The following is a 112,643-nucleotide window of genomic DNA, read 5'->3' as shown; positions in this document are numbered from 1 at the left end:
GACGCGGGGACGCGATGGTGCTCGACCGGAACGCGTCGGCGCACCGGGCGTGGGACGCGGCCGGCTACCGGCCCGAGGAGCAGTGGACCCGCTGGGTCAAGCCACTCGGCGCGCCGACCCGATGACGCAGTAGGACGTGGGGAGGGCCGGACCGCGCTCGGGCAGCCGGAAGGCGCGCTGCGAGACGATCCGGAACCCGGCGGCCTCCACCGCGGCGAGCGGGTCGCGGGAGGTGTGGCAGCCGCCGAAGAGGAACGGCCAGACGGTGCGGTCCAGGGCGCGCTGGACGGCGGCCATGCCGGGGCCGGGTGCCAGGCCGTGCTCGAAGAAGCGCAGCTCGGCGTCGGGGCGGAGCACGCGGTGCAGTTCGGCGAGGGCGCGGGGCAGGTCCCGTACGGAGCACAGCACCAGCGAGGCGACGGCGGCGTCGAAGGCCTCGCTCTTGACGGGGAGGGCCTCGGCGGCGGCGGGTACGACGTCCACGGGGACCTCGACGCACAGGGTCGCCTGGGTGGCGAGGCGGCGCAGGGTGCGGTCCGGTTCCACGGCGACGACCTCGGAGACGGCGCGGGGGTAGTGCGGGAAGTTCAGGCCGTTCCCGGCGCCGATCTCGATCACGCGGCCGGACACTCCGTGGAGCAGCTCGCGGCGGAGGGCGGCGATGCCGCCGCGGGTCTCGGCGGATCTGCTGGCGCGGGCGTAGAAGCGGGCGAAGACGGGGTGGTGGACCGGGTCGTGGCGCGGGGTGCGGCGCGGCGGCATGGCGGACCTCCCGGGCGGTCGGGGGTGTGCGTGCCCGTGCCTTCAGCGTGCCCTGTTCGGCGGAGCCTCATCCCTGGCGGTGTGGTGGCCGTGGCTCGGCGCCGCCGCCGGGGCTCCGCCCCGGACCCCGCGCCTCAAACGCCGGCGGGGCAGGCTAGCGCCCCGGCGGGCTGGAGGGTGCGCCGGTGGGCCGGAGGGAGCGCCGGTGGGGGCTGGAGGGTGCCCCGGCGGGGGAGGTTGGCCTGCCGGGGCTCGGGTCAGGCCGGTGGGGACCAGGTGTGGAGGAAGGACTGTTCGGACCAGGTGCCCGTGAGGGGTGGGGCCAGCCAGGTGGGGGACTGGGTGCGGAACGCGGCCGGGGGAAGGGTGCCCGCGCCGTGTGGGATCGCGCCCAGGAGGGGGGCGCCCGCGGACTTCGGGAGGTCGGCCAGGTTGCAGCGGGAGGCCAGGTCCGGGGACGAGGGCCAACTGCCGACGACCACGCCCAGCGCCGTCAGGTCACGCGCCCGCAGGACCTCCGCCGTCAGGGCCGTGGAGTTGAGGGTGCCGAGGCCCGCCGGGGCCACCACCAGGACCGGGGCGCCGAGCAGGGCGGCCGCGTCGGCCAGGGTGTGGCCCGCCTCGTCGAAGCGGACCAGCAGCCCGCCCGCGCCCTCCACCAGGACCAGGTCGTGGTGGAGGGACAGCCGGCGGGCCGCCTCGGCGATGTCCGACGGGGAGAGCGTCGGCAGCCCGGCCCGGCGGGCCGCCGTGTCCGGGGCCAGCGGCTCCGGGTAGCGGGCCAGTTCGACCGCCGTGACGGCGGGTCCGGCCAGCCGGACCGCCTCCGCCGCGTCCCCCGGCTCGTCCGGGCCGACACCCGTCTGCGCGGGCTTGAGCACCGCCACCGAGCGGCCCGCGGCCACCGCCGCGGCCGCGATCGCCGAGGTGACCACGGTCTTGCCGATCTCCGTGCCCGTACCGGACACGACCAGAATGGACATCTCAGCCTTCCCGTGCCGCCGCGCACACCGCTCGGCAGATCCGGGCGACATCGGTGTCGCCCGTGACGAACGGCGGCATGGTGTAGATCAGGTCCCGGAACGGGCGCAGCCAGACGCCTTCCCGGACCGCCGCCGCGGTGGCGGCCGCCATGTCGACCTCGTGGTCGAGCTGGACCACGCCGATCGCGCCGAGGACCCGTACGTCGCGTACGCCCGGCAGCCCGGCCGCGGCCGCCAGGCCCTCGCGCAGCCCGGCCTCGATCCGCTTGACCTCGGTCGCCCAGTCCTGGCCGAGCAGCAGCTCGATCGAGGCGAGCGCCACGGCCGTGGCGAGGGGGTTGCCCATGAAGGTCGGCCCGTGCGCGAGCACCGGGACCTCGCCCCGGGAGATCCCGTCGGCCACCCGTTCCGTGCACAGGGTCGCCGCCAGCGTGAGGTAACCGCCCGTCAGCGATTTGCCCAGGCACATCACGTCCGGGGTGATCCCCGCGTGGTCCGCGGCGAACAGCGCACCGGTGCGGCCGAAGCCCGTCGCGATCTCGTCCAGGATGAGCAGCACGCCGTACTCGTCGCACAACTCGCGCAGCACCCGCAGGTGGTCGGGGTGGTGGAAGCGCATGCCGCCCGCGCCCTGCACCACCGGTTCCACGATCACCGCGGCCAGCTCGTCCGCGTGGGCGGCGACCAGGGAGCGCAGGTGGTCCGTGTACGCGGGGTCCGGCGGGGTGTCGAAGCCGCCGCGCGGTGCGTCCGCGAACACCTGCCGCGGCAGGTGGCCCTGCCACAGCTCGTGCATGCCGCCGTCGGGGTCGCAGACGGCCATCGGCTGCCAGGTGTCCCCGTGGTAGCCGCCGCGCCAGGTCAGCAGCCGGGTCTTGCCCGTCCGGCCCAGCGAACGCCAGTACTGCAGGCACATCTTGACCGCGACCTCGACCGACACCGAGCCGGAGTCGGAGAGGAAGACGTGCTCCAGTCCCGGCGGGGTGATCTCGACGAGCTTCGCGGCGAGCCGGACGGCGGGCTCATGGGTGAGCCCGCCGAACATCACGTGCGACATACGGCCCAGCTGGTCGGTCGCGGCCTCGTTCAGCACCGGGTGGTTGTAGCCGTGGATCGCCGACCACCAGGAGGACATGCCGTCGACCAGCTCCTCGTGGCCCTGGCCCTGGGACGGATCGGCGAGCCGCAGCCGCACCCCCGAGGCGGAGGCGATGACCAGCGGCTCCTGCCGCCCGGGCATCGGACCGTACGGGTGCCAGACGTGCTGCCGGTCCAGGGCGAGCAGTTCCGCACCGGACGACGGCGGATCGACCTGGTCAGGCATTGGGTGCGAGGTCCGTTCCCGCGCCGCGGCGGCGGACCGCCACGAGGTCCGGGCGGACCCCGCCCGCTTCCGCCTGAGCCGGTACGGGAGCCGCTTCCGCGTGCCCGGAGCAGCCGCCGCAGGCGGAACCGCAGCCGCCCGGGGCCTGCGGGTCCCCGGCGGTGTCGCCGGCGCCCGCCGGACCGCAGAGGGAGGCGCCGCCGCCGTGCGAGCCGCAGCCGCCGCCGACGGCCGCTTCCGCCACGTCGGCGCGGTGGGCCGGGAGGGTGCTCGTACCGGCGCCCTCCACCTCGAATCCCGCGTCCGCGATCATGTCGAGGTCCGCCTGGCCGGCCTGGCCCTCGCTGGTCAGGTAGTCGCCCAGGAAGATCGAGTTGACCAGGTGCAGGGCCAGCGGCTGCATGGACCGCAGGTGCACCTCGCGGCCGCCCGCGAGCCGGACCTCGACGTCGGGGCAGACGAAGCGGACCATCGCGAGGATCCGCAGGGCGCGCTGCGGGGTGAGGTTCCACTCCTTGGCGAGCGGGGTGCCCTCGAAGGGGATCAGGAAGTTGACCGGGACCGAGTCCGGGTCCAGTTCGCGCAGCGAGTAGACGACGTCGACGAGGTCCTCGTCGCTCTCGCCCATGCCCGCGATCAGACCGGAGCAGGCGGACAGGCCGGCGGCGTGCGCCTTCTGCACCGTGTCGACCCGGTCCGCGTAGGTGTGGGTCTTGGTGATCTGACCGTATGTCGCCTCGGAGGTGTTGAGGTTGTGGTTGTACGCGTCGGCGCCCGCGTCGCGCAGCCGCTCCGCCTGGCCGTCGGAGAGCAGGCCCAGGCAGGCGCAGACCTCGACGCCCTCGTTCTGCTCCTTGATCGCGGCGATCGTCTTGCCGACGCGCTCCACGTCCCGGTCCGTCGGGCCGCGTCCGCTCGCGACCAGGCAGACGCGCTTGGCGCCGCCCGCGACACCGGCCGCCGCGGCCTGCGAGGCCTCCTCCGGCTTCAGCCAGGTGTACTTGAGGATCTCGGCCTTCGAGCCGAGGCGCTGCGAGCAGTAGGAGCAGTCCTCCGGGCACAGGCCCGACTTCAGGTTGACCAGGTAGTTGAGCTTGACCCGGCGGCCGAACCACTGGCGGCGCACCTTGCCGGCCGCGGCCACCACGTCGAGCAGTTCGTCGTCGGAAGTCGCCAGTACGGCGAGCGCCTCTTCGCGGGTCGGCAGCTCGCGCCGCAGCCCCTTGTCCACCAGGGTGTTCAGCAGGTCCATGAGGCCGATCCTGGACCACACCACCGCTCCCGGCCAAGGAGAGATCGCACAACATGGCCGGATGGGAGTGTGTGTATCACCACACCTGACACTCAGGTCACGGCGGCTAGGGTCGGGCAGGTCTGTGGACTGCCGACAAAACACGAGGATCTGCCGATGCCCCAGCACACCCCCGGTCCGGTGGACGTCTTCGCCTGGATCGACGCCGCCGAACGCGCCCGGGAAGCGGCGGGGCTCGTGCGGACACTGCGGCCGCGGCCTGCGGCCTCCCCCCTGCTGGACCTCGCGAGCAACGACTACCTCGGGCTGTCCCGGCATCCGGAGACGGTCCGCGGCGCACGCGAGGCCGCCGAGCTGTGGGGCGGCGGAGCCACCGGTTCGCGTCTCGTGACGGGCACGACCGAGCTTCACGCGGAACTCGAGCGGGAGCTCGCGGCCTTCTGCGGGTTCGAGGCCGCGCTGGTCCTCTCCTCCGGGTACGCGGCCAACCTCGCCGCCGTCACCGCGCTCACCGACCGGGGCACGCTGGTCGTCTCCGACGCGGGCAACCACGCCTCGATCGTCGACGGCTGCCGCCTCTCGCGCGCCGAGACCGCCGTGATCCCGCACGCCGACCCGGACACCGCGCGCAAGACGCTCGCCGCGCACGGGGGCCGGGCGCTGCTGGTCACCGACTCGGTGTTCTCCGTGGACGGGGACGCCGCCCCGCTCGCCGGCTACGCGGCGGCCTGCCGTGACGGGGGTGCGGCCCTGCTGGTGGACGACGCGCACGGACTGGGCGTGCTGGGGGAGGGCGGCCGCGGCGCACTGCACGCCGCCGGACTCGCGGGCGCGCCGGGGGTGGTGGCCACGCTCACCCTGTCGAAGTCGCTGGGCAGCCAGGGCGGCGCCGTGCTGGGTCCGGCCAAGGTCATCCGGCACCTGGTCAACACCGCGCGCACCTTCATCTTCGACACCGGGCTGGCCCCCGCCGCCGCGGGCGCGGCGCTGGCGAGCCTGCGCCTGCTCCGGCGGGAACCGGAGCGCGCCGCCCGCGCCCGCGAGGTGGCCGACCGGCTGTACGGGCGGCTCACCGCGTCCGGCCTGACCGCGGCCCGGCCGGACGCGGCCGTGGTGTCGGTACGGGCCCCGTCGGCTTCGGCGGCGTTGCGCTGGGCCGCCGACTGCCGGGAGGCAGGACTGTCCGTGGGGTGCTTCCGGCCGCCGTCGGTGCCGGACGGTATCTCCCGGCTGCGGCTGACCGCCAGGGCCGATCTCACGGGGGAGGAGATCGATCAGGCCGTCGGAACGATTCTGCTGACCGCGCCGGCCGGAGCCACGGACCGCTAGGACGTCAGACGGGCACGTCCGTTCGTACGCTCGCGAGGAAGCCGGTCCAGGCCTGCCCGGTGAAGAGCACGGCCGGGCCGTCCGTCCGCTTGGAGTCGCGGACGGCCAGCAGGCCGCCGCCGAGGGCGGCCGCTTCCACGCAGTTGTTCATTCCGGTGCTGCGGCTGCTCCGCCGCCACCGCGCGGTGATCAGAAGTCCGCTGGTGGATAAGGGGGTTGCGGACACGGGGGTGCCTCCTTACGCGTCGTCAGCGAGTGAGCTGATGAGATCCGACGAGTCCTGGGGCGGGAGGGCGTGCTCCTGAATGGTGCGGAACGCGGCGCTGTACGCCTCAAGGTCTTCCTTCCGCTCCAGATAGAGGCTACTCGTCAAATGGTCGAGTACCACCACGTCCAGATCGGCGATGTTCGGAAATGAGAAAATCACGAACGGACCGGTGAGGCCGAGATGGCCTCCCACACTGAACGGCAATACCTGAAGTCGAACCTGGGGCAGCCGTCCCACCTCCACCAGGTGCCTCAACTGCCCCGCCATCACCCCCGGCCCCCCGATCTGCCGGCGCAGCACCGCCTCGTCCAGTACGGCGCTCAGCTCCAGCGGCGGATCGGCCCGCAGCACCTTCTGGCGCGCCAGCCGGACCTCGACCAGCGCGTCCACCTTCGGCTCCGGCAGTCCGCCCAGCGCGGCCCGGGTCACCGCACGCGCGTACCCGGCGGTCTGGAGCAGCCCGGGCACCACGGACAGCTCCACCGTGCGCGCCGACCGGGCGCCCGCCTCCAGGCTGATGAAGTCCCGGTACTCCTGGGGCAGCAGACCCCGGTAGTCGTGCCACCACTGGCGGCCCCGCCCGGTGTCGCCCCCCGGCCCCGGGCCGGCCGCGGAGGCCGACAGGGCTTCCAGCAGGGCCCGCTGTTCGGGGCTCACGATCTCCCCGTAGACGTCGAGGAGCAGCCGGATGTCCTCCGGTTTGACCCCGCTGCGCCCCGTCTCGATGCGGCTGATCTTCGACTGGTGCCATCCTGCGATCCGGGCCGCCTCACCACTCGTGAGACCGGACCGGTCGCGCAGGGCACGCAGTTCCTCGCCGAGCTTGCGCCGACGCACCGCGGGACCGTGCTGCATACCCGCCTCCTTCCACCGGCACAGCTCGCACCAGTCTGCCGTCCAAATACGCTCTTCCGTAGCAGAGTTCACCGCATTGAGCGACAGATATATGCATATCTTGGGGGAACGGGAGAAACGACGGGACGATGGGTGGCACTCTGGCGTTTAGCACAGATCCGGGGCGGCTCGGCCCCGGTGGGAAAGGGACCGTCGCCATGGCAGATCACCAGGAAGCATCCGTCACTCTGCCGAGCGATCCCGCTTCGGTCGCCACCGCCCGCCGCTACGTCGGGGAGGTGCTGGGCGAATGGGGTCTGCCCGACGACGCCACCACGGCCGACAGCGTCCGGCTGATCGTCTCGGAGCTCGCCACCAACGCCGTGCAGCACACCTTCGGCCAGTCGCCCACCTTCACCGTCGACATCCGGCTGGAGCGCGAGGAGTGGCTGCGCATCGGGGTGACCGACAGCCACCCGCGCTGGCCCAAGCGGCTTCCGGCCGCCGTGCAGCAGGACAACGGCCGGGGCATGGTCATCATCCGCTGGCTCACCGCGGAAGCGGGCGGCCGCCTGTCGGTCAGCCCCACCGAAGACGGCGGCAAGACGGTCTGGATCGCGCTGCCGTGGACCGTCGGCGCGCCGGCGCGGACCGCCACCGCCACCGGCTGCTGACGAGAACGGCTGGCTCCGGGCATGCTCCGGCGGCCGTCGCCGGGCCGGTTCGGAGCATGCCACCGGCCGTATACGGAACCGGGGTTCGGGGGCCCGTGAGGTGAACCGGGTGCCTTCCCGAAACGTGGGTTAACGCGGTGGAAAAGCGCGGAGCCTAGCGTGGCTCCACGTTCCTCCGCCAAAGATCACCCATGATCCGGTAAAGCGGCGGTGGTCGGGACGGAATGTCCTTCTCTGCGTTGGGCAAGACTTGCTTGGCTCGGATATCTCCAGGTCAACGGCGCGTTGACGGCCGGTAGGGTCGCCGCGGCGCGACGTTGACCCTGTCCCGGAAACTTGGTGATAACCAGTGCAACTGACTCCGCACGAGCAGGAGCGACTGCTCATCCACGTGGCCGCCGATGTGGCCGCGAGGCGCCGGGCCCGCGGGGTGCTCCTCAACCATCCCGAGGCGATCGCGCTGATCACTTCCCACCTCCTCGAAGGGGCCCGCGACGGGCGGACGGTGGCCGAGCTGATGGCCTCCGGCCGTACCGTGCTCGGCCGCGCGGAGGTCATGGAGGGGATCCCCGAGATGATCCACGACGTTCAGGTCGAGGCCACCTTCCCGGACGGAACCAAGCTCGTCACCGTCCACGCCCCGATCGTCTGAGGGAGAACCCGTCATGATCCCCGGCGAAATCGCCTACGGGGACGGTCCGGTGCGCCTCAACGAGGGCCGTCCCGTCACCCGCCTCACCGTGCTCAACGCCGCCGACCGGCCCGTCCAGGTCGGCTCCCACTACCACTTCGCCGAGGCCAACCCGGGCCTCGACTTCGACCGCTCCGCCGCCCGCGGGCTCCGGCTCAACGTCGCCGCCGGCACCGCCGTGCGCTTCGAACCGGGCATCCCGGTCGCGGTGGAACTCGTACCGCTGGGCGGACTGCGCACCGTACCGGGACTGCGCGGGGAGACCGGAGGGCCGCTCGATGGCTGAGATCTCCCGCGAGCGGTACGCCGACCTTTTCGGGCCAACGGCCGGTGACCGGATCCGGCTGGCCGACACCGACCTCTTCGTCGAGATCGAGGAAGACCGCAGCGGCGGCCCCGGCCGGGCCGGCGACGAGGCCGTCTTCGGCGGCGGCAAGGTGATCCGCGAGTCCATGGGACAGGCCCGCACCACCCGGGCCGAGGGCGCTCCCGACACCGTGATCACCGGAGTCGTGATCCTCGACCACTGGGGCATCGTCAAGGCCGACCTCGGCATCCGCGACGGCCGCATCTGCGGCATCGGCAAGGCCGGCAACCCCGACACCATGGACGGGGTCGACCCCGCGCTCGTCATCGGGCCCGAGACCGAGATCGTCTCCGGCAACGGCAGGATCGTCACCGCCGGTGCCATCGACGCCCACGTGCACTTCATCTCCCCGACCGTGATCGAGACGGCCCTCGCCTCCGGCATCACCACCCTCGTCGGCGGCGGCACCGGCCCGGCCGAGGGCACCAAGGCCACCACCGTCACCCCCGGGCCCTGGCACCTGGCCCGGATGTTCGCGGCCCTGGAGGCCTACCCCGTCAACATCGGCCTGCTGGGCAAGGGCAACACCATGTCCACCGAGGCCATGCACTCCCAGCTGCGCGGCGGTGCGCTCGGCTTCAAGATCCACGAGGACTGGGGGGCCACCCCCGCCGTGATCGACGCCTGCCTGAGCGTCTGCGACGAGACCGGGGCCCAGGTCGCCATCCACACGGACACCCTCAACGAGGCCGGGTTCGTCGCCGACACCCTCGCGGCCATCGGCGGGCGGACCATCCACTCGTACCACACCGAAGGCGCGGGCGGCGGGCACGCCCCCGACATCATCACCGTGGTCTCCGAGCCCAACATCCTGCCCAGCTCCACCAATCCGACCCGGCCGCACACCGTCAACACCGTCGAGGAGCACCTCGACATGCTGATGGTCTGCCACCACCTCAACCCGGCCGTCCCCGAGGACCTCGCCTTCGCCGAATCCCGGATCCGGCCCTCGACCATCGCCGCCGAGGACGTCCTGCACGACCTCGGGGCCATCTCCATCATCTCCTCCGACTCCCAGGCCATGGGCCGCGTCGGCGAGGTCGTCCTGCGCACCTGGCAGACCGCCCACGTGATGAAGAAGCGCCGCGGCTTCCTCCCCGGCGACGGACCCGCCGACAACCACCGCGCCCGCCGCTACGTCGCCAAGTACACGATCAACCCCGCCGTCGCCCAGGGACTGGCGCGCGAGATCGGCTCGGTCGAGACCGGCAAACTCGCCGACCTCGTCCTGTGGAACCCCGCCTTCTTCGGGGTCAAGCCCGAACTGGTCATCAAGGGCGGCCAGATCGCCTACGCGCAGATGGGCGACGCCAACGCCTCCATCCCCACCCCGCAGCCCGTGCTGCCCCGGCCGATGTTCGCCGGCCGGGGGCGGGCCCCCGGCCTGAACTCCGTCAACTTCACCGCACAGGCCGCCCTCGACGACGGACTGCCCGACCGGCTCGGCCTCGGCAAGCCGTTCGTGGCCATCGAGAGTACCCGCAAGATCGGCAAGGCGGACATGCACAACAACGACGCCCTGCCCAGGGTAGAGGTCGACGCCGACACCTTCACCGTCACCATCGACGGCGAGGCCGTGGAACCGGCGCCCGCCGCGGAGCTGCCCATGGCGCAGAGATACTTCCTCTTCTGATGGGCACGGCCAGATGAGCCTCGCCGCCCTGCTCGTCCTCGCCGACGGCCGCTTCCCCGCCGGAGGCCACGCGCACTCCGGCGGGGCCGAGGCCGCCTGCAAGGCCGGCCGGATCCACGACGCCGCCACCCTGGAGGACTTCTGCCGGGGCCGGCTGCACACCGCCGGACTCACCGCCGCCGCCCTCGCGGCGGCGGCCGCGCTCGGCCTCGACCCGGCGGAGCTCGACGCAGCCGCCGACGCCCGTACCCCCTCGCCCGCCCTGCGCACCGCCGCGCGGCGCCTCGGCCGCCAGCTGCTGCGGGCCGCCCGGGCCACCTGGCCCGCCGCCGAACTGGACGCACTGGCCGCCGCGTTCCCGCGCGGGGCCCACCAGCCCGTCGTGCTCGGCCTCACCGCCCGGGCGGCGGGCCTCGGGCCGCTCGACGCGGCGCACGTGGCGGCGTACGAGAGCATCGGCGGACCCGCGACCGCGACCGTGCGGCTGCTGGGCCTGGACCCCTTCGAGGCGAGCGCGGTGCTGGCCCGGCTGGCCCCCGAGCTCGACGCCGTCGCGGCCCGGGCGGCCGAGGCCGCGCACCGGGCCCGCACGGAGGGCGCGGGCGCCCTTCCCGCGGCCTCCTCGCCCCTGCTGGAGATCGCGGCGGAGGTCCATGCCGACTGGCCGGTCCGACTCTTCGCTTCCTGACCACCCCTTCAAGGAGACTCCCCCCCATGCACCTCGACCACGCGGTGACCTATCCCCCTCGCCATACGCACAGCGCCGCGCCGCTGCGCGCCGACGGCTCCCGTCGCGCCCTGCGCATCGGGCTGGGCGGACCCGTCGGCTCCGGGAAGACCGCCACCGTCGCCGCCCTGTGCCGCGCCCTGCGCGCCGAACTGTCCATGGCCGTCGTCACCAACGACATCTACACGCGCGAGGACGCCGAGTTCCTGCTCCGCGAAGCCGTCCTGCCGCCCGAGCGGATCGCCGCGGTGGAGACCGGTGCCTGCCCGCACACCGCCATCCGCGACGACATCTCCGCCAACCTGGAGGCCGTCGAGGAACTCGAGGAGACCTTCCGGGAGACCGGCCCGCTCGACCTGATCCTCGTGGAGTCCGGCGGGGACAACCTCACCGCCACCTTCTCCCGCGGGCTCGTCGACGCGCAGATCTTCGTCATCGACGTGGCCGGCGGGGACGACATCCCGCGCAAGGGCGGCCCCGGCGTCACCACCGCCGACCTCCTCGTCGTCAACAAGACCGACCTCGCCCCGTACGTCGGCTCCGACCTCGGGCGGATGGCCCGCGACGCCGCCGAGCAGCGCGGTGAACTGCCCGTCGCCTTCCAGTCGCTGCGCGGCCCGGAAGGCGTGGCTCCGGTGGCCGCGTGGGTGCGCGAGCGGATGGCCGCCTGGATCGTACGGTGACCACGGCGGCCCCCCTCACCCCCGCGGGCCTGCGCGCCACCGCCCGCGTCCACGCCGTCGCCGACGGCCGGGGCGGCACCGCCCTGCCGTTGCTGGCCGGGGAAGGGCCGCTCGCGCTGCGCCGCACCCGGGGGACCCCGGCCGAGGCCGGGGTCATGCTGGTGGGCGCCATGAGCGCCCCGCTGGGTGGCGACCACCTCACCGTCGAGGCGACCGCCGGACCCGGTGCGCGTCTCGCCCTGGCCTCGGCGGCGGCCACCCTGGCCCTGCCCGGCCGGGGCGGCGAGCCCGCGCGGTACGACGTACACCTCACCCTGGAGGACGGTGCGGCCGTGCGCTGGCTGCCCGAGCCGCTGGTGTCCGTGCGGGGCAGCGACCTGCGGGTGCACACGCGGGTCCGACTGGCCCCCACGGCCCGGCTGCTGCTGCGCGAGGAACAGGTGCTGGGCCGTTGCGGGGAGGTCCCGGGCCTGCTGCGCAGCCGGCTCACCGCCATCCGCGGGGACCGGCCGCTGCTGGACCAGGAGTTGACCTGCGGACCCGGCGCGCCCGGCGGCTGGGACGGTCCCGCGGGGCTGGCGGGGCACCGGGCGCTCGGCCAACTCCTCGTCGTGGAGCCGGCCTTCGCGCAGAGTCCGCCCACGGCGGGGGTGCTCGGCGAGTTCGCCGCGGTCACTCCGCTGGCCGGTCCGGCCGTCCTCGTGACCGCCCTGGCCCCGGACGCGCTGCGGCTGCGGGAGCTGCTCGACCAGGCCGCCCGGACCTACGGGCCGCCGTCCGGGGCGTAGTTCGGAGCGGCCCGGCACCGCTCAGCGGTACCCGCTTATCCGGTTATCGGGTTGGCAAAGAACTCGGCCGCGCTCTGTCGCCGGGTCGTGGTGAGGCGCAAGGATCCCCTTGCACGTCGGCCTGCACGTCGACGACCGAACTGACGCAGGGGGAACGACCACGTGATACGCAACGCGGCGCTGGGGAGCGCCGCCACACTGATCACCGGCACGCTGGCGGCGAGCCTGATGCTCGCCCCGTCGGCCACGGCGGCCTCGGCCGGCCGCGACAACGGGGCCGCGGAGGCGGTGGGCGTCCAGATCGCCGCCGCCCGCGCCGCCCGCACCGGGATCGACTGGAAGGACTGTCCGGCCGACTGGGGCTTCGAGAAGCCCATTCAGTGCGGCTGGGTGAAGGTCCCGCTCGACTACACCAAGCCGTTCGGCAAGACCATCGACATCGCCGTCGACCGGATCGGCAACACGGGCACCAAGGAGGAGCGCCAGGGCGCCCTCGTCTACAACCCCGGCGGCCCCGGCGGTTCCGGCATGCGCTTCCCGCGCCGGGTCACCACCAAGAGCCCGCTGTGGGTCAACGCCTCCAAGGCGTACGACTTCGTGGGCTTCGACCCCCGCGGCGTCGGCCACTCCGCGCCGGTCTCCTGCATCGACCCGCAGGAGTTCGTCAAGGCCCCCAAGGCCGACCCGGTCCCGTCCAACGAGGCCGACAAGCGTGCCCAGCGCAAGCTCGCCGCCGCGTACGCGGACGGCTGCAAGGAGCGCAGCGGCGAGATGCTGCCGCACATGACCACGCCGAACACCGCGCGCGACCTCGACGTGATCCGCGCCGCCCTCGGCGAGCAGAAGCTGAACTTCCTCGGCGTCTCGTACGGCACCTACATCGGCGGGGTCTACGCGACCCTCTTCCCGACCCACGTGCGCCGCATGATCGTCGACAGCGTGGTCAACCCGGACACGGACAACATCTGGTACGAGGCCAACCTCGGCCAGGACGTGGCCTTCCAGACGCGCTGGAACGACTGGCAGGACTGGGTCGCCAAGAACGACGCGGTCTTCCACCTCGGCGACACCCGCGCCAAGGTCGAGGCCAGGTACCAGGTGCTGCGCGCCAAGGCCAAGGCCAGCCCGCTGGGCGGGGTCGTCGGCCCGGCCGAGCTCATCGGCTTCTTCCAGGGCGCCCCGTACTACGACTCCTCCTGGGTGCCCGTCGCCCAGACCTGGGCCGCGTACGAGGCGGGTGACGAGCAGGCGCTCGTCGACGCCATCGCCCCGGACATGTCGGACACCCAGGGCAACGCGGCGTCCGAGAACGGCAACGCCGTCTACACCGCCGTCGAGTGCGCCGACGCCAAGTGGCCCACCAGCTGGGCCAAGTGGGACCGGGACAACACCAGGCTGCACGCCAAGTACCCGTTCCTGACCTGGTCGAACGCGTGGATGAACCTGCCCTGCGCGACCTGGAAGTCCAAGCAGAGCACCCCGATCGAGGTCGGTGCCAAGCGCGGTCTGGCACCGGTGCTGATCGTCCAGTCCGAGCGGGACGCGGCCACGCCGTACGAGGGAGCGGTCGAGCTGCACCGCCGCCTCGCCGGCTCCCGTCTGATCACCGAGCAGAACGCCGGCTCGCACGGTGTCACCAGCCTGGTGAACCCCTGCATCAACACGCGGGTCGACACGTACCTGCTGACCGGCAAGGTCGACGCCAAGGACGTGAAGTGCGCACCGCACGCCGCTCCGGTCGCCCCCGCCCCGGTCGCCGCGCTGTCGCTCGACCACGGTGCGGGCGCCGGCTGGCCGGCGCGTGAGGAACTCCCGGCCGTCCGCTAGGCCCGGGCCGTACGTGGACGGGAGGAGGCTCAGCGCGATCGGCGCCGGGCCTTCTTCCGTTCCTCCTCTTCCTCGGCCTTGACCTCCGCCGCGTAGCGGTCGACGTACTCCTGTCCGGACAGTTCGAGGACGGCGTACATGATCTCGTCGGTCACGGCGCGCAGAACGGCCCGCTCGCCCTCCAGCCCGGCGTACCGGGAGAAGTCCATCGGCGCGCCGAAGCGGATCGTCACCCGGCGGATCTTCGGGATCTTCTGCCCGGGCGGCTGGATCTCGAAGGTGCCGACCATCGCGCACGGCACGACGGGCACCCCGGCGCCCAGGGCCATCGCGGCCACGCCCACCTTGCCCTTGTACAGCCGCCCGTCGTGCGAGCGGGTGCCCTCCGGGTAGATGCCCAGCAGTTCGTCCTTGGCCAGCACGCCCAGCCCCTCGCGCAGCGCCGCCTGGCCGGCGTCCTTGCCGGAGCGGTCCACGGGGATCTGCCCGGCGCTGCGGAAGAAGGCGGCCGTCAGCCGCCCCTTGACCCCGGGACCGGTGAAGTACTCGGCCTTGGCGAGGAAGGTGATGCGCCGCTTGAGGATCGCAGGCATGAGGAAGTGGTCGGAGAACGACAGGTGGTTGCCCGCGATGATCGCGGCCCCCTCCGCCGGGATGTTCTCGAGGCCCTCGATCCGAGGTCTGAACAGCAGCCGCAGCAGCGGACCGAGCAGTACGTGCTTGAGCAAGTGGTAGAACACCAGGCCGCTCCGTTTCGCCCGGCCGGCGCCGGACATGGCGAAAAGCACCAGTCTAAGGTGCGCTCGCACGCACCGTCACGACCTGGCACGCACGGTCGGGCCCGGCGGTTCAGCGGCGGGGGCCGCAGGGGCTCACGCGCCGCGTGAGGCGGCCATTCCCGCGGTCAGAAGTCCCAGCACCACCCAGCCGAACCACAGCCAGCCGTTGCTGCCGAGAGCCACGGAGTACGTGGCGACGGCCACCAGGGCGGCGAAGGTCATGACTGCCATCGCCTTAACGGATCCGGTCATGCTCCATGGTGGCCCGCGAAGGCCGTAGTCCGCTACTGGCCACGCGCCTGGAGCGAGGCCAGATACGCGTTGTACGCCTCCAGCTCCTGGTCGCCGTTGCGGTCCGCCGCCCGGTCGGAGCGCTTCGCCGCCCGCTGCTCGGAGTGGTACCACTGGTAGACCAGCGCGATCAGCACCAGGACCGAGGGGATCTCGCTGAAGGCCCAGGCGATGCCGCCGCCCCACTGCTGGTCGAGCAGCGGATCGATGCCGAGGGAGGCCGGCGGGTTCGCGTAGGTCTTGATCATCGGCTCGCTGGCCATCATCAGGGCGATGCCGAAGAAGGCGTGGAACGGCATGCCGGCGAAGAGCTCCAGCATCCGCATCACGTAGCCGGGGCGGTGCGGCCCCGGGTCGATGCCCATGATCGGCCAGAAGAAGACCAGGCCGACCGCGAGGAAGTGCACCATCATCGCGATGTGCCCGGTCCTGGACTCCATCAGGAAATCGAAGAGCGGGGTGAAGTAGAGGCCGTAGAGGCTGGCGATGAACATGGGGATCGTGAAGGCCGGGTGGGTGATGATCCGCATGTAGCGGCTGTGCAGCAGCATCAGCAGCAGCTCGCGCGGGCCCTTGCGGCCGCGAGCGGCGGGCGGCAGCGCACGCAGCATCAGGGTCACCGGAGCGCCCAGCAGCAGCAGGATCGGGGTGATCATGCTGATCACCATGTGCTGGACCATGTGCACGCTGAACATGACCATGCCGTAGTCGTTCAGCTTGGTGCACATCACCAGCACCACGGTCAGCACACCCAGGGTGAAGGCGATGGTCCGGCCCAGCGGCCAGGAGTCCCCGCGCCGGCGCAGCCGCAGCACGCCCCAGCCGTACAGCGCGAGCCCCAGCAGGGAGCCGAAGAGGAAGAAGGCGTCGAAGGAGAACTCCAGCCCGCGTCCGAGAGTGAAGGGCGGCAGGTCCATGTTCATGCCCATGCCGTGCCCGCTGTGGTCCATCTCTTCACTCCCTTGACTGTGGCGCCCCACCACAGTAGTGCCGCCCCCGTACGCACCTGCGCGCGGGGGCGGCCGTATCGGGCATACGGTTACAGAACCGTCTGGGCCTCGTCGTAGCGCTCGGCCGGCACCGTCTTGAGGGTCGACGTCGCCTCGGCGAGCGGGACCATCTCGATCTCCGTGCCGCGCAGCGCGGTCAGCATGCCGAACTCGCCGCGGTGCGCGGCCTCCACGGCGTGCCAGCCGAAGCGGGTCGCCAGCACCCGGTCGTACGCGGTGGGCGTGCCGCCGCGCTGGACGTGGCCCAGGATCACCGGCCGCGCCTCCTTGCCCAGGCGGTGCTCCAGCTCCACCGCGAGCCGGTTGCCGATGCCGGCGAACCGCTCGTGGCCGTAGATGTCGACACCGCCCTCCTCCAGGTCCATCGAGCCGGGCCGCGGCTTGGCGCCCTCGGCGACCACGACGATCGCGAACCGCTTGCCCGCCGAGAACCGCTCGCCGACGATCGCCGTCAGCTCGTCGATGTCGAAGGGGCGTTCCGGTACGACGATCGCGTGCGCGCCGGCCGCCATGCCCGAGTGCAGGGCGATCCAGCCGGTGTGCCGGCCCATGACCTCGACGACCATCACGCGCTGGTGGGACTCGGCGGTGGTCTTCAGCCGGTCCAGCGCCTCGGTGGCGACACCGACGGCGGTGTCGAAGCCGAAGGTGACGTCGGTGGAGGCGATGTCGTTGTCGATGGTCTTGGGAACGCCGACGATCGGCAGGCCCGCCTGCGAGAGCAGGTTCGCGGCCTTCAGGGTGCCCTCGCCGCCGATCGGGATGATCGCGTCGAGGCCGAGGTCCGCGACGTGGCCGCGGGCGCGCTCCACGCCGTCGCGCAGGTGCGCGGGCTGCACCCGGGAGGAGCCGAGGATGGTGCCGCCGCGGGCGAGGATGCCGGCGACGGCGTCGAGGTCGAGCTTGCGGTAGTCCGCCTCCAGCAGGCCCTTCCAGCCGTCGTGGAAGCCGATCACCTCGTCGCCGTGGTCGACGACCGCGCGGTGGACGACGGAGCGGATGACGGCATTCAGGCCGGGGCAGTCGCCACCGGAGGTGAGCACACCAATGCGCATGGCAGGAAGAGACCTTTGCAACGTGGGCCGACGACCGGACCACGTCGTCCGGTTGGAACTACGGCCACCCTACAAGCGGTGGAGCAGTGGACTGAACCATCCTCCACATGCTGGTCGTACACGTCGTACGAAACGACGTCGGCCCGGTTCCCCCTAGGGAAAACCGGGCCGAACACATGATGGCGGGGCCGCCCCGATGAGCGGCCCGCGGGGCGCTACGCGGGCTGCGTCGCCGCCGCGATGCGCTCCGCGCGCAGCGCCTCGTACCACCGGTCGTCTATGGCCGGCAGCGCGTTCACGTCGAGGGCCAGCTTCAGCAGCAGGTCCGCGATCTGCGGGTTGCGGGCCATCACGGGTCCGTGCATGTACGTGCCGAACACCGTGTCGTTGTACGCGCCTTCGGTGCCGTCTCCGGTGCCGTTGCCGCGGCCCATGCTCACGCGGGCGAACGGCCGGGCCGTCGGACCGAGGTGCGTGACGCCCTGGTGGTTCTCGAAGCCCGTCAGCTGCGGCAGGCCGAGGCGCGGGTCGATGTCGGCGAGGACGTCGCCGACGCACCGCTCGCCCTCACCGCGGACGGTGACCACGTCCAGCAGGCCGAGGCCCTCCTGGCGCTGGCCCTGGTCGTTGACGAACTCCTTGCCGAGGATCTGGTACCCGGCGCAGACGGAGAAGACGATCGCCCCGTTCGAGACGGCCCGCTCCAGACCGCCGTCGCGCACCAGGCGCTCGGCGGCCAGGCGCTGCGGCCGGTCCTCGCCGCCGCCGATCAGGTAGATGTCGCCCGAGGTGGGGATCGGCTGGTCGCTGCGCACGTCCACGCGCTGCACGTCCAGGCCGCGCTGGCGCGCCCGGCGCTCCACCACGAGGGCGTTGCCCTGGTCTCCGTACGTGCTGAGCAGGTCGGGGTAGACCCACACCAGACGCAGGCTGTTGTCGCTCATGCTCTTGTCCTCTGCGGTTCTGAGGGGGCTAGTTGCCGACGCGGCGGCGCACGTCCTGGAAGGCGGTGTAGTTGGCGATCAGCTCGATCTGTCCGGGCGGCGCCAGCTGCACGGCCTCGTCGAGCGTCTCGCACACCCGGAAGTCCAGGCCCGCGACCTCGAGGCGGACCGCGAGGTCCAGCTTGCGGTCGCCGATCACGAAGATCGGGTGGCCGGCCAGGCGCGGGTAGTCCACGTCCCACAGCCAGGAGGTGTCGGTGCCGTCGGCGCCGCGCGCGTTCACCGAGAGGATCACCGGGGCGGGCGGCGGATCGATCAGCGAAAACGTTTCGAGCCAGCCCGCCGGGTTCTTCGCGAGCAGCAGCCGCAGCTCACGGCCCTGGAAGTTCACCACGTCGTAGCGGCCGGCGACGGCCTGCACCTGGTACATCCGCTCCAGCGCGACCTGCGGCGGGACGCCGAAGACGGCGGCGACGGCGGCCGAGGTGGCGGCGTTGGCCTTGTTGGCGCGGCCCGGCAGCTGGAGGTGGATCGGCCAGGCGCTGCCGTGCGGGTCCAGGACGTGGTCGCCGGAGAGCACCCAGCTCGGCGTGGGGCGGCGGAAGCCGCACTCGCCGCAGAACCAGTCGTCGCCCGGGCGCTGCATGACACCGCCGCAGGAGGGGCACGACCAGGCGTCGTCCTTCCACTCCTGGCCGGCCGCGACCCACACCACGTTCTGGGAGGAGGAGGCGGACCAGACGATCAGCGGGTCGTCGCAGTTCGCGACGATGACCGCCTTGGAGCCGGACAGGCCCTCGCGCCACTTCTCCGCGAGCATGCGGGTCTCGGCGGCGCGGTCCAGCTGGTCGCGGGAGAGGTTCAGCAGGGCGATCACCTTGGGGGTGACGTCCCGGGCCACACCGGCCAGGTACTTCTCGTCGACCTCGATGACGCCGTACTTGGCGTCCGAGCCGCCGGCCAGGGCCGAGGTGATGCCGGCCGGCATGTTCGCGCCGAGGGCGTTGGAGACGACGGGACCGCTGGCCCGCAGGGCCTCCGCGATCAGCCGGGTCGTCGTGGTCTTGCCGTTCGTCGCGGAGACGAGGACGACGTCGAGATGCTGCGCCAGCGCGCCGAGGAGATCGGGGTCGAGCCTGAGTGCGACCTTGCCGCCGATCACCGATCCGCTTCCGCGTCCCGCGGCCCGCGACACCGCCGCCGCGGCCTTGCCCGCCGTCACGGCCAGCTTGGCCCGCGGCGAAAGCGGCTCCGTGTTGCCTGCCATCGTCCCTTGTCCTCCTTGCGTCGGTCGGCCCCAGCCTATCCAGTAGCGGCCGGGGCCTTGACCGCGGCGCCCCCACACCGCGGCAGATCTCCTCATATATTCGCCCGTCGTACGCTTACGGCCATGCGACAGCGCCCCATCCCCGGTACCACCGGCATCGTCCGCACCATGAGCCTGCTGGGCGATCCGGTGCTCCATTCCGCTTGCGCGGAGGTCACCGCGTTCGGACCGGAACTCGACCGGCTCATCGAGGACATGTTCGCGACGATGTACGCGGCGCAGGGCGTCGGCCTCGCCGCGAACCAGATCGGGGTCGGGCAGCGGGTCTTCGTCTACGACTGCCCCGACGACGAGGACGTCCGCCATGTCGGCCACGTCGTCAACCCGCGGCTGGTCACGGCCGACGGGGACGAGTTCCTGGGGCCCGAGGGCTGTCTGTCGCTGCCGGGGCTGGAGGCGGGGACGGCCCGCTTCGACCACGCCGTGGTGGAGGGGGTCACCTCGGACGGCGCGGCCGTGCGGATCTCCGGGACCGGCTTCTTCGCGCGGTGCCTCCAGCACGAGTGCGACCACCTGGACGGGACCGTGTACGCGGACCGCGTGACGGGGCTGCGGGCCCGCCGCCTGCGGCGGGCCATCCGCAAGACCCCCTGGGGCGCGGCCGGATCTGCCCGGCGGGGCTAGAAGCCCGGGCCGTCGGCGCGGTTGCCGGCCGTGGCCAGGCGGCCCCAGAGGAGGTCCGTGAGGCCCGTGACCAGCTCCGCGCGGTCGCAGGGGCGTTCGCCGAGCCACCAGTCGCCCGCCGCGTGCATCATGCCGACGATGCCGTGGCCCCAGACGCGGGCGAGGCGTTCGCCGCCCGGGCCGAGGTCCACCCGCTCGCCGATCACCTGCGCCAGCTCCTCGCCGAGGCGGCGCAGCAGCGGGGCCGAGTGCAGGCCCACGTCGAAGCCGCGCTCGGTGCTCTGGGAGTCCTCCGCCGGGTGCATGAGGAAGCGGTACACCTGCGGACGGGCCTCGATGGCGGCGAGGTAGGTGTCGAGGGTGGACTCCACCCGGCGCCGGCGCTCGGCCGGGGCGTCGAGCGCGGCCCGCAGCGAGTCGAGCAGGGCGTCGGTGTGCCGCACGGCGAGGGCCTGGTAGAGACCCGCCTTGTCGCCGAAGTGCCGGTAGAGGATCGGCTTGGTGATACCGGCCTCGGCCGCGATGGCGTTCATGGAGGCCTTGGGGCCGTCCCTGAGCACCACCCGGTCGGCGGCTTCGAGCAGCTCCCGGCGACGGCGCTCGCCCGCTCCCGGCTCGCCTGGCTGCTGCGTGGTCTCCATGATGTCTTTCTCTCCCCGCCCTTGCGATGTGCGTGACGCCCACGCAACGTAACACCCCGCACACCCTCGCGATCGAATCGGCGGAGGTCGGGGCCACTCGGCACCGTCCGCGCTTGACACTGCTTACCGGCCGGTAACATACTGTGTCCACGTGTGGGTTACCGTGAGTAACACACCAGGGGCGAGCACAGGACAGGTGGAGGGGACATGGCGGAGTTCACCATGGAGCTCAACGACGACCAGAAGCAGGTGCGGGACTGGATCCACGGCTTCGCCGCCGACGTGATCCGCCCCGCGGCCGCGGAATGGGACGAACGCGAGGAGACTCCCTGGCCCGTCATCCAGGAGGCCGCCAAGGTCGGCATCTACTCGCTGGACTTCTACGCCCAGCAGTTCTTCGACCCTACGGGCCTCGGCATCCCGATGGCTATGGAAGAGCTGTTCTGGGGTGACGCGGGCATCGCCCTGTCGATCGTCGGCACCGGGCTCGCGGCCATCGGCGTCGTCGCCAACGGCACCGAGGAGCAGATCGGCACCTGGATCCCGCAGATGTACGGCACGCCGGACGACGTGAAGGTCGCCGCCTTCTGCTCCTCCGAGCCGGACGCGGGCTCCGACGTCGGCGCCATGCGCACGCGGGCCGTCTACGACCAGGCCAAGGACGAGTGGGTGCTGAACGGCACCAAGACCTGGGCGACCAACGGCGGCATCGCCAACGTGCACATCGTGGTCGCGGTCGTCGATCCCGAGCTGGGCAGCAAGGGCCACGCCTCCTTCATCGTCCCGCCGAACACCCCCGGCCTGTCCCAGGGACAGAAGTTCAAGAAGCACGGCATCCGCGCCTCGCACACCGCCGAGGTGGTGCTCGAGGACGTACGGATCCCCGGCTCCTGCCTGCTCGGCGGCAAGGAGAAGCTCGACGAGCGGCTCGCGCGGGCCCACGAGCGGGCCCGCAGCGGCGGGGGCGAGCGCGTGAAGAACGCGGCCATGGCCACCTTCGAGGCCTCCCGGCCGGCGGTCGGCGCGATGGCCGTGGGCACGGCGCGCGCCGCGTACGAGGTGGCCCTGGACTACGCGAAGACACGGACCCAGTTCGGCCGGCCGATCATCGACAACCAGGGCGTGGCGTTCCAGCTCGCCGACATGCGCACGCAGATCGACGCGGCCCGGCTGCTCGTGTGGCGGGCGTCCTGGATGGCGGTCGCGGGCCGGCCCTTCACGTCCGCGGAGGGTTCCATGTCGAAGCTCTTCGCGAGCGAGGTCGCCAAGAAGGTGACCGCGCAGGCGGTCCAGATCCTCGGCGGCAACGGCTTCACCCGCGAGTACCCGGTGGAGCGCATGCACCGGGACAGCGCCATCTACACGATCTTCGAGGGGACCAGCGAGATCCAGCGGCTGGTGATCGCCCGCACCATCTCGGACATGCCCATCCGCTAGGGCCTGTCGTCAAACTCCCGTCTGCCCCGCGACGCCTGGCACGCGCTCTCGCCGCACCGGGCGAAAGCAAAGGTCCAGTACGCGTGCTTCCGCCCGGCGCACCGAGAGCACGCACCAGACGCCGCAGGGCCGCCCTCCGGGCGACGACGGGAGTTTGACGACAGGCCCTAGGCGCCGCAGCCGGGCCCCCTCGCGGGGCGCCCGGCGGCGTGCGTCCTAGCGCACGGGCAGGGGCCGCAGGCAGGAGGACGCCGGGCCGTCCGGGCGGTCCCTGAGGTGGGTGATGTACTCCCCGTCGGCGCAGCGCGCGCCCGTGTGGTCCAGGTGCCCGGTGACCTCGTACTGGGCGAAGCCCGCCTTGCAGTCGGTGACCACCAGGGCCTCGTTCTTCCAGTCGCCCTCGTTGCGCACGCACTGCCCCACGCGCAGGACCGTGTCCTCGTCGTCCCCGTTCAGCGCGGAGACGAGGATCAGGGTCGGGACGGCGAGGACCGAGAGGACCAGCGGTACGAGGACGGCCAGCGCGGGCGGCCGCAGCCACAGCGACCGGCCGGGGTCCAGCGGGGCCATGACCCCGCCCGCCGGCGGGCCGAGCCGGCACAGCTTCCCCCACGGGCCGAGGTTCACCAGCAGGGTGATCGGGGTGATGATCAGCGACAGCGGGCTCCACCAGCCCTGCCACAGGGTCCGCGCCGACATCTCGCGGACGGTGGCGACCCCGCAGTCGCGGCAGAACGGCCCCTTGCGGCTCCGGAACCGCATCAGCACGACCAGGCCCTGGTGGCCGTACACCGTCGTGTCCGCCACGGGCAGCGACCCGCAGACGCGGCAGCCGTACGCGCCCTGCTCCGGCGTGAGGGCGTACGGGGCCTGCGGGGCGCCCGGAGCGTACGGGGCCTGGGGCGCGTACGGGGCCTGCGCGCCGTACGGGGTCTGCGGGGCGTGTCCCGGGTACGGGCCCGCCGGCTGGTGCGGGTACGGCGGTGGCGGGGTGGCCACGGAGATCCCCCTCGGCTCTCGCGTCCGTCACCGGTCGGTGACGGAGGAACCCTAGAGGATCGCTATCGGCGCAACAGCCCGCGCACCACACGGGAGAAGAGCAGCCGGCCGGCCAGCGCGACCGCCGGATCCAGCGCGCGGGGGAGGCCGCGCAGGCGCAGTTCCTCGCGCCAGTGGATCTCGCTGCCCCCGGCCGGCAGCGGTCGGATCCGGATCTCCGCCCAGCCCGTCACGGCCCGTCCGCGCTTCACCAATCGGACGAACCCGTCCGTACCCTCCGCCGGAGGGTGCCAGACGACCACCTCCATGGGGTCGTCGAATGTGATCCTGCCCACGCCCGTGCGCGCCGTGAAGACCGTTCCGGCCCCGGTCGGAGGCGCCGTCTCGATGATCGTCCGGGTGAGGGGGACCCGTTCCCCGTGCCGTTCCCAGTCCGTCAGCCGCGACCACGCCCCGGCCGGGTCGAGGGACGTGCGGTGAACGATCCGGATACCGGGCATGAGCGCATGGTAATCGGGCATACACACCCTGAACTGGACCGCGAATATGGGTTCCGTCCAGGGGTGGCGATCGGTAATACTCACCGCCACCGTGGATCGCGGATTCGACCGGGTGACCACCGGCCCTCCCGCCCCACTCTGCGAGGAGGTGCGCCATGTGCTCCCACCAGCCCCCCTGCCCGCCCGCCGACAGCGCCGACCGCGACGCCGCCCGCACCGTGGCTTCCCACCCGGAACAGGGATGGAACCTGCTTTGCAACGGCGTCATGGTCTTCGACGACACCGGTGAACTGCTCCCCGACGGCCAGACGGTGGAACCCCGCCGCCCGGCCCTGGTCTGAGCGAGGAGGCAGCATGCGCCAGCAGCTGATCCGCAAGCCCGTCCCCAAGCCCGCCCCCCGAGACCTGGACCTGCGCACACCGTCGGGCAGAACCCTCCCGTACTGACGGGAGCACCGACCGCATCGGTCCACCGGCCGCCCACCGGCCCTCGATCAGCCGGTGGGCGCCGCCGCGCCGCCCCGGAACGCCGTCTCGTAGGCGGCGTCCCCGATCGCCGCCCTGGCCTGGCGCTCACCCTGGTCCCGCAGCGCCGTCAGTGAGGGCGAGCCGCCCATCTGCGGCCGGCCGACCGTGCGCCACCAGGCGTGACCGGTGCCCAGCAGCCGCGCCGCCAGCTCCCCGTCGCCCAGCCCCGCCACCGCCGCGGCCAGCACGTCCAGGCCCAGCGCGATCCCGAAGCGGTCGCCGAGCAGCCGTTTGCCCGACAGCATGGCCCGCACGTGCCGGGCGGCCTCCCCGTGGTCGCCCAGGCCCAGCGCGGCCACGGCCAGGATGTAGTCGGCGTACGCCCGCAGCCAGCGCTCGCCCAGCTCCGCACAGGTCTCCCGCAGGGCCAGCGCCTCCCGGGCCGCCTCGTCGAAGCGCCGGAGGTCGCAGAGCGCGTAGCCGGTGGCCAGCTTGCACAGCAGCCAGCCGGCGCCGCTGGTCCGCCCGCCGTGGCCCGCCCGCGCCCGCGGACCGGCCAGCGCGAGGGCCCGTACGGGGTCGCCCGGCATCAGCACCGCCACGGCGTGCAGATACGCCGCGCGCAGCTCCCGTTCGGGGTCGGCGAGACGGGCCGCGCCCTTCGCGCACTCCTCGCCGATCCGCTGGGCGGGCTCCAGGTCCCCCTGGAGCAGGGCGGTCAGCCCGAGGGCCCACTGGGCCTGGTTGTAGGCGGCTCCCGCGGGCAGCGTGCCGCCCAGGGCCCGCTCCAGGAAGGCCCGGCCCTCGTGGACGTGCCCGCACGCGAACCAGTAGAACCACAGGGCCCCGGCCATCTCCAGGGCCGCCACCGGGTCGGAGCCGAGCAGGTGCTCCAGGGCGGTGCGCAGCTGCGCGTGCTCGGCGGTCATCCTGCGGTACCAGTCCACCTGGCCCGGGCCCAGCCAGCCCCGGTCGGCGGCCTGGGAGAGCGCCGCGTACCAGTGGGCGTGCCGGTCGGAGACGATCCGCGCCTCGCCGAGCTCGCCGAGCCAGTCCTGCCCGTACTCGCGGATCGTGTCCAGCATCCGGTAGCGGGCCCCGGCACCCCGCTCCTCGGTGCGGCGCACCACCGACTTGGCGACCAGGCCCGCCAGCACCCGCTCCACCCGGGAGGCGGGCAGCGGTCCGCCCGCGCACACGGCGCGGGCCGCGGCGACGTCGAAGTCCCCGGTGAACACCGACAGCCGGGCCCACAGCAGCCGTTCCAGCGGCTCGCACAGCTCGTGGCTCCAGCCGATCGCGGTCCGCATCGTCCGGTGCCGGGGTGCCAGCACGGACCGGCCGTCGGTGAGCACCTCGAAGCGCTGGCCGATCCGCTCGGCCATCTGCTCCAGCGTCCACAGCCGCATCCGGGCGCCGGCCAGTTCCAGGGCGAGCGGGATCCCGTCGAGGCGGCGGCACAGTTCGGCCGCGACCGCGGTCCGGGCCGGGTCCTCGAAGGCGGCCGCGGCCCGCGGGGTCGCGGCGACGGCGCGGGCGCGGAAGAGGGCGAGGGCGTCGCTGTCGGGCCCCGCGCAGGGCAGCGGCCGGACCTCGACGACCTCCTCGCCGGGGGAGCCGAGGGGCTCCCGCGAGGTGGTCAGGACCGTCAGCCCGGGTGCGGACTGCAGGAGTTCGCCCACCAGGTGCCGGCACTGGGCCACGAGGTGCTCACAGGTGTCGAGGACGAGCAGGAGCTCCTTGTCGGCCATCCACGCGCACAGCTCCTCGTCGAGGGGGCGCGGGGAGTGGTCGGCGAGTCCGACGGCGTGGGCGACGGTCGCGGTGAGCAGCCCGGGGTCGCGCAGCGGCGAAAGCTCCACCCACCACACGCCGTCGCGCCGTGTCCTGCGGGCCGCCGCGGCGGCCCGCAGGGCGAGCCGGGACTTGCCGACGCCCCCCACACCGGTGAGGGTGATCAGTCTTCGTTCGTTCAACAGGCGGTCGAGGAGCTCCAGTTCGGGCTCCCGGCCGACGAAGCTCGCCGATTCCGGCGGCAGGTTTCCCGGCACGGCGCCCGAGTCTGGCTCAGCGCCGCCACCCGTGGAGCCTGCCTGACTGTTGTTGACCGAGTACTCACCGAACACGGATGTATTGTGCGTGATCTTCTTCCACGGCAGTGCCGTTCGGCCGGATCGTTGTCCGGTCTCACACCACGAGGGTGACGGTCCGCTCCGCGGAGAAGGCCCCCCAGTTCCCGTCGGGCAGCCGGGCGCGCAGCTTGACGGCCCATACGGTACCGGCCGGCTCGGTCACCGTGATCCGGTGTTCCGCCCGGCCGCTGGGGACCGCGCCCTTGCCGAACTGGATGACGGTGGTGGGACGTCCGTTGACGTACAGCTCGTACTCGCTCGTCTCCCGGCCGGTGTCCGGCGGGGTCCAGCCGAGGACGACCGTGCCGGGCGAGGCGGTGGCGGTGAACCCGTCGGGCGCGGTGCCCGGTCCGCCGCCGGAGGCGGGCGGGGTGGTCACGTCCACCGCGGGGGAGTCGGGGGAGGAGTTGTCCGCCCCGTCGCGGGCCCGCACGGTGAAGGTGTAGACGGTGTCCGGCTGGAGGCCGCTCAGCGCGGTGCCGCTCTCGCCGGGGCCCGCGCTGTGGATCCGGACCCCGCCCTGGTAGACGTCGTACGCCGTCACGCCGGTGTCGTCCGTCGCGGCGGACCAGGACACCCAGGCGGCGCGGGGGCCGGTGGCCCGGGCGGTGGCGGTCGCCGGGGCGGTGGGCGGCCGGAGGTCCTCGGCCTTGGCCGCCGGGGTGGTCGTCCGGACCTCCGGGCCGGCTCCGGAGAGGTTCCCGGCCGCGTCCTTGGCGCGGACCGTGAAGGCGTAGCCGGTCTGCGGGGCGAGGCCGGTGATGTCCACCATCGTCTTCTCGGCGGGGAGTTCGCGGACCAGGCGGCCGGTCTCGAAGACCTGGTAGACGCTCACCCCGTCGCCCTGCGCCGCCGCCTCCCACATCACGTGCACGGTGGTGGAGCTGGAGGCCTGTGCGGTGAGCCCGGCGGGGGCGGGCGGCGGCTCGGTGTCGGGCGCGGAGCAGGCGGCGGTCACGGACGGGCCGGCGAGGGCCAGGCAGAGCATGAGCAGGGGGGCGGTGCGTCGCACGGGATGCCTTCCTCCGCTTCCGCGTAAAGGTCTAGACATATATGGCACGCGGGACGCGGGCCGGGCAAGACCCGTGCGGCGACGGCGGCCCATGTGGACCGGTTCGTCTTCTTCTGCTCTTGTCTGGCATTATTGCGATCTCTTTGCAATAAAAGGTGATGTTGCAATAAAAGATGATCGTGAACAGGGATGTGCAGAGCATGACGGCCCGGACCGTACGGGGAATGGCCACGGCGACGCTGGCCGCCGCACTCATCACGGGCCTGGCGGCCTGCTCGAAGCCCGGAGGGGGCGCCGCGGGCGGGCCCGGAGGCGCGGACTCCGTCGTCGTCGGCATCGCGACCGAGCCGGAGAGCCTCAGTCCGCTGCTCGGCTACGGCAAGGACGGCAACTCCAAGATCTTCGACGGGCTCCTGACGCACGACGCGGACATGAAGCTGAAGCCGGCGCTCGCCGAGGCCCTGCCGGAGGTCTCCGCGGACGGGCTCACCTACACCTATAAGCTGCGCCAGGGCGTGAAGTTCAGCGACGGGGCGGCCTTCTCCGCCAAGGACGTCGTCTTCACCTACCGCACGATCCTCGACGCGAAGACGAACAACGCGTCCAAGACCGAGCTCGACGCCATCGCGGGCGTCGAAGCGCGCGGCGAGGACACGGTGGTCTTCGCGCTGAAGTACCCCTACGCGCCGTTCGCCGAGCGGACCGTGCTGCCGATCGCCCCCGAGCACATCGCGGGCGGCCAGGACGTCAACAGCGGCGACTTCACCACCCACCCCGTCGGCACCGGTCCGTACCTGCTCACGGCCTGGTCCAAGGGCGAGAAGCTCAGCTTCAAGGCCAACCCCGGCTACTGGGGCGGCGAGCCGGCGGTGAAGAGGTTCACCATGGCCGTCGTCAAGGACGACGACGTCCGCGCCACCCGGCTGCGCTCCGGCGAGCTGGACGGCGCGATCCTCCCGCCGAACCTCGCCAAGGGCTTCGAGGGGGACAAGGCGCGCAAGACCCATGCGGCCAAGACCTTCGACTACCGCAACGTGACCCTGCCGACGCACCACGAGGTCACCGGCGACCCCGCGGTCCGCCGGGCCCTGGACACCGCCGTGGACCGCAAGGCCATGGTCGACAAGCTCCTCGACGGCGCGGGCAAGGCCGCCTACGGGCCGGTCCCGACCGACAGCCCGTGGTTCACCGCCGGCACGGAGCGCGCCCACGACCTCGACCGCGCGAAGAAGATCCTCGACGACGCCGGCTGGAAGCCCGGCGAGGACGGCATCCGCGCCAAGGACGGGGTGCGTGCCTCCTTCCCGCTCTGGTACACCTCCGGCGACAAGATCCGCCAGGACCACGCGCTGGCCTTCGCCTCCGACGCCAAGAAGGCCGGCATCGAGGTCAGGACCGAAGCCGGGACCTGGGAGGTCATCGAGCCGCGGATGAAGACCGAGGCCGTCCTCGCGGGGGGCGGCTCCCCGGCCGACCCCGACTTCGACCAGTACCAGCTGCTCACCTCCTCGCTCGGCGGCGACGGCTTCAACAACATGGCCTGGTACGCCAACCCGGCCGTGGACGCCGCCCTCGTCGAAGGGCGGCGCAGCGGCGACCCGGCCGCGCGCAAGGCCGCGTACGACGCCGTGCAGCGCGAGCTCGTGAAGGACCCGGGCTACGTCTTCCTCACCCACATCGACCACCTGTACGTCGTGAACGACAAGTGGGACGGACCCGCCACCCAGGTCGAACCCCACGACCACGGCCTCGGCTCCGGCCCCTGGTGGAACGTCGAGAGCTGGAAGCCGAAGCAGAAGTGAGCCGAGCCGCGTGACCCCCCGCTCCGTCCGCCTCCCCTGGGGTGCGATGGCGCGCATGGCCGGGCGGCGGGCCCTGTCCGCCGCCCCCGTCCTGCTCGTCGTCACCTTCGGTGTCTTCGCCGTCGCCGCGATGTCCCCCTTCGACCCCGTCAAGGCCTACGCCGGCACCGCGGGCCTCACCGCCTCGCAGGAGCAGCTCGACCAGTTGCGGGCCAACCTCGGCGTGGACCAGCCGCTGGTCGCCCGCTGGTGGGAGTGGCTCACCTCGGCCCTCACCGGCGACCTCGGCACCTCCGCCGTGATGCGCCAGCCCGTCGCCGACGTGATCGCCGAACGGGTCGGCTGGTCGGCGCTGCTCGCCGGCTGCGCCTTCGCGGTCGCCGTGCTGGCCGGCACGGCCCTCGGGGTGCTCGCCGCGCGCCGCCAGGGCGGGTGGCTGGACCGGTGCGTGTCCTCGCTCGCCTACACCCTCGAAGCCGCCCCGGCCTTCTGGCTGGGCCTGCTGGCCATCTGGTTCTTCTCCGTCCGGCTCGGCGTGCTGCCCTCGGGCGGCCTGACCGACGCGGGCAGCGATACGGTGACCTTCGGGCAGGTCGCCTCCCACCTGGTGCTCCCCGCGCTGGTTCTGGGCGTCTCTCAGCTGCCCTGGTTCTTCCTGTACGTCCGCCAGGGCGTCGCCGACGCGCTGGAAGAGGACCCCGTACGGGGCGCCCGGGCGCGGGGGCTGGCCGAGCGGACCGTCCTGCTCGGGCACGGGCTGCGCTCCGGCATGCTGCCGATGCTGACGCTGGTCGGCTCCCGGGTGCCTGAGCTGATCACCGGCGCGCTGCTGGTGGAGACCGTCTTCAGCTGGCCGGGCGTCGCCGCGGCCACCGTCCAGGCGGCCACTTCGGTGGACTTCCCGCTGCTGGCCGCGCTGACGGTCCTGGCCACCGCCGCCGTGCTGGCCGGAAACCTGCTGTCCGACCTGATGTACGGGCTCGCGGACCCGAGGGTGGGCTTCGATGGCTGAGGTGACCTGGCGGTCGCGGGGCCGGGCCCGGCGCTCGACGCGCACCCTGCGCGTCCGCGCCTCGGCGGTGACCGTGGCGCTGATCGTGCTGGCCGTGCTGCTGGTCCCGCCGCTGGTGCAACTGGACCAGCAGGCCGTCGACTTGTCGGCAAAGCTCCAGCCACCGTCGTGGGCCCACCCGTTCGGCACCGACGACGTCGGGCGCGACCTGCTGCTGCGCTGCGTGTACGGACTGCGGGTCTCCCTGCTGGTCGGCCTGGTCGCGGCGCTCGTGGCCACGGTCATCGGCACGGCCGTCGGCGCCGCCGCGGGCGCGCTCGGCGGCTGGGTGGACCGGCTGGTCATGCGGGCCGTGGACACGCTGTCCTCGATCCCGCACCTGCTGCTGGGGATCTTCATCGTGGCCGTGTTCCGCCCCGGCGTCTGGCCCGTGGTCGTCTCCGTGGCCGTGACCCACTGGCTGTCCACCGCCCGCATCGTCCGGGCGGAGGTGCTGTCCCTGCGCGCCCGGCCCTACGTGGACGCCGCCGTGTCCGGCGGCGCCTCGCGCTGGCGGGTGACCGTACGGCACCTGGTGCCGGGCGTCCTCCCGCAGGCGGGCCTCGCCGCGGTGATGATGGTCCCGCACGCGATGTGGCACGAGTCGGCCCTGTCCTTCCTGGGCCTGGGCCTGCCCTCCCACCAGGCCAGCCTGGGCAACCTGGTGCAGACCGCGCGCGGCTCGCTGCTCGCCGGGGACTGGTGGCCCACGCTCTTCCCCGGCCTCCTCCTGATCATCCCGACGCTGGCGATCGCCGGCCTCGCCGGAGCCTGGCGCGACCGGCAGAGCCCCCGGCGCCGCTCGGAGCTGACCCTGTGACCTCCCCGCCCGTGCTCCGCGTCGAGCAGCTCTCCGTCCGCTTCCGGATGCCCCGCGGCCGCTTCGTCGAGGCCGTCACCGACGCCTGCTTCGACCTCGGGCCCGGCCAGTGCCTGGCCCTGGTGGGCGAGAGCGGCTGCGGCAAGTCCGTACTGGCCTCCGCGCTGCTCGGACTGCTCCCCGGCAACGCCGAGACCGCCGGATCCGCCCTGCTCGCCGACGGCCTGGACGTGCTCGCCGCCGACGAGCGGACCCTGGCCAGGACCGTGCGGGGCCGCCGCATCGGCCTGGTCCCGCAGAGCCCGGCCGCGCACCTCACCCCGGTCCGCACCATCCGCGCCCAGCTGGAGGAGACCGTCCGGGCACTCACCGGGGTGCCGAAGCCCGCGCTGCGCGAGGCCGCCGAGGCGGCCGCCGAACGTGCCGCCTTCCCCGCGAGCCATCTCGACCACCACCCGCACCAGCTCTCCGGCGGACTCGCCCAACGGGCCGCCACCGCCCTCGCCCTCGTCGGCGACGCGCCGCTGCTCCTGGCCGACGAACCGACCACGGGCCTGGACCGGGACCTCGTCCACCGCACCGTCGACGAACTGCGCGCCCACACCCGCGACACCGGCCGGGCGCTGCTGATGATCACGCACGACCTCGCGGCGGCCGAGCGGATCGCCGACACCGTCGCCGTCATGTACGCCGGTCGGATCGTGGAACTCGCCCCGGCCAAAGCCTTCTTCGGCGAGCCCGGCCCCCGCCACCCCTACGCGCGCGGCCTGCTCGACGCGCTGCCCGAGCGCGCCTTCGCGCCCGTTCCCGGCGCTCCGCCCGAACTCGGCGCCCTGCCGGACGGCTGCGCCTTCGCCGCCCGCTGCCCGGCCGCCGACCCGCAGTGCCGCGCCCTGCGGCCCCGGCTCACCGAAGGGGTGGCCTGCCACCATGCTTGAGCTCACGGACATCACCGCGGGCTACGACCGCCACGCCCCCGCCGTGCGCGGGGCGAACCTGACCCTGCGCCCCGGCGAATCCCTCGGCCTGCTGGGGCCCAGCGGCTGCGGCAAGTCCACCCTCGCCCGGGTCGCCGCCCTGCTGCACCGCCCCGACGGCGGGACCGTGGCCCTCGACGGCCGGACCGTGACGGGCTTCCGCCACCGGGCCCCGCGCTCGCTGCGCGTCAGCGTGGGCGTCGTCTTCCAGCAGCCCCGGCTCTCCGCCGACCCCCGCCTGCGGCTGCGCGATCTCGTCGCCGAGCCCCTCCGGGCCACGGGACGGCGCGCCGAAGCCGAAGAACGGGTCGCGGAGTTGACGCGGCGTGTCGGCCTCGGCCCCGATCTGCTCGCGCGCCGCCCCCACGAGGTCAGCGACGGCCAGCTGCAACGCGCCTGCCTGGCCCGGGCCCTGGTGCTCCGGCCGCGCTGGCTGGTCTGCGACGAGATGACCGCGATGCTGGACGCCTCCACCACCGCCGCGCTGGTCGGAGTGGTCGAGGACTACCGCGCCGAGTCCGGAGCGGGCCTCCTCGCCGTCGGCCACGACCCGGTGCTGCTGGAGCGCTGGTGCGACCGTACGACGCACTGGAACGAGATCGTCAAGGACTGACCGGCCATCACGGACGGTCAACACCCGTACGGCCGACACGTCTTTCGCCCGACGGCACCCCTCTCTGCGCCACCATGGCGGCGAGTAAGGAGGTTTCGATGGTGATTTCGCTCTCCGTGGTCGTCCTGCTCCTCGTCCTCGCGTGGATCTTCCTGCGCAGCGGCGGCCTCAAGTTCTCCCACGCCCTCGTCTGCGTGCTGCTCGGCTTCTACCTCGCGAGCAGCAGCATGGCGGCGACCATCCACGACGGCCTGACGGCCACCGCGAACGTGGTCTCCAGCCTCAAGCCCTAGTACGGAGATCACCAACTGTTGCGCGTTCGTGAATCATCCGGCTCCTGCATGGACTCTTCGGGCAGCGCGATCTAGCGTCTGGCGGCGGCGCGACATCAGACGCGATGTCAACAACACCGAAGAGACACGGAGGCGGTCCGGATGTTCCGAAGAGCCCTGCACTGCGCCGTGGCACCGGTCGTCGCCGCATTCACGGTGATGTCCGGGGTCACGCCCGCCCATGCGGAGGAGATACCGAAGGCCCCCGGCCACCGGCTGGTCAGCCACTACGACGGCGCCCCCGCGGCCCCCGCGCCCCTGCCCGGCGAGGCCCCGCCGCAGCACCCCTACCTGGCGCCCAACGGCCGCAGCGGCATGCACTCCGACGCGGCCGGCAGCGCCACGTCGCCCTGGTCCGGGCCGCTCGGCAGGAACCCGAAGGTGACCAGCGAGAAGATCGCCGCCCTCGGCGGCGAGTGCGCCACCGCCACCTTCGACGCGGGCGGCCGGCTCGTCACGGTGTGCGGCACCTTCTCCGGGTTCAAGGTCAAGCTCCTCGAGCCCCGTACGCTCGCCACCCTCGCGGAGTACCAGCTCCCGCAGCGTTCCTCGACGGTCGAGGCGATCACCTCCCTCGACTTCTCGAAGATCTTCAAGGACACCTCGGGCGGCGCCTACTTCTACCTGGACGACCAGGACCGGGCCGTGCTGGCCGACTCCCGCCAGCACATCCTGCGGCTCTCCCACTCCCGGAACCCCGACGGCAGCTGGAAGTTCACCGTCGACGACGACTGGGACCTCACCGGCCAGGTGCCGCACGACTGCGTCACCTGGACCAACCTGCGGCCCAGCGGCACCTGTGACCCCGTCACTTCCGTGATGCCCGACTGGAACGGCCGCATCTGGTGGGTCACCCGGCAGGGCCGCGTCGGCACCGTCGAGCCGGCGACCTCGCAGATCCGTTCCGTCCGGCTGGCCGGCGAGGAGATCCAGAACTCCTTCTCCGTCGCCGAGGACGGCGTCTCCATCGTCTCCGACCACGCGCTCTACAGCTTCCGCGCCGCCGCCGACGGAACCCCCGAGGTGCGGTGGCGCCAGACCTACGACCGCGGCACCGGCACCAAACCCGGCTCCGTGAACCAGGGTTCCGGCACCACGCCGGACCTCTTCGGCGACGGCTACGTCGCCATCACCGACAACGCCGACGACCGGATGAACGTCCTGGTCTACCGGCGGGGCGCCGACGTCCCGGCCGACCGGCGGCTCGTCTGCACGGTGCCGGTGTTCGGACCGGGCGCCTCGACCACCGACAACTCCCTGATCACCTGGGGCAACAGCATCGTCGTCGAGAACAACTACGGCTACGAGAACGTCACCACCCTGCTGCTGGGCAAGTCCGTCGTCGGCGGCGCCTCCCGCATCGACGTGCGCGCCGACGGCAGCGGCTGCGACACGGTGTGGCAGAGCCCGGTCCGCGCGCCCTCCGTGGTCCCCAAGCTCTCCACCGCGAACGGGCTGCTCTACTTCTACGAAAAGGAGCCCAACGCCTGGGGCATCGACGCCTGGTACCTCACCGCGGTGGACTTCCGCACCGGCGAGCGCCGCTGGCGGCAGCTCACCGGCACCGGCCCGCTGTACGACAACAACTGGGCACCGATCACCCTCGGACCCGACGGGACCGCGTACGTCGGCGTCTTCAACGGCATCGTCGCCGTCCGCGACGGCGGCTAGAAGACCCGCGCCGGGCCGGGGCGTTCAGCGGCCGCGCGGGCAGGCCGGGCCGGGGGAGACCCGGCAGATCTCCGCAAGCCGGGCCCCGACGTCCACGCTCCACAGCCGTACGGTGCCGTCGGTGCTGCTGCTCGCCACCGTCCGTCCGTCGGGGGAGAAGGAGACCCCCCAGACCGCGCTGGTGTGACCGGCCAGCGCGGCCACCGGACGGCGGCCGGCCACCTCCCACAGCCGCACCGTGCGGTCGTTGCCGCTGCTGGCGAGGGTCCGGCCGTCGGGGGAGAAGGCGAGGCCCCGCGCGGAGCCGGTGTGGCCGGTGAGCGCCGCCTCGAAGCGCCGGCGGCGGGCGTCCCACAGCCGTACGGTCCCGTCGTTGCCGCTGCTGGCGAGGGTCCGGCCGTCCGGGCTGAAGGCGACGCCCCGCACCGCCCCCGTATGGCCGGTGAGCGCGGCCAGCTGCCGGCGCGCGGCCACGTCCCACACCCGTACGGTCAGATCGTCGCCGGCGCTCGCCAGGGTGCGTCCGTCGGGGCTGAACGCCACGTCGTTGGCGAAGTCCGTATGGCCCGGGAGCACGGCGAGGGAGCCGCGCGCGGCCACGTCCCACAGCCGCACCGTGCCGTCCGAACCGGCGGAGGCCAGGGTCCGCCCGTCCGGGGCGAAGGCCAGCGAGAACACGGTGCCGCCCTGGCCGGTCAGGGTGCCGGCCGGGCCGCGCGCCGCGAGGTCCCACAACCGGACCGTGCCGTCCGAGCCCGCCGAGGCCAGCGTCCGCCCGTCGGGGGCGAAGGCCACCGAGAACACCGTCTCGGTGTGCCCGGCGAACGTGGCCACCACCCTGCGCTGCGCCACGTCCCACAGCCGCACCGCGTGATCCGCCTCGGCGGTCGCCAGCAGTCTCCCGTCGGGGCTGTACGCGGCGTGCCAGACCTCGGTGAACGGGCGCGAGGTCAGCACCTGGCCGCGCAGGTCCCACAGCACCACCGACTGGTCGAAACCGGCCGTGGCCAGCAGGGTCCCGGCCGGGTCGACCGCCACCCCGAGCACGTAGTCGGTGTGCCCGGCGAGGGTCGCCGTCAGCCGGCCGGCGCGCACGTCCCACAGCCGGGTCGTCCCGTCGCCGCCCGCGCTGACGACCGTCGTCCCGTCCGGGGTGTACGCCACGCCGTTGACGTCGTCGCTGTGTCCCGTCAGCGTGGCGGTCGTCCGCCGCCCGGCCACGTCCCACAGCCGCACGGTCCGGTCGACGCCCCCGGTGGCGACGCTCCGCCCGTCCGGCGCGAACGCCGCGCCGAGCACCTCGTCCGTGTGCCCGGCGAGGACGGCCAGCGGCCGGGCGGCCACCGGGTCCCACAGCCGCACGGTCCGGTCGGCCCCGGCCGATACGAGCGTGCGGCCGTCCGGCGCGTACGCCAGGGCGTTGACCCGGCCCGTGTGGCCTTCGAGGGAGGCCACCGCCCGGTGCTCGCCCGCCGTCTCCCACAGCCGTACGGTCCCGTCGGGGGCCGCGACGGCCAGCGTCCGCCCGTCGGGCGCGAAGGCGACGGCCCGGGCGCCGGTGGTCTCCGGCGCCAGGACCGCGGCCGTCCGCCGGCCGGTGACGTCCCACAGTCGGGCCGGGCCGTCCGTGGAGGTGGCCGCGAGGATGCGGCCGTCGGGGCTGAAGGCGACGGCCCGGACCCGCCCGGGCAGGGTGAAGGACGCCGTCGTACGGCGGTCGGCCACCCGCCGCAGGGTCACCGAGCCGTCCGAACTGGCCGTCGCCAGCTCGCCGTTCCCCGGGGCGAAGGCCACCGCGTTCACCGGACCGCCGTGCCCGCCGAGCCGGGCGACGAACGGCTGGGACTGGGTGCTCAACAGCGCCCCGCGCGCCTCGGTCGTGGGCGAGGTCCGGTAGGCCTCCGCGGCGAGCCGCATCGACCGCTCGGGCTGGCCCGCCGCCAGCGAGGCGGACTGCAGGGCCAGCGCGCGCGAGCGGGCGACGCGCTCCTGGCCGAGCGCGCCCGCGCGCTGCTCGTACGCCAGCCCGCCCGCGCCCACCGCCAGCACCAGCAGGACCACCAGCGTGGCCAGCATCCGCTGCCGCAGCCGCACGTGCCGCCGTGCCTGCCGCTCCCGGGCGTCCTCCCCGGCCTGGCTGGCCCGCAGGAAGTCCTCCTCGTGCGGGCCGAGCCGGCTCCGGCCGTCGAGCTCGTCGGCCCACGACCGGGCGGTCTCCAGCCGGGTCCCGCGGTAGAGGGCCGACGGATCGCGGTCCTCGTGCTCCCACTCGGCGGCGGCGTGCGCCAGCTGCTGGTGGATCAGCAGGCCGGCCCGGTCGGCGCGGATCCAGCCGCGCAGCCGCGGCCAGGCGTGCAGCAGGGCCTCGTGGGTGATCTCGACGGTGTCGCGGTCCATGGTGACCAGCCGCGCCCGGACGAAGGTGTCGAGCACCGCCGCGGCCCGGTGCGTACCGGTCGGCTGCTCCGGCAGCGCCGTCCGGTCCATCCGGCGGCGGGTCACGGCCGCGCCGTCCGCGACGTGGACCAGCCGGACCAGGACACGGCGGATCGTGCGCTGCTCGGCCGGGTACAGGCGGGCGAAGACGGTCTCGGCCGTCCGTGCGATGGCCCCCTGGATGCCGCCGGTCCGTTCGTACCCGGCGACCGTCAGGGTGGATCCGGTCCTCTGCTGCCAGGTGGCCATCAGGGCGTGGGAGACCAGCGGCAGCACGCCGGAGGGCGTGTGGCCGGGGGCGTCCTCGCGCAGCCCGGCGTCGCGCAGCAGCAGGGGGACCAGCCCCGGTTCCAGGGTGACCCCGGCGAGTTCCGCCGGGCGCGTGATCGACTCCCGGAGCTCCGCCAGGGACATCGGGGGCAGGACGAAGAGCCCCGAGGCGAAGGCCGGGGCCAGGTCGGGCAGGTCCAGGCAGCTGCCGGTGAAGTCCGCCCGGACGCCGAGCACCACGACGGCCGGATCGGGCCCGTCCGCGGCCGTCCGGGACGTGGACAGGGCCGACAGCACCCGGGCGAAGGCGTGCCGCTCGTCCTCGTCGGAGCAGAGGGTGAACAGCTCCTCGAACTGATCGACGATCAGCACGGGCCGGACCGGCGGGGCCTGCCGGTCGCCGTCCCGCTCCCCGTCCCCTCCGCCGGCCGGGCCGGGGGCGGCCTCCGAGAGCCGGCGGACGGCTTCCAGGAGCGCCTGCGGCCGTTCCCGTAACTCGCGGGCATCGAGGCCGAGATCGCCGTCCAGCACCTTCGCGGCGCACACCAGCAGCTCCTCCAGCGGGTGGGCCGTGGGGGTGAACCGCACCACCGGCCAGGTCTCGGCGCCCGGCATCGGGAAGCCGCCGACGCGCCGGAGCGCCGGGACGAGGCCCGCGTTGAGCAGGGAGGACTTGCCCGCGCCGGAGGGGGCGACCACCATCAGCGGGCCGCTGCCGATCCGCTCGAAGACCCGCTCGACCAGCTCGGCCGTGGCCCGCTCGCGGCCGAAGTACCAGCCCGCGTCCTGCGCGGTGAAGGCCGGCAGGCCCCGGTACGGGCACGCGCCGGCCTCCGGCCGCGCCTCTCCGGGCGCGGAGCCGGGGCCGGACGGTGGCGTCTCCTGGACCAGGCGCAGCAGTTCGCCCTCGGCCCGGAGCACCTCGTCGCAGCGCCGGGCCACGTCCGCGGTCACGCGCTTCGAGCCCGTCTCGATCTTGCTGAGGTAGCCCTTGCTGTAGTGCGTGCGGCGGGCCAGGTCGGCCAGCGACATGCCGCGTTGCATCCGCAGACGTCTCAGCCGGGCAGGGAACGGCAGGGTGCCGGCGTCGTCGGATGCGTACACGTGACCGGTGTCCGGCCGGTCGTCCGAATCCCCCAAGACATCCCCCATGGCCATGCGCTCAGGCGGCGAGACGGTGGTTCCCAGGCTACAGCGGGGGTCGGACGGACAGTCAATTTGCGGTCGCACCGGTGTACCGGTTCCGATCGGGCGGTCGCGCGGGCCCCGCCGCGGGCGCCGCTCGCCGGCCTGCCAAGGCGACGCGCGGGCGGCCACCCGTCCGGACCTCGAAATGAGCCCGTTTGCCCGCGGTATGTATCCATCCGCTTACCCGGTGTGGCGGCCGGACCTGATCGCCCATAACTTCAAAATCGTGACGAACCGACAGCTCACGGTCCTCGCATGCATCTCAGTCGTCATGGCCACAGGCCTCGGCGTGGCAGCCCCTTCGGCCGCCGCGGCCCGACGTACGGTGCATCCGGGAGAATCGATCCAGGAAGCGGTGGACGCCGCACGGCCGGGAGACACCATCCTCGTGCTCCCCGGCACCTACCACGAGAGCGTGCACATCACGAAGTCCCTGACCCTGCGGGGTTCCGGGCCGACCACCGTGATCACGCCGCCGGCCGCGACGCTGCCCGCGCGCGCCGAGAGCCCCTGCGCACAGACCGGCAACGGCATCTGCGTGATAGGAGCCGCGGAGAAGACCGTCAACCGGGTGGCGATCCGGTCGCTGACGCTGACGGGCTTCAAGAAGAGCGGCATCTGGGCCTCGCGCACCGACCGGATGACCGTCGAGCGGGTGACCGCCGAGAAGAACGGCACCTGGGGCATCGCCCAGGAGAGGTCCACCCGGGGTGCGTTCCGCAACAACATCGCCCGCGACAACGCTGAGTCCGGCATCTTCGTCGCCAACACCATCGACCGCGAGGGCGGGGCCACCGACACCCTCGGAGCCGTCGTCCGCAACAACACGCTGACCGGGAACCGGATCGGCGTCACGGTCAGGCGGGTGCGGAACCTGTCCGTCAACGACAACGCGCTCACCGGGAACTGCGGCGGGATCTTCGTCGTGGGGGACGAGGGCGAGCCGGGCGCCGGGGACATGACGATCCGCGGCAACCGGATCCACGACAACAACAAGTTCTGCCGGGGCAACACCCGCCTCCCCGACATCCAGGGCGCCGGCATCGTCCTCACCGGCGCCGAAGAGACGCTCATCCGTTCGAATTCGATCCGCGGCAACGTGGGCGCCTCGCCGCTGTCCGGCGGAATCCTGCTCTTCAAGAGCTTCGTGGGCGCCACGAACACCGACAACGTCATCAAGGACAACGAGGTGAGGGGCAACAAGCCGGCGGACCTGGCCAACCAGGGGACCGGAGCCGGCAACAGGTTCCTCGGCAACCGGTGCGAGACCTCGCAGCCCACGGGGATGTGCTGACCGGTGTTCCCCCTCATCAGGAGAATCGAGGCCGTATGACCGCGGTAAGTCCCACCCCCGCCCCCCTCCCCGCCACCGCGCCCACCGCCGGGATCAAGGCCGCCTCCGGCGACACGGCGGCCCCCCAGTCCGCCATGCGGCTGCGCGAGCTCGTCTTCGGTGCGGCGATCGCCGCCGCCGTACGGGCCGCCGCCCGCCTCGGCGTCGCCGACGCCCTCGGCGAGACCCCCGCCACCTCGGACGACCTGGCGGCGGCGGTGAACGCCGCGCCCCAGCCGCTGCACCGGCTGCTCCGCGCCCTGTCCTGCTACGGGATCTTCGCGGAGACACCGGACGGCACCTTCGTCCACACCGAGATGTCCCGCATGCTCCGCGAGGACGACCCGCACAGCCTGCGCTACATCTCCCTGTGGTGCACGGAGCCGTGGACCTGGCAGGCCTGGCCCCGGCTCGACGAGGCGGTGCGGTCCGGTGGCAGCGTGTTCCACGACCTGTACGGCAAGGGGTTCTTCGACTACCTGCACCAGGACGCGCACGAGTCCGCACACGTGTTCAACCAGGCGATGACCACCTCCAGCACGCAGTCGGCCCTGGACGTCGCGGAACTCCTGGACCTGACCGGAGTCTCGGTGGTCGCCGACATCGGCGGCGGCCAGGGGCACGTACTGGCGAGCCTGCTGGAGAAGCACCCTGCCGTACGAGGGGTCCTGCTGGACCTGCCCGGCGTGGTGGCGAAGGCCGACCGCCGGCTGCGCGACGGCGGACCGCTCGCCGGCCGGACCGACATCGTCCCCGGCGACTGCCGCCACTCCATCCCCGTCGCCGCGGACCTGTACATCATCAAGAACATCCTGGAGTGGGACGACGACAGCACCCGCAGGACCCTGCGGAACGTGATCGAGGCGGCCCGCCCCGGCGCCAGGGTCGTCATCATCGAGAACCTCGTGGACGACACCCCGTCGATGAGGTTCACCACCGCCATGGACCTGATGCTGCTGCTGAACGTGGGCGGCGCGAAGCACACCAAGGGCAGCCTGCTCGCCCGCATGGCGGACGCCGGACTGGTCGTCGGCGAGGTCCGCCCGGTCAACGCGTACCTGCACGCCTTCGAGTGCACCGTCCCCCTCCCCGGGTGACGGCGGCGGACGACACGGCGCCCCGGGACCGGCACGCGGCCGGTCCCGGGGCGCCGGGCGCCCGCTACGCGTCAGGCGTCGGTCATGAGCGTGCTGTTGACGAGATCCAGGAACTCCTGCGGCGACTTGCACCGCTCCGCGTCGGGGGGCAGGGTCCGGCCGCCCCGGTTCTCCAGCTCCCCGACGATGCCGAGCAGCCCCAGCGAGTCGAGCCCCCATTGCTCGAAGTCCGCGTCGGGGCGTGCGGCCATGGCCGCGGGGTCGACGGTGATGCCCGCGCCCTTGTGCATGAGGGCGGCGAGATCGTCCATGGTCAGTCGGGTCACTTCAGCGGTCATGACGGACCTCTCCTCAGGCTTGGGCCGGCGCACGCCGGTCGGTGATCAGACGCATTTCGGAGCGCCACAGGAAGCGGATGAGCTCGTCCTCGCTCGTGGGGACGCCGTCCTTGGCGCTGTCGAGCAGCCGGGCCAGTACCGCCGCCTTGTGGCTGCCCTCGACACCCAGCGCCAGGGCGGGCCGGGCGTCGAGCGGTCCGCGCAGGTCCACGAGCCGGACGACGAAGTCGTCGCGCTGGAAGACCGTGCTGGCCGAGATGGGGCTCGTGGGATCGTCCACGGCGGCCTCGTCCTGGCGGGCCAGCAGCCGCGCCAGAGCCGTGCCGCACCCGTTCTTGGCGGGGTAGAAGAGCGCGTGCCGCCCGGTGTCCTCGGCCTCGGGCGGGCCCGAGGCCACGTGGTGGACCGCGGGGAGCGCCGCTCGGGTGAAGAACATCCGGGCCGACCCGGGATCGTCGAGGTCCCGGTCCTGCTCGAGGTGCGGGTTGAGGGCCTCCTCCAGCGCCCTGACTCCGGGCTGCCGGGCCACGTGGCGCAGCGCCGCCAGGAGGTCCCCCTCCACCTCGACGGCCCGCACCACGCGGTTGCCGTGCATGAAGAGGGAGGTGCGGCGCAGCCGGGTCTTGTCGTCGACGCGGGCCTGCGGGGAGGCGTACCCGGCCAGGAGCTTCGCGACGACGGCCTCGCTGCCCGGCTTCACCGTGAAGGTGAGGGCGTGCCGTACGACGCCGTCCCCGCGGCGGGGCGTGGCGGCGATGGGCGCGGGCGCCGGGTCCGCGCCGGGCGCGGAGTCCTTGCCGGTCTCCCGCAGGACGCTGAACCGCAGCGAACGGGTGTCGCGCACACAGCCGTGCAGCGGCTGGACCGTCGCGACGTGCTCCTCGCTGTTCAGCCAGGCCAGGAACGGCGGGGCGCTCTCCCATTCGCTGGTGATGAGCCACTGCGAGGGGTTCTCGATCGACTGGCACAGCTCGTCGCGGATGTGCCCGGGAACGGTCGACACCCGCCGGCGCATGTGCTCGTAGACCTCGAGGAACTGGTTCTGAGCCCCGTCGTACAGGTCCAGCAGCAGTACGACCCGAAGCCTCGCGCCGTCGAAGGCGGACTGGGATATCCGTTCCGACAAGGTCGTCATCGTTCACACTCCTTCGGCATATCGCGGTCGCCACGAGGGCGGCGCCACCCGAACCGATCGTGGTCCGGTAGTGCCATCGGCGCGAGAGGGGAGAACCAAGCGGGTGAACGGGCGAGGGAACGCCCCTCGCACAGGGCATGGAAGAGCCATGAAGGAAAACGTCGACCACCGCGTCCCTGTCCTCATCGTGGGCGGCTCGCTGGTGGGCCTGTGCACCTCGCTGTTTCTGGGCCGGCACGGCATCAGGCACATGCTGGTCGAGAAGCATGCGGGCACCTCGATGCATCCGCGTGGACGCGGCATCAACGTACGGACCATGGAGCTGTTCCGGGTCGCCGGTGTGGAGGACCGGATCCGCGAGGCCGCCTCGGTCCTGGCGGACAATCACGGCATCCTCCAGGGCGGCTCGCTGACCGGCGAGGATCAGGAGTGGCTGTTCCAGGAGATCGACCCCGGGGGCGCGCTGGCCCGTTTCAGCCCGTCCGCGTGGTGCCTGTGCAGCCAGAACGACATCGAGCCGGTGCTGATGTCCGTGGCCCCGACGCTCGGGGCGGACCTGCGCTTCTCCACCGAGCTGCTCTCCTTCGACACCGACGACACCGGTGTGACGGCGGTCGTCAAGAACCGCGACACCGGGGAGCACAGCACCGTGCGCGCGGACTACCTGGTCGCCGCCGACGGCCCGCGCAGCCCGGTACGGGAGCAGCTCGGCATCGGCCAGACCGGACACGGCGACCTGTTCCACAACGTGAGCATCACCTTCCGCTCGCGCGGGCTCGCCGAGGTCGTCGGCGACCGGCGCTTCATCGTCTGCTACCTCACGAAACCGGATGCCGACGGGGCCCTGCTCCCCGTCGACAACCTCGAGCGGTGGGTCTTCCACGCCCCCTGGCACCCCGACCGGGGCGAGACCCTGGAGGACTTCACCGACGAACGCTGCGTGGAGCACATCCGCCGGGCCGTCGGCGCGCCCGGCCTGGACGTCGAGATCACCGGCAAGGCGCCGTGGCACGCCGCCGAGCGCGTCGCAGAACGCTACGGGTCGGGCCGGGTCTTCCTGGCCGGCGACTCGGCCCACGAGATGTCCCCGACCGGCGCCTTCGGTTCCAACACCGGCATCCAGGACGCGCACAACCTGGCCTGGAAGCTCGCCGCCGTGCTGAACGGCGCGGCGGGGCACCGGCTGCTGCAGAGCTACGAGGCCGAGCGGCTGCCCGTCGCCCGGGCGACCAGCGAGCGGGCCTCGGCCCGTTCGGCGGAGCACAGCCATCCGGGATACGAGCCGGAGCCGGAGCCGGAGCCGGAGCCCGCCCCCGGGCCGCGCGGCAGCGGGCGGCCCGGCGGGGTGCTCACCGTCGCCATGGGCTACCGCTACAGCGTGGGCGCCGTGCTGGGCGCCGACCCGGAGCAGCCCGTCGTGCCCGAACGGATGCGGCTGGCCGGCGATCCGGGCACGCGCGCCCCGCACATGTGGCTCCACGGAACCGGGGGACGGCAGTCCACGGTGGACCTCTACGAGCGGTCGTTCGTGCTGCTCAGCTCCGAGGGCACGCCCTGGCGCGCGGCGGCCCGGTCCGTCGCGCACCGGCTGGGCCTGGGCCTGGACGCCTATGCGATCGGCACGAGTCCGGAGGCCGACCTGGCTCCCGAGGAAGGGGCCGACTGGGCCGAGGTCCACGGCACGACGAAGACCGGCGCGGTCCTCGTACGGCCCGACGGGTTCGTGGCCTGGCGCTCGCCGGAGGCCGTGGTCGATCCGGAATCCGTCCTCCACGAGGTCCTGGGCCTGCTGCTGTACCGGTCCTGACCCTCTTCCCGGCCCCCGCTCCGCCGCCGCGGCGGAGCGGGGGCCGGCGCGTGCCGGGCTACGGGCCGGTGTGCGGGCCCGCGGCGGTGTCGCCGACGAGCCCGGAGACGTGCTCGGTGATCGTTTCGAGGACGTCCGCGGAGGCCGCGTCGTGGCCCAGGACGAGCAGGCTCAGGGTCATCCCGTCGGTCATGGCCGCGAGGTAGCGGGCCAGTGCGGGGACGGGCACCCGCAGTTCGAAGCCCAGCTCGGGGCGGAGCTGTTCGATGAGTTCGGTGTACGTGTCGGCGTACAGCTCGTACTGCCGCCGGGCCAGGTGCTCGAAGCCCGGCTGGCGCAGGGCGTACTGCGTGAGCTCGTAGGTGAGCATGTGCTCGCCGGGGTGCGCGGCCACGTGGTCCCAGTACGCCTGGAAGCCGGCGCGGACGGTCTCCCGGAGGGTGGCCTTCGGCTGGATGGCCTCCTTCACGACACCGATGTAGTGGTCGGTGATCGTCGAGATGACCGACTCCAGCAGGGCCTGCTTGGAGTCGAAGCAGTAGTGGAAGACGCTCAGCGACACGCCCGCCTCGGCGGCGATGGACCGGGTCGTCGTCCGCGCGACGCCGTCCCTGGTCATCGCGCGGATCGCGGCCTCCGTCAGCTGCCGGCGCCGTTCGGCCGACGGCATCCGTGCCATGGGGTTCCCTCCGGTCATCGGCCCAGGGCCCTGCGGGAGCGCCCCGTGCCGTGGCCGGCGGACCTGTCGGCCACGGCACGGGGAACCCCCTCGGCGTCAGCTGCTGTACACGCCCACCTCGTGCAGGGAGTAGCCCCACTGGGTGCCGCGCTGGGTGCCGTGGACCCGTACGTAGCGGGCCGGGGTGGCGGCGAACTGCGCGGTGTCCAGACCGCCGTCTCCGGTGGTCGTGGACCACACGGACTGCCAGTTCGTGCCGTCGGACGACAGCTCGATGCGGTACGACTTCCCGTACGCGCGCTCCCAGTCGAGGGTGACGCGCTTGACCAGGCTCGGCGTTCCGAGGTCGATCCGCAGCCACTGGTCGTCGCTCCAGTCGCTGGCCCAGCGGGTGCCCGTACTGCCGTCCACGGCCCGGCCCGGCGCGTAGCTCGTGAACGGGTTCCACTCGGCGGAGGAGGACGAGGCGGCGGTGCCCGCGGCGAGGTTCACGCCCGCCTTGTGCTTCTCGGAGCCGCCCCAGGTGGTCAGGTACGACTCGGCGCCCTTGAACAGGTCGTCCACGACGCCCTGGCCGCCGACGATCCGGATGTCCTCGATCCAGTCCGGCACCAGGCCGTAGTGCGCGGCGCCGTCGGTGTTCAGGTCCCAGGTCCGCGCGCCGGTGGTCTGCTTGTCGATGACGGAGCCGCCGTCGGTGCTGCGGAAGGGGTAGCGCACCGGGTTCGGGGTGTCGGCGCCGCGGGGGCCGGGCCAGCCGCCGACGCCGTTCATGTCCGTTCCGTAGCCGTAGCCCACGTTGTACTTGTCGCGCAGGGCGTCCGTGCGCTTGGCCTCCGCGCTGAACCCCTCGGCTCCGCCCATGTACTGGGCGACGAAGCCGCCCAGGCGGTAGAGGCGCTCGGTCCAGTCCAGGTCCATCCAGCTGTGCGAGGAGATCACGCCCGGGTACGACTCGGACTCCAGGATGTCGAAGGCCTGGCCCGCGGCCTTCACGCTCATGTGGTCGATCTCCAGCATCATCTTGCGTTTCATCATGCCGCGCACCGCGTAGTCGCCGAGCTCGGTGAGACCGCGGGTGTTGCACTGCGCGTCCGCCGCGTACGCCGGCACCGCCACGCCCGCCGGGAGCTGCTTCTCCGCCGAGGGCGCCGCCGCGAGGCCGATGGGGTTGTCGTGCTGCGGCCCCCGGCACTTCTCGGTCTGCCAGAAGGTGCCCGTCGACAGGAACTGCCCCACGTTGATGGCCGTGCCGAGGGCGCCCTGGTCGAAGCGGACCCCGCACAGGGCGTTGTCGAACTTGTGGCACAGGAACATGCTGCGCACGCCCAGCCGGTGGAGCTCGTCGAGGCCGCGGTCGATGTCCTGCTTGCTGCACTGGGCGATGTCCAGGATCTGCTTGCAGCCGAACGGTTCGGAGGTCTCGACTCCGAGGACCACGGCCAGCTTGCCCTGTTTGATGACCTCGCGGGCCTGCGCGGAGTCGGTGACGATCCGGAACCAGCCCTTTCCGGGGCCGCCGTACATGGAGTCGACGTAGGCCTGCATGTCGTACGTCTTGCGCGCTTCGAGGCGGATCGCCGTCATCTCGTCGCAGCCGCGGTCCTTGAAGAAGTAGACCGAGCAGATCACGCCGTTGGTGACGAGGTCGTTGACGAGGACCCGCTGGCCGCCGCGCCAGGCCCGTTCCACCCAGGCGTAGTAGTTCTGCTGGTGGGTCAGCGAGTCGTGGGCGGGCCAGTCCTTGAAGGTGGGCCAGCCGTTCGGGTCGTGCTTGCCGTCGCCGCCCTTGGTGATGAAGTCGAAGATCGCGAGGGAGCCGTCGGGGTAGTGCTCGGGGCAGTCCTTGAGAGCGTCGGCGATGCCCTGCTCGGAGAACGGCTTGCCGCAGATGAGCCGGCCGCCGAAGCCCTCGTTGGACATCAGGTGGTCGTGCGCGTCGACGAAGCCGCGGACCCGGCCCTGCTCGTCGGTCCCCTTGAACGGCTCGCCCGTGACGTTGATCTCCGAGTCGGGCGCGGGCCGCGCGACCGGGTTCCACCAGCCGGGATCGGCCGAGGAGGTGGCCGCGGGGCCGAGCACCATGGCCACCATGGCGAGGAACAGCGCGAGCACCGCCAGGGGCCGATGCCGGCGGTAGGGGTGTCCAGTCATCGTCATCACTCACGTCTTCGGTCGGAGGAGGGGGACGTGCACGGCCTGAATTGTCATGGCCCGAACAGCGTGTGCTCGAAACGATCGCTACTGGCGCGTACAGAGTCAAGAGTCCGGGTCGGATGACCTGATGATTCGTCAGAGTGCGGCGCCCGGAGGGAAGTGGATCGTGTGTCTCAGCATGCAAAATGATTCGTCTCATCATCTGAATGTCTCGTTAGGGTGATCACATGGACAAGCAGCGGATCCCGCGCAGTTGGCTGATGCTCGCCCTGGGCACGGTCGGCCAGACCGCCAGCACCACGGTGCTCTACGGCCTCGCCTACCTGATCCCCGCCTTCCAGCGGGAACTCGGGCTCTCGCTGGCCGGCGCCGGCCTGCTCGTCGCCTGTCCGCTCGCCGGGGTCCTGCTCGGACTGATCGGCTGGGGGGTGGTCGCCGACCGTTACGGAGAGCGGCTCGCACTGTCCGCCGGACTCCTGATCGCCGCCGCGGCCACCGCGGCGGCGGCCGCCGTGCACGGGACCCGGACGCTGGCGGCCCTGCTGGTCCTGACCGGCGCCGCGGGCTCCTCGGTCAACTCGGCCTCCGGACGGCTGGTCATCGGCTGGTTCCCGCCCGACCGCCGGGGCATCGCGATGGGCGTCCGGCAGGCCTCGCAGCCGCTGGGCACCGCGGTGGCCGCGGCCGCCCTGCCGCCGCTCGCCCAGTACATCGGCCTCTCCGCGGCCCTCGGCTTCTGCGCCGCCCTGTGCGGGGCCGCGGGCCTCGCCATCGCCCTGTGCGCCGCCGATCCGCCGCGCCCCCGGCGCGCGGCGGGCGCACCGGCCGCCCAGGCCCCGTACCGGGGCGGCTACCTGTGGCGGCTGCACGCCGCCGCCGCGGCGCTGTGCGTGCCGCAGTTCGTGGTGACAGGCTTCGCCCTGCTGTTCCTGACCGAGGTGCGCGGCTGGTCCGCCGCCACCGCCGGCGGGGTGCTGGCCGCCGCCAACCTGGCCGGCGCGGGCGTACGGCTGCTCGCCGGCTGGTGGTCCGACGCGGTGGCGAGCCGGATCCGGCCGATGCGGCTGCTCGCCGTGGCCACCACGGCCGACCTGGCCCTGCTCGCCGCCGGAGCCGCCTGGGACTCCCCGGCCGGCACCGTGGCCCTGCTGCTGGCCGCGGGCCTGACGGTCAGCACCAACGGACTGCACAACACCGCGGTCGCCGAATACGCCGGACCCGACTGGGCGGGCCGCGCCCTGGGGGTCAACGGGATGGGCCAGCACGCTGCCGTGGTCCTGGTCCCGCCGCTGGCCGGCGCGCTGATCGCCGCGCGGGGCTACCCCGCGCTGTTCGCCCTGGCGGCCGTGTTCCCGCTGGTGGCGGCCGCACTGCTGCCGGCCCGGGACAAGACCGCGTACTGGCCGGCGCCGGACGGCGGGCGGGGCGCCCAGGGTCCGCCTACCGTCAAGATATGAGCGGGATCGTCGTGGTGTACGAGGTAGACCGGCCGGACCCGACCGTCAGGCGCGTGCACGCCGCGCCGGCGGCCCCGGGGGAGAACGCGGTCCCCGGGCCGAGGACCCTGTGCGGCAGGGACACCTTCGCCATGGAAGCGGCCCCGTGGACGCCCTCAGCGGAGCCCGGCGCCCCGTGGTGCCCGCCGCAGCACGCGGACCTGAGGTGCCCCGCCTGCGAGGACGCGGTCTGACGCGTCCGCCCGCCGGTGTGCCGCGTTGCGCGGGCCCGCGGCGCGGGGGAGGGTCGAGGGGAGGCGGCCGCCCCGTAGGAAGGTCCCACCATGCCGATCGCCACCGTGAACCCCACGACCGGTCAGACCCTGCGCACCTTCGACCCGCTCGACGCACCGGGCGTCGAGCGGTGCCTCGCCGACGCCGCCGCGGCGGCGGCCACGTACCGCCGCACCGCCTTCGCGGAACGCGCCGAGCTGCTGATCCGGGCGGCCGCGCTGCTGGAGGCGGAGACGGAGGACATCGCGCGGACCATGACCACGGAGATGGGCAAGCCGCTGGCGGCCGCCCGCGCCGAGGCCGCCAAATGCGCGAAGGCCATGCGCTGGTACGCGGCCCGGGCCGAGGCCCTCCTCGCCGACGAGCACCCCGCCCCCGAGGACGTGCGCGACGCCGGGGCGGCGGCCGTCCGGGTGGCCTACCGGCCGCTCGGGGTGATCCTCGCCGTCATGCCGTGGAACTTCCCCCTGTGGCAGGTCGTACGCTTCGCCGCGCCCGCCCTGATGGCCGGCAACGTGGGCCTGCTCAAGCACGCCTCGAACGTCCCGCAGACCGCGCTCTACCTCGGCGAGCTCTTCCACCGGGCCGGGTTCCCCCGCGGCTGCTTCCAGACCCTGCTGATCGGCTCGGCCGCGGTGGAGGGCGTCCTGCGCGACCCGAGGGTGGCCGCGGCCACCCTGACGGGCAGCGAGCCCGCCGGCCGGGCGGTCGCGGCCGTCGCCGGCGACGAGGTCAAGAAGACGGTCCTGGAGCTCGGCGGCAGCGACCCGTTCATCGTGATGCCCTCGGCCGACATCGACCGGGCCGCCCGCACCGCGGTGACCGCCCGCGTGCAGAACAACGGGCAGTCCTGCATCGCGGCCAAGCGCTTCATCGTCCACGCCGACGTCCACGACGAGTTCGCCGAGCGCTTCACGGCCGGGATGCGGGCGCTCACGGTGGGCGACCCGATGGAGGAGTCCACCGACGTCGGACCACTGGCCACCGAAGCCGGCCGGGGCGACCTGGAGGAGCTGGTGGACGACGCCGTACGGCACGGCGCGACCGTCCTGTGCGGCGGCCGGCGCCCGCCCCGGCACGCGAACGGCTGGTTCTACGAACCGACGGTGCTGTCCGACGTGACCCCGGCCATGCGCATCGACCAGGAGGAGGCCTTCGGGCCCGTCGCCACCCTGTACCGGGTGGGGAGCCTGGACGAGGCCGTCGAACGGGCCAACAAAACTCCCTTCGGCCTGAGTTCGAACCTCTGGACGCGCAGCGAGGCCGACGTCGAGCAGGTCGCGCGGGACCTGGAGGCGGGCGGGGTCTTCGTCAACGGGATGACCGCCTCGCACCCCGCCCTGCCCTTCGGCGGCGTCAAGCGGTCCGGGTACGGGCGCGAGCTGTCGGGGCACGGGATCCGCGAGTTCTGCAACATCACCACGGTCTGGCGGGCGGCGGAGACACCGTCCTGACGCCAAGTCGGACGGGGCGCGGCCGTGCCCGGCCCCGGGCCCTGTGGCGGGGGCCGGGCACGGCAGGGGCTACGCGCCGATGTCCCGGTTGCGGAAGTCCTCCAGCGTCTCGCGCCGTACGAGGACCCGGGCGGCGCCCTCGTGCACGGCGACGACCGCGGGGCGGCCGACGAGGTTGTAGCCCGAGGCCATGGACAGCTGGTAGGCACCGGCCACCGGTACGGCCAGCAGGTCGCCGGGGTGGACGTCGCCCGGCAGTTCCACGTCCGCCGCGAGCACGTCACCGGCCTCGCAGTGCCGGCCCACGACCGTGGCCGTACGGGGCTCGGCGGCCGAGGAGCGGCCGATCAGCCGGGGCGCGTAGCGCACCCCGTACAGGGCGGGGCGCGGGTTGTCGCTCATACCGCCGTCGACCGCGACGAACACCGTGTCGCCGGTGTGCTTGACGGCCAGCACCCGGTACAGGACCACGCCGGCCGGCCCCACGACGGCCCGGCCGGGCTCGATCAGGAGCCGGGGCACGCCGAGGCCCGCCGCGGCGCAGCCCTCGACGAGCTCGGTGCGCATCCGCCGGGCGAACGCGGTCAGATCGAGCGAGGCCTCGCCGGGCCGGTAGGCGACGCCGTGGCCGCCGCCCATGTCCAGCTCGGGCAGGACGACCCCGTGCGTGTCACGGATGCGGGCCATCAGGCCCACCATCCGGCGCAGGGCCACCAGGTAGGGCTTCACGTCGGTGATCTGGGAGCCGATGTGGCAGTGCAGGCCCGTCAGTTCGAGCCGGGACTGGCCCAGGATCCGGGCGATGGTGTGCTGCGCGGCCCCGTCGGTCAGCGACAGGCCGAACTTCTGGTCCTCCGTACCGGTACGGATCTTGTCGTGGCCCCCGGCCGAGACGCCCGGCACCACCCGCACCATGACCTTCTGGCGGCCCTCGGGTCCGACGGCGGCCGCGATCCGCGCTATCTCCGACGGACTGTCGATGACGATCCGCCCCACGCCGAGCCGCAGCGCGGCCGCCAGATCGCGGGGCGACTTGGCGTTGCCGTGCAGCACGATCCGGTCGGCCGGGAAACCGGCGGTGACGGCGAGCTCCAGCTCCCCGGCGGAGCACACGTCCAGGCCCAGCCCCTCCTCCCGGACCCAGCGCACCATCGCACGGGAGAGGAAGGCCTTCGCGGCGTAGAGCACGTCGGCGTCGGGGAACGCTTCGCGGTAGGCCCGGCAGCGCCCGCGCACCTCGCCCTCGTCCAGGACGTAGACGGGGGTCTCGAACCGTTCGGCGGCCTCGGTGAGCGACACTCCGCCCACCGCCAGCCCGCCGTGCGGCAGCCGAGTCGTGGAGGCCGGCCAGATGGACAGGTCGTCGACGCCTGCCCGGACCCCGGAGAGCAGGGCCGTGGTCATGACGCGTCCTCCCGGCGGGCGGCCCCCGCCGCGCTCACGGTGGCCTGGCGGGGCAGGGGGGCGATGGCCGGGGCCGGGGCGACCGCGGGAGCGGTGAGGCCCGGATCGACGGTCAGCAGGGTCGCTCCGAGCGGCTCGGCCATCGCGCGGAGCGCGGTTTCGGAGAGCCGGATCCAGGGCTGGTCCGCGCCGAGCGTGGCGGCCAGCCGCTCCGGGCTGGTGAAGCCGACGGCGGTGCGGGCGCCCAGAGGTGAGCGGAACAGCCGCACGGTGACGTGCGTGCCTCCCGGCCGGGCGGGCACGTACAGGGGCCCGGCCGGGATCCGTTCTTCAGGCTCGGGATCGTCGTCGTACTGGAACAAGCACATGGGCCCTCCCTGGGGAACCACGAGTGGCGGACGGCGCCCCGGTGCGGGGAGGCGATCCGGAGCGCGCACCCGAAGCTATCCCCGCACCGGACCGCCCGCCGCCACCCCGTAACGCGACCTTGACGGTTCCCGGCCACTTCCATACGCGTCTCTGACGCCCCGGCCCGCCCGCCCCTGCCGGGGCCGGCCGGGGCTCCGAGGAGCGGGTGATCAAGGGCCCGGTCGGCGGCGCCGCAGGTCCGCCGCGGCCCGGGCGGCGGCGCGGCCTTCCCGGCGGTGGCCGGTCCTGCCGAGGTGGTGGCCCAGCCAGGCCAGGGAGTCCGCGAGGGCGGCGACGTCGTTGCCGGGGCGGATCCGGGTCAGGCCGGACAGCAGTTCCACGGCTTGGGCGGTGGGGGCGGCCGCCTCGTCGTCGTGCCCGGCCCGGGCCAGCCGGAGGCCGAGGTTGGACAGACCGTGGATCAGTCCGGAGAGGTGGTCGTCCTCCACCGTGCCCGTCCCTCCCGTCAAGCCGGACTCGCTCGCCAGGATCCGCCGGTACAGGTCCACGACCTCCCGCGCGGCGGCGAGCGACTCCTCGTGGAGGCCGGCGTCGGTGAGCCGTACGCCGAGGTTGTTCAGCGCCCGGGCCAGCTCCGGGAGGCGGGCGGTGGGGTCCTCCCGGGCGAGCCGCCGGTGGACGAGGACGGACTCCCGGGCCGGAACGAGCGCGTCGTGGGGGCGGCCGAGCGCGGCGAGCCGGCTGCCGAGGCTGTCGAGCGAGTCCGCCAGCAGGGGGCGCACCAGGGCGGGCGCGGCCCGGGCGGTCCGCCGGTACAGGTGCACGGCCTCGTCCGCGGCGGCCAGGGCCTCGGCCCGGTGGCCGCTCCAGGTCTCGGCCAGCCCCAGGTTGTGCAGCGAGCGCGCCAGGGCGACCGACATGCCCGGCGTGGTCGCCGCGGTCCGGCGGGTCAGGTCGACGGCGTCGCGGAGCATCCCGACGGCCAGGCCGAGGCTGCCGGCCGAGGCCAGGCGCAGGCCCTGCTCGTTCAGGTTCCGTCCAGCTCCGGTCCGTCCCCCGGTCCGCTCTGTTCGGTCATCCGGTCCCGCCCCCTCTGCCGTACGGAACATCCCCGCCGCATCACGTCCGCGTGCCGCGGGACGGTTCCCTCCGGGCGGGCAGGGCATCGTGAAGGGGCGGACTTGGTGAGGGAGATGCCCCGGATGCCCCGGTTGCGAGGAGTGAGCGTGCCTGTTCCGATCATCATCGACTGCGATCCCGGCCACGACGACGCATTGGCGATCATGCTGGCGGCGGGCGATCCCGCGGTCGACCTGCTCGCGATCACCACGGTCGCCGGCAACCAGACGCTCGCCAAGACCACCCTGAACGCACGCCGCGTGTGCACGGTCGCCGGGATCACCGACGTGCCGATCGCCGCGGGCTGCGACCGCCCGCTGGTCCAGCCGCTGTCGGTGGCGGACGACGTGCACGGGGAGTCGGGCATGGACGGGCCGCGGTTCCCCGAACCCACCGTGGACGTGGTCCCCGGGCACGCCGTGGAGCTCATCCACCGGATCCTGACCACGTACCCGGAGCCCGTCACCCTCGTGCCGACGGCGCCCCTGACCAACATCGCCCTGCTGCTCACCCGGTATCCCGACGCCGTCGCGCACATCCGGGAGATCGTCCTGATGGGCGGCTCCACCGAGCGGGGCAACCGCACGCCGGCCGCCGAGTTCAACATCCAGGCCGATCCGGAGGCGGCCGACATCGTCTTCCGCAGCGGTGTGCCGATCACCATGTGCGGGCTCAACGTGACCCACCAGGCGCTGGCCACGCCCGAGGTGGTGGCCCGCTTCGAGGCGCTCGGCACCGAGCTCGGCCGCACCTGCGCCGGACTGCTGTCGTTCTTCGCCGGCACCTACCGCAGCCTGTGGGGCTTCGAGAGCCCGCCGCTCCACGACCCCGTGGCCGTCGCCCGCGTCATCGATCCCGGGCTCGTGCACTGCGTACCGGCGGGCGTGGTCGTGGAGCTGCGCGGCCAGTACACGCGGGGGGCCACGGTCGTCGACCTCCACCGCTCCCTGGACCTCCCGGTCAACGCGCGGGTCGCGATGACCCTGGAGACCGGGAGGTTCTGGGACCGGATGCTCGGAGCCGTGGCCGCGCTGGGCTCCCGTACCTGAGTCAGCCGGTGAAACCGGCCGTGATGGAGCTGAACTGCCAGTCGTTCTGGGCGATGCCGGAGCAGGTCTCCTGCAGGCCGCCGCCGGGGCAGCCGCGGTCGCGGTTGACGGACCAGAAGGCCAGCCGCGCGATGTGGTGGGAGTTCGCCCAGTCGCGGATGTCCGTCCAGTTCTGGAGGGTGGTGGTCTCCTGCGTGTCGCTGATGCCGTTCATCCCGGAGATGCCGATGTGGGAGTAGGCGGTGGCGTCGTCCCAGCCGAAGGTGGCCTTGAGCTTGCTCTTCAGGCCTTCGGCGGCGCTGACGGTGCTCGCGTACATGTCGGTCGAGGCGTTGCCGAAGTCGAACGGCATGATCGTGAAGACGTCGATGTCGGCGCCGAGCGCCCCGGCCTGCTCGATCAGCCGGTTGCCCCAGGAGGTCGGGCCGCTGGTGCCGGTGCCGAAGGTGAGGATGGTCTTCAGGCCGGGATTGTTCTGCTTGACGATCTTGAGTGCGCCCAGGACGCGGTCCTGGACCACGGCGTTCTCGAATTCGTCCGTGTTCTCGATGTCGACGTCGATGGCCTTGAGGCCGTAGGCGTCGATCACCTTCTGGTACGCGCCCGCCAGGGCCTCGGGGGTGGCGCAGTTGGGGCCGAGCTTATTGCCCTGCCAGCCGCCGATGGACGGGACGATGTCGCCGCCCGCGGCGCGGATCGCCGCGATGGTGCTCTGGTCGATTCCGCCGGTGAGGGCGCGCTGGCCGTCCCAGGCCGGGTTGCAGCCGCCGGAGGAGAGGATGAACGCCATGGTGAACCACTTCGTGCCGGTCGCGTTCATCACCGTGGTCGCGCTCGGCGGATTGCCCCAGCCGAGGTAGAGGTACGGCGCGGCCTGCTTGAAGCCGGACGGGGTGGTCGTGGTGTCGGTGGTGTCAATCCCCTGGAAACGTAGAGTCCTCTTCTATGCGGCTTCGGCCCTCTGGTGGGCTTGGCTGCGTTGCTGGCTGATCTTCTGTTCGAACTCCACGGGTGGAAGTCCGCCGGCACGGGTGTGTCGGCGTCTGGTGTTGTAGAAGTCGGCGATCCACGTGGCGATCTTGATCCGGGCTTCGGCGCGGGTGGTGAACCGGTGCCGGTGGATGTACTCGGTCTTGACGGTGGAGTTGAACGCCTCGGCGGCGGCGTTGTCGAAACAGGACCCCACGCGGCCCATGGACTGGACCACGCCGAGTCGGTCGCACAGGCTGTTGTAGGCGGCGGAGGCGTATTCGCTGCCCCTGTCGGAGTGGAAGATCACTCCGTCCACGTCGCCGCCGCGGGTCGCGGCGGCCATCTGCAGGGACGCGCTGACCAGGGCGGCGTCGTGGCGGGCGTCCATGGCGTATCCGAGGCAGCGGCGGGAGAACAGGTCGATGACGGTGGCCAGGTAGAGCTTGCCCTCGCCGGTGTCGATCTCGGTCATGTCACCCACCCAGAGCACGTCGGGAGCGATCGCGTCGAAGTGCCGTCCGACCAGGTCGCGGACTGCTTTCCGCTTGCCCTGGCGAGTCAGGCCCTTGCGCCTTTTCGGTTCGCGGCCGTACCAGCCCTCCTCGGACATGATCTCGGCGACCGTGTTCACGGACACTTGCCAGCCCTCGGCCCACAGGTCAAGCGTGATCCTGGGCGAGCCGTAGGTCCGACCCGACGCGTCGAAGAAGTGCTTGATCCTCTCGGTCAGCGCGGCCCGTCTGACCTCACGCTTCGTCAAATTTGCAGGCCTGCCACGCCATTTGTAGTACCAGGCCGGTGACACACCGAGCGCGCGGCAGGCCACGGTGTGCGGGATCTTCTCCTCGGTCCTGCAGTCGCTGATCACCCCGACGAGTACCGCCGGGTCCCAATCAGCTACTTCACCCACAGGACCATGCATCGCTTGAGGACATCACGCTCCATCCCGAGCTCGACGGTCTCCTTGCGCAACCGCTGATTCTCCGCCCGGAGCCGGGCCAGTTCCTCCCGCTCGGATTCCTCCAGAGGGCCGGTACCCGTCTCCGCGGCCCCGCGGGCCCGGCTCACCCAGGTCTGCAGCGTGCCCTCGTGCACACCCAGATCCCGCGCGACCTCCGCAGCCGGCTTGCCCGTCTCCAGCACGATCCGCACGGCCCCCTCACGGAACTCCGCGTCGTAGCTACGTCGCTTCCCCACCCTCAACTCCTTATCGGGTCACGACTCCACGCTACGAGGGGAAGCACAGTGGTGACGCTGACGCCGTTCGAGGAGGGGGAGGTGTTGCCGGCGAGGTCGCGGGCGCGGACGGTGAAGCCGTACGCGGTGTTCGCGGCGAGTCCGGTGACGGTCGCGGCGGTGGTGGTGGAGGTGGCCACCTTGGCGGCGCCCTGGTACACGTCGTAGCCGGTGACGCCCACATCGTCGGTGGAGGCGGTCCAGGCCAGCGAGACGCTGGAGGAGGTCCTGCCGGTGGCGGTCAGGGCGCCCGGAGCGGTCGGGGCGACGGTGTCGGCGCCGCCGCCGGGGCCGTCGAGGCTGATGTCGTCGGCGTAGTAGGTGCCCTGCCCGTACCAGCCGTTGACGTAGACCTCGGCGCTGGTCTGGGAGGCTCCGGTGGTGAAGGAGACGCTGAGCTTGGTGTAGGCGGTGGCGGAGGGGGTCCAGGTGGAGGACCCGCCCGTGACCCCGAGGTACACGTAGCTGCCGCGGACCCATGCGGAGAGCGTGTAGGTGGTGTTGGGCCGGACGGCGACGGTCTGGGTGCACTTCGCGTGGTCACCGCTGCCGACCGCGCCGGCCAGGGCCTTGCCGCCGCCGTGGACGGGCGAGGACACGACCGAGCCGAGGCCGCCGGAGCAGGACCAGCCGGCCGGGGTGCCGGCGGCCTCGAAACCGCCGTTCGTGAGGAGGTCGCCGCCGAACGCCGGGCCGGGCGCGGTCAGTACCGCGGCCGCCCCGAGCAGGGTGGCGCCCAGACCGCAGGCCAGGCGGGTACGCGTACGGGAACCGGTGCGCGCGCTGCTGCGTGTGGGGGTACGCAAGGAAGTGCCTCCGGGAGGTGAGGGGTTCGGCCACGGGGGGGAGCGTGGCCGGGAACCTATTCCTCCGGATGGACTGCGGTCAATAGGTCTGGACCAATTGGCCGGCGGGGGCCGGACGTCCGCCCGGTGTTCCGGCCGGGGTGCGTACGCCCCGGCCGGAACACCGGACGCCGCGTCAGAGGGTGGAGCAGAGGGACAGCGTGGCGGACGTCTTCACCGCCGCGCTGATGGTCGCGGTGGCGGTGAAGACGTCCGCGCCGTTCTGGCGGGCGCGGACGCGGACGGGCAGGCGGCCCGACGCGGTCATCCCGCCGGGGGCGGGGGTCGTCTCGATCCAGCACGGCGCATCGAGCTCCGCGTAGCGGAAGAACCGTATCTCCAAGTCGGTCAGGACCCCCCGCCGCGGGAAGGCGCAGCCGTGCGCGGCCTGCCGGACGGCCTCCAGGAGCAGCATGCCGGGGGCGTGGTCCACGGGGTGGTCGAAGAGGATCGGGTGGTTGACGTCGGTGCGGAGCTGGGTGCGGTGCGTGGCGCTCGTCGGGGACAGGACCACGTCGTGGAAGCGGTCGCGGCCCACCCGGCGGGGCGTCAGCGGCGGCGGGAGCGGGATCGTGCGGGCGGCCACCTGGGCGAGGTCCGCGTTGTGGCCGCGCAGACGCTGGTAGACGGCCTGTGACTGGTTGGTGAAACGTGCCTCGGCGGTGCCCAGCAGCTCACCCTCGCGGGTGGCGGTGACGTGCATCGTGAGGCCGGCCAGTCTTCGGCCCCGGCGGGTGATGTCCGAGCAGGCGATGTGCAGCGTGATGTCGGCGGGCGCCGAACCGACCACGAGGGCCCCGGCGTTCATCGAATAGGTGAACGTGTCCCAGATCTGCCGGTGTCCGAAGGGGGCGTCGTACGCGACGTGGCTCAGGAGCGGGATCGCCTGCCGGACGGATTCGGCCAGGAGGAGGGGGTCGTGGTGGCCGCTCGCGTCCGGCGAGTAGAAGCTGTGGGCGCGCGGCCACTGGGCGGTGATGACGTACTCGTCGGGCGCGACGGCGCGCCAACCCGTGAGCAGGACCTCGGAGTGTGCGCTCTTGTGCACGTACTCCCGCGGTAACGCACTGCTGAGTACGGAGACGGGTGAGGCGGAGTGGTCAGCTGACACAGTCATGGTTGAGCCCCCCTTGAAACGTCGGACATGAGCTGGTGCTGTACGGCGATGAGTCCTAAAATAAAGGATGTTCGTTTTTTTTGTCGAGGAAGTCAGGTACCTCAATGTCGGACCGCAAGCGACAACGCGCGCCTCAACTAAGGGCAGTTCAGACCAGGGCTGCCATCCTGCGCGCGGCGGCGGAGGTCTTCGACGAGTTCGGCTTCAGCGGGGCCAGCATCAGCAAGATCATGAAGCGGGCCGATGTCACCCAGGGCGGGATGTACTTCCACTTCGGCTCGAAGGAGGAGCTCGCCTACGCCGTCATGGTCGGGCAGGGCGACGGACTGGAGTTCCCCGAGGGCGAGGACGGGCTGCAGCACCTGGTGGACATCACCCTCTACCTGGCCGAGCAGCTCCAGCACAACCCGGTGCTCCGGGCCGGCGTACGACTGGCCGTGGAGCAGGGGGAGTTCGGCCTGCGCGATGACGTCGCCTACCAGGCCTGGGTCCTCGAGTTCCGCCAGCAGCTGCGCTTCGCCCGGGCCAAGGGGGAGCTCCAGCCGGACGTCGACGACCACGAACTGGCGTGGGTCCTGGTCAGCTCCTTCACCGGCGCGCAGCTCTTCTCCCAGGCGTCCACCGGCCGGGCCGACCTGCCGCAGCGCATCGCCTCGCTGTGGCGCTACCTGCTGCCCGCCGTCGCCACCGAGGACACGCGCGCGAGCCTGCGGATGACCCTGGAACCGGCGGAGCCCGCCCGTCCGGCCGAGCCGGCGGAACCCGAGCAGCTGGTGTGAGCGCGCCCCACGTCGTCGTCACCGGAGCGACGGGCTTCGTGGGGTCGGCGGTGCTGCGCCGGCTGGCCGCGCGGACGCCGGAGGCCGTGGTGCGCGCCGTGTCCCGTACGCCTTCCCCCGCCACCGGGCACGGAGTGCGGTGGGCGGACGCCGACCTGGCGGCCCCCGCGTCCCTGCGCGGGCTGTGCGAGGGCGCGGACGTCCTGCTGTCGCTGGCCTCCTTCGTCGGCTCCGACGCCGAACGGTGCGCCGCGGTCAACGAGGCCGGGCCCCGGGCCCTGGTGGCCGAGGCGCGGCGGGCGGGAGTACGGCGGATCCTCCAGCTGTCGACCTGCGCGGTCTACGGGCCGGGCCCGCACCGCGGGCAGGACGTCGGCGAGCTGACGCCCGCGCCGGTGTCGCCGGCCAGCCGCAGCCGCCTGGCGGGTGAGGAGCCGGTGCTCGAGGCCGGGGGACTGGTCCTGCGCGCGGGGCTGGTGCTGGGGACGGGCGACCGGTGGGTCGTACCCGCCCTCGTCGACGCGTACCGGCGGGTACCGGCCGGGTGGGGCGGCGGGGACGGGCTGGCCTCGTTCGTCGACGTCGGCGATCTGGCGCGGCTCATCGCCGAGTTCGGAGTGGGGGACGGCGACGCGGCCGGGGCCTCGGGCGTCCTGCACGCCCACCACCCGCGACCGGTGCGCAACGGGGACCTCATGGACGCCCTCGCACACCACCGGGTGCTGCCGGAGCGTCCCGCCGGGGACCGGCCGTGGCGGGCGTGCCTCGACGCGCTGGCCGAGACCCCGGGATGGGTGAGCGAGCGGCAGTTCACGCTGCTGGCCGGGGACCACTGGTACCGGGCCGACGCGGCATGGCGGCTCGCGGGCATCGCACCGGGACCCGGACCGCTGGACCGGCTCGGCCGGGCGGCCCGCTGGTACAGGGAGCGGGGCGGGGCCGCTCCGGGCTGACCGCGATCTGCCAAAGCCTCAGCGGGATGGGCGCGGGCGGGCCGTGGCGGCGAGGGCGCCGGGTAGCGTCCGGAGCACATCCGGTCACCCGTGGAGGAGTGGACATGCCCGACCTTTCGAACATCGTCAAGGCGTATGACGTGCGTGGTGTCGTGCCGGACGAGTGGGACGAGTCGTTGGCGGAGCTGTTCGGTGCCGCGTTCGTGGAGGTCGTGGGTGCGTCGGCGATCGTGATCGGTCATGACATGCGGCCGTCGTCGCCGGGTCTGTCGGCTGCTTTCGCGCGGGGTGCGGCGGCGCGGGGTGTGGATGTGACGTTGATCGGTCTGTGTTCGACGGATCAGCTGTATTACGCGTCGGGTTCGCTGGGTCTGCCGGGTGCGATGTTCACGGCTTCGCACAATCCCGCGCGGTACAACGGGATCAAGCTGTGCCGGGCGGGTGCCGCTCCGGTGGGTCAGGACACGGGTCTGTCGCAGATCCGCGGGCTGGTGGAGAGGTGGTCGGTCGAGGGTGCTCCGGCGGTTCCGGGGGGCACGGTCCCCGGCAGGGTCACGGAGCAGGACACCCTGACCGGTTATGCCGCCCATCTCAAGGGGCTGGTGGACCTGGGGTCGGTCCGTCCGCTGAAGGTGGTGGTGGACGCGGGCAACGGGATGGGTGGTCACACGGTTCCGACGGTGTTCGAGGGTCTGCCGCTGGATGTGGTGGCCATGTACTTCGAGTTGGACGGGACGTTCCCGAACCACGAGGCGAATCCGCTGGATCCGAAGAACATCGTGGATCTGCAGGCGCGTGTCCTGGTGGAGGGCGCGGATCTGGGTATCGCGTTCGACGGGGATGCGGACCGGTGTTTCATCGTGGACGAGCGGGGCCGGGGCGTCTCCCCGTCGGCGGTCACGGCGCTGGTCGCGGCGCGTGAGCTGGCGCGCAACGGTGGTACCGGCACGGTGATCCACAACCTGATCACGTCGTGGTCGGTGCCGGAGGTGGTCCGTGAGAACGGGGGCACCCCGGTCCGTACCCGTGTCGGGCATTCCTTCATCAAGGAGGAGATGGCGAAGACGGGTGCGATCTTCGGTGGTGAGCATTCGGCGCACTATTACTTCAAGGATTTCTGGAACGCGGACACGGGGATGCTGGCCGCGTTGCATGTGCTGGCGGCCCTGGGCGGTCAGGACGGTCCGTTGTCGGGTCTGGTGGCTTCGTACGACCGGTATGCGGGTTCGGGTGAGATCAACTCGACGGTCGGTGACCAGGCGGGCCGTCTGGCGGCGGTGAAGGCGGTCTACGGGGGTGTCGGGGGTGTCACGATCGATGAGCTGGACGGTCTGACGGCGACGGGCGAGGACTGGTGGTTCAACGTGCGTGCCTCGAATACGGAGCCGTTGCTGCGTTTGAACGTGGAGGCTCGTGACGAGGTGACGCTGGCGAAGGTCCGCGACGAGGTGCTGGGCCTGATCCGGGCCTGATCTGGGGGAGGCGGCGGGGGCTGTCCGCAGCCCCCGCCGCGCCTTCCGGCCGAGGCGGCCCGCACCCGGGCCCGCACCCGGGAAAGGCCCCGTCAAGCCACGCGCTCCCGTCCCGCCGGCCCGGCCACCGCCTCGGCCTTGTACGCGAACGCCGCCGACATCAGCGTCATGTGGTGGTGCCACCCGGGGAAGGAACGGCCTTCGAAGTCGAGGAGACCGAACTCGTCGGCCAGTGTGCCCAGCACCGCCGAGGTCTGCGCCGACTGCCGCACCAGGAACAGCAGGTCGTCCATCCGGTGGCGGCTCATGTTGGTGAGCCAGACCGGACCGCCCCGGACCCCCGGCCCCGGACGCCGTTCGCCGAACAGGCGGTAGGTCTGCTGCGCCCCGGGGACCCCGGTCTCGCCGCCGGGAACCCGGACCAGCCCCGAGTGGATGCGCAGCCGCTGCGGACGCGCGTCGGGGCCGCTCAGCCGCGCGGCGTACGGATGGCTGGTGTTCCCCAGGCGCGCGAAGTCACCCGCGGTGGTCGTACGCACCGACATCCCGCCCGGCATGCGCGCCGGTGCCCGCACGGGCGTCGGCACGGGCATCCGCGCCGGCTCCGCGCCGTGGGCCGGGGCATGCACCGGACCGGCCGGGCTGACCGTGAGGGTCGGCGGGACGGAGACCAGGAAGTCGTGGCCCCGGCGGCCGAGCATGCCGATCAGTGCGGCGGCGCCGTTCAGGCGGCTGAAGTCGGCGATCACGGGGGCGCGCACCGACGAGGTGCGGGCGGCGATCGAGTCGATGAGCTCGAGGACGAGGGATTCCGGGCTCTGGTGCGCGACCTCCGGTGAGATGCGCGCCCGGCGGCGCAGGGCGGGGTCCGCCGACCAGTGCTCGGGGAGGACCAGCCGCCAGTCGACGGGCATGTTCGTACCGCCCAAGGACAGGAACAGTCCATATCCGTACTGGCAGTTGACGATGCGTCCGGCGGCCGGGTCGAAGCGGCGGTGCACGCCCACCGAGTGCTCACCGCGCTTGGGGAAGGCCGCCTGCCCGATCGTCCAGGCGTGAACCGTGTGGCGCTCCTCCACCCAGCGGAGCAGTTCGGTGCGGGCCGGATCCCATTCCCACGGGCTCGCGTTGATGAACTGCTGCAAGGACTGGGAGGCGGTGGGGGACTCGGTCACGGAAGCGGCGAGCCGGCGTACCGACTTCTTGCCCGGAGTGGTGAGCAGTCCCTGCAAGTAGACCCGGGCCCAACGGCGTTGGTCGGCTCTCGGTAAGTGGCCGAAGAGGCGCTCGGTGAACTCGTCCAGGGTGGTGTCCCCGGCAGCCAGAGCTCTGGTCCTCGTGTGTGCCGTCATCTGTCTCCCCCTTCGCTGCGGACGCCGGCGTGCGTCGTAGGTACCATCAGAGTACAGAACGTTCGTTTTTTTTCTAGCGTAAGAGTGGCGCCCTTCCCGCGACTTGGGCACGTTGGTAGCCGGGCTCCGTCGCGGGGGACGGCGGTGGAGGGGGGCGGGTGCTTCTTCGTCAAGTCGGCGTTGTGCGCGGCCGGCATGCGGGGCGACGCTGGAGGTCGCCATCCCGAGGCAGGATGTACTGGTGAGTCAGGAACGACCCGGATGGCAGTGATGGTGCAGTGGTAAAGCAAGAGCGCGGCGTGCGCACCCGTAATCACCTGATATCGGTGGCCGCCGCAGAATTCGACCGCAATGGATATGACGGGACGTCATTATCCCGGCTGAGCAGATCCGCAGGGATATCCATCGGAGCGCTCACCTTTCACTTCTCCGCGAAGGGGGAACTGGCCTCGGCCGTCGAGGACTCGGGGCGCGAGGCGACCCGCAGGGTGGTCGAGGACGTCACGGCCCGCGGAGGTCCGGCCCTCGACACGGTCTCCGCGCTCGTTCTCGAACTGGGCTGCCTGATCGAGGACGATGCGGTCGTGCGCGCCGCCGCCAGACTCACCCAGGAGCGCGTCGGTGCAGGTCCCGCCTGGTGCAGCTGCTGGTATCCGGAGGTCACGGAGCTCCTCGAGCAGGCCGCAGAGGAGGGGCAGTTGAGCCCCGAGGTCGGCCCGCGCCCCGCCGCGCTGCTGACGGCGCATCTGGTGGGAGGGGTCGTCGTACGGGCGCGCCGCGGCCGGACGGGCGGCAGCCGCGGGGCCGTCGTCGCCGAGCTCAGAGAGCTGTGGCGGCTCGTCCGGCGGGGTATCGCGGCGACTCCGGCCGAAACGGAATTGCCCAAGTAGGCTCAAAGGAAGTGGAATTGAAGCCAATGACGTGCGGAGCGCTCTAGCGTCAGCGGCATGAATTCCACACCTCATCGGATAACCAAGGCAGTCATCCCCGCTGCGGGACTCGGAACACGCTTCCTCCCGCTGACCAAGGCCACCCCCAAGGAAATGCTGCCGGTGGTCGACAAGCCGGCCATCCAGTACGTGGTGGAAGAGGCGGTCGCGGCGGGGATGTCCGACATCCTCATGGTCACGGGGCGCAACAAGCGCCCTGAGGCGCCCCGAACCTTCCGGACAGTGGTCCCACTACGGTGGGACCACTCGGAAAGGGAAGTCGGTTGTCGCAGAAACGCAGGAAATTTAGCCCGGAGTATCGGGAAGAGGCCGTGAAGATGGTGATCGAGACGTCGCGTCCGGTCGCCCAGGTCGCCCGGGAACTCGGACTCGTTGAAGGAACTCTGGGAAACTGGGTCAACGCATACCGTCGTGAGCATGATGGCGAGGAGCCGGAACTCACGCTCGACGAGCGCGCCCGCCTGCGGGAGCAGGAACGAGAATTGCGCGAGCTGCGACAGAAAGTCGCTTTCCTGGAAAAAGTTGCAGCGTACTTCGCCAAGGACCCTCGGTGAGCGACAAGTTCGAGTTCATCGATGCAGAGTACGCAATATTTACCACGAACACTGAAGACACGGTGCCGGTTGCCAAGATGTGCGACTGGCTGGAAGTATCCCGCTCCGGCTTCTACGAATGGCGGAGCAGGCCGATTTCAGCGACTGCCCGGCGACGGGAGGATCTGAAATTGCTGATCACCAAGTCGTTCGAGGATTCTGACGAAACCTACGGCTACCGTCGGGTCCACGCCGACCTGTCCGCGTGGGGCGTCCCCTGCGGACCCGAGCTCGTGCGTGACCTCATGCGGGAACTGGACCTCCAGGCGTGTCAGCCACGACCGTGGCGCCACAGCCTCACCGAGAACGACGGCTCCGCCGGCCCGATCCCTGACCTCGTGAACCGCGACTTCACCGCCGACGCACCCGGCCGCAAAATGGTCGGCGACATCACATACATTCCAACCTGGGAAGGCTGGGTATTCCTCGCCACCGTCATCGACTGCCACACCAAAGCCGTCATCGGGTGGGCCATGGACGACAACTACAAGACCCCACTTATCGAAGCAGCCATCAAAATGGCAGCACGCAACCACCCACTCGCCGAAGACGCCATCTTTCACTCGGACCGCGGCAGCAATTACACCTCGACCCAGTTCGCCAATACACTGACCGGGCTAAGAATCCGGCAATCCGTTGGCCGGACCGGGATCTGCTACGACAATGCCATGGCGGAATCATTCTTCGCGACCCTGAAAAATGAACGTGTCCACCGGACCGTATACCCCACCCGAGAACACGCCTACCGCGACATCGCCCGCTACATAGAGGTCCGCTACAATACGAAGCGCCGTCACTCGGGACTCGGGTACCGGACCCCACGAGAGGTCCACGACGAGTACCTGAACCAGCAGCTCGCAGCCTGAATTTGCTAATTAGCAGCTGTCCGGAAAACGCGGGGCCCCTCACCCGCTCGAGGACCACTTCGACCGCAACTACGAGCTGGAGGAAGCCCTCCAGCGCCGCGGCGACCAGGACAAGCTCGACAGCGTCTGCGCCTCCACCGAGCTCGCCGACATCCACTACGTGCGCCAGCGGGACCCCAAGGGGCTCGGCCACGCCGTGCTCTGCGCCGCCCCGCACGTCGGCCGGGAGCCGTTCGCCGTGCTCCTGGCCGATGACCTGATCGACCCCCGGGACCCGCTGCTGGCCCGCATGGCCGAGGTCCGCGCGCAGCACGGCGGCAGCGTCGTCGCCCTCATGGAGGTGGATCCGGACGCGATCCACCAGTACGGATGCGCCGCCGTGGAGGGGTCTTCGGGCGCCGGGGGCGTACGCATCACCGATCTGGTCGAGAAGCCCGAACCCGGCACCGCGCCCAGCAACCTCGCCATCATCGGCCGCTACCTCCTCGATCCCGAGATCTTCGAGGTCCTGCGGGGCACGAGCCCCGGACGCGGCGGGGAGATCCAGCTGACGGACGCGCTGCGCACCCTCCTCCAGGCGGGCCGGCCGGTGCACGGAGTCGTCTTCTCCGGCCGGCGCTACGACACCGGGGACCGTGCCGAGTACCTGCGCGCGACGGTCAGGCTCGCCTGTGAGCGCGAGGACCTGGGGCCCGGATTCCTTGCCTGGCTGAGGGAGTTCGTGCGCGCGGAGGAACTGGCCGGGGTGTGAGGGCCGCCCGGTGGGCGACCGGGGATTCTCCGCGGTCGCCCACCCCGCAAGGCGGCTACTTCGCCAAGTTGCCCAAATCTCAACGGAGTTCGGCCGCCAGCTGGGTTACCGAACGGTAGTTACGTAATTTCTTCCCCGAGGCCGGCGACGGACCGGCAGCCGAAACACCGAGTGCACGAAGGGAGGTGAACACCATGGGCAAGCCCGATGCGAGGAGCGCGGCGAGCACCTCCGACAGCGTCGTCGAGGTGCCGGTCGGCGCGCTGCTCTCCGCGGACTCTCCACGGGTCGTCCGCGTGGACGAGAGCCACGCCCAAGGCCTCGCCCACTCCGGCCGGTCGCTGCCCCCGCTGCTCGTGCACCGCGGCACCATGCGGATCATCGACGGAACGCACCGGCTGCGGGCCGCCGAACTGCGCGGGCACGACACGGTGGCGGTCACGTACTTCGACGGGAGCCCCGAGGACGCCTTCGTCCTCGCCGTCGAGGCCAACATCAGCCACGGCCTCCCGCTCACGCACGGCGAGCGGACGGCCGCGGCGTTACGGATCCTGCGGTCCCACCCGGACTGGTCCGATCGCGGCATCGCGCAGCGCACCGGACTGGCGGCCAAGACCGTCGGGGCACTGCGACGCCGCGCCGGTCCCGCGCCCGGCCCCCCGGGCCGCGTCGGCCAGGACGGCCGCACAAGGCCGGCCGACCCCGTACGCGGCAGGGAGGCCGCGGCCCGGCTGCTCGCCGGACGCCCCACGGCCTCCCTGCGGCAGATCGCGCGGGAAGCGGGCATCGCGCCCTCGACCGTACGGGACGTCCGGCGCAGGATCGGCGAGGGCGCGGATCCCGTGCCCGCCGTCCAGCGGCGCGCCGGCAACGGCCCTGCCCCGCCGCCGGCCGCGGTGCCCGCCCGGGGCCGCGGGCAGCCACTGCCCGCACTGGTCACCAGCCTCTGCAAGGACCCCCTGCTCAGGCTGAGCGAAGCGGGCAGGCTCCTGCTGCGCATGCTCGACCTCCAGGTGAGCGGACTGCGCCAGTGGGAGCGGATCGTCGCCGCGATACCCCCGTACCGCGCCGAGACGGCGGCCGCCGCGGCCGCCCAGTGCGCGCGGGACTGGCAGGAACTGTCGGAAGAACTACGGCGCCGTGCCTCGGCGCAGACCCCTGCCTGAGCCGGCTTCCCCGGCAAGTACCGGCCTTCGACGCAGAAGGCCTCCGTTGTGATGGAAAGGACGTATGGCGATGTCGGTTGTCGAGGGAGCGCGTGTTGACGCGGGTTCAGGGGAGGGGGGAGGTGCCGGGGGGCGGGTCCGTCTGGATGGCCGTCTGAAGCTGGTGCTTGTGGTGCTGCTGGTGGCGCAGTTCATGCTGGCGGTTGATTTCTCGATTCTGAATGTGGCGTTGCCGGTGATCGGTGACGGGCTTGGTTTCTCGTTGTCGAATCTGCAGTGGATCGCGACGTCGTTCGCTTTGTGTGCGGCGGGTTTCACGTTGTTGTTCGGGCGGGTCGCGGATCTGTTCGGGCGGCGGCGGTTGTTCCTGGTGGGTTTGGCGGTGCTGGGTCTGTCGTCTTTGGTGGGTGGGCTTGCGACGAGTCCGGAGATGCTGATCGTGGCGCGGGTGTTTCAGGGTCTGGCGACGGCGGCGGTGACGCCGGCGGGTCTGTCCCTGTTGACGACGTCGTTTCCTGAGGGTCCGTTGCGTCAGAAGGCTCTGGGTCTGAATGGTGCGCTGATGTCGGCGGGGTTCACGACGGGGGCGATTTTGGGTGGTGTTCTGACGGATCTGCTGTCGTGGCGGTGGGCGTTCTTCATCAATGTGCCGGTGGCGCTCGCGGTGTTGCTGATTGCTCCTGCGGTGATCAAGGAGTCTCGTCCGGGTGTTCGTCCGAAGCTGGATCTGCCTGGTGCGACTGCTGTCACTTTGGGTCTGCTGGCGTTGATTTACGGTCTGACGCAGGCGGGTGAGCGTGGTTGGGGTTCGGGTTCGGCGCTGGGCTGGCTGGTGGCGGGTGTGGTGCTGCTGGTGGCGTTCTATGTGATCGAGGCGAAGACGGCGAGTCCGTTGGTGCCGGTGAGTGTGCTGAAGAAGAGGACGGTGGCGTGGGGGAACGTGGCGGGTGTGGTCGCGTTCCTGACGGAGACCAGTCTGGTGTTCTTGATGACGTTGTATCTGCAGGAGGTGCTGGACTTCTCGCCGTTGGCGGCGGGGTTGTCGTTCGGTGTGCTGGGTGTGGGCACGGTGATCGGTGGTTCGGTGGCGCCTCGGGTGATCGGGGCGACGAGTACGCGGTCGACGTTGGTGATTGGTGGTGTGCTGCAGGCGGTGGCGACGTTGAGTCTGGTGGCTTTGGGTGAGACGTCGTCGAGTATGTGGCTGCTGTTGGTTGCGACGTTCGCTGGTGGTGTGGGGAACATGCTGGTGATCGTCGGGTTCATGGTGACGGCGACGACGGGGCTGCCGGATCACGAGCAGGGTATGGCGACGGGTCTGGCGACGATGACGCAGCAGATCGGTATCACGATGGGTACGCCGATCATGTCGGCGGTCGTCGCGGCGAACACGGACATCCATGCGGGGATCACGACCGCGGTCATCGTGAACACGGCGATCGTCGTGATCGGGACGCTGACCACCGTCCTCTTCCTCCGCAACAAGCAGGCCCAGCCCGGCAACTAAGGCAACTCCGCCTTGTGACAGCCCTGCCGCGGCGGCGAACGTTGGCCCCAGGCACGGAGGGAAGGAACCCCGATGGCAACACCCACCCACTCGGCCGCCGGAACGAACCGTGCCGCGGTCCGCTGGGAGCACGTCCGCATCCCCTCCCCGTCCGGCCCGGTCCCCGCCAGGGTGTACCGGCCGGGGGCGGCGGCACCGCACGGCTGGCTGGTGTGGGCCCACGGCGGCAGCTGGCGCGCCGGCTCCGCCCAGGACTGGCACGGCGCGACCGCCGAACTCGCCCGGTTCTCCGGCTTCGGCGTCGTGAGCGTCGACTACCGGCTGGCCCCCGAGGTCCGCCACCCGGCCATGGTCGAGGACGTCCTGTCCGCGCTCGACTGGGCCCGGGAACGGGCCGGGGGCGCCGTTCCCGTCGCCGCCGGAGGAGACAGCGCGGGAGGCACCCTGGCCGCCTGCGCCGCACTCGCCAGCCGCGACCGCGGCCTCCCCCTGGCGGCCCAGGTACTCGCGTACCCGCCGCTGGACCCCGGCTGCACCGCGGCCTCGTACCACCGCTTCCCCGACATGTTCCCGACCGCGCCCTACCTGGTCTCGGCCTGGCGGTCCTACCAGGCCCCCGGCCGGCCCCGCGCGGCCGACGGCACCCGCCTCCACAGCACCCCCTTCGAGGCGGCCGACCTGCGCGGACTCGCCCCGGCCGTCCTCGCCACGGGCGATCTCGACCCCGTCGGCGACGACGTCCACCACTACGCACGCCTCCTGCGTGCGGCCGGAGTGGAGGTCGCCCTGCGCGAGTTCCGCCAGACCGGCCACGGAGCCTTCCTGCAACCGGCCCGGAGCCCGGCCGGCCCCGGCCCGCACAGCCCCGTCACCCTGCGGGGCTGGCTCGGACTGGCCCTGCACCTGCTCACCACCGAACGCCCAGACGAGACCGACGCGACCGACGAGACAACGGAGCCGGCATGACCACCACCCCCGTCCACCCCACCTCCCAGGTCCCCAACCTCGACGCCCTGCTGCGGCACTTCGCCGACCTGCGCGACGGCGTCCACGGCGACGCGGCGACCCGCCCCGGCAAGGAGGAGCACTTCCGTACCGCCGCGCGCCTGCTGGACCCGTACGCCCGCCAGGCCCTGAACGAGCTCAACGACGAACTCCTCCTCGGGCAGGGAGTGGTGGACGCCACCGGCGTCGAGCGCGCCGGGGACGGCAGCCTCTTCCACGCCTGGACCCTGTGGTGGGACGAGCAGTCGACCGCCGACATTCCGCCGGTCACGCTGTACGCGCACTACGGCGCCTCCTTCCACCACCCCCACCTGCGCGGGGCCACCGTCTCCGAGTGGCCGCTGAACGTCTTCGACGACGCCCAGGCCGCCGCCGAACTGCCCACGCTGCGCGCCATCGCCGCCGCCGACCTGCACAACCTGGTCTTCCAGCGGGACTTCAGGATCGTGCCCGCGACCATGGCCGGCGCCTCCGGCCTCCCGGCCCACCAGCACTGAAAGGCGACGCACGATGACCAACCCCCGACTGTCCGTACTGGACCAGACGCCGGTCGGCGAGGACCACACGCCGGACCAGGCGGTGCGCGCCTCCGTGGACCTCGCCCGCGCCGCGGAAGACCTCGGCTACACCCGCTACTGGGTCGCCGAACACCACGGTTCCCCGGGCTTCGGGGGCAGCGCGCCGGAGATCCTCGCGGGCGCCGTACTGGCGCACACCTCGCGGATGCGGGTCGGCACGGGCGGGGTGCTGCTGCCCCGCTACCACCCTGTGAAGGTCGCCGAGGTCTTCGGCGTACTGGCCTCCCTCCACCCGGGACGCGTCGACCTCGGGATCGGCCGGGCCGGCGGCCCCGCGCACGACTTCCCCCAGCGGCTGGCGGACCTGCGCTCGCTCCTGGCCGACGGCGGCGTCGTCCCGCACCCGCCGGTCCCGCCGCAGATGTGGCTGCTGGGAGCGGGACGCGAATCGGCCCGCCTCGCCGGACGCCTCGGCACCGAGTTCGCCTTCGGGCACTTCTTCTCCCCGGCCGGCGGCCCGGCGGCGTTCGAGGACTACCGCACCGCCTACACGGCCGCCACCGGGCACCGGGCGGGCGGCGCGCTCGCCGTGCGCGTGGTGACCGCGGACAGCGCCGGCCGCGCCGAGGAACTGGCACAGAGCCTGCTGCTGTGGCGGGCCCGCAAGGACCTCGGCCACGACCGTCCGCTGCCCTCGTACGAGACCACCCGCCGCCACCGCTGGACCGGCGCGGAGCTGGAGCGGGCCAAGGTGCACCGGACGGCCCTGGTCTCCGGGGCGCCCGAGCAGGTGCACGCCGCGCTCACGGCACTGGCCTCGGCGCACGGGGTGGACGAGCTGATCATCAACACCCTGACGCCCGACCCGGCCGACCGGCAGCGCTCGTACGAACTGCTGGCCGAGGCGTTCGACCTCCCCCGCTTGATGGGCCAAACGGGGGACGGGTTAGCATATGAGCGCCGCCTAGCTCGAAAGATAAACCTGTGACTGTCAATGACGACTCGTTCACCAACTGGAAGAACCGCGAGGAGATCGCGGAGTCGATGATCCCGATCATCGGGAAGCTGCACCGGGAGCGGGACGTCACCGTCCTGCTTCACAGCCGCTCCTTGGTGAACAAATCGGTGGTGAGCATCCTCAAGGCGCACCGCTTCGCCCGGCAGATCGCCGGCGAGGAGCTGTCCGTCACCGAGACGATGCCCTTCCTCGAGGCCCTCGCCGCCCTCGACCTCGGTCCCTCGCAGATCGACATCGGCATGCTGGCCGCGACGTACAAGACGGACGACCGCGGACTGTCGGTCGCCGATTTCACCGCCGAGGCGGTCGTCGGAGCCACGGGTGCGAACAAGCTCGAGCGCGGCGAGGGCCGCGACGTCGTCCTCTACGGCTTCGGCCGCATCGGCCGCCTCGTCGCCCGCCTGCTGATCGAGAAGGCCGGCTCCGGCAACGGCCTGCGGCTGCGCGCCATCGTCGTCCGCCAGGGCGGCGACCAGGACATCGTGAAGCGGGCCTCGCTGCTGCGCCGCGACTCCATCCACGGCCAGTTCCAGGGCACGATCACCGTGGACGAGGCGAACAGCACGATCATCGCCAACGGCAACGCGATCAAGGTGATCTACGCCAACGACCCGTCCGAGGTCGACTACACGGTGCACGGCATCCAGGACGCCATCCTCATCGACAACACGGGCAAGTGGCGCGACCGCGAGGGCCTCTCCAAGCACCTGCGCCCCGGCATCGACAAGGTCGTCCTGACCGCCCCGGGCAAGGGCGACGTCCCGAACATCGTGCACGGCGTCAACCACGACACGATCAAGCCGGACGAGCAGATCCTGTCCTGCGCCTCCTGCACCACGAACGCGATCGTCCCGCCGCTGAAGGCCATGGACGACGAGTACGGCGTGCTGCGCGGCCACGTGGAGACCGTCCACTCGTTCACGAACGACCAGAACCTGCTGGACAACTACCACAAGGCCGACCGTCGCGGCCGTTCCGCGCCGCTCAACATGGTCATCACCGAGACCGGTGCCGCGTCCGCCGTCGCGAAGGCGCTGCCCGACCTCAAGGCGCCGATCACGGGCAGCTCGATCCGCGTGCCCGTCCCGGACGTCTCGATCGCCATCCTGAGCCTGCGCCTGGGCCGCGAGACCACCCGCGAAGAGGTCCTGGACTACCTCCGCGACGTCTCGCTGCACTCGCCGCTCAAGCGCCAGATCGACTTCACCACCGCGCCCGACGCCGTCTCCATGGACTTCGTCGGCTCGCGCCACGCCTCGATCGTCGACGCCGGCGCCACCAAGGTCGACGGCGACAACGCCATCCTGTACCTCTGGTACGACAACGAGTTCGGCTACTCCTGCCAGGTCATCCGGGTCGTCCAGCACGTCTCCGGGGTCGAGTACCCGACCTTCCCGGTCCCGGTGGCCTGATCCGCCGCCGCACCACGCACCGCACCCCCGCCCCGGCCGTCCGGGGGCGGGGGTGCGCTGTCTTGACCCCTACTTCGGGTCGCGGTTGAACAGCGACGTGGACCAGAGGTAGCCGAGCACGGCCAGTCCCAGGCACCAGGCCACGGCCAGCCACCCGTTGTGGCCGATCCCGGTGCCGAGCAGCAGCCCGCGCAGGGTCTCGATGGCCGGGGTGAACGGCTGGTACTCGGCGATGGGCCGGAACCAGCCCGGCATCGCGTCGACCGGCACGAAGGCGCTGGAGATCAGCGGCAGGACCATCAGCGGCATGGCGTTGTTGCTGGCCGCCTCGGCGTTCGGGCTGGACAGGCCCATGCCGACGGCGATCCAGGTGAGCGCCAGGGACACGAGCGTCAGCAGGCCCACCGCCAGGATCCACTCCAGGGCGGTGGCGTCCACGGACCGAAACCCGATGGCCACCGCGACGGCACCGACGAGCAGCACGCTCATCACGCACTGCAGCACGCTGCCGATGACGTGTCCGACGAGCACGGAACCGCGGTGGATCGCCATCGTGCGGAAGCGGGCGATGATGCCCTCGGTCATGTCGTTGGAGACGGACACCGCGCTGCCGATCGTGGTGCCGCCGATGGTCAGCATCAGGATGCCGGGGACGAGGTACGCGATGTACTCGGACCGGTCCGCCCCGCCGTCCCCGATGCCGGCGCTCATCACGTCGCCGAAGATGTAGACGAAGAGCAGCAGCAGCATCACCGGCGTGAGCAGCAGGTTCAGTGTGAGGGACGGGTAGCGCCGCGCGTGCAGCAGGTTCCGCCGCAGCATCGTGGACGAGTCGCGCACGGCGAGGGAGAGGGAGCTCATCGGGCATCTTCCTTGCGCTGGTCGGGCCGGCCCGGAACCGCGGAGCCGGTCAGGGCGAAGAACACGTCGTCGAGGTCGGGCGTGTGCACGGTCAGCTCGTCCGCCTCGATGCCGGCCGCGTCCAGCCGGTCGAGGATGGAGCGCAGCTCGCGCTGGCTGCCGTCGCTGGGGATCTGCAACGCCAGCGCCTCGTCGTCCCGGGTGGCGTCGCGCAGCGCGGAGGCCGCGGAGCGGTAGGCGGCCGGGTCGGTGAAGCGGAGCCGGACGTGTCCGCCGGGGACGAGCCGCTTGAGCTCCTCGGCGGTGCCCTCGGCGGCGATCCTGCCGTCGTTCAGCACGGCGATGCGGTCGGCGAGCTCGTCGGCCTCCTCCAGGTACTGCGTGGTGAGGAAGACGGTGACGCCGTCGGAGACGAGCTCGCGGATGATCTGCCACATGTTGTGGCGGCTGCGCGGGTCGAGGCCGGTGGTCGGCTCGTCCAGGAAGATGATGCGCGGTGAGCCGACGAGGGTCATGGCGATGTCGAGGCGGCGCTTCATGCCGCCGGAGTAGCTCTGCGCGGGCTTCCCGGCGGCGTCGACGAGGTCGAACCGCTCGAGCAGTGCGGCGGCGACCCGGCGTCCCTCGCGCTTGGACAGGTGGTGCAGGTCCGCCATGAGGAGCATGTTCTCCTCGCCGGTGATCAGCCCGTCGACGGCGGAGAACTGCCCGGTGACGCCGATCGCCGCCCGCACCCCGTGCGGGGACGTGGCGACGTCGTGGCCCGCGACCTGGGCCTGTCCGCCGTCGGCCGAGACGAGGGTGGAGAGGATCTTCACGGCAGTGGTCTTGCCGGCGCCGTTCGGGCCGAGCAGCGCGAACACGGACCCGGCGGGGATGTGCAGGTCGATGCCGTCGAGGACGGTCTTGTCCCCGTACGACTTGCGCAGACCGACGGCGGAGACGGCGGCGGCCGGAGACGGCAGGCCGTCACCCCGCCTTGAGGTGGGCATGACAGAAGAAGGCATGGGGCCCTCCCGTTCGGGGCTGGAGTGGTTGGGGGGGAGTAAGGGATGGGGGGAGCGGGCGGGTCAGGCCTTGGCGCGGCGGACGTCGATGTTGCCGTACCGGGTGCGGGCGCGGATCTTGACGGTGTCCTCGGCCTGTTCCGGGCTTTCGGACGCCGTGAGCGTGTTGCGGACCTGGCCGGAGTTCGAGCTGACGTCGAGCCAGGCGGCCGTGCCCTCGCGCACGCCGACGTCGATGGCGCCGTAGCTGGTCTCCAGCTGGACCTCTCCGCGGACCACTTCCCCCACGCGCAGCGTGCCGTGGGCGGTGGTGGCGATGACCGAGTCCTCGGCGCGCCGGATCTGGATGTCACCGTTGGCGTTGCGCACCCGCAGCTCGCCGGTCGCGGCGCCGACGGTCGTGGTCCCGTGCGAGTTCTTCAGGACGGCGGGGCCGTCGAGGAGGCCGACGCTCACGCTGCCGGTGCTGGTGGTGATCTCGGCCGCCCCCTCGACCCGGTCCACGGTGATCGAGCCGTGCGACGCCACCAGGTTCAGCGGGCCGGTCGTGTCGAAGCGGGTGTCGCCGGAGGAGGTCTTCACGCGGACCTCGCCGAGCCGGCCCTCGCCGAGCACCTGGGCCCAGGCGCCGGTCATGTCGACGCGCGAACCCGTGGGCAGCTCGACCGTCACGTCGACGGTGCCGGTGCGGCCGACGAGGTAGCGCGTCTTGGGCGTCCTGACGGTCAGTACGCCGCCCGCGCAGGTGATCTCGGTCTGGCCTGCCGCCCGTACGTCCAGGTCCTTCTTCGGGTCGCGGGGCCGCACCTCGACCACGGTGTCGAGGCGGTCGCCCGCGGTGAACTGGATGGAACCGGCCTCCACGTGCGCGGTGACCGAGATCGGTTCGGGAGTGTCGAAAGAAGGCATGGCTGTCCCGTCCTCTTGGGTCTTCAGGGCGTCCCCGCTGGTGGGACGTGGTGTGGGTGAGGTGGTGCGGGTGGAGCGGTGCGGGCGGAGTGGCGCGGGCGGAGGCGCGGCTAGCGGACCCAGCCCGTGAAGCTCTGTCCGATCTGGGTCTTCTCGGGCGTGCGCGGCCGGCTGCCGCCCTCGACGGCGGCCGACACGGCCCGCACCAGCCACGCGTTGACCGACAGGCCCTCGCGGCCCGCGGCCTCCTCGGCGCGTGCCTTGAGGTGGGCCGGCAGCCGCAGGTTGACGCGGGCGGTGCCGCCCTCGTCGCCGTCGCCGGGTGCCGGCGCCGTCAGTGGCTCGACGGGTGCGGTCGGCTCCGTGTGGCTGCCGCCGGTGGGCGGGAGCGTCACCACGAAGTCGGGGTCGAGCCCCCGCAGCCGTACGTCGACCGAGCCGGGGGCAAGTTCGCGGGTGATCTCGTCCATCGCGGCGGAGAGCACGTTCAGCATGGTCAGCCGGGTCGCCGACTCCAGGGGGGCGGTGAGCCGCTCGGCCAGCTCGCGTGCTTCGTCGCCGCCGGCTTCGGCGGCCACCGCGAGTTCGCGGCGGAGGGTGTCGATGTACGGCGTGAGGTCCATGACGTCATCATGGCACCACGATGGCGCCATGCGCAAGCCTGGGGGCTCCCTGTGGGGGCCACCTCTGTGTGCGACCCTTCTGACCTGCGAAAATGCAGTGGCGGCGATCTGGGTAAGGGTGGCGTCATCGGTGTTGCTGTGCCGCTGTGCGCGTGAAATGGCTCTGCTTGGCACCGCGTGGTGCCAAGCAGAGCCATCCGGTGGGCGGGCGGCCGGCCGGTCAGAAGTCGAGGACCACCCAGGCGGGGCCGTGGTCCGAGCCGAGCTCGTACCGCGCGTCCTCGCCCGACTTCTTGAACCGGTGCGTCCAGGACCGTCCAGGACCCCGACGCCGACGGAGGCGGCACGTCGGCCTTGGGCGGGCGGGTCTCCAGCGGGTGTGTGAGGGCCTCCTCGAGCGCGAGCGCGAGCGCGAGCGTGGGCGAGTCGGGCGTGTCGTTTATGTCGCCCAGCAGGACGAACCGTCCGTCGGGGCGGGTGCGGGCGGCGAGGATCCGGGCGATGGCCTCCGCCCGCAGCGTCCGGAGGCGGTCGTGGTTGTCGAAGACCGTCAGCAGGTGCCGGTCCGGGTCCCGCGGATCCAGGATCTCCACCTCCAGCAGGTCCCGGCTGAACAGCCGTTGGCCGGGCAGCTCGGGATGGGGCGCGTGCTGCCAGGAGGTGACCGAGGGCTGGCCGGATGCCGCCGTTGGCATGGACCTGCTGGGGCAAAATACGTGACATCGGTGATGATCGCGGGCGGGGTGGTGTGGTCGGTGGCGTCTTTGTCGACAAGGCGATTACGGGCACTGCGCAGGACGACCGGGGTCGGGTCGGGGCTGCAGCGCGCCCAGTCCTTCATGATCCTGACCACCCTGCTCTACCGGACGAGCCATCTGACGGTCGGCGTCCTGGCGGTGGCGCAGCGCAGGCACGACCTCCCCCTCCAGTACGCCGGCCTCGCCGCCGCCCTGGGGCTCAGCGCGCTCGGCTACGGCGCGGCCCTGCGGCGCGGCTGGTTCGACCCGCGGCACGTCTGGGCCGACGTCCTGGTCACCGGGTGCGTGCTGCCGCTCCTCCTCTGTACGTGGGGCGGGGTAGGGGAACCCGCCCTGCTCGGCTGGGCGATGCTGCTCGGCGGGTCGTCGAGCGCCGCCGCGGCCATCGCCCTCGACCGCCGGCTCCACGTCCTCGCCGCGGTCGTGCTCCTCCTCGTGACCCACCTCATCGGCTACCAACTGGTCGGCGCGAGCCCCGCGGTCATCGGCGGCCACGTCAACTCGCTGCTGTCGTCGGCCGTCATGGCCTGGGTCATGTGGTGGTACCTGCGCCGCCAGGGACGCCTCCTCGACGACGCCAACGCCCGCGCGCTCGCCGCCGAGGCGCACAAGGCGCGCTACGCCGAACGCCTGGAACACCACCGGGCCCTGCACGACACCGTCCTGGCCACCCTCACCACCCTCGCCGCGGGCGGGATCGACGCCAACGCACCCCGGGTGCGCGAACGGTGCGGCCGCGAGGCCGCCTACCTGCGCCGGCTGATCCAGCAGACCGCCGACGAGGTGCACCACCGGGAGATCGGCGAGGCACTGGAGGAGGCGGTGGGTTCCGTGGAGAGCCTGCAACTGCGGGTCACCGCCCAGTACCACGACCTCCCGCAGGTGCCGCCCGAGGTCGCCGCCGCGTTCGGCGACGCGGCCCGCGAGGCCCTGAACAACGTACGGCGGCACGCGGGCACCGGACACGCCTACCTCACCGCGACCCGGGGCACCGACGGGCGCGGCGGAGCCGTCGTCACCGTGGTCGACCGGGGTCCCGGTTTCGACCCCGAGCGGTACCTGCCCGGCCTCGGGCTGCGCGGCTCGGTCTGCGGGCGGATGGCCGAGGTGGGCGGCCTGGCGACCGTGGACACCGCCCCCGGCGAGGGAGTACGGGTGGAGCTGAGATGGCCGCGGTGACCACCGTCGCGGTGGTAGACGACGACCGGATGCTCCTCGACGGCATGAAGGCATGGCTGGGCGCGGTCCCGGAGCTGCGGCTGGTGGCGACCGCGGCCACGGTGGGCGAGCTGATCGGCGCACCCGCCGCGGCGGGGCCCCCGTACGGGCCCGCCCGCTCGGGCTACGTCCCGCCCGACGTCGTCCTCCTGGACCTCGTACTGCGCGACGGCTCAGCCCCCGCCGACAACATCCGCCGCCTGCTGCGCACCGGCAGCCGCGTCCTGATGATCAGCACCGTCCCGGACCGCTCCCGGATCATCGAGGCGCTGCGGGCCGGCGCGGACGGCTACCTGACCAAGGACAACGACCTGCCGACGCTGGTCGCGGCCGTCCAGGACGTCGCGGCGGGCCGCGGCACGCACTCCGCGGAACTCGCCTTCGCCTGCGCCCACGACGACCGTCCCGACCGCCCCCGGCTCTCGCCCCGGGAACGGCAGGTCCTGCTCGACTACGCGTCCGGGATGACCCTCAAGTCCGCCGCCCGGCGCGCCGGCATCACCGTCCACACGGCCAAGGACTACCTCGACCGTGTCAAGGCCAAGTACCAGCAGGCGGGCCGCCCCGCCTACACCAAGCTGGACCTGGCCCGGCGGGTGCGCGAGGACAGTCTGGACGGGGGCTGACCCCCTCGCGCAAGCCCCCCAAAAGGACGGCTACAGACCGCGCTTCCCGCTTCGTATCGTCGGCTCCGGCGACGTCCCCGCCGCCGCCCGCTCCGCCAGGCGCCCCCGCTTCCGCTTCCCCGCGCACCAGGAGAGGCAGATGACTCACCGATGACACAGCCGTACGACCACACCGCCACCGCCACCGCCATCGACGGCAGACGCCACCCCGTCCGAGGCGAACTCGTCGGCAGGGAAGCCGAGATGGCGCAGATCACGGCCGCCCTGGCCGCCGCCCGGCACGGCCGGGGAGGAACGGTCTTCGTCACAGGAGAACCCGGCATCGGCAAGACCCGCCTCGCCGCCGAAGCCCTCGCCGCCGCGGCCCGGCAGGGCATGGTCACGGCGCAGGGCCGGGCCGGCACCCTGGGCGCACCCGTCCCCTACCGGCCGCTGGTCGAGGCGCTGCTCCTGCTGTCGCGGGCCGGGCTGCTGCCCGAGCCGGGCGGGCCCGGCCGCTACGGAGCCGCCCTCGGCGACCTGCTGAACGGGAGCCGGGGCGCGGGGGCCGGCGCCGGGTCCCCGCTCGTGGTCGCCGAGGCGGTACTGCGCCTCGCGGCCGCCCTCGGGCGGGAGCGGGGCTTCCTGCTGGTCCTCGACGACCTGCACGAGGCCGACACCGGGACGCTGGCCGTCGTCGAGTACCTGCTGGACAACATCGGGCAGCAGCCCGCCGTGCTCCTGCTCGCCACCGGGAGCGACCCCTGCACGGCGGACGAACTGGCCGCACGGGCCCGCCAGCGCGGGGCCGCGACGGTGCTCGGCCTGGCCCCCCTCAGCCGTCCCGAGGTGCACCTCCTCGTCGCGGCCGAGCTGGGGACCCACCCGGCCGAGGCCGGCCCCGAGCTCGTGCGGCGCGCGGCCGCCGGCGGTGCCGGGATCCCGTTCGTGGTCAAGGAACTGGCCCAGGACTCCGCCGGCCGCCCGTCCGGCGACGGCCGGACCCCGCCGGTCCCCGCCGCCGTCGTGGACAGCGTCCGGCGCCGGGCCGGGAAGCTCGGCCTGTTCGGCCGGGAACTCCTCAGCACGGCCGCCCTGTTCGGCCCGCGCTTCCCGCTGCCGGTGCTCCAGCACGCGACGGGCCGCGACCCCGCGGAGCTGCACGTGACCCTGAGCGCCGCGGTGGCCGCCCGCCTGATCGTGCCGGACGAGACCGGCCCGCACTGGTACGCCTTCCGCTACCCGCTCGCCGCGCAGGCCCTCCTCGACGGCCTCGGCCCCGGAGAACGCGCCGGGTACGCGCGGCGGGCGGCCCGCGCCCTGGCCGAACTGCACCCCGGGCTGCCGGGAACCTGGTGTGCGCGGGCCGCCGAGCTGTACGGGCACGCAGGCGACACCCGGGAGGCCGTCCGGCTGTACTGCGAGGCGGCGTCGCGGGCGATGAGCGGGGGCACGGCGCAGCGGGCGGCGGAGCTGCTGGTCCGGGCGCACGGGCTCCTCGACCCCGCCGCCGAGCCCGCCCTGTACGCCACCGTGCTGGAGCAGCTGCTCGACGCCGTGGCCTGCTCGGGCCGCTTCGACCGGCTGCCCACGCCGGCCGCCGGCCTCGAAGCACTGGGCGGCGAGCACGCGGTACCCGCCGGACGCCGGGCCGGGCTCCACGCCCGGCTGGCCCGCATCGCCACCCTCCAGGGCCGCTCCGCGGAAGCCCTCGGGCACCTGGACGCCGCCCGCCGACTGCTCGGCGACGGCCCGGGCCCGGCCGCGGCTCCGGCCCACGCCGCCCTCGTCGACCTCGCCGCGGCCCACGCGGAGCGGAGCCGGTTCGCGCCCGACCGGCTGGCCACCGCCGCCGCGTTCGCCCGCCGGGCGGCGGACGCGGCCCTGCGCGCCGGCCTGCCCGAGGTGGAGGGCGAGGCCCTGCTCGTGCTCGGGGAGCTGGCCCGGGAACGGGACGAGCCGGCCGCGCAGGTCCACCTCGCGCGGGCCCGCACCCTCGCCCACGAACACGGTCTGCCCGCACTCGGGGTGTCCGCCGAGGTGCACCTGGCCCGGACCGCGGCGCTGCGCGACGGCCGGACCGCACGGGTCGAGCAGGCCCGTCGGGAGGCCCTGCGGATGGGCCTGCTGCCCCTGGCGCACGAGACCGGCTTCGTGCTCGCCCTGGACCACGTCCAGCGCGGCGAGTTCGGGCCCGCCCGCGACCGGATCCGCGCCGAGGCCGCCGAGGCGTCCCGGCTGGGACTGGGCCGGGCCCTGGCCCTGCTGCGGCTCGCCGACGCGGTGCGCTGGGCGCACCAGGGCCGCCGTGCCGAGATGGAGGAGGCGCTGGAGGCCCTGGCACCGCTCGTCGACCACGCGCCGGGCCTGCGGTCCATGGCGTACGGCCTCGCGCGGGCGTTCTGCTCGCTGCTCGAGGAACGGCACGACGCGGCCGGGCAGGAGTTCGCGCAGGCCCTCGCGTACGACGCGGAGAACCCGGCCACCGCCGACTTCGGCAAGCACGGCGTCATCCTGCTGCTCGGCGTGCTCGCCGGGCGCATGGGCCGCCGCCACCACGCCGAGGCGGCGCGGGCGAGCGCCGGCGGCACCCGCTGGAACCGCCCGTTCGCCGGCCTGTCGCAGGCCGTGCTGCTGGGCCGCGAGGGCCGCACCGCCGAGGCGACGGCCGCCGCGCGGGCCGCCCTGGAGGCGGCCGAGCCCCACCCCGTGGCACGCCACCTGTGCCTGCGGCTGGTCGCGCGCACGGCGTACGCGGACGGCTGGGGCGCCCCGGCCGACTGGCTGCGCGAGGCGGAGGAGTACTTCCACGGCGTCGGCCTCCAGGCGGCCGCCGGCGCCTGCCGGGCCCGGCTCCGCGGCATGGGCGCCCCCGTCCGGCAGCGCCGCACCGGGACCGAGCAGGTGCCGCCGGTCCTGCGCCGGTGCGGCATCACCTTCCGCGAGTTCGAGGTGGCCCGGCTGCTCGCCGAACGGATCGGCAACAAGGACATCGCCGGCCGGCTGCACATCTCGCCGCGCACCGTCGAGAAGCACGTGGCGAGCCTCCTGCAGAAGACCGGGCACCCCAACCGGTCCGCGTTCGCCTCCGCCGCCCGCGACCTGGTCGCCGGCAGCGGCGCCCCGGTCCCCGCCTAGGCCGTCTCTTCCGGATCTCGCCTGACCCGCCAAGATCCGAAAGAGACGGCCTGGACGTACTTTGCTTTCGCCCGGTGCGGCGAGAGCGCGTGCCAGGCGTCGCGGGGCAGACGGGAGTTTGACGACAGGCCCTACTGCCGTGACCGGGAGAGCGTGCCGGCCGCCGCCAGGGTCACCACGCGGTCGAAGCGGCCGTCGAGGTCCTCGTCCCCGTGGTGCACGACCAGGAGGGCGCGGCCCTCGGTGCGTTCGCGCAGGGTCCGCAGCACCAGGTCCCGGCCGTCCGCGTCGAGGTTCGAGAACGGCTCGTCGGCGAGGTACACGTCCGCGTCCTCGCACAGGAGCGCCGCGACCCCGACCCGCTGCCGCTGGCCGGACGACAGCTCCGAGGGCAGCTGGCCGGCCAGCCCGTCCAGGCCCATCGACGTGCGCAGCCGCCCGTCGGCGACCAGTTCGCGTACCGGCAGGGGCGGCAGGTTCACCGGGACGGTCAGGCTCGCCACCCGGGGCGGCAGGGTGACCTCGCCTGTGTCGGGGGCGAGGGTCCCGGAGACGAGGTGCAGGAGGGTGCTCTTGCCGCAGCCGTTGGGGCCGCGGAGCAGTACGTGCTCGCCCGCGGCCAGCTCGAAGTCCCCGATCGACACCTCGGCCCCGTCGCCGTCGCCGTACCGGACCCTCGCCCCGCGGACCCGCACCAGGGACCCCTCCTCGTGGTACGGCGTCTGCCGGGAGTCGCGCAGGGCCTGGATCCGCTTGAGGACCGCCGTGCTCCGGCGGGCCTGCGGGATCATGTTGACGAGGTCGAAGATCCCGGTGACGGCCCGCCACAGCGAGTTCACGAAGGCGAGGAAGCTGCCGAAGGACATCCGGCCCGAGAAGACGAAGAAGGCGCCGATGACCATCGACGCGGTGTCCGACAGGTTCATGACCAGGTCGCTGAGGGTCTTCTGCTTCAGCGACAGGCGGTAGTTGACGAACTTCAGGCCGAGGAACCCGCGCAGCGCGTCCTGGTTCACCGCGCGGGTGCCGGGCAGCAGCGACGGCAGGCCGCGCAGCGCGTGGAAGGCTTCCAGGGTCCGGGTGAGCCCGTTGATGTACCGCGCCTCCGCCTCGCGTTCGGGCTCGGTGTTGTCCTCGATGCGCCGGGCCAGCCGGTTGCTGACGAGCACCAGCGGCGGCACGATCACCAGCAGGATCAGGCTGGCCTGCCAGGACAGGTACAGCAGCACGCCGAGGAAGACCAGGGAGGCGACGGCCTGCCGGGCGATGCGGATGGCGACGTCCACGGCCGGCAGGACGCCCTCGGAGACGTCGTTGTGGATGCGGCTCACGTAGGAGGCGTTGCCCGCCGCCGAGATCTTCCGGCCGTCCAGGGCGACGGTGCGGCCCAGCAGCTCCGTCTCCAGCACCAGCGTGAACGCGTTCTCGCACCGCTTGCGCCACGTCGAGATCCCGTAGCCCGCCAGGTTGAGGGTGAGCCCGAGCACCAGGTAGCCGGCGCCGAGCACGAGGAACCGGCGGAAGTCGGCGGCCAGGATGGCCTGGTCGAACAGGGCCTTGAGCAGGAGCGGGTGCAGCAGCGCCTCGAGCCCGCCCGTGGCCGCCTCGGCTGCCATGATCACGACGAACCGGGTCCGGTGGCCGCTCAGCGTGAGCCACAGCTGCCTCACCGCGATACCTCGTCCAGCAGGAAGTCGGCCGTGCCGCCGCGGTTCACGCGGTGCAGCACGCGCAGCACGCCCGCCGAGCCCGTCAGGTAGTCGCAGGAGCAGCGCAGCAGCCCCTCACCCGGGACGCCCAGCGGGGCCGCCCCGTCCCCGCGGGGCACCCCGAAGCGCTCCGCGGGCTCGAAGAGGAACACTTTCCGGACGAAGTCGAGCTGCCGCAGCGCGGTGTCGCGGTACGAACGGTCGCCGGTGAACTCGGCCGCGTCCAGCAGCGCGTCGGCGACGCCGCTCATCCCGAAGGCGTACCCCGGCAGCACCGAGTGCCCGGCGTCCAGCCCGCGCAGGACGGTCCGCGCCGAGTCCAGGTCCCCGTAGCGCAGCAGCACCTGCGCCACCCCCGCGGAGCCCACCTCCACGTACGGCTCCATGGTCCCCTCGTGCTCGAACATGACCGGGCTGCCGGGGACCTCGGGCTCCAGGGGCTTCGCGTGGGCCATCTCCCAGGCGAGCGCGTCCTGCCCGATCCGCAGGCAGCGTTCCTCTCCGGTGACCTGGTACATCCGCAGCAGGAACAGCGCCACACCGGCCTGACCGAAGCCCAGACCGGTCAACGGCCCCTTGGACGAGAACGCGTTCAGCCAGTAGGCGTACCGGCCCTCGCGCTGCGCGGCGGCGCACAGCACGCGCGCGCACTCCCGCGCGGCGGCGAGGTCGCGCGGGTCGTGGCCGCGCAGGAAGAAGCGCAGGTTCGTCATGCCCAGCCCGGCGAGGCCGTAGTAGAAGGTGTGGTCGCCGGTCTCGGGCGCCCGCCGGTTGGCCAGGTTCAGCAGCTCGCGGGCCTGGGCCCGCAGCCCGAGCGAGTCGGCCGCCCAGGCCATCCCGGCCAGGCCGCTCATCAGGCCGTCCGGGTACTCCGCCACGTCCATGCGGGCCAGTTCGTCGCGCAGCCAGGCACGCCATTCGGGCCGGATCGGGATGCCGGAGGCGTGCAGCGACCACAGGACGCCGCCGGCTCCGAAGCCCAGGCTCAGCGGGTTGGTGACGTGGGCGAAGGGGTCCACGGGGAACAGCGTCGCCCGGTCGGTGTCGGCGACGGCCTCGACGAACGCGGCCACCCCCGCCTCGGCCTCCGCCAGACCGAGCCGCTCCTCGGCCACCGGCCGCCGCGGTGCCGCCTCGACCCGGCCGACCAGATCCTCCTCCTGTTCCAGTGCCTCGAGCACCTCGGGGAGGGTGATCCGCGCCTGGGCCAGGCCGGTGAGCAGCTCGTGGATCCGCTCCGGCCAGCCCAGGGCGTCGGTGAAGACCCGGTAGGTGGCGAGTACGTCCTCGCGCAGGTACGACATCGCCGCGATCGGGAAGATGAAGTAGGCCATGGTGTTCGCCAGGCCGTACAGATCGCCCTCGGTCCCCGAGGCCTTGAAGAGGCTCCGGGAGAGGCTGAACCCCGGTGTGAACAGCTCCACCGGCTTCTCCAGCGCCGCGTCGTCGCTCACGGCGCCGTCGCCCGCCTCCCTGCCCCCGCCCCCGGCCAGCCGGCAGGCCTCCAGGTCGACGATCGTCACCTCGTGGGTGTCGGTGTCGATGAGCAGGTTCGCCGGGGTGAAGTCCCCCAGGATCACCCCGCGTTCGTGGGCGGACCGGATGGCGCGCGCCAGGCCGCGGAAGACGGCGATGAAGATCCGCAGGAACTCCCTGGACCGGTCGATGTCGAACTCCGGCCGCGCCAGCGGGTTGCGTTCGAGCAGTACGGAGCGGACGTCGGAGCCCTCGACGAACTCCTCGGCCACGTAGTGGTGTTCCCAGTGCCGGAAGGTGGCGATCGGCTTCGGGTACGAGCCGGCGTCGGCCAGCCGGTTCAGGAACCGCCACTCCCGGGCGAGGATGTCCACGGCGTCGTGGTCCTGGCGCGGGTTGATGTTGGTGTGCGGGCGGGCCTCCTTGAGGACCACCTTGCGGTCCCCGTCCGCCGTGTCCTCGGCCGTGTACACACCGCCGCTGTTGGAGAACTGGATCGCCCCGGTCACCCGGAAGCGGCCGCCGAGCAGTCCGTCCCCCTCGTCCTCGTCGGCGGGCTTCCAGTCGGTGAACGGCCACGGCACCCACCACGGCTGGGCGTACCCGGGCCGCCGGTCGTCCGGTACGGGCCCGTCCGGTCCGGTGATGTGCGGTACCCGCCGGCCCAGGACGTCGACGGCGTGCGTGTCGAGGAACTGGCCGTAGCGGAAGTAGAGCGCCTTGCTGTCCCGGTAGCGCAGGTCCGACAGCACGTAGGCGCCCTCGACGCCCTCCAGGACGCGGGCCAGGTCGGCCAGGCAGGTCCGGAACTCCTCGTCGTCGCGCGGGTAGACGGTGACGAGTTTCCCGCCGCTGCCCCGGGACATGGCCTTGGAGTTGAGCATCTCGAAGATGTTGAGGTCGAGAGCGATCTTGAAGTCGATCTCGTGCGCCGTCAGATGGGCGATCACCGACGCGGCCGTTTCCCGCACGGTGTGCTGCGCCGCGGAGACGTGGATCTTCCAGCCCTGTGCCGGCAGGTCCGGATCGTGCCGATGGCTCCACCAGATGCCGCTGCGGACGAACCGTGCCCGCACCCGCTCGTCGAGCCCGGCGAGGAAGTGGTCGGCCCTCGGCTCGTAGAAGACGTCGAGGGGATCGAAGAACAGCGTGTCGTCCCACGCGAAGAGGAATCGGTAGACCCATCGTTCGTCGCGCATGTCCGCCTCTGTGATCGTCCGGGGGCCGCCGCCGGCGGCTGGTGGGCACCGGGGAACGGCGGTCCGTACGGGGACACAGCGCGTCCCGTACGGACCGCCGTCGGGGTTACACCGGCTTGGTGGAACAGCAGGTGCTGCTGCTGCTCGTCAGGCTGATGACGGCAGCGCTGTTGTTCGTCGCCACGGGCTGCAGGTTCTGGAGCTTGAGTACGCTCATCGGGGTCACCTCCTCGCGGGTCGAGTGGGCCGGTGGTCGGAATCGCCGTACAGGGCCGATCGGCACGCCCGAGTCAACGCCACCCGCCCCGCCCGCACATGGGAGCTCCCCACCCGTCATTCCCGTGCGCCACCCCCAGGAACGGCCCCCCGGACGGGCCGCGAATGGTGGTGGGCCGCACGGAGGCGGCCCACGGGGAAGTACCGGCGGGGAGGTGCCGGGGAGGAAGCGTCGGGGTGCGGAAACACGTCCGGGCCGGCCCCCCGGAAGGGGAGCCGGCCCGGACGGCGGGATCAGACGAGGTCGAACCGGTCCAGGTTCATGACCTTGTCCCACGCGGAGACGAAGTCCTTGACGAACTTCGTCTTCGCGTCGTCGCTCGCGTAGACCTCCGCGAGCGCGCGCAGCTCGGAGTTCGAGCCGAACACGAGGTCGGCGCGCGTACCGGTCCACTTGACCGCGCCACTGGCGTCACGGCCCTCGAACTCGTCCTGCGCCGAGGACGTCGACTTCCACGTCGTGCCCATGTCGAGCAGGTTGACGAAGAAGTCGTTGGACAGGGTGCCCGGCTTGTCCGTGAGGACGCCGAGCTTCGACCCGCCGTGGTTGGCGCCCAGGACGCGCAGACCGCCGATGAGCACGGTCAGCTCGGGTGCGCTGACCGTCAGCAGGTTCGCGCGGTCGACCAGCAGGAACTCGGCCGGCAGGCGGTTGCCCTTGCCCGTGTAGCTGCGGAAGCCGTCGGCGGCCGGCTCGAGCGCGGCGAAGGACTCGACGTCCGTCTGCTCCTGCGAGGCGTCGACACGGCCCGGCGTGAAGGGCACCTCGACGTCGACGCCGCCGTCCTTCGCGGCCTTCTCGACGGCCGCGGAGCCCGCGAGCACGATCAGGTCGGCCAGCGAGACCTTCTTGGCGCCGGTGTTGAAGGACTCCTGGATGCCCTCCAGCGTGCGCAGCACCTGCGCGAGGTCGTCCGGGTTGTTGACCTCCCAGGTGCGCTGCGGCTCCAGGCGGATGCGGGCGCCGTTGGCGCCGCCGCGCTTGTCGCTGCCGCGGAAGGAGGAGGCCGAGGCCCAGGCTGCGGAGACCAGCTGCGCGATGGTGAGGTCCGAGGCGAGGATCTGCTCCTTGAGGGAGGCGATGTCCGCCGCGTCGACGAGCTCGCCCTCGCGCGCCGGCAGCGGGTCCTGCCACAGCAGCGTCTCGGAGGGGACCTCCGGGCCGAGGTAGCGCACGGCCGGGCCCATGTCGCGGTGCGTCAGCTTGTACCAGGCGCGGGCGAAGGCGTCCGCGAACTGGTCGGGGTTCTCGTAGAAGCGCCGCGAGATCTGCTCGTAGACCGGGTCGAAGCGCAGCGACAGGTCGGTGGTGAGCATGGTCGGGAGGTGCTTCTTCGAGGCGTCGTGCGCGTCCGGGATGATCGCCTCGGCGTTCTTCGCCACCCACTGGTTCGCGCCGGCCGGGCTCTGGGTGAGCTCGTACTCGTACTCGAAGAGGTGCTTGAAGAAGTCGTGGCCCCACTGGGCGGGGGTGGTGGTCCAGGTGACCTCCAGACCACTGGTGATCGCGTCGGCGCCCTTGCCGGTGCCGAACGAGTTCGCCCAGCCGAAGCCCTGCGCCTCGATGGAAGCGGCCTCGGGGTCGGCGCCGACGTTGTCCGCCGGGCCGGCGCCGTGCGTCTTGCCGAAGGTGTGTCCGCCGGCGATCAGCGCGACCGTCTCCTCGTCGTTCATCGCCATGCGGCGGAACGTCTCGCGGATGTCGCGGGCCGCGGCGACCGGGTCCGGGTTGCCGTTGGGGCCCTCCGGGTTGACGTAGATGAGGCCCATCTGGACCGCGCCGAGCGGGCTCTCCAGCTCACGGTCGCCGGTGTAGCGCTGGTCGTCGAGCCAGGTGGTCTCGGGACCCCAGTACACGTCCTCGTCGGCCTCCCAGACGTCGGCGCGGCCGCCGGCGAAGCCGAAGGTCGTGAAGCCCATCGTCTCCAGGGCGACGTTGCCCGTGAGGATCATGAGGTCGGCCCAGGAGATGGACTGGCCGTACTTCTGCTTGACCGGCCACAGCAGACGGCGGGCCTTGTCGAGGTTGCCGTTGTCCGGCCAGGAGTTCAGGGGGGCGAAGCGCTGCTGGCCCGCGCCGGCGCCGCCGCGGCCGTCGCTGATGCGGTACGTGCCCGCGCTGTGCCAGGCCATGCGGATCATGAGCGGGCCGTAGTTGCCGAAGTCGGCCGGCCACCAGTCCTGCGAGGTGGTGAGCACGTCGGCGATGTCGCGCTTGACCGCCGCGAGGTCGAGGGCCTCGAAGGCGGCCGCGTAGTCGAACTCCTCGCCGAGGGGGTTGGCCACGGCGGGGTTCTTGGCAAGGATCTTCAGGTTGAGCCGCTCCGGCCACCACTGGCGGTTTCCGCCGCCCTGGGTCGGGTGGGGGGCGCGCTCGTGGGCGACGGGGCAGCCACCGCCCTCGGTTTTGGCGTCTACGACGATTGCATCGTGGTTCTCAGACATGGGAATCCTTCCGGACCAGGCGGACAGCGGTCTCGACGCCGAGTGGTCACCGTCCCGGACGGTCTCGAATGACTCCTGCCGCTTTGGGGTCATTCATCCTCTTGGCTATCAACGAAACCGATCCTACGATGGACAGAATCCAAGTCAAGACGGACACCAAGCCAATATCCCATCGGATCTCCGACGTCCCCGTGAACCACGGACATCCCGCCGAGCCTGAAAAGGTGAGCCGATATGAGTGACCTGCTGGAACGGCTGCGAGCGCGCGGCTGGCGGTTGACGTCCCAGCGGCGTGTCGTCGCGGAGGTCCTCGACTGCGAGCACGTCCACCTCACGGCGGACGAGGTGCACGCCCGCGCCGCCGGCCGGCTGCCCGAGATCTCCCGGGCGACCGTCTACAACGCCCTGGGCGAGCTCGTCACCCTCGGTGAGGTCGTCGAGGTCTCCACCGACGGCCGCGCCAAGCGGTACGACCCCAACGCGCACCGGCCCCACCAGCACCTCATCTGCTCCGGCTGCGGCCTCATCCGCGATGTCCACCCGACGGGCAGCCCGCTGGCCGGGCTCCCCGCGGAGGAACGGTTCGGCTTCACCGTGTCCGGGGTCGAGGTCACCTACCGGGGGCTGTGCCCGGCCTGCGCGTAGCGGTGCCCTCGGCCGCCACGGCGACCGGCAGCTCCCGGACGGCGTGGAACCTGAAGGTCGTCGTCCAGGGGACCTCGTGCGCGGGGCACGCGAGCCGGAGGTCCGGCATCCGGCGCAGCAGCGTGCCGAGGGCCACGGAGACCTGCATGCGGGCCAGCGGCGCCCCGAGGCAGTAGTGCAGCCCGTGGCCCAGGGAGAGGTGCGCCTTGTCCGCCCGGCCGAGGTCGAACCGGTCGGGGTCGGGGTAGCGCTCCGGGTCGCGGTGAGCGGCGGCGAGGGAGAACAGCACCGTGTCCCCGGCGGGGATCCGCACCCCGCCGATGTCGAGGGGCTCGGTCGGGAACCGGCGGATCGCGGTGTGGTTCGGGTGCGAATGGCGCAGCAGCTCCTCCACGGCCTGCGGCAGCAGCTCCGGGCGGGCCCGCAGCGCCGCCAGCTCCTCCGGATGCGTGAGCAGCGTGAGCAGGCCGTTGCCCAGCAGGTGCTGGACGTTCTCACTGCCGGCCATGAGGAGGAGGAAGGCCAGCGAGACGAGCTCGTTCTCGGTGAGCCGGTCCTCGTCGTCCCTGGCCGCGATCAGGTCCGACAGCATGTCGTCACCGGGGCGGGCGCGGCGCCGGGCCACCAGGTCGAGCAGGAAGCCGTGGATGGCCTCGATCGCGGAGCCGAGCTCCTCCCGGGACGTGGGCGCGAGCATGGTGGCGACCCAGCCGGAGAACGCCCCCCGGTCGGCCTCGGGCACGGCGAGCAGCTCGCCGATGACCGTGAGGGGCAGCGGCCGGGCGAACTCCTCGACCACGTCGGCCCGCCCCTCGGCCGCCGTGCGCTCCGTGAGCCGGTCGGCCAGGGCGTCCACCGCCGCCTGTACGGAGCCGCGCAGGCCCTCGACGTGGCGGGGGGTGAACCCCTGGGACACCAGGCGGCGCAGCCGCAGGTGGTCGTCCGCGTCGATGTTCAGCAGGTTCGCGTCGAGCGCCGGGGGCAGGGAGAAGCCCTTGAAGCCCGTTCCCGAGTGCCTCTTGTTGACGGACAGCCTGGGATCGACGAGGCCCTGGCGGACATCGGCCTCCCGGGTCACCAGCCAGACCGGCGAGCCGTCCGGCAGCGCCACGCGGTGCACGGATCCCTGCTCGCGCAGCCGCGCGTACATGGCATGGGGATCGGCCGGGAAGCCGTGCCCGAAGGGCTGGGGGAGGGTGGTGGGGGCGGTGTTCACGGTCATGCGGGTTCCTTGCGTGGTGTGCCGGGGGCTTTCGGGTGGCCGGCGTAGCGGACGGCGATGGGCGAGGACATGGCACGGGCCAGTCTCCGCTGGAAGGCGAGTTCGGCCGCGAGGTCTCCGGGGGCCGCGGCCATCGGAGTCTGCGGCGGGCACCGGGGCGGGAGGTCGCGGCGCTTCGCGTCGATCGCGTTCCTGAGCTGCGCCGCCTCCACCACGGCCGCCAGTTCCTCCCCGCGCAGGCCGGCCCGCTCGGCGTCCCGCCGGGCCAGCTCGGCCACGTCCGCGTCCATCCAGGTGCGCAGCGCCCACTGGGCGTCGCGGATCTCGATCACCATGCGGTACAGGCGGGTCCGCAGGTCCAGGGCCCCGGTGCACGGCAGCACGGGCTCCGGGACGTGCTCGGTCAGGCCGCGGTGCAGGGGGGCGAGCGCACGGTGGGCGCCGCGGTGTCCCAGCCGGTCGCGCAGGGAGGTGAGGTGCGGGCCCCAGTCCGGCAGGATCCAGCCGATCGTCTGGACGATCACGGCGATCGCCACCCCGAGCTGCGCGACGGGCTCCCAGGCGCGGCCGTCGTGCCCGAGCTGGGCCGCGACGACGTCGGCGGTCCGGGCGGCCGTGTAGACGAGCGCGAAGGGCAGGGTGAGGGCGACCATGCGCAGGCCGCGGCGCAGCCAGGGCGACGGCGCGATCCTCGCGTACCGCAGGCCCATCACGCCGACCTGCACCTGGTTCGCGGTGAACGCGGCCAGGTAGACGACGAGGTAGGCGGGCGTGAACCGGGCCCGGGCGATGGCGAAGTCGTGCGGCGCCTCGCCGTGGGCCGACGCCGCGAAGAACAGCACCGCCATGGTGACCAGGACCAGTCCCAGGGCCACCACGCGGGGGACCGCCTTGCGGCGGGCCGCTTCCGGACCGTGGCTGAAGTGCAGCAGGACCAGCTGCTGGCAGACCGTCATGACGACCACGCAGCTCTGTGTCAGCAGGCCGGAGAAGTTCTCGATGCCGGTCAACTCGCTGACCCGCACCCAGACGGACGGGGTGGACACGGTGAAGATGACGAAGAGCAGCAGGAAGTTGGCGACCAGGGCGACCTGGGGGACCGAGCGGTCCGTCCGGAGCACCCGGGCCTTGTAGCCGAGGGCCACCAGGGCCACGCACGAACAGAGCGGATAGAGAAGCGTGTTCACGCCGGGTCCCGTGCCGCGGGCGACTCCAGCGAGCTGAGCCGCTCGGCGATCTCCCGGGCTTCCGGGGGCACGGTCCAGGTGGGGTGGACGTTCCACGTGCCGATGAGCCCGCCGATCAGCGAACCCACCAGCTCGGCCTCCTGCTCGGCCTCCGAATCGCCGTGTTCGCGGCCCATGACCCGCTGTACGAGCGCCGGGTCGAGCGAGGGCATCAGCAGCCGCGAGGCGTCCACGCTCATGACGGGCGAGGTGTCGTGGTCGCACACCACGTGGCCGATCTCGTGGAGGATCACCTGCTGCTGGTGGACGGGTACCAGACGCTCCTCGGCGAAGATGTAGTCCCGGGATTCGGTCGCGACCCACAGTCCGTGCGGCCCGGCGGAGGGGAGGGCGAGGGTGACGATGTGCACCGGCCGTTCGCGCAGGGTGCCGACGTAGGCGCACAGTTCGTCGACGGTCAGTTTCCCGCCGGGCGGCAGACGCAGCTCGCGCACCCTCTCCCGGCACCGCTCGGCCAGTGGGTTGGCGGCCGGGCCGCCGCGTTTCGATCGCCAGCGCACGACGATCACAGCACGTCGACGCTGAGTGCTGCACCGCTGAACATCCTGGTCCCCCCGAGTGATCGTCAGGGGTTCTACCCCAGCACAGTTGCCCCGGCTGGAACAGGCGGGTTTGCGCCAGTAGGCCGGTCGAGAGGGGTTCCCCGTCAGCTTTCCGCGGGACTCCCGGATTGCGGCGGGTCCTCCGCCAGTCCCTCCAACTCGCGTACTCTCTCTATCAGTTCGTTGATCGAGCGCAGGCTGCGCTCCGACAGTCCCGCGGTCCTCAGCGCGACCCGCTGGACCTGGGCGTCGCGCATGGCCGCCAGCAGGGCCAGCTCGGAGTCGACGGTGGCGGTCACCTCGTCGTCGAAGAAGTAGGCGGGCGGCACACCGAAGAACTTCGCGAGCCCCTCGATGTGCCGCAGCGTCGGATTGTCCCGCTGGCCCTTGCGCAGCAGCCAGATGTAACTGCCCGAGATGGGGACGCCGGACGCCGTGATGGCACGGGCGACCTCCTCGCCCGTGTAGGGCCCGCGGCCGGCCGGCGTCGTGGCACCGAACAGGTGGTTCAGCTTGTCGGCCAGGCTGCCGGCCGGCTTGTCGTCGGGGTTGGTCATGCGCCGTGCCTCCATCTTCGAAGGCGCACTTTACCTTCGTGCCTGACGGGTCAGCCTGCGGCCGGGGAGCGGGTCGCGAGCCCCATCAACCGCGGTGCGTGGTCGGCGAGATAGAAGTGGCCGCCGGGGAACACGTGCCGTGCGTAGGAGCCGGTGGTGACCGAGGCCCACGCGTCGATCCGGCCGAGGTCCACCTGGGGATCGCGGTCTCCGGTCAGGGCGAGTACGTCCGCCCGCACGGGCGCGGCGGCCGGGTCGGCCCGGTAGGAATCGACCAGGTGGTAGTCGTTGCGGACGATGTCGAGCACCATCTCCCGCAGGTCCGGATCGTCGAACACCGCCGAGCGGGTGCCCCCGAGCCTGGTCATGGAGGCCATGAGCGCCTCGTCGTCACGGATCACCGCGGCGTCCGGCTCGGGCCCCGCCCGCAGCTCCCGGCCCGACACGCACAGCCGCGTGACGGACGAGGAGCCCCAGGCCTCCAGCAGCCGCAGGGTCTCGTAGGCGACCGCCGCCCCCATGCTGTGGCCGAAGAACACCGTCTCCCGGGCGTCGTCCGGCCCCTCGGCCAGCGCCTCGGCCACACCCTGGGCCAGCTGCTTCATCGTCGGGACCAGCGGCTCGGCCAGCCGGTTCTCCCGGCCCGGGTACTGGACGGACCGCAACGTGCAGCCGGGGCCCAGGTGCTGTGCCCAATCGCGGAAGTAGCTCGCGCTGCCGCCCGCGTGGGGGAAGGCGACCACGCGGGTCTCCGCGTCCGGGCCGGGCCCGTAGGCCACCAGCCAGGGGGACTTCTTGCTCATGGTGGTTCCGGCCAATCTGGCTAGCCGAGCACGGCTTCGCCGAGGTGGGTGAGGCGGTGGACGACGAGGTTGCTCTTCCGCTCCGTCGCCACCAGCCCGGACCGCCGGAGCACGCTGACGTGCTTGCTCGCGGACGGCTTCGAGATGTGCAGGCGGCGGGAGATGTCGCCGGTGGAGCTGGGTACGCGGACGCTCTCCAGGACGCTGGCCCGGGTGTGCCCGAGCAGCTCGCGCAGGGCGGCCGTGCCGTCCTCCTCAGCCTGCCACAGGGAGGAGGCCGCCTCGATGTCGAGCGGGACGTTGTAGACCAGTGTGGTCAGCCCCTGACGGCCGCTCTCCGGGTCCAGGACGAGCGGGCGGCTGGCGAACAGGGAGGGGGCGAGGGCGATCCCGTCGCCGGTGAGGCGGATCTCCCGGGCGTTCTGCCCGTTGTCCACCCGTAAGTAGGGCGCGTCCCAGTCGATGGTCGGGTGCAGCCGGTTGAGCGCGCTCTCGACGCCGCCCGACAGGGCCGTCCGCCCGAACAGCTCCCGCTCCGTCTCCAGATGGCTGCGGATCCGCCCCCAGAACGGTTCGATCGCCGTGGCGTGGAAGTACCCGCCGGCCGGGGAGGGCCCCGCCGCGGCGCGGGACGCGGGCGGCGGGGCCGAGGCGGCGATCGTGGAGATCCGGCGCAGTCTTCGCTTCACCTGCCGGCGCCATTCGCTGAACTCGTCCTGGAGCGGTTCCGCGTATCTCAGCTCCGCGAGGCGCGATTCGAACTCCGCCCCCAGAGTGCCGATGAAGCGTATTCGGGACAGGTCCTCGACGGTCAGCCGGAGGGTAACCAACGCATTTCTCCTGATGTCAAAGCCATGCACGCGGTTCCCCGCGCGCCCCCATACCTTGCGCATCCACATGAGTTGACGACTGTCGGCCAGCCTACAGTGATCAACCGGCCTCGGGGCAGGGTGCTTTCGAGCCATCGGGTTCGGAGGGTGCGGCCGTGCCGTCAGCCGGCCCGGCCGGCTCCCGCACTGTGCGCTCAGGACGTGCTCAGGACGTGTTCAGCGGGCAGGCTGCGGCACCGGCCCGGTCCCGTCGCCCACCTCCTCCACGGCCGGCGCCTCGGGCGGCCGGCGCATGACCGGACCCAGCACGGGCGACAGGGCGATGAGGCCCAGCAGTGTCGAGCAGGCCAGCAGTGTGGCGGGCCGCCCACACCAGTCGAAGGCGGCGCCCGCGGCGAACGGAGCGATCGCGGCGCCGCCCGCACCGCAGATGTTCGCCACGCTCATCACCCGGCCGCGGTGGGTGTCCGGAGTGCGCTGCAGCTGGTACGTGGTGAAGTAGGCGCAGAAGAAGTTCGTGACCGTCGCGTACAGCAGGCCCAGCCGCGGGAAGGGGCGCCCGGAGATCCAGCGGATGCCGTCCACCAGGTCCCGCGCGGACCACCCCCAGGCCCCCCGTCCGCCCGGCGGGCGGCCTAACGGAAGATGGCCATCGCCTGGACCTCCAGGACCCCTTCGCCGGGGTTCCACTCCTGGACCTTGCCCAGGCAGCGGGCCGAGAAGGTGCCCCGGGGGACCTGGTTGCGCAGGCCCTCCGTGGCGCAGGTGATCTTGACCCGGGGACCCCGGGACGGATCGGCCGGATCCCCGTACGGGGCGAGGAAAACGGTGGAGCCGGCGCGCTCCGGGCCGTCGCCGGTCGCCCGGAACCGGCCCCGGACCAGGACGAAGCCCTCGATGTCGCGCAGCCGTACGGCGCCCTGCCCGCCCGAGGCCGTCCGCAGCAGCGCGGGGCTGCGGGTGACGGACCGGCCGGGGAGGTCGACGTGCACGATGACCCGCTTCTCCTCCAGCACCTTCATGATCAGGCCGATCACCGAGATCGGTTCCGCCACCTCCATGTAGCGGCTGACGATCTCGGTGTTCTCCCTGCGGCCGCCGTCCGCGCCGACGCCGAATACCTTCGCGCGGACGGTGCCGTCCTTGCTGTCGCTGGTGCGCTGCTCGACCTCCTTGCGCAGGGCGGCCGTGTACCCGCGCATCTGGTAGTGGTCCATGACCGTCCGGTCGTGCAGGTAGAAGCAGATGCCGTCGGTGATGTCCTGGGCGGCGGCCCGCCGGACCCGGACCAGCCGCAGCACCGCCACCGCCAGCAGCGCGGCGAGGCCCGCCGCGGTGACCGCCCACAGCAGCATCCAGGGCCACCACACGGCCCACCACGCTTCACTCGTGACACCCACGGATCTCCTTGAAGGCGCTGAGAAGGGACTGCCCGGTGGCATCGGCCATGTGCCCGCCGGTGGCCCGGGCGGCCCGGTCGAGCTCCCGAGGGTCGGCGTCCCCGTACCGGACGGTGTAGGTGCGCACGGCGCGGGCCGCCTCCGGCAGGGCGGCGTACCGGGCGAGGAACGCGTCGAGGCTCATCCCGGCGTTGTTCTCCCCGTCGGTCATGAGCACGATGGAGACGCGCTGCCCGGGGTCCTTCGCCAGCGCGTCGGCCGCCGTCCGGTAGCCGTGGTCGAGGGCCGACCAGACGGCGGTGCTCGTGCCGAAGCCCTCGTCGGCGACCATCGCGCGCAGCCGTTCCAGGTCGGCAGCCCCCGTGTACGTCACGCTCCGCTCGTCCAGCACCTCGCCGCCGAAGCGCACCACCGTGACGGTCTCGCCCTGGTGGAACCGGGTGAACGTGCCGGAACCGGAGCCGTCCGCGCCGCTCAGCCCGGCCATCGTGGCGCGCAGGCCCTCGATGCGCTCGCCGCGCATGGAGCGGGAGAAGTCGAGTAGGAAGACCACCCGCACCGGACGGCCGCCGCGCGCCTCGGCGTAGTCGGCCAGCAGCCGGTCCACGACCGCCTGGCTGTCCGGGAAGTACAGGGCGTTGCCGAGCGGGGCGCGCAGGCCCGGGACGCGGGTGAGGCCGGGGTCGACCGGCCTGCGCAGCGTGCGCTCCATGATCCTGCGCTGCACCGGCTCGCTCCGGAGCCAGTCCGTCAGCCGGTCGTACGCGGCCCGCTTGGCCGGATCCAGCAGCATCAGCGGGTAGTCGGACAGCACGATGCCGTCCTTGGGGTAGACGATCTCGAGCGGAGCGCGCAGGGTGCCGGCCCGGTTGAGGGCGAGCAGCTCGGACTCGTAGGTGATCAGCGCGTCGAGGCCGTCCTCGGCCCGTACGTACGCGTCGGCGAGGCGGCCGGAGGAGTCCTCGGTCACCGCGTGCCCGGCGAAGAACCCGCGCAGCCGGTCGCAGGAGACGTCCTCGGGCCGCAGCGCGCCGCCGGTGCCCGCCGCGGCCGTCGCGACGCCCACCAGCGCGGCGAGCCCGCTGTTGGCCCTGCGCGGATCGGCCATGGCGTACTTCAGCGTCCCGGCGGCCGCCGCGTCCGCGAGATCGGCCCACGACACCTGCCCGTCGGGGGCCGCCCGGCGCAGCCGCTCGGCCGCCTCGGGCTTGAGGCCGACGACGACGGGGGAGCGCATGGTGCTCGTGGAGAGCGGGCCCTCCGTCCGGCGCCCGCCCTCCTTCAGCAGGAGCTGGAAGGGGCGGGAGGAGGAGAGCCAGGCCAGGTCGTGCCGGTAGCGGCCGGTGGCCAGCGAGGCGGTGGCCTCGACGGTCCCCTGGTACTCCATCGTCAGCGTGATGCCCGTCTCGCGGCGCAGGTCCTCGAAGAGGGGCTGCATGTCGGCGAGTTCGGAGCCGGCCAGCACCCGCAGGGTCACCGGCCCGTCCCGGTCCCCGGTGCAGGACGTGAGCGAGGCCACCACGCACAGGCAGGCCAGGGCGAGCGCCGCCAGCGCCCGGCGGCGGCGCCGGCCGGGCGGCGCGGGGGCCGTCACGGCGCCCCGTCCGGGAGCTGGGCGGGCGGGCAGTCGCCGACGATGGAGATCATCTGCTCCAGGTGGCGGATGCGGGGCATGGGCGAGCGGGTGTCGTCACCGCGCAGGGCGGGCACCGGGATGTCCCGCTCGGTCAGGAACCGCGACAGCTGGTCGCCGGCGACCTCCCCGGCCGGGTCCAGGATCCGGAAGCCCAGCTCCATCGCGCGCCGGCGCAGGTCCGGGTCGGTGGCGATCAGTTCGCCGAGCCGCTCGCCCCTCGCGTTGAGGGAGATGAACTGCGGCTGGGTCACGAACTGGCTGGAGGGGTAGAGCAGCACCCGTTCGGAGTCGGTCCGGCCGGACTCGGAGCGGTAGCGGACCTGGTAGGTGAGGTACTGGTGCTCGTACGCCACGACCACCGGGGCGATCCCCTTGCCCTCGGGCGAGATGTAGGTCCGGAACACGTCGGCCGCGGGCAGTCCCTGCTCCATGAGGTGCTTGACGGACTGCGCGCGGGCGGTCGCCTCCTGCGTGGTGGCGGGGACGTCGGGGCCGGTGCCGCGCCAGGTGAAGGAGACCAGCGCCAGATACGTCCCGGCCGAGTTGGAGCCGCACACGTCGGGGCTCTGCGCGACGATCCGGTTGGCGTTGGAGATCCCGTGCCGGCGGATGCCGAGGTCGTTCCAGCGCTGTCCCCGGTCGATGCTGTCGAGGAACTTCCGCATGTCCAGCGAGTAGTACAGCGGCCGGTCCGACCCCTCGGCGGGCAGCGGGGCGGCGATGCCGGCGTCGTGCAGGGTCTCGGCGTACTCCCGGTAGGTCGCGAGCACGATGGGGCTCACGAACGGGCGGTGCACCTTGGCGTACTGGCCGGCCGACGCGCGCACGCCGGTGATCAGGTCCCCGGCCGGCTGGCCGGAGGGGAAGACGAAGTCGAAGGCGGCCAGGTCCCGCAGGGCGACCTCGCGCGAGCCCGAGCTGGTGACGTGCACCTTCACCCGGTGCTTCAGCAGGATCCGGCGGACCTCCTCGTTCTCGAAGAAGTCCCGCTTCGAGGCCATCTTGCCCTCGAGGACCACGACGCTCTCGAAGGGCAGCAGCAGGTTCCCCGACACCGCCAGCGTCGCCAGCCCCGTCAGTACGGTGGCCAGCGCGGGCAGGAAGAACAGCAGCAGGCCCCGCCGCGACCACGAGCCGGAGGACCGGCGCCGGACGGCCAGCCGGGGCTCCTCGACGACCGGTCTCTCCCCGACAACCACCCATGCCCCCCAGCACGTCGGCCCCACCCTCGAAGCGGCAGCATCCACCGCCCGGTTGGCCGTTCACGCACGGTCCGGCGAATCCCGCGTGAACAACTGTGCCGAAAACGTGCAGAGTTGACTCACCGGCCGGCGTTTCCGGGATGCCGGGAGCCGAACAGGACGTCGCTGTGGGGGGAGCGCGCCTTGGCCGGCGCGGGCGCCGCCGGGCCCGGGGTGCCCGCCGGGTCCGGGTACAGCAGGGCGTGGCGCCGGCGGGCCTCCGCGTCGGCGTCGGCGCGGGACACCAGGACGTGCTCGGCCCGGCCGTCGGCGCGCACCGTGGTGATCAGGCACAGGTCGTCGTGGCGCCGCCCGGCGCCGAGGTGGGCCGCCGTACCCCGCACCCCGGCCGGCACCACCAGATAGGTGCCGCTCGCCGAGTCGAACTCGGTGGTCCGCAGCCCGTCCGACAGCAGCCCCCGCGCGGCCGCCCGGCGCTCCGGGCCGGACCGGAAGCGCCAGACCTCGCTGCCCTTGTGTGCGACGACCGCGGCCGCCTCGGGCCCCTCGCCGACGACGGTGCCCTCGCCGGAGCCCGCACCGCCGGCCCACGGGAAGGGCCGGCAGTGCAGCCGTACGCCCCCGCGCTCCGCCCAGTCCACGGCGCTCTCGTGCACGACCTTGGCTCCGTGCCGCGACATCCGCCGCACGCCCTCGTAACTGATCCCGGCCAGGGTCCGCGCCGCCGGCACCACGTAGGGGTCCGCCGTGCACACGCCGGGCACGTCGGAGAAGAGCACGCAGGTACCGGCGCCGAGCGCCGCCGCCATCGCGGCCGCCGACAGGTCGGAGCTGTTGCGGCCCAGCATGACGGTCCGGCCGCCCGCGTCCACCGCCTGCCCGCCCGGCACGACCAGGACGGGGCTGTCCTCCAGGCCCGCCAGCAGCACCGCGGGATCGGCCCGCACCAGCCTCGCCCGGTCGGCGGGCCCCTCGCCCAGCAGCCCGGTGCCGGCCGCCGTCAGCGGCAGCGCGGGCACGCCCTCGGCGTCGAGGGCGGCCGCAAGCAGGGCGACGCTCACCGTCTCGCCGCTGGTCAGCAGCATGGCGGCGACCGGAGCGGGCGGATCCGCGGCCAGTACGTCGAGGGTCTGCTGGAGCCTGCCGGTGGTGCCGGACATCGCACTCACCACGACGACCACGGGGCGCGCGTCCTCCGCCGCCCGGCGCGCCGTGTACCGCGCCACCCGGGCGAAGCCGTCCAGGTCGGCGAAGGCGGACCCGCCGAACTTCACCACCAGGGGGCGCCGTTCCCGCCCGGCGCGGGGCGATCCGCCCGCAGGTCCGCCCGCCGGTGCGCCGGTCAAGCCAACCACCCGTTCTTCGTGGCGAGTTCCACGATCTGCAGGGCGTTGAGCGCCGCCCCCACCCACAGGTTGTCCGCGACCACCCACACCGCCACGGCCCGCGGGTCCTCCGGCTCCACCCGGATGCGGCCGACGTGCACCAGCGCCCGGTCCTCGGGCCGGGCGAAGACGGAGCGGGGCATCGGGTACGAAGGGTTCTGGGCCCGGGTGTAGACCCGCAGGCCCTCGGTGGCCGCCAGCGCCTTCTCGACCGCCGCGGTGGTGACCGGTTCGCGCAGCCTGACGTGGACCGCCTCGGAGTGGCAGTGGAAGACGGGCACGCGCACCGCCGTTGCACTCACCCGCAGTCCGGGCAGGCCGAGGATCCTGCGCGGTTCGCGGACGAGTTTGCGCTCCTCGTGCGTGAGCCCCTGGTCGTCCTGGAGGCCGATCTCGGGTACGAGGCTGAAGGGGAGCGGCTGTCCGAACCGCCCGCCCGGCTCTCCTTGGGCCGCGGGGTCGTCGAGGATCCGCCGGGATCCCCCGGCCAGTTCCTCCAGACCCCGCACCCCGCCCCCGGACGCCGCCTGATAGGTGGCCACCACGACGCTGTCCAGCGTGCCGAGTTCGTGCAGCGGCCGGAGGGCGCGCACCATCTGGATGGTCGAGCAGTTGGGGTTCGCCACCAGGTTGGAGCCCGGCCGGACCGCGAGGGCGCCGGGGTTGACCTGGGGGACCACGAGAGGGACGTCCGGCCGCATGCGGAACGCGGAACTGTTGTCGACGACCAGCACACCGGCCGCGGCCAGCCGCTCCGCCTCCCGGTTGCTGACGTCCACGCCCGCGCAGAAGACGGCCACGTCCAGATCCCGGGGGTCGAGCTCCTCGACGGTCACCAGCGGTGCCATCGGCAGGGACAGTGCGAGTTCTGCGCCCAGGTCCCGGCCGACGCTGCGCGCCGAGCCGACCGGCACCACCCGCTCCACCGGCACGATCCCGCTGTCGAGCAGGGCCAGGCACTCCCGGCCCACGGCGCCGGTGGCGCCGACTATCGCGATGCGCAGCATTCCCGTCCTCCTGTTTCGCGCCCGGGCGGGCGCCCGCGGCCTGTGTCTGTCAGGTGAGAGAACCCCGGAAGGCGCGCCGGTAGGCGTTCGGGGTGGTGTTGAGCGAGCGCACGAACTGGTGGCGCAGGGCTGCCGCGTTGGGGAATCCCGTACGGGCGGCCACCGCCTCCATCGTCTCGTCCGTGTTCTCGAGCAGCCGCTGGGCGCTCAGCACCCGCTGCGCCAGCAGCCAGCGGTACGGGGTGGTGCCGGTCTCCATCCGGAAGCGGCGGGCGAAGGTGCGCGGCGACATGCACGCCAGGGCCGACAGCTGCTCGACGCTGATCTCCTGGTCCAGGTTCTTCTCGGCCCAGGAGAGCACGTCGCGCACGCCGTCCTCGCGGTACTCCGCCACCGGCCTCTCGATGTACTGGGCCTGGCCGCCGTCCCGGTGCGGGGGCACGACCATGCGCCGGGCGATGGCATTGGCGACATCACTGCCCTGGAGCTTGCGCACCAGGTGGAGCGCGGCGTCGATCCCCGCGGAGGTGCCGGCCGAGGTGAAGACCGGATCCTCGTCGACGTACAGCACGCCCGGCTCGACCTCGGCCTTCGGATACCGCTCGGCGAGCGCGGCGGCGTACCGCCAGTGCGTGGTGCAGCGCCGTCCGTCGAGCAGCCCGGCCGCCCCCAGGACGAAGGCCCCCACGCAGACGCTGAGCACCCGGGCGCCGCGCGCCACGGCCTGGCGCAGGGCCTCCAGGAGGTCCGGAGGGAAGTCCCTGGTGTGGAAGTCGTCCCCGACGGGGATGGCGATGAGGTCCGCGTCCGCGAGGCGGTCGAGGCCGTACGGCGTGCTGATGGTGAACCCCGGGACCGCTCGCACGGACGCGGATTCCGCGGCGACGAGTGCGAAGTCGTAGGCGGGCAGCCCCTCCTCCTGGCGGTCGATCCCGAACACCTCGCATACGACGCCCAGCTCGAACGGGTGGACGTTGTCGAGTAGCACAGCGGCTACGTTCTTCAGCATGGGATCCAATGTGGCAGGGATTCGTGGTGTTCTGACAGTCCCACCACTGTCAGGTGGCCAAAAGCTCCCGCACACTGTCGTCATGCATCCCGCAATCACTCGCCGATCGAGACGATACCGCCGCGGATTCCCATGACGACGGCCTGCGTGCGATCAGAGGCACCCACCTTGGAAAAGACGGCGGACAAATGATTGCGGACCGTCTTCTCCGATATGCCGAGCGAGCTGGCCACCCGCCGGTTCGACTTGCCCTGGGAGACGAGTACCAGAATCTCGCGTTCGCGTGCGGTCAGGGAGGAAAGGGGTTCCCGGGACGTGGGATCCGCGGGGATGTCAACGGGGCCGGGGGCGGTCTGCTGCTCGTCACAGGTATCCGTACGCAGGTCCTCGATCATCTGCTCCTGGGCTTCCAGCGCGTCCTGCACCTCACCGAGAGCCTTGTGCATCCTGTCGACCGCTTCGGCCAGGGCCGTAACGGGCTGCGGTGGCGCACCACAGAATTCACAGCACCTCTTGTCCCTCAAATCCACGACTCGCCTCTGCACGACACGTGCCATCAGGTGCACTCCCTTAATGCAGATGTGATAACCGAACCGCTCTTTTCGCTGATGGCTCAAGAAGGAAGCTGCGTGTGGATGGCGACCGTCTTGCACCGTGTGTACTCCCGCAGTGCCTCCAGTCCTTTCTCCACGCCTATCCCCGAGCGCTGGTATCCCCCGAAGGGAAGCTCGACGCCGCCGGCCGCGCTGTAGTTGTTCACGAACACCTGCCCCACCCGCAGCCGCTGGGCGAGCCAGTGGGCGGTGGTCACGTCGGACGTCCACACCCCGGCGGCCAGCCCGTAGGTGGTGTTCTCCGCGAGCCCGACCGCTTCGTCCAGGGTGTCGAAGACCGATACGCACAGGACCGGGCCGAAGATCTCCTCGTGGAACACCCGGTGTTCGGGTGTCACGTGATCCAGCAGGGTGGGTTCCACGTAGAACCCGCCCGTGTGGGCCGCCCCTTCGGGCGCCTTGCCGCCGGTGCGGACCACGGCGTCGCCGGCGCCCTCGGCCAGGTAGCCGAGCACCCGGTCGCGCTGTTTCGCGGAGATGAGCGGTCCCATGTCGGGATCGCCGATCCCCGGGCCGATCCGCAGGGCGCGGAACGCCGACGTGAGGGCCGCCACCAGTTCGCCGTGCACGGACCGGTGGACGAGCAGCCGGCTTCCGGCCGAGCAGTTCTGTCCCGCGTGCTCGGTGATCGAATCGACGATCAGCGGCAGCGCCCGCGCGGTGTCGGCGTCCGGGAGCACGATGTGCGGGGACTTGCCCCCGAGCTCGAGGGTGACCGGCACGATGTTCCGTGCGGCCGCGGTCATCACGGCCTCGCCGATCTCCCGCGATCCGGTGAACGCCAGCCGGTCCACCCCGGGATGCGCGGCCAGCGCGGCTCCCGCCTCCTCTCCGTAGCCCGGCACGACGTTCAGCGCGCCCGCCGGAAGGCCTGCTCTCAAAACGATGTCCGCCAGCCGGAGCGAGGTCAACGGCGCGTCCTCGGCGGGCTTGAGCACACAGCAGTTTCCGGCCGCGAGGGCGGGTGCCACGGTCCTCGCGGCGATCTGCAGCGGGTAGTTCCACGGGATGATGTGCCCGCACACCCCGTACGGCTCCCGCAGGGTGAAGGCGAACCGGTCCGCCTGATGCAGGATCGTTTCACCACCCAGTGCCTCGACGGCGCCGGCATAGAAGTCGAAGTAGCGTGCGGCGACGTCGGCGTCGACCAGGGACTGGCTCAGCGGCTTGCCGGTGTCCAGGGTCTCCAATCTGGCCAGTTCCGAACGTTCGGCGCGGATCGCCGCCGCGATCCGGCGGCACACCCCGGACCGCTCCGCCACCGTGGCGAACCGCCAGGCGGACTCGTACGTGTGCCGCGCCGCGTCCACGGCGTCCGCGATCTCGGCCGCGCCGCAGCGGGCCACTCGTGCGAAAGGGCGGCCGTTCGACGGATCGAGGACGTCGATCCACGCCGTCGCGGGAACCTTCTTTCCCGCGATGACGGCCGTGTGCTCGGTTAAGTCTGCTTCGCTCACGGGGGCCTCAAGCTCCTTGCGTGGGGGACCGCAACACTCGTCGTCAGCCGGTCATCGAGCCGCCGAGAATTCTCTTCAGATCACGAGCGGCGACATCGCGAGGGCAGCACACCAGGAGGCGCTGCTGTTTGAGCGCACCATCGACAAGTGCAGGGAGATCCTTGCCCGAATAACCGAAGGACGCAAGGCCGCCCGGCCCGGCGGTGTCCGCGACGAGTTGCTGCAGCGTGGCCGGAAGTACGTCTGCTCCATGTGCCGTTGACACTCCGCTGAGATTCGCGCCGAGTAACTCGGCTGCACGCAGGTGTCGTTCGGGAGATGTCGGATAGGTGAATTCGAATGCGGCGGGTGCCGTGGAGACCACCGCGGCGCCGTGCGGCACCATGGCGTGATCGACCGAATATCCCTCCGGCCGGTAGTCGCGCACCAGTCCGGCTATCGGATAGGCGCACGCGTGCGGAATATGGGTTCCGGCATTTCCGAACCCCATTCCCGCATAGCTCGCCGCCTGGCTCATCCCGATCCGGGCTTCCAGGTCGTCGGGATTGAGCACGGCCCGCCGCAGGTAGCGGCCGACCAGTCGCAGCGCCTGCTCCACCCACACGTCGCTGATCGGATTGGCGCCCACGTACAGCGGCCGGGCCTCGGGCGTGGGGTAGGGCGGACGCCGGTCGTAGGGGCGGGCCGTATACGACTCGCAGGCGTGCGTCAGCACGTCGTACCCCGAGGACGCGGTGACCGCCGGCGGCAGGGTGAGCGTGTTGGCGGGATCGATCAGGGCCAGGGACGGCAGCAGCCGCAGATCGCTGATCCCCGTCTTCACGTTCAGGCCGCTGACGCCGAGGGCGACCATCGCCGTGCACTCGCTGCCGCTGCCGGCCGTGGTGGGCACCGCCACCAGCGGTTTGAGCGGGCCGGGGATCCTGGCCCCCGCGCCGATCGGCGCGTTCAGGTAGTCGCGTACCGACCGGCCGGGGTAGGTGAGCAGCAGGTTCAGCATCTTGGCCGTGTCGATCGCACTGCCGCCGCCGAGGCCCACGTAGCCGTCCACCCGGAGGGACGCCAGTTCCCGGGCGGCCTGCGTGACGCTCTCGTCCGTGGGCTCCACCTGGGCGCGGTCGAAGACCGAGACCGCGATCCCCTCCTGCTCGATGAGCTTGGCGACCCGGGCCGGCAGGCCGAGGCCGGCCAGCCCCCGGTCGGTCACCAGCAGGACCGAGCGGACGCCGGCTCTGCGCAGTTCGTAGCCGATTTCCCGCGTGGCGCCGACACCGAATTTCAGTGGTGGGGCCTGCCAGCCGATGATCCTCTCGTGCTCTGGAGAACTTCCGCCGACCCACGCAACCGGCTCCACCGTCTGCCCTCGCCCTCTTGACCGATCGGCAACATTACGTTGCATATTCATTCCGAATTTGATCAGGTGAGGGCCACACTAGTCCGGCCAATTCACCCTCACCATAGGACTCTCGTCCCATACGGGAGGGGGCGGGGTGTCCGAATTGCCACCCCGCCCCCTCCCGCCCCGCGCCCCCCTCGGGCCCCTGTCAGGCGGGTTCCACCATCAGCTGCGCCTCGATCTCCTTGACACGGACGGTGTCCGCGTCAACGGATTCCTGACTCGCTCCGGCGAGGATGACCCAGCCCAGACTGGTGAACAGGTCCTCCGTACACGGCACCCGCTCACCGTTCGCGTACGGCAGGCCGAGGCGCTGGAAGGTGGACAGCTCGCGCACCGCGTCCAGGGCCTCGGCGTTGCGCAGGATCCCCTCGCGCGGGCTGGACAGCCACACCACGCGCACCGGCTGCACGATCTCGTACCCCGGGGCGAACGTACCGTCGAGGTGGTGGCGGACCGTCCGGTCGATCTGGCAGTCCCCGGTGGCCAGTCGGGCCGAGTACTGCAGACAGCTCCCGGCCAGCCGCGCGGCCGTCTCGATCAGCCGCGGGCCGTCGGCCGTGAGCATGACCTCGGTGTGCGTACAGCCGGTACGGATGCCGACCGCCTGCGCCACCTGCCGGGTGTACTCGCCCAGCAACACCGCGATCGGGTCCTGCGGGGCCAGGTAGTCGACCGCGTCGTAGATCCCGATCCGGTCGTTCTTCGCCGACTTGCTGTAGCGGCTGACCGAGACCAGCCCGAACTTCCCGTCGACCGAGTACGTGTCGACGATGTACTCCGTCCCCTCGGCGAACTCCTGCACCAGGACGGTGTCGTTGCGGATGTCGAAGCGGTTGACCGAGCCGAGCAGCCGGCCGAAGTACGGTCGCCAGTCCTCCCGCGCCCCGACCTTGTGCACGTCGTCCGTGCCTCCGCTGCGGCGCGGCTTGAGCACCAGCGGCCGCCCCTCCAGCCCGTTGTCGCGGATCCACGCGGCGACCTCCTCGGGGTCGTCGGTGGCGATCTGGCGCAGGTGCGGAATGCCGGCGGCCGCGACGGCCTGGCCCATGGGCCATTTGTCACGGCGGGCTTCGGACAGTTCGAACACGTTGCCCGTGCCCGGCATCAGCCGCTCGATCAGGGCGTCGACCAGCATCACCGCGGACTCGTTGCCCGGCACGATGGCCACCGGGTCGTAGCCCTTCACCACACGGAGCAGCTCCTCGAAGTCCCCGTCGTGGTGGTGCGTACGGAAGAAGGCGTCCGGATTCCAGGTACGCCGGTAGGAGTTCAGCGGTCCGGGGGTGCTCAGCACGGCCACCGGTTCGATGTCTCGCTCCCGGAAGGCGTTCGCATACTCGGCCGCGCCGGAGTAGGGGTCGACGAGAATCGCGTAGCGGGGCATTTCTTTTCCTCCTGAATAGTGCACGGGCGCTGTCTGCCTCACTTGCCGACCGCGGCCTCCGCGCCGGTGCCCAGGCCTTCACCGGACCCCGCGCCGCCGTCCGGCTCCGTACGGGCCGGCTCGCGGTCGGCGGCGCCCGTCGGACGCACACCCAGCCAGGCTGCGCCCACCGCGAGCAGCCCGAGGGACCCGCACCCGAGCCACAGGCCGTCTCCGAACCGGTTCCAGAGCGTGACGCCGAGGAACGGGCCCACCGCGGTGCCGAGTCCGTACAGCGAGTTCGACGCGCCCAGGTAGCGGCCGCGCAGCTCGGGCGGTCCGGCCTGCGCGGGATAGGCGAAGAAGAGCGTCGGATAGCCGATGATCTCGCCGAGCGACCAGACCAGGGTCGCGATCACCAGCGCGGCGATCCCCCAGGGCAGGGCGTACAGGCTCATTCCGATGCCGGTCAGCGCCACACCGGCGATCACCGCGATCCTGGCCGGCCAGCGCTGCACCACCTTGGCGACCAGCAGCTCGCAGGTGATGACGAGCGCCCCGTTCAGCGCGACCATCGCCGCGTACACGCCGGTGCTCAGGCCGAGGTGCTTGACCGTCAGCGGAAGGGTCGACACGTACTGGATGTAGATGACCGAGCTCACGAACATCGCCACCAGGAACAGCACGTAGCGGCCGTCCGACAGGACCGCGAGATAGCTCGGCTTGCGGCCCGCGGCCGCCCCCGGCTCCTCGGTGTGCGCCGCCTCCTTGCTCCCGGCCGCTTCGCCCGGGCCGCGGGGCAGGGTCACCCCGGCCACGGCCGCGAAGACCAGGATCGCCAGGGCCTCGCCCCAGAAGAGGAAGTCCCAGGACACGGTCACCAGGGCCGCGCCCAGCAGCGGGGCGGCGGTCGTGCCGAGGTTGATCGCCAGCCGGACCATGGCGAAGATCATGACCTGGCGTTCGGCGGGGATCAGCTGGCTGATCATGCTCGTGGAGGCCGGACGGTACGCCTGGCTCAGGGCCGCGCCGACCCCGATGACCGCCAGGATCGCCGGATAGCCGTCCAGGTACAGGACCGCGGGGAACAGCAGCGCCGAGCCCACCAGCGTCGACATGATGGTCAGCCGCGGGCCGATCCGGTCGGACATCCAGCCGCCGGTGAGCACCCCCAGCACGGTTCCCGCGCCGTAGACGCCGAGGGCGATGCCGGCCTGGGTGTCGGAGAACCCGCGCTGCGTCATGTACAGCACCATGAAGACCTGGATGAAACCGCCGAGTCTGTTCACCGCGGTTCCGACCAGCAGGGACTTGACCGCGGTCGGTGACTCCCGCCAGACCGTCTTGATGCCGACGTGCACGGGCTTCGGCTCCGTCTCGTTCACTGCAGAGGGCGAATCGCTGCTTGCCATGGGATCACTCTGCGATGGCGCAGACCAGGGCGACAGTGGCCAGACTGACGTCCGTCCACGATTTCCTGCCACGCCCGGTCATCCGGCGTCCCCCGGCTTCGCGTCCGCGAGTCCGGCGAGGGCCTGCGCGAAGACCTCGCGCGCCCGCCGGCCGATCCGCTCCCGCCACTGCGCGTCGTCCGCCGGGCAGAACGCCGCACGGATCAGCTGCTTGAGACCGGACCGGACCGCCTCGGCCGGCGGGTGGTGCCGGTGCAGCCAGGCGTCCGCGCACAGCGCGAGCAGCACCTCGGGACCGGGCTGGGTGCCGAACTCCAGGGTGATGGCCGTGAGCCGGCTGCCGGGGCCCAGGCCGTCGGCGACCGCGGTCGCGGTGTTGCCGACGATGGGCGTGGACGAGGAGGTGCCCAGCTCCGATGCGGTGAGCGCGTCCCCGTACCAGCGCCGGGCCCGTTCGTGCGCGTGCTCGTCGCGGCCGCCGCGGAAGATGGGCTCGCCGACACCGCGCTCGCCGAGCCCCGTGTGCAGGTCGATGTAGGCGACGTGCGCGGCGCCGGCGATCTGCTCCGCCACCACCGTGCGGAACACCCGCTGGGACCAGACGGGACGCACTCCGCCGTAGAACAGCCCGTCGGCGTGCCGGTACTGACCCCGGGTCACGGCCTCCTGCAGGGTCTGCGGGCCGAGCCGGTCGCGCAGCGCGTTCAGGCCCGCCACCAGCTCGCGCGGGGCGAAGGCCCGGGAGCCGGGGGAGCCGGGCGGCACCAGGGCCGCGTGCACGGCGTCGTACGCGTCGTTGTGCGGCGGCGCCGCATGGTCGACGAAGTTCCGGTTGAGGTCGACGTTGTCCTCGTTGACCCGCCGCAGGTACGCGAAGCCGTACGGATTGAGGGCGTGCACCAGCAGCACGCCCGTCCCCGGCCCGGCCTCCCGGGCCATCCCCTCGCGCAGCAGGATCCCGGTCTGGCACGCCGAGCCGCAGAAGCCCTCGATGCCGTGCGTCCCGGAGACCGTCACCAGCAGCTTCTCCGGACCGGGCGGTCCCACGTACGCGGTGTCCACGCAGAGCTCACCGCCGTCGGGCCCGCGGTGCCCCGGCAGCGCGAACGTCCTGAGCCGCGCGCCCGCCGCTTCGGCGGCGTGCAGGAAGTCCGCGCGGGCCCGCGCGTAGTCGGAGGGAAAGGCGACGTCTGCCATGGCTGTCTCGCGCTCCTGGAGGTCCGGGTTCCGGGGTTACGGGTCACGGGTCCGGTACGGGCCTCAGCCGCGCCCGGAGGGCAGCGGCACACCCAGGGCCGCGAGGATCGAGTGCGCCCCGTCCTGGGTGGGAACGTGCAGCATGCACAGCACCCGGTCCCCGGGCGCCGCGTGCCGCTCGAAGTACGCGTTCGCCTCGGGCACGTAGCTGGTGGGCCGCTCCCGGTAGAGGTCGCGCGGGCGGCCGATGCCCGGGAAGACGCCCAGGGAGGCGTCGAAGGGGGAGCCGGGCACGAGCGCCTCGGCCACCTCGGCGGCCAGCGCCTCGCGGCTGCCGTCCTTGCCCGCGAGATCCGGGTACATGGAGATGTCCGGATGCCCGCTGAACGCCGACATCGCACAGTGCACCACGGGGTTGTACGTCTTGAGCGCGATCACCTCGGGGAACGGGCGGCCGTCGGCCAGCAGCCGGGCGAAGTGCACGGACCAGCTCTCACCGAAGACCGGACCGTTGCGGTACTTGTCGCCCACGAACTGGATCATGACGTGCAGACAGGAGCGCCCCGACGGGATCGGCGCCCAGTGCGAGGTGAGCAGCGAGACGACGCGGTCGCGCTCCCGGTCGACCCCGACGACGACGTAGTCGGCCTCGGTCAGCATGTCGCGGCGGAGCGTGAACAGCTGGCGCGTCTGGAGACCGGGCATGGTCTCCACCAGGCCGTCCACGATCCACTTCTCGGTCTCGGTCGGCAGCTCCCGGCCGGGCGGCAGGGCCATCACCTCGACTCCCTGCCGCCCGTCCGGCCGGCCGGCCCGGCCGTTGTCCGGCACCGGGGACCCCGCTCAGACGTCGGCCGAGGTGGGCAGCGGGATCTGCGCACCGGTGCGGCCGAGCACGGTGAGCTGGTGCAGCTCGACGAAGTAGAGCTTCCACAGCCAGTAGACGTGGTTGAGGTGCTCGACGACCTTCTGCTCGTCCGCATCCGAGTTGACCAGGGTGGACATCACCCGCCAGACGAAGTCGTCGTGGTCGTCGTCGAGGTCCGTGTTGACGTGGGCGCGCGCACCCTTCACGTTCTCCTGGCCGAGGACGCTCTCCAGGTTGTCCAGCCATTCGGGCTGGGTGCGCGTGGTCACGTACTCCACGAAGTACACGCTGGTGATCAGCGCGAGCGGGCTGTCCTCGAACTCCATGCCGTACTGGAGGTATCCGGTGAGCAGCTTGGTGGAGAGCATCGGCTCGGTGGAGTAGATCTGGTCCTTGGTGACACCGACCTTGGCGAGGTCCGCCGCGAACAGCCGGTCGTGCAGCATCTCGTCGTCGGTGTAGTGCGCCCAGGCCTTGGCCTGCACCGGGTCGACCTTGGTGAAGTACTTGATGGCCAGCGCGTCGATGGTGCGCTTGCGGCGCAGCCGCAGGATGGTCTCGATGTTGTGGCGCTTGTAGTAGTCCAGGTTGAGTTCGGCTGCGCTCCTCTGGTGCTGGGCGAACGGGACCGTCTCGTAGAAGTCCTTGATGAAGGTGTCGAGGATCGCGTCGACCCTCTTGCGCAGGTCCGGGTTGATCGTCATGGGCTTGCTTCCCTCCTGTGGGGTCAGTGGCAGCCGCAGCTCGCGCTGGAGACGCGCTGCATCCGGCCGCGGCGCACCGCCTTGCGGGCGCCGAGGACGGCGGTTCCGTCCGATGTCAGCAGCGAGCTGCGGGGGCAGAGGAAGGCCAGGGCGAAGCGCGTGGCGGGGGTGATGCCCAGCCCGAGGTTGACCACGCCGCCGGTGGCGCCGTACACCTCGTTGGGTCCGCAGTTCGCCGGAATGACCTCTGTGGTGGTGTTGATCCCGAAGCCGAGTTCCCAGATCACGCGGTAGCGCGGATCGTCGGTGAGGAGCTTGTCCAGCTCCGCGGCGGCCGGCGCGGCCCCCGAAGTCTGCGGTGTGACGCCCTCGATGCGGCCGGCGGTGACGTGCAGCGTCACGGCCTGCGAGACGAGGGGGGAGAGGGCCTCGAACAGCCGCTGCTGCTCGGGTCCGTCGGCGGGGTCCGCGTGCCGGTGGACGATCGGCCACCCGCGCAGCGTCAGGTCCCCGTGGAGACCGAGCAGCCGGGCCTCCGGCTCGAAGGTGGTGATCTCCGCGGCGGTGACGCTCAGCTTGCCGGAGGGGAAGATCTGCTGGTCGCCCGGTTCCAGGACGCCCGCCTGCTGGTTCCAGACGCAGTCGCCCACCGTGTGGTCGAACTCGGCTTCCGTGCCGGAGGCGTCGTCGACGATCGTCAGCCGGTCGCTGTCCCCGACGAGATCGAAGAACTCCTCGGCGGTGGCCGCCTGCTGGGCGATGTCGGTCTTCGCCGCGCTGCGCAGGAAGTAGCGGACGTACTCGTCGGTGAGCGGCGTGGAGCCGGCCGGCAGCACGGCCAGCTTGCGCGCGCCCAGCTCCTGCGGAGTCGGCGAGTCGAGGAAGCGGCCCGGACAGACGGCCAGTACGTGCGCGTCCGGCGGAACGCTCTCCGCGATCAGCGTGCCCAGGCGCGTACCGCGCGGCAGCGTCAGCTGGACCACGCGGGAGTACCCGTCACCGGGCAGCAGCGAGAGGGGCTCGCCGCCGTCCTCGCTCGTGATCAGACAGAACGTCTCGACCGGCTCGCCGAACTGACCGAAGTCATGGGTGGTGAGATCCAGCGGTGACACGGGCGAACTCCCTACCATCAGACGACGAGAACCCCGTGGCGGGGCATTCACATGCCCCGCCACGGGTCGGTACTCAGCCCAGGAGCGTGCCCAGGTAGTTACGG

Annotated in this window: 101 protein-coding genes and 4 pseudogenes (1 of these 105 cut by a window edge); 44 read left to right on the top strand and 61 right to left on the bottom strand. The window is 72.3% G+C overall.

Going from position 1 to position 112,643, the window contains the following annotated elements; genetic code table 11:
• Positions 1–125 carry the final stretch of a GNAT family N-acetyltransferase gene (locus ACTVZO_RS06820; protein WP_443297516.1) on the top strand. Its footprint begins 310 nt before the window's first position, so the window shows 125 of its 435 coding nt (coding positions 311–435); its start codon lies beyond the left edge, outside the window; its stop codon occupies positions 123–125.
• Here ACTVZO_RS06820 and ACTVZO_RS06815 read toward each other — a convergent pair.
• From ACTVZO_RS06815 to bioB, 4 genes are all read right to left on the bottom strand, one after another.
• Positions 97–762 carry a class I SAM-dependent methyltransferase gene (locus ACTVZO_RS06815; RefSeq protein WP_443297515.1) on the bottom strand — a complete coding sequence of 222 codons (666 nt, stop codon included), beginning with the start codon at positions 760–762 and terminating at the stop codon, positions 97–99. The two genes, ACTVZO_RS06820 and ACTVZO_RS06815, sit on opposite strands and share 29 nt — an antisense overlap.
• 257 nt (positions 763–1,019) lie before the next feature.
• Positions 1,020–1,745: a dethiobiotin synthase gene (gene bioD, locus ACTVZO_RS06810; RefSeq protein ID WP_443297514.1), complete on the bottom strand. Its 726-nt coding sequence runs from the start codon at positions 1,743–1,745 to the stop codon at positions 1,020–1,022.
• A 1-nt stretch (position 1,746) separates the two neighbouring features.
• Entirely contained in the window at positions 1,747–3,069 is a 1,323-nt protein-coding gene (locus ACTVZO_RS06805; protein WP_443297513.1) for an adenosylmethionine--8-amino-7-oxononanoate transaminase, read from the bottom strand.
• Positions 3,062–4,321 (bottom strand): biotin synthase BioB, encoded by a 1,260-nt coding sequence (gene bioB / locus ACTVZO_RS06800; protein WP_443297512.1) that lies wholly within the window; start codon positions 4,319–4,321, stop codon positions 3,062–3,064. The genes ACTVZO_RS06805 and bioB overlap by 8 nt, the downstream gene beginning before the upstream one ends.
• A 156-nt stretch (positions 4,322–4,477) precedes the next feature.
• Between bioB and ACTVZO_RS06795 the strand changes: the two genes are divergently transcribed.
• Positions 4,478–5,650 carry an 8-amino-7-oxononanoate synthase gene (locus ACTVZO_RS06795; RefSeq protein ID WP_443297511.1) on the top strand — a complete coding sequence of 391 codons (1,173 nt, stop codon included), beginning with the start codon at positions 4,478–4,480 and terminating at the stop codon, positions 5,648–5,650.
• A 4-nt stretch (positions 5,651–5,654) separates the two neighbouring features.
• On the opposite strand, the gene ACTVZO_RS06790 is transcribed toward ACTVZO_RS06795, so the two are convergent.
• Both ACTVZO_RS06790 and ACTVZO_RS06785 read right to left on the bottom strand, forming a co-directional pair.
• Positions 5,655–5,876 carry a DUF397 domain-containing protein gene (locus ACTVZO_RS06790; RefSeq protein ID WP_443297510.1) on the bottom strand — a complete coding sequence of 74 codons (222 nt, stop codon included), beginning with the start codon at positions 5,874–5,876 and terminating at the stop codon, positions 5,655–5,657.
• 12 nt (positions 5,877–5,888) lie between these two features.
• A complete protein-coding gene (locus tag ACTVZO_RS06785; RefSeq protein WP_384231364.1) occupies positions 5,889–6,773 on the bottom strand; it encodes a helix-turn-helix domain-containing protein in 885 nt (294 codons plus the stop codon).
• Between the two features lie 197 nt (positions 6,774–6,970).
• Here ACTVZO_RS06785 and ACTVZO_RS06780 point away from each other — a divergent pair, with 197 nt between their 5' ends.
• The 8 genes from ACTVZO_RS06780 to ACTVZO_RS06745 all read left to right on the top strand — a co-directional run bounded on the left by ACTVZO_RS06780 (position 6,971) and on the right by ACTVZO_RS06745 (position 14,142).
• Entirely contained in the window at positions 6,971–7,426 is a 456-nt protein-coding gene (locus ACTVZO_RS06780; protein ID WP_443297509.1) for an ATP-binding protein, read from the top strand.
• Between the two features lie 349 nt (positions 7,427–7,775).
• Positions 7,776–8,078, top strand: a complete 303-nt coding sequence (locus ACTVZO_RS06775; protein ID WP_443297508.1) for an urease subunit gamma — start codon at positions 7,776–7,778, stop codon at positions 8,076–8,078.
• Positions 8,079–8,091: 13 nt separating this feature from the next.
• The gene (locus ACTVZO_RS06770; protein ID WP_384231357.1) at positions 8,092–8,403 is read left to right on the top strand and encodes an urease subunit beta; all 312 of its coding nucleotides are present in this window, start codon (positions 8,092–8,094) and stop codon (positions 8,401–8,403) included.
• Complete coding sequence (locus ACTVZO_RS06765) at positions 8,396–10,117, top strand: urease subunit alpha (protein WP_443297507.1); 1,722 nt, start codon at positions 8,396–8,398, stop codon at positions 10,115–10,117. Before ACTVZO_RS06770 ends, ACTVZO_RS06765 begins: the two co-directional genes overlap by 8 nt.
• A 13-nt stretch (positions 10,118–10,130) precedes the next feature.
• A complete protein-coding gene (locus ACTVZO_RS06760; RefSeq protein ID WP_443297506.1) occupies positions 10,131–10,805 on the top strand; it encodes an urease accessory protein UreF in 675 nt (224 codons plus the stop codon).
• A 26-nt stretch (positions 10,806–10,831) separates the two neighbouring features.
• Positions 10,832–11,527 (top strand): urease accessory protein UreG, encoded by a 696-nt coding sequence (gene ureG / locus ACTVZO_RS06755; RefSeq protein WP_443297505.1) that lies wholly within the window; start codon positions 10,832–10,834, stop codon positions 11,525–11,527.
• On the top strand, positions 11,524–12,315 hold the full coding sequence (locus ACTVZO_RS06750; RefSeq protein WP_443297504.1) for an urease accessory protein UreD: 792 nt from the start codon (positions 11,524–11,526) through the stop codon (positions 12,313–12,315). The genes ureG and ACTVZO_RS06750 overlap by 4 nt, the downstream gene beginning before the upstream one ends.
• Positions 12,316–12,543: 228 nt before the next feature.
• On the top strand, positions 12,544–14,142 hold the full coding sequence (locus ACTVZO_RS06745) for an alpha/beta hydrolase (RefSeq protein ID WP_443303062.1): 1,599 nt from the start codon (positions 12,544–12,546) through the stop codon (positions 14,140–14,142).
• Positions 14,143–14,171: 29 nt separating this feature from the next.
• Here ACTVZO_RS06745 and ACTVZO_RS06740 read toward each other — a convergent pair whose 3' ends face one another.
• From ACTVZO_RS06740 to ACTVZO_RS06715, 6 genes are all read right to left on the bottom strand, one after another.
• Positions 14,172–14,882, bottom strand: a complete 711-nt coding sequence (locus ACTVZO_RS06740; RefSeq protein WP_443303060.1) for a lysophospholipid acyltransferase family protein — start codon at positions 14,880–14,882, stop codon at positions 14,172–14,174.
• Positions 14,883–15,014: 132 nt separating this feature from the next.
• The gene (locus ACTVZO_RS06735) at positions 15,015–15,173 is read right to left on the bottom strand and encodes a hypothetical protein (RefSeq protein ID WP_361765462.1); all 159 of its coding nucleotides are present in this window, start codon (positions 15,171–15,173) and stop codon (positions 15,015–15,017) included.
• A 32-nt stretch (positions 15,174–15,205) separates the two neighbouring features.
• Positions 15,206–16,162: a cytochrome c oxidase assembly protein gene (locus tag ACTVZO_RS06730; protein WP_443297503.1), complete on the bottom strand. Its 957-nt coding sequence runs from the start codon at positions 16,160–16,162 to the stop codon at positions 15,206–15,208.
• Between the two features lie 89 nt (positions 16,163–16,251).
• The gene (locus ACTVZO_RS06725) at positions 16,252–17,277 is read right to left on the bottom strand and encodes a 6-phosphofructokinase (protein WP_443297502.1); all 1,026 of its coding nucleotides are present in this window, start codon (positions 17,275–17,277) and stop codon (positions 16,252–16,254) included.
• 215 nt (positions 17,278–17,492) lie between these two features.
• Positions 17,493–18,221: a type 1 glutamine amidotransferase gene (locus ACTVZO_RS06720; protein WP_385060048.1), complete on the bottom strand. Its 729-nt coding sequence runs from the start codon at positions 18,219–18,221 to the stop codon at positions 17,493–17,495.
• A 28-nt stretch (positions 18,222–18,249) separates the two neighbouring features.
• The gene (locus ACTVZO_RS06715; protein ID WP_443297501.1) at positions 18,250–19,488 is read right to left on the bottom strand and encodes a MurT ligase domain-containing protein; all 1,239 of its coding nucleotides are present in this window, start codon (positions 19,486–19,488) and stop codon (positions 18,250–18,252) included.
• Positions 19,489–19,611: 123 nt separating this feature from the next.
• Here ACTVZO_RS06715 and def point away from each other — a divergent pair, with 123 nt between their 5' ends.
• The gene (def, locus tag ACTVZO_RS06710; protein WP_443297500.1) at positions 19,612–20,172 is read left to right on the top strand and encodes a peptide deformylase; all 561 of its coding nucleotides are present in this window, start codon (positions 19,612–19,614) and stop codon (positions 20,170–20,172) included.
• On the opposite strand, the gene ACTVZO_RS06705 is transcribed toward def, so the two are convergent.
• Positions 20,169–20,813, bottom strand: coding sequence for a TetR family transcriptional regulator (locus ACTVZO_RS06705; RefSeq protein WP_443297499.1), 645 nt, complete (start codon positions 20,811–20,813; stop codon positions 20,169–20,171). The two genes, def and ACTVZO_RS06705, sit on opposite strands and share 4 nt — an antisense overlap.
• A gap of 207 nt (positions 20,814–21,020) precedes the next feature.
• On the opposite strand from ACTVZO_RS06705, the gene ACTVZO_RS06700 reads away from it, so the two are divergent.
• Positions 21,021–22,250 (top strand): acyl-CoA dehydrogenase family protein, encoded by a 1,230-nt coding sequence (locus tag ACTVZO_RS06700; protein ID WP_443297498.1) that lies wholly within the window; start codon positions 21,021–21,023, stop codon positions 22,248–22,250.
• A gap of 216 nt (positions 22,251–22,466) precedes the next feature.
• Here ACTVZO_RS06700 and ACTVZO_RS06695 read toward each other — a convergent pair whose 3' ends face one another.
• Positions 22,467–23,249 (bottom strand): LppU/SCO3897 family protein, encoded by a 783-nt coding sequence (locus ACTVZO_RS06695; RefSeq protein WP_443297497.1) that lies wholly within the window; start codon positions 23,247–23,249, stop codon positions 22,467–22,469.
• Between the two features lie 62 nt (positions 23,250–23,311).
• Positions 23,312–23,749: an SRPBCC family protein gene (locus ACTVZO_RS06690; RefSeq protein WP_443297496.1), complete on the bottom strand. Its 438-nt coding sequence runs from the start codon at positions 23,747–23,749 to the stop codon at positions 23,312–23,314.
• Positions 23,750–23,904: 155 nt separating this feature from the next.
• On the opposite strand from ACTVZO_RS06690, the gene ACTVZO_RS06685 reads away from it, so the two are divergent.
• Complete coding sequence (locus tag ACTVZO_RS06685) at positions 23,905–24,090, top strand: DUF5999 family protein (protein ID WP_385060060.1); 186 nt, start codon at positions 23,905–23,907, stop codon at positions 24,088–24,090.
• A gap of 153 nt (positions 24,091–24,243) precedes the next feature.
• Here ACTVZO_RS06685 and ACTVZO_RS06680 read toward each other — a convergent pair whose 3' ends face one another.
• Positions 24,244–26,343 carry an ATP-binding protein gene (locus tag ACTVZO_RS06680; RefSeq protein ID WP_443297495.1) on the bottom strand — a complete coding sequence of 700 codons (2,100 nt, stop codon included), beginning with the start codon at positions 26,341–26,343 and terminating at the stop codon, positions 24,244–24,246.
• A gap of 61 nt (positions 26,344–26,404) precedes the next feature.
• A complete protein-coding gene (locus tag ACTVZO_RS06675; RefSeq protein WP_443297494.1) occupies positions 26,405–27,361 on the bottom strand; it encodes a fibronectin type III domain-containing protein in 957 nt (318 codons plus the stop codon).
• A 200-nt stretch (positions 27,362–27,561) separates the two neighbouring features.
• Between ACTVZO_RS06675 and ACTVZO_RS06670 the strand changes: the two genes are divergently transcribed.
• The 7 genes from ACTVZO_RS06670 (at position 27,562) to ACTVZO_RS06640 (ending at position 34,627) form a co-directional block, all read left to right on the top strand.
• Positions 27,562–29,163, top strand: coding sequence for an ABC transporter substrate-binding protein (locus ACTVZO_RS06670; protein ID WP_443297493.1), 1,602 nt, complete (start codon positions 27,562–27,564; stop codon positions 29,161–29,163).
• Positions 29,164–29,209: 46 nt separating this feature from the next.
• Positions 29,210–30,175 (top strand): ABC transporter permease, encoded by a 966-nt coding sequence (locus ACTVZO_RS06665; RefSeq protein WP_443303058.1) that lies wholly within the window; start codon positions 29,210–29,212, stop codon positions 30,173–30,175.
• On the top strand, positions 30,168–31,034 hold the full coding sequence (locus tag ACTVZO_RS06660) for an ABC transporter permease (protein WP_443297492.1): 867 nt from the start codon (positions 30,168–30,170) through the stop codon (positions 31,032–31,034). Before ACTVZO_RS06665 ends, ACTVZO_RS06660 begins: the two co-directional genes overlap by 8 nt.
• Positions 31,035–31,081: 47 nt before the next feature.
• A complete protein-coding gene (locus ACTVZO_RS06655; protein ID WP_443303057.1) occupies positions 31,082–31,972 on the top strand; it encodes an ABC transporter ATP-binding protein in 891 nt (296 codons plus the stop codon).
• The gene (locus ACTVZO_RS06650; RefSeq protein ID WP_443297491.1) at positions 31,965–32,624 is read left to right on the top strand and encodes an ABC transporter ATP-binding protein; all 660 of its coding nucleotides are present in this window, start codon (positions 31,965–31,967) and stop codon (positions 32,622–32,624) included. Before ACTVZO_RS06655 ends, ACTVZO_RS06650 begins: the two co-directional genes overlap by 8 nt.
• A gap of 98 nt (positions 32,625–32,722) precedes the next feature.
• Positions 32,723–32,917, top strand: coding sequence for a hypothetical protein (locus ACTVZO_RS06645; RefSeq protein ID WP_443297490.1), 195 nt, complete (start codon positions 32,723–32,725; stop codon positions 32,915–32,917).
• 141 nt (positions 32,918–33,058) lie between these two features.
• Positions 33,059–34,627, top strand: a complete 1,569-nt coding sequence (locus ACTVZO_RS06640; protein ID WP_443297489.1) for a hypothetical protein — start codon at positions 33,059–33,061, stop codon at positions 34,625–34,627.
• Between the two features lie 24 nt (positions 34,628–34,651).
• Here the strand turns inward: ACTVZO_RS06640 and ACTVZO_RS06635 are convergent, their stop codons facing one another.
• Positions 34,652–38,437 carry an nSTAND1 domain-containing NTPase gene (locus ACTVZO_RS06635; RefSeq protein WP_443297488.1) on the bottom strand — a complete coding sequence of 1,262 codons (3,786 nt, stop codon included), beginning with the start codon at positions 38,435–38,437 and terminating at the stop codon, positions 34,652–34,654.
• A 310-nt stretch (positions 38,438–38,747) separates the two neighbouring features.
• On the opposite strand from ACTVZO_RS06635, the gene ACTVZO_RS06630 reads away from it, so the two are divergent.
• Complete coding sequence (locus ACTVZO_RS06630) at positions 38,748–39,815, top strand: right-handed parallel beta-helix repeat-containing protein (protein ID WP_443297487.1); 1,068 nt, start codon at positions 38,748–38,750, stop codon at positions 39,813–39,815.
• Positions 39,816–39,850: 35 nt separating this feature from the next.
• A complete protein-coding gene (locus tag ACTVZO_RS06625; protein WP_443297486.1) occupies positions 39,851–40,951 on the top strand; it encodes a methyltransferase in 1,101 nt (366 codons plus the stop codon).
• A gap of 71 nt (positions 40,952–41,022) precedes the next feature.
• On the opposite strand, the gene ACTVZO_RS06620 is transcribed toward ACTVZO_RS06625, so the two are convergent.
• Together ACTVZO_RS06620 and ACTVZO_RS06615 are read right to left on the bottom strand one after the other, a co-directional pair.
• Complete coding sequence (locus tag ACTVZO_RS06620; protein ID WP_443297485.1) at positions 41,023–41,289, bottom strand: acyl carrier protein; 267 nt, start codon at positions 41,287–41,289, stop codon at positions 41,023–41,025.
• Between the two features lie 13 nt (positions 41,290–41,302).
• On the bottom strand, positions 41,303–42,424 hold the full coding sequence (locus ACTVZO_RS06615; protein WP_443297484.1) for a SchA/CurD-like domain-containing protein: 1,122 nt from the start codon (positions 42,422–42,424) through the stop codon (positions 41,303–41,305).
• A gap of 148 nt (positions 42,425–42,572) precedes the next feature.
• Between ACTVZO_RS06615 and ACTVZO_RS06610 the strand changes: the two genes are divergently transcribed.
• Entirely contained in the window at positions 42,573–44,231 is a 1,659-nt protein-coding gene (locus ACTVZO_RS06610; RefSeq protein ID WP_443297483.1) for an FAD-dependent oxidoreductase, read from the top strand.
• A gap of 58 nt (positions 44,232–44,289) precedes the next feature.
• Here ACTVZO_RS06610 and ACTVZO_RS06605 read toward each other — a convergent pair whose 3' ends face one another.
• Together ACTVZO_RS06605 and ACTVZO_RS06600 are read right to left on the bottom strand one after the other, a co-directional pair.
• Positions 44,290–44,910, bottom strand: a complete 621-nt coding sequence (locus tag ACTVZO_RS06605; RefSeq protein ID WP_443297482.1) for a TetR/AcrR family transcriptional regulator — start codon at positions 44,908–44,910, stop codon at positions 44,290–44,292.
• Positions 44,911–45,006: 96 nt separating this feature from the next.
• Positions 45,007–47,004 carry a galactose-binding domain-containing protein gene (locus ACTVZO_RS06600; protein ID WP_443303056.1) on the bottom strand — a complete coding sequence of 666 codons (1,998 nt, stop codon included), beginning with the start codon at positions 47,002–47,004 and terminating at the stop codon, positions 45,007–45,009.
• 290 nt (positions 47,005–47,294) lie between these two features.
• On the opposite strand from ACTVZO_RS06600, the gene ACTVZO_RS06595 reads away from it, so the two are divergent.
• From ACTVZO_RS06595 to ACTVZO_RS06585, 3 genes are all read left to right on the top strand, one after another.
• Positions 47,295–48,524 (top strand): MFS transporter, encoded by a 1,230-nt coding sequence (locus ACTVZO_RS06595; protein WP_443297481.1) that lies wholly within the window; start codon positions 47,295–47,297, stop codon positions 48,522–48,524.
• Positions 48,521–48,757 carry a hypothetical protein gene (locus tag ACTVZO_RS06590; protein ID WP_443297480.1) on the top strand — a complete coding sequence of 79 codons (237 nt, stop codon included), beginning with the start codon at positions 48,521–48,523 and terminating at the stop codon, positions 48,755–48,757. Before ACTVZO_RS06595 ends, ACTVZO_RS06590 begins: the two co-directional genes overlap by 4 nt.
• A gap of 90 nt (positions 48,758–48,847) precedes the next feature.
• Positions 48,848–50,251 (top strand): NADP-dependent succinic semialdehyde dehydrogenase, encoded by a 1,404-nt coding sequence (locus tag ACTVZO_RS06585; RefSeq protein ID WP_443297479.1) that lies wholly within the window; start codon positions 48,848–48,850, stop codon positions 50,249–50,251.
• Positions 50,252–50,320: 69 nt separating this feature from the next.
• Here the strand turns inward: ACTVZO_RS06585 and lysA are convergent, their stop codons facing one another.
• The 3 genes from lysA to ACTVZO_RS06570 form a co-directional block, all read right to left on the bottom strand.
• A complete protein-coding gene (gene lysA / locus ACTVZO_RS06580; RefSeq protein ID WP_443297478.1) occupies positions 50,321–51,655 on the bottom strand; it encodes a diaminopimelate decarboxylase in 1,335 nt (444 codons plus the stop codon).
• A complete protein-coding gene (locus ACTVZO_RS06575; RefSeq protein WP_443297477.1) occupies positions 51,652–52,023 on the bottom strand; it encodes an SAV_915 family protein in 372 nt (123 codons plus the stop codon). Before ACTVZO_RS06575 ends, lysA begins: the two co-directional genes overlap by 4 nt.
• 210 nt (positions 52,024–52,233) lie before the next feature.
• Positions 52,234–53,133: a tetratricopeptide repeat protein gene (locus ACTVZO_RS06570; protein ID WP_443297476.1), complete on the bottom strand. Its 900-nt coding sequence runs from the start codon at positions 53,131–53,133 to the stop codon at positions 52,234–52,236.
• A 117-nt stretch (positions 53,134–53,250) separates the two neighbouring features.
• Here ACTVZO_RS06570 and ACTVZO_RS06565 point away from each other — a divergent pair, with 117 nt between their 5' ends.
• On the top strand, positions 53,251–54,192 hold the full coding sequence (locus ACTVZO_RS06565; RefSeq protein WP_443297475.1) for a nucleoside hydrolase: 942 nt from the start codon (positions 53,251–53,253) through the stop codon (positions 54,190–54,192).
• Position 54,193: 1 nt separating this feature from the next.
• On the opposite strand, the pseudogene ACTVZO_RS06560 reads toward ACTVZO_RS06565, so the two are convergent.
• The 5 genes and pseudogenes from ACTVZO_RS06560 to ACTVZO_RS06540 all read right to left on the bottom strand — a co-directional run.
• A pseudogene (locus ACTVZO_RS06560) lies at positions 54,194–55,081 on the bottom strand (chitinase); the annotation flags it as partial.
• A 54-nt stretch (positions 55,082–55,135) separates the two neighbouring features.
• On the bottom strand, positions 55,136–56,086 hold the full coding sequence (locus ACTVZO_RS06555) for an IS3 family transposase (protein WP_443297474.1): 951 nt from the start codon (positions 56,084–56,086) through the stop codon (positions 55,136–55,138).
• Positions 56,062–56,361 carry a transposase gene (locus tag ACTVZO_RS06550; RefSeq protein WP_443296350.1) on the bottom strand — a complete coding sequence of 100 codons (300 nt, stop codon included), beginning with the start codon at positions 56,359–56,361 and terminating at the stop codon, positions 56,062–56,064. The genes ACTVZO_RS06555 and ACTVZO_RS06550 overlap by 25 nt, the downstream gene beginning before the upstream one ends.
• Before the next feature lie 47 nt (positions 56,362–56,408).
• Positions 56,409–57,206, bottom strand: a pseudogene (locus ACTVZO_RS06545) (carbohydrate binding domain-containing protein); the annotation flags it as partial.
• Positions 57,207–57,381: 175 nt separating this feature from the next.
• A complete protein-coding gene (locus tag ACTVZO_RS06540) occupies positions 57,382–58,362 on the bottom strand; it encodes a ScbA/BarX family gamma-butyrolactone biosynthesis protein (RefSeq protein WP_443297473.1) in 981 nt (326 codons plus the stop codon).
• A gap of 104 nt (positions 58,363–58,466) precedes the next feature.
• On the opposite strand from ACTVZO_RS06540, the gene ACTVZO_RS06535 reads away from it, so the two are divergent.
• The 3 genes from ACTVZO_RS06535 to ACTVZO_RS06525 all read left to right on the top strand — a co-directional run bounded on the left by ACTVZO_RS06535 (position 58,467) and on the right by ACTVZO_RS06525 (position 61,566).
• Positions 58,467–59,141 carry a ScbR family autoregulator-binding transcription factor gene (locus ACTVZO_RS06535; RefSeq protein ID WP_443297472.1) on the top strand — a complete coding sequence of 225 codons (675 nt, stop codon included), beginning with the start codon at positions 58,467–58,469 and terminating at the stop codon, positions 59,139–59,141.
• Entirely contained in the window at positions 59,138–60,094 is a 957-nt protein-coding gene (locus ACTVZO_RS06530; protein WP_443297471.1) for an NAD-dependent epimerase/dehydratase family protein, read from the top strand. The genes ACTVZO_RS06535 and ACTVZO_RS06530 overlap by 4 nt, the downstream gene beginning before the upstream one ends.
• A 104-nt stretch (positions 60,095–60,198) precedes the next feature.
• The gene (locus tag ACTVZO_RS06525; protein ID WP_443297470.1) at positions 60,199–61,566 is read left to right on the top strand and encodes a phosphomannomutase/phosphoglucomutase; all 1,368 of its coding nucleotides are present in this window, start codon (positions 60,199–60,201) and stop codon (positions 61,564–61,566) included.
• Positions 61,567–61,658: 92 nt separating this feature from the next.
• Here ACTVZO_RS06525 and ACTVZO_RS06520 read toward each other — a convergent pair whose 3' ends face one another.
• The gene (locus ACTVZO_RS06520; RefSeq protein ID WP_443297469.1) at positions 61,659–62,918 is read right to left on the bottom strand and encodes an IS701 family transposase; all 1,260 of its coding nucleotides are present in this window, start codon (positions 62,916–62,918) and stop codon (positions 61,659–61,661) included.
• A gap of 299 nt (positions 62,919–63,217) precedes the next feature.
• Here ACTVZO_RS06520 and ACTVZO_RS06515 point away from each other — a divergent pair, with 299 nt between their 5' ends.
• From ACTVZO_RS06515 to ACTVZO_RS06470, 10 genes and pseudogenes are all read left to right on the top strand, one after another.
• Positions 63,218–63,808, top strand: coding sequence for a TetR family transcriptional regulator (locus ACTVZO_RS06515; RefSeq protein ID WP_443297468.1), 591 nt, complete (start codon positions 63,218–63,220; stop codon positions 63,806–63,808).
• Positions 63,809–63,865: 57 nt separating this feature from the next.
• Positions 63,866–64,066: pseudogene (locus tag ACTVZO_RS06510) on the top strand (sugar phosphate nucleotidyltransferase); the annotation flags it as partial.
• A gap of 65 nt (positions 64,067–64,131) precedes the next feature.
• Positions 64,132–65,327 (top strand): IS3 family transposase gene (locus ACTVZO_RS06505; RefSeq protein ID WP_443296327.1). Its coding sequence is split into 2 segments (ribosomal slippage): positions 64,132–64,384 and positions 64,384–65,327, totalling 1,197 coding nucleotides; the frame shifts between segments, so codons are not numbered across the junction.
• Between the two features lie 43 nt (positions 65,328–65,370).
• Positions 65,371–66,078: pseudogene (locus tag ACTVZO_RS06500) on the top strand (UTP--glucose-1-phosphate uridylyltransferase); the annotation flags it as partial.
• Positions 66,079–66,272: 194 nt separating this feature from the next.
• A complete protein-coding gene (locus tag ACTVZO_RS06495) occupies positions 66,273–67,244 on the top strand; it encodes a ParB/RepB/Spo0J family partition protein (RefSeq protein WP_443297467.1) in 972 nt (323 codons plus the stop codon).
• 70 nt (positions 67,245–67,314) lie between these two features.
• Entirely contained in the window at positions 67,315–68,751 is a 1,437-nt protein-coding gene (locus ACTVZO_RS06490) for an MFS transporter (RefSeq protein ID WP_443297466.1), read from the top strand.
• A 72-nt stretch (positions 68,752–68,823) separates the two neighbouring features.
• Complete coding sequence (locus ACTVZO_RS06485; RefSeq protein ID WP_443297465.1) at positions 68,824–69,717, top strand: alpha/beta hydrolase; 894 nt, start codon at positions 68,824–68,826, stop codon at positions 69,715–69,717.
• Positions 69,714–70,253: a hypothetical protein gene (locus tag ACTVZO_RS06480; protein ID WP_443297464.1), complete on the top strand. Its 540-nt coding sequence runs from the start codon at positions 69,714–69,716 to the stop codon at positions 70,251–70,253. The genes ACTVZO_RS06485 and ACTVZO_RS06480 overlap by 4 nt, the downstream gene beginning before the upstream one ends.
• A 13-nt stretch (positions 70,254–70,266) precedes the next feature.
• A complete protein-coding gene (locus ACTVZO_RS06475) occupies positions 70,267–71,262 on the top strand; it encodes an MsnO8 family LLM class oxidoreductase (RefSeq protein WP_443297463.1) in 996 nt (331 codons plus the stop codon).
• On the top strand, positions 71,259–72,704 hold the full coding sequence (locus ACTVZO_RS06470; RefSeq protein WP_443297462.1) for a glyceraldehyde-3-phosphate dehydrogenase: 1,446 nt from the start codon (positions 71,259–71,261) through the stop codon (positions 72,702–72,704). Before ACTVZO_RS06475 ends, ACTVZO_RS06470 begins: the two co-directional genes overlap by 4 nt.
• Before the next feature lie 69 nt (positions 72,705–72,773).
• Here ACTVZO_RS06470 and ACTVZO_RS06465 read toward each other — a convergent pair whose 3' ends face one another.
• From ACTVZO_RS06465 to ACTVZO_RS06450, 4 genes are all read right to left on the bottom strand, one after another.
• Entirely contained in the window at positions 72,774–73,565 is a 792-nt protein-coding gene (locus ACTVZO_RS06465; RefSeq protein ID WP_443297461.1) for an ABC transporter permease, read from the bottom strand.
• Positions 73,562–74,572, bottom strand: coding sequence for an ATP-binding cassette domain-containing protein (locus ACTVZO_RS06460; RefSeq protein WP_443297460.1), 1,011 nt, complete (start codon positions 74,570–74,572; stop codon positions 73,562–73,564). Before ACTVZO_RS06460 ends, ACTVZO_RS06465 begins: the two co-directional genes overlap by 4 nt.
• Positions 74,573–74,635: 63 nt before the next feature.
• Complete coding sequence (locus ACTVZO_RS06455; RefSeq protein ID WP_443297459.1) at positions 74,636–75,481, bottom strand: DUF4097 family beta strand repeat-containing protein; 846 nt, start codon at positions 75,479–75,481, stop codon at positions 74,636–74,638.
• Positions 75,482–75,591: 110 nt separating this feature from the next.
• A complete protein-coding gene (locus tag ACTVZO_RS06450) occupies positions 75,592–76,104 on the bottom strand; it encodes a hypothetical protein (protein ID WP_443297458.1) in 513 nt (170 codons plus the stop codon).
• Positions 76,105–76,820: 716 nt separating this feature from the next.
• On the opposite strand from ACTVZO_RS06450, the gene ACTVZO_RS06445 reads away from it, so the two are divergent.
• From ACTVZO_RS06445 to ACTVZO_RS06435, 3 genes are all read left to right on the top strand, one after another.
• Positions 76,821–78,041: a sensor histidine kinase gene (locus tag ACTVZO_RS06445; protein ID WP_443297457.1), complete on the top strand. Its 1,221-nt coding sequence runs from the start codon at positions 76,821–76,823 to the stop codon at positions 78,039–78,041.
• On the top strand, positions 78,029–78,706 hold the full coding sequence (locus tag ACTVZO_RS06440; protein ID WP_443297456.1) for a response regulator: 678 nt from the start codon (positions 78,029–78,031) through the stop codon (positions 78,704–78,706). The genes ACTVZO_RS06445 and ACTVZO_RS06440 overlap by 13 nt, the downstream gene beginning before the upstream one ends.
• Positions 78,707–78,856: 150 nt before the next feature.
• Positions 78,857–81,823 (top strand): AAA family ATPase, encoded by a 2,967-nt coding sequence (locus ACTVZO_RS06435; RefSeq protein ID WP_443297455.1) that lies wholly within the window; start codon positions 78,857–78,859, stop codon positions 81,821–81,823.
• A gap of 131 nt (positions 81,824–81,954) precedes the next feature.
• Here the strand turns inward: ACTVZO_RS06435 and ACTVZO_RS06430 are convergent, their stop codons facing one another.
• From ACTVZO_RS06430 to katG, 4 genes are all read right to left on the bottom strand, one after another.
• Complete coding sequence (locus ACTVZO_RS06430; RefSeq protein ID WP_443297454.1) at positions 81,955–83,493, bottom strand: ATP-binding cassette domain-containing protein; 1,539 nt, start codon at positions 83,491–83,493, stop codon at positions 81,955–81,957.
• On the bottom strand, positions 83,490–86,207 hold the full coding sequence (gene lanKC, locus ACTVZO_RS06425; protein ID WP_443297453.1) for a class III lanthionine synthetase LanKC: 2,718 nt from the start codon (positions 86,205–86,207) through the stop codon (positions 83,490–83,492). Before lanKC ends, ACTVZO_RS06430 begins: the two co-directional genes overlap by 4 nt.
• Positions 86,208–86,313: 106 nt before the next feature.
• Positions 86,314–86,424: a class III lanthipeptide gene (locus ACTVZO_RS06420; RefSeq protein ID WP_362586987.1), complete on the bottom strand. Its 111-nt coding sequence runs from the start codon at positions 86,422–86,424 to the stop codon at positions 86,314–86,316.
• A gap of 293 nt (positions 86,425–86,717) precedes the next feature.
• The gene (katG, locus tag ACTVZO_RS06415) at positions 86,718–88,928 is read right to left on the bottom strand and encodes a catalase/peroxidase HPI (protein ID WP_443297452.1); all 2,211 of its coding nucleotides are present in this window, start codon (positions 88,926–88,928) and stop codon (positions 86,718–86,720) included.
• A gap of 234 nt (positions 88,929–89,162) precedes the next feature.
• Here katG and ACTVZO_RS06410 point away from each other — a divergent pair, with 234 nt between their 5' ends.
• Positions 89,163–89,573 (top strand): Fur family transcriptional regulator, encoded by a 411-nt coding sequence (locus tag ACTVZO_RS06410; protein ID WP_443297451.1) that lies wholly within the window; start codon positions 89,163–89,165, stop codon positions 89,571–89,573.
• On the opposite strand, the gene ACTVZO_RS06405 is transcribed toward ACTVZO_RS06410, so the two are convergent.
• The 22 genes from ACTVZO_RS06405 to ACTVZO_RS06300 form a co-directional block, all read right to left on the bottom strand.
• A complete protein-coding gene (locus ACTVZO_RS06405) occupies positions 89,539–90,795 on the bottom strand; it encodes a cytochrome P450 family protein (RefSeq protein WP_443297450.1) in 1,257 nt (418 codons plus the stop codon). The genes ACTVZO_RS06410 and ACTVZO_RS06405 overlap by 35 nt on opposite strands.
• Positions 90,792–91,982, bottom strand: coding sequence for an MAB_1171c family putative transporter (locus tag ACTVZO_RS06400; protein ID WP_443297449.1), 1,191 nt, complete (start codon positions 91,980–91,982; stop codon positions 90,792–90,794). The genes ACTVZO_RS06405 and ACTVZO_RS06400 overlap by 4 nt, the downstream gene beginning before the upstream one ends.
• Positions 91,979–92,476: a hypothetical protein gene (locus ACTVZO_RS06395; protein WP_443297448.1), complete on the bottom strand. Its 498-nt coding sequence runs from the start codon at positions 92,474–92,476 to the stop codon at positions 91,979–91,981. Before ACTVZO_RS06395 ends, ACTVZO_RS06400 begins: the two co-directional genes overlap by 4 nt.
• Before the next feature lie 212 nt (positions 92,477–92,688).
• Complete coding sequence (locus tag ACTVZO_RS06390; RefSeq protein ID WP_443297447.1) at positions 92,689–93,141, bottom strand: helix-turn-helix domain-containing protein; 453 nt, start codon at positions 93,139–93,141, stop codon at positions 92,689–92,691.
• A gap of 50 nt (positions 93,142–93,191) precedes the next feature.
• Positions 93,192–93,944: a thioesterase II family protein gene (locus tag ACTVZO_RS06385; RefSeq protein WP_443297446.1), complete on the bottom strand. Its 753-nt coding sequence runs from the start codon at positions 93,942–93,944 to the stop codon at positions 93,192–93,194.
• A 20-nt stretch (positions 93,945–93,964) separates the two neighbouring features.
• Positions 93,965–94,774, bottom strand: coding sequence for an ArsR/SmtB family transcription factor (locus ACTVZO_RS06380; RefSeq protein WP_443297445.1), 810 nt, complete (start codon positions 94,772–94,774; stop codon positions 93,965–93,967).
• Between the two features lie 216 nt (positions 94,775–94,990).
• Positions 94,991–95,359 carry a hypothetical protein gene (locus ACTVZO_RS06375; protein WP_443297444.1) on the bottom strand — a complete coding sequence of 123 codons (369 nt, stop codon included), beginning with the start codon at positions 95,357–95,359 and terminating at the stop codon, positions 94,991–94,993.
• 50 nt (positions 95,360–95,409) lie between these two features.
• Positions 95,410–96,174, bottom strand: a complete 765-nt coding sequence (locus tag ACTVZO_RS06370; protein WP_443297443.1) for a hypothetical protein — start codon at positions 96,172–96,174, stop codon at positions 95,410–95,412.
• Positions 96,158–97,768, bottom strand: a complete 1,611-nt coding sequence (locus tag ACTVZO_RS06365) for a substrate-binding domain-containing protein (RefSeq protein ID WP_443297442.1) — start codon at positions 97,766–97,768, stop codon at positions 96,158–96,160. Before ACTVZO_RS06365 ends, ACTVZO_RS06370 begins: the two co-directional genes overlap by 17 nt.
• Positions 97,765–99,009, bottom strand: coding sequence for a hypothetical protein (locus ACTVZO_RS06360; protein WP_443297441.1), 1,245 nt, complete (start codon positions 99,007–99,009; stop codon positions 97,765–97,767). The genes ACTVZO_RS06365 and ACTVZO_RS06360 overlap by 4 nt, the downstream gene beginning before the upstream one ends.
• 122 nt (positions 99,010–99,131) lie before the next feature.
• Entirely contained in the window at positions 99,132–100,358 is a 1,227-nt protein-coding gene (locus ACTVZO_RS06355; protein WP_443297440.1) for an amino acid kinase family protein, read from the bottom strand.
• Positions 100,355–101,404, bottom strand: coding sequence for an aspartate-semialdehyde dehydrogenase (locus ACTVZO_RS06350; protein ID WP_443297439.1), 1,050 nt, complete (start codon positions 101,402–101,404; stop codon positions 100,355–100,357). Before ACTVZO_RS06350 ends, ACTVZO_RS06355 begins: the two co-directional genes overlap by 4 nt.
• Before the next feature lie 49 nt (positions 101,405–101,453).
• A complete protein-coding gene (locus ACTVZO_RS06345) occupies positions 101,454–102,413 on the bottom strand; it encodes a GlxA family transcriptional regulator (protein WP_443297438.1) in 960 nt (319 codons plus the stop codon).
• 95 nt (positions 102,414–102,508) lie between these two features.
• Positions 102,509–102,970: a LuxR C-terminal-related transcriptional regulator gene (locus ACTVZO_RS06340; protein WP_443297437.1), complete on the bottom strand. Its 462-nt coding sequence runs from the start codon at positions 102,968–102,970 to the stop codon at positions 102,509–102,511.
• A 56-nt stretch (positions 102,971–103,026) separates the two neighbouring features.
• Complete coding sequence (locus ACTVZO_RS06335) at positions 103,027–104,484, bottom strand: aldehyde dehydrogenase family protein (protein ID WP_443297436.1); 1,458 nt, start codon at positions 104,482–104,484, stop codon at positions 103,027–103,029.
• Between the two features lie 43 nt (positions 104,485–104,527).
• A complete protein-coding gene (locus ACTVZO_RS06330) occupies positions 104,528–105,838 on the bottom strand; it encodes a hydroxyacid-oxoacid transhydrogenase (protein ID WP_443297435.1) in 1,311 nt (436 codons plus the stop codon).
• 190 nt (positions 105,839–106,028) lie between these two features.
• Complete coding sequence (locus ACTVZO_RS06325; RefSeq protein ID WP_443297434.1) at positions 106,029–107,267, bottom strand: ATP-grasp domain-containing protein; 1,239 nt, start codon at positions 107,265–107,267, stop codon at positions 106,029–106,031.
• A 38-nt stretch (positions 107,268–107,305) separates the two neighbouring features.
• Positions 107,306–108,658, bottom strand: coding sequence for an MFS transporter (locus ACTVZO_RS06320; protein ID WP_443297433.1), 1,353 nt, complete (start codon positions 108,656–108,658; stop codon positions 107,306–107,308).
• A 78-nt stretch (positions 108,659–108,736) separates the two neighbouring features.
• Positions 108,737–109,855 (bottom strand): M14 family metallopeptidase, encoded by a 1,119-nt coding sequence (locus ACTVZO_RS06315; protein WP_443297432.1) that lies wholly within the window; start codon positions 109,853–109,855, stop codon positions 108,737–108,739.
• 63 nt (positions 109,856–109,918) lie between these two features.
• Complete coding sequence (locus ACTVZO_RS06310; protein WP_443297431.1) at positions 109,919–110,686, bottom strand: hypothetical protein; 768 nt, start codon at positions 110,684–110,686, stop codon at positions 109,919–109,921.
• Positions 110,687–110,698: 12 nt separating this feature from the next.
• A complete protein-coding gene (locus ACTVZO_RS06305; RefSeq protein WP_443297430.1) occupies positions 110,699–111,427 on the bottom strand; it encodes a hypothetical protein in 729 nt (242 codons plus the stop codon).
• Between the two features lie 23 nt (positions 111,428–111,450).
• A complete protein-coding gene (locus ACTVZO_RS06300; protein WP_443297429.1) occupies positions 111,451–112,539 on the bottom strand; it encodes a hypothetical protein in 1,089 nt (362 codons plus the stop codon).
• Between the last annotated feature and the right edge of the window lie 104 nt (positions 112,540–112,643).

This window comes from Streptomyces sp. IBSNAI002, from assembly GCF_052244475.1.
In the GTDB taxonomy this organism is placed as follows: Bacteria; Actinomycetota; Actinomycetes; order Streptomycetales; family Streptomycetaceae; genus Streptomyces.
Note: the sequence above shows the minus strand (reverse complement) of the source record. Positions and strands in the feature narration are given on the sequence as shown.

Bases quoted from the DNA above. Each gene is read 5' to 3' on its own strand.
- ACTVZO_RS06700 (WP_443297498.1), top strand. From the start codon at position 21,021: ATGGCGGAGTTCACCATGGAGCTCAACGACGACCAGAAGCAGGTGCGG.
- ureG (WP_443297505.1), top strand. From the start codon at position 10,832: ATGCACCTCGACCACGCGGTGACCTATCCCCCTCGCCATACGCACAGC.
- ACTVZO_RS06725 (WP_443297502.1), bottom strand. From the start codon at position 17,277: ATGCGCATTGGTGTGCTCACCTCCGGTGGCGACTGCCCCGGCCTGAAT.
- ACTVZO_RS06480 (WP_443297464.1), top strand. From the start codon at position 69,714: ATGACCACCACCCCCGTCCACCCCACCTCCCAGGTCCCCAACCTCGAC.
- ACTVZO_RS06805 (WP_443297513.1), bottom strand. From the start codon at position 3,069: ATGCCTGACCAGGTCGATCCGCCGTCGTCCGGTGCGGAACTGCTCGCC.
- ACTVZO_RS06385 (WP_443297446.1), bottom strand. From the start codon at position 93,944: ATGAGCAAGAAGTCCCCCTGGCTGGTGGCCTACGGGCCCGGCCCGGAC.
- ACTVZO_RS06535 (WP_443297472.1), top strand. From the start codon at position 58,467: ATGTCGGACCGCAAGCGACAACGCGCGCCTCAACTAAGGGCAGTTCAG.
- ACTVZO_RS06485 (WP_443297465.1), top strand. From the start codon at position 68,824: ATGGCAACACCCACCCACTCGGCCGCCGGAACGAACCGTGCCGCGGTC.
- ACTVZO_RS06745 (WP_443303062.1), top strand. From the start codon at position 12,544: ATGCTCGCCCCGTCGGCCACGGCGGCCTCGGCCGGCCGCGACAACGGG.
- ACTVZO_RS06770 (WP_384231357.1), top strand. From the start codon at position 8,092: ATGATCCCCGGCGAAATCGCCTACGGGGACGGTCCGGTGCGCCTCAAC.
- ACTVZO_RS06715 (WP_443297501.1), bottom strand. From the start codon at position 19,488: ATGGCAGGCAACACGGAGCCGCTTTCGCCGCGGGCCAAGCTGGCCGTG.
- ACTVZO_RS06585 (WP_443297479.1), top strand. From the start codon at position 48,848: ATGCCGATCGCCACCGTGAACCCCACGACCGGTCAGACCCTGCGCACC.
- ACTVZO_RS06305 (WP_443297430.1), bottom strand. From the start codon at position 111,427: ATGACGATCAACCCGGACCTGCGCAAGAGGGTCGACGCGATCCTCGAC.
- ACTVZO_RS06705 (WP_443297499.1), bottom strand. From the start codon at position 20,813: ATGGAGACCACGCAGCAGCCAGGCGAGCCGGGAGCGGGCGAGCGCCGT.
- ACTVZO_RS06325 (WP_443297434.1), bottom strand. From the start codon at position 107,267: ATGCCCCGCTACGCGATTCTCGTCGACCCCTACTCCGGCGCGGCCGAG.
- ACTVZO_RS06495 (WP_443297467.1), top strand. From the start codon at position 66,273: ATGGGCAAGCCCGATGCGAGGAGCGCGGCGAGCACCTCCGACAGCGTC.
- ACTVZO_RS06435 (WP_443297455.1), top strand. From the start codon at position 78,857: ATGACACAGCCGTACGACCACACCGCCACCGCCACCGCCATCGACGGC.
- bioD (WP_443297514.1), bottom strand. From the start codon at position 1,745: ATGTCCATTCTGGTCGTGTCCGGTACGGGCACGGAGATCGGCAAGACC.
- ACTVZO_RS06665 (WP_443303058.1), top strand. From the start codon at position 29,210: ATGGCGCGCATGGCCGGGCGGCGGGCCCTGTCCGCCGCCCCCGTCCTG.
- def (WP_443297500.1), top strand. From the start codon at position 19,612: ATGCGACAGCGCCCCATCCCCGGTACCACCGGCATCGTCCGCACCATG.
- ACTVZO_RS06785 (WP_384231364.1), bottom strand. From the start codon at position 6,773: ATGCAGCACGGTCCCGCGGTGCGTCGGCGCAAGCTCGGCGAGGAACTG.
- ACTVZO_RS06555 (WP_443297474.1), bottom strand. From the start codon at position 56,086: ATGCATGGTCCTGTGGGTGAAGTAGCTGATTGGGACCCGGCGGTACTC.
- ACTVZO_RS06490 (WP_443297466.1), top strand. From the start codon at position 67,315: ATGTCGGTTGTCGAGGGAGCGCGTGTTGACGCGGGTTCAGGGGAGGGG.
- katG (WP_443297452.1), bottom strand. From the start codon at position 88,928: ATGTCTGAGAACCACGATGCAATCGTCGTAGACGCCAAAACCGAGGGC.
- ACTVZO_RS06420 (WP_362586987.1), bottom strand. From the start codon at position 86,424: ATGAGCGTACTCAAGCTCCAGAACCTGCAGCCCGTGGCGACGAACAAC.
- ACTVZO_RS06390 (WP_443297447.1), bottom strand. From the start codon at position 93,141: ATGACCAACCCCGACGACAAGCCGGCCGGCAGCCTGGCCGACAAGCTG.
- ACTVZO_RS06650 (WP_443297491.1), top strand. From the start codon at position 31,965: ATGCTTGAGCTCACGGACATCACCGCGGGCTACGACCGCCACGCCCCC.
- ACTVZO_RS06605 (WP_443297482.1), bottom strand. From the start codon at position 44,910: ATGGCACGGATGCCGTCGGCCGAACGGCGCCGGCAGCTGACGGAGGCC.
- ACTVZO_RS06660 (WP_443297492.1), top strand. From the start codon at position 30,168: ATGGCTGAGGTGACCTGGCGGTCGCGGGGCCGGGCCCGGCGCTCGACG.
- ACTVZO_RS06670 (WP_443297493.1), top strand. From the start codon at position 27,562: ATGACGGCCCGGACCGTACGGGGAATGGCCACGGCGACGCTGGCCGCC.
- ACTVZO_RS06610 (WP_443297483.1), top strand. From the start codon at position 42,573: ATGAAGGAAAACGTCGACCACCGCGTCCCTGTCCTCATCGTGGGCGGC.
- bioB (WP_443297512.1), bottom strand. From the start codon at position 4,321: ATGGACCTGCTGAACACCCTGGTGGACAAGGGGCTGCGGCGCGAGCTG.
- ACTVZO_RS06625 (WP_443297486.1), top strand. From the start codon at position 39,851: ATGACCGCGGTAAGTCCCACCCCCGCCCCCCTCCCCGCCACCGCGCCC.
- ACTVZO_RS06590 (WP_443297480.1), top strand. From the start codon at position 48,521: ATGAGCGGGATCGTCGTGGTGTACGAGGTAGACCGGCCGGACCCGACC.
- ACTVZO_RS06345 (WP_443297438.1), bottom strand. From the start codon at position 102,413: ATGCTGAAGAACGTAGCCGCTGTGCTACTCGACAACGTCCACCCGTTC.
- ACTVZO_RS06600 (WP_443303056.1), bottom strand. From the start codon at position 47,004: ATGGTGGCCATGGTGCTCGGCCCCGCGGCCACCTCCTCGGCCGATCCC.
- ACTVZO_RS06780 (WP_443297509.1), top strand. From the start codon at position 6,971: ATGGCAGATCACCAGGAAGCATCCGTCACTCTGCCGAGCGATCCCGCT.
- ACTVZO_RS06685 (WP_385060060.1), top strand. From the start codon at position 23,905: ATGTGCTCCCACCAGCCCCCCTGCCCGCCCGCCGACAGCGCCGACCGC.
- ACTVZO_RS06720 (WP_385060048.1), bottom strand. From the start codon at position 18,221: ATGAGCGACAACAGCCTGCGTCTGGTGTGGGTCTACCCCGACCTGCTC.
- ACTVZO_RS06410 (WP_443297451.1), top strand. From the start codon at position 89,163: ATGAGTGACCTGCTGGAACGGCTGCGAGCGCGCGGCTGGCGGTTGACG.
- ACTVZO_RS06640 (WP_443297489.1), top strand. From the start codon at position 33,059: ATGTTCCGAAGAGCCCTGCACTGCGCCGTGGCACCGGTCGTCGCCGCA.
- ACTVZO_RS06760 (WP_443297506.1), top strand. From the start codon at position 10,131: ATGAGCCTCGCCGCCCTGCTCGTCCTCGCCGACGGCCGCTTCCCCGCC.
- ACTVZO_RS06795 (WP_443297511.1), top strand. From the start codon at position 4,478: ATGCCCCAGCACACCCCCGGTCCGGTGGACGTCTTCGCCTGGATCGAC.
- lysA (WP_443297478.1), bottom strand. From the start codon at position 51,655: ATGACCACGGCCCTGCTCTCCGGGGTCCGGGCAGGCGTCGACGACCTG.
- ACTVZO_RS06620 (WP_443297485.1), bottom strand. From the start codon at position 41,289: ATGACCGCTGAAGTGACCCGACTGACCATGGACGATCTCGCCGCCCTC.
- ACTVZO_RS06450 (WP_443297458.1), bottom strand. From the start codon at position 76,104: ATGGACCTCACGCCGTACATCGACACCCTCCGCCGCGAACTCGCGGTG.
- ACTVZO_RS06320 (WP_443297433.1), bottom strand. From the start codon at position 108,658: ATGGCAAGCAGCGATTCGCCCTCTGCAGTGAACGAGACGGAGCCGAAG.
- ACTVZO_RS06595 (WP_443297481.1), top strand. From the start codon at position 47,295: ATGGACAAGCAGCGGATCCCGCGCAGTTGGCTGATGCTCGCCCTGGGC.
- ACTVZO_RS06735 (WP_361765462.1), bottom strand. From the start codon at position 15,173: ATGACCGGATCCGTTAAGGCGATGGCAGTCATGACCTTCGCCGCCCTG.
- ACTVZO_RS06645 (WP_443297490.1), top strand. From the start codon at position 32,723: ATGGTGATTTCGCTCTCCGTGGTCGTCCTGCTCCTCGTCCTCGCGTGG.
- ACTVZO_RS06520 (WP_443297469.1), bottom strand. From the start codon at position 62,918: ATGACGGCACACACGAGGACCAGAGCTCTGGCTGCCGGGGACACCACC.
- ACTVZO_RS06475 (WP_443297463.1), top strand. From the start codon at position 70,267: ATGACCAACCCCCGACTGTCCGTACTGGACCAGACGCCGGTCGGCGAG.
- ACTVZO_RS06350 (WP_443297439.1), bottom strand. From the start codon at position 101,404: ATGCTGCGCATCGCGATAGTCGGCGCCACCGGCGCCGTGGGCCGGGAG.
- ACTVZO_RS06315 (WP_443297432.1), bottom strand. From the start codon at position 109,855: ATGGCAGACGTCGCCTTTCCCTCCGACTACGCGCGGGCCCGCGCGGAC.
- ACTVZO_RS06405 (WP_443297450.1), bottom strand. From the start codon at position 90,795: ATGACCGTGAACACCGCCCCCACCACCCTCCCCCAGCCCTTCGGGCAC.
- ACTVZO_RS06815 (WP_443297515.1), bottom strand. From the start codon at position 762: ATGCCGCCGCGCCGCACCCCGCGCCACGACCCGGTCCACCACCCCGTC.
- ACTVZO_RS06690 (WP_443297496.1), bottom strand. From the start codon at position 23,749: ATGCCCGGTATCCGGATCGTTCACCGCACGTCCCTCGACCCGGCCGGG.
- ACTVZO_RS06460 (WP_443297460.1), bottom strand. From the start codon at position 74,572: ATGCCTTCTTCTGTCATGCCCACCTCAAGGCGGGGTGACGGCCTGCCG.
- ACTVZO_RS06765 (WP_443297507.1), top strand. From the start codon at position 8,396: ATGGCTGAGATCTCCCGCGAGCGGTACGCCGACCTTTTCGGGCCAACG.
- ACTVZO_RS06455 (WP_443297459.1), bottom strand. From the start codon at position 75,481: ATGCCTTCTTTCGACACTCCCGAACCGATCTCGGTCACCGCGCACGTG.
- ACTVZO_RS06540 (WP_443297473.1), bottom strand. From the start codon at position 58,362: ATGACTGTGTCAGCTGACCACTCCGCCTCACCCGTCTCCGTACTCAGC.
- ACTVZO_RS06615 (WP_443297484.1), bottom strand. From the start codon at position 42,424: ATGACGACCTTGTCGGAACGGATATCCCAGTCCGCCTTCGACGGCGCG.
- ACTVZO_RS06340 (WP_443297437.1), bottom strand. From the start codon at position 102,970: ATGGCACGTGTCGTGCAGAGGCGAGTCGTGGATTTGAGGGACAAGAGG.
- ACTVZO_RS06440 (WP_443297456.1), top strand. From the start codon at position 78,029: ATGGCCGCGGTGACCACCGTCGCGGTGGTAGACGACGACCGGATGCTC.
- ACTVZO_RS06570 (WP_443297476.1), bottom strand. From the start codon at position 53,133: ATGTTCCGTACGGCAGAGGGGGCGGGACCGGATGACCGAACAGAGCGG.
- lanKC (WP_443297453.1), bottom strand. From the start codon at position 86,207: ATGCGCGACGAACGATGGGTCTACCGATTCCTCTTCGCGTGGGACGAC.
- ACTVZO_RS06465 (WP_443297461.1), bottom strand. From the start codon at position 73,565: ATGAGCTCCCTCTCCCTCGCCGTGCGCGACTCGTCCACGATGCTGCGG.
- ACTVZO_RS06655 (WP_443303057.1), top strand. From the start codon at position 31,082: ATGCCCCGCGGCCGCTTCGTCGAGGCCGTCACCGACGCCTGCTTCGAC.
- ACTVZO_RS06730 (WP_443297503.1), bottom strand. From the start codon at position 16,162: ATGGACCACAGCGGGCACGGCATGGGCATGAACATGGACCTGCCGCCC.
- ACTVZO_RS06575 (WP_443297477.1), bottom strand. From the start codon at position 52,023: ATGTGCTTGTTCCAGTACGACGACGATCCCGAGCCTGAAGAACGGATC.
- ACTVZO_RS06525 (WP_443297470.1), top strand. From the start codon at position 60,199: ATGCCCGACCTTTCGAACATCGTCAAGGCGTATGACGTGCGTGGTGTC.